Origin of the sequence: Neorhizobium galegae (assembly GCF_017877135.1) — a bacterium.
GTDB lineage: Bacteria > Pseudomonadota > Alphaproteobacteria > Rhizobiales > Rhizobiaceae > Neorhizobium > Neorhizobium galegae_A.
The window spans coordinates 171,705-285,822 of sequence record NZ_JAGIPH010000003.1 but is presented as its reverse complement, the minus strand read 5'-3'; the positions used below and the strand labels follow the sequence as shown (position 1 = coordinate 285,822).

Sequence of the window (114,118 nt, the reverse complement as noted above, 5' to 3'; positions counted from 1 at the left end):
AAAGCGAACTGCCGGCCTTCGAAGAGGCGGGCTTCCTCCACCGCATGGACCAGCAGTTCCATTTCATCAATGACGGCTATGAGAACCACGAGGCGTTTCTCGCCAGGCTCTCCTCCTCCAAGCGCAAGAACCTGCGCAAGGAGCGCCGCGCAGCGATCGAAAACGGCATCGAGATCGACTGGCTGACCGGCAAGGACCTGACGGAAGCGATCTGGGACCAGTTCTTTGCCTTCTACATGGATACCGGCAGCCGCAAATGGGGAAAGCCTTACCTCACGCGGGCGTTCTATTCGCTGATCGGCGAGCGCATGGCCGACGACATCCTGCTTGTGATGGCACGCCGCGACGGGCGCTATGTGGCGGGTGCCATCAATTTCATCGGCGAGGAGGCGCTGTTCGGCCGCCACTGGGGCTGTATCGAGGACCACCCCTTCCTGCATTTCGAGGTCTGCTATCACCAAGCGATCGATTTTGCGCTCGCCAAGGGCCTGAAGCGTGTCGAGGCCGGCGCGCAGGGGGAACACAAGCTGGCGCGCGGCTACCTGCCCGTCACCACCCATTCCGCCCATTACATCGCCCATCCCGGCCTTCGTCGCGCCATCGGCGATTATCTGAAGCGGGAGCGCCGCGAGGTGGAATATGCCGGCGAATACTTGACCGAGCACAGTCCTTTCCGCAAGGGAGAGCGGCAAGAGGACGATTGATAAAAGACCATCAGGGAGCACCCGCCATGACCGGCCAGATCTACGACGAAAACAACATCTTTGCGAAAATCCTGAAGGGCGAGATCCCCTCCCACAAGGTCTATGAGGACGAGCATACGCTGGCCTTCATGGATGTGATGCCGCAGGCGCCGGGCCATCTTCTGGTCATCCCGAAACAGGGCTCGCGCAATCTGCTGGATGCCGATCCGGCCGTTCTTGCCGCGGTGATGCCCGTGGTGCAGAAGCTCGCTGTTGCGGCAAAGGAAGCCTTTGAGGCCGATGGCGTCTTTATCGCCCAGTTCAACGAGCCGGCTGCCGGCCAGACCGTGTTCCACCTGCATTTCCATGTGATCCCGCGCCATGAACGACAGCCGTTGAAGCCGCATACCGGCCAGATGGAAGACGGCGCGGTGCTGGCGCAAAACGCCCAGAAGATTCGCGAGGCGCTTTAAGCCGCTCGGGTAAATCCTCGCGAAAACGTCAATATTAGCGACCTGCGCTGCGCACGCCCGCCTCATAGGCAAGCCTTGCCCAGCGCGTCATCTCGTCGGGATCGTCGAAGGCTTCCTCGGGAATGGACCAGTAGGGCATCAGCACCGGCTTGCCGGTCTTGCCCTCATAGGTCCACTGTCGTGCGCCGGCCTGTTTAAATTTTGGCGCGCTTTCGGCATCCGCCTTCAGCATCAACTCGCCCCGCAGGTCGATGGCGAAGATAACGCCGTGGTGGTAGATGCCCTTGCCGCCGAACATGCGCCGGATGGTAATGGCACCGAGCCCGGAAAACAGATCTTCGATATCGGGCGTGTCCATCCTATCCTCGCAACAGGCCGCCGGCTGCTATCACCGCGTCCGGCGTATCCACATCGATATGGGCGGCTTCCCCGATCTCCACGTCGATGATCGGCAAGCCGCAGGTTTCAATCACGTGGCGGGCACCGACATCGCCCTGAAGAGCCATCAGCTCGCCGAAGGTGGCGCGCGGCAGGATGACCGGATTGCCGCGCTTGCCGCCGGCGACCGCCCGCACGATGGCGCGTCCTTCCGCCTTGCGGAACGCGTCCTGCAGCGTCTGCAGATCGTGCGCGGACACCGCCGGCATGTCGGCGAGAAGCACCATCACGCCCGACACGTCCGACAGCGCGGATGAGGCAAGGCCGGCCTTGATCGAGCTTGCCATGCCGCTTGCGTAATCGGGATTGTCCACCAGCGTGAGGTCAAGCCCGCTCAGCGCCTGCGCAACCTCGGCGCCTCGGTGGCCTGTCACAACGACGAGCGGTGCAGGCACCTGCTCCTCGCCCCGATTGTCCGGTTGCCCATCGGCATCATGAGAAGCCGCAGCGGCAAGCGCCCGCTCGGCCACGCGGCGCACCAGCGGCACGCCATCGAATTCGGCCAGCAGCTTGTGGCCGGCGTCACCCATCCGGCTTGCGCGGCCAGCGGCAAGCAGCAGGGCCCCGATGACCAGCGCCCTGCCCTTGTTGGCGGCAAGCTCGCGGGGCTGCGGGCGGCCTGGAATTTCCATCAGTAATCCTCCCACTCCAAGCGCCGTCAGGTCTTCCGCCCGTGGGCGCTCGCCCGACAGGATCCGGTTCAGCACCCAGTCGAAGCCGTTTTCCTTGGGCGAGCGGGCGCATCCCGGCGCGCCGATCAGCGCCACATCGCCCTGATAGCCGAGCACCAGGAGATTGCCCGGATCGACCGGCAGACCCACCTGCTCCACCGTGGCGCCGGCAAGCCGCATGGCCTCAGGCAGCACGTCCTCGCCATCGCAAACGGCAGAGGCGCCGAACAGGATGACCATGTGGGGCGCGCCGTTCTCCGGCCTGGTCAGCGCTCTGCGCACCGCTGCCGCCACCGCATCTGCCCGATGCGGCACGCGCTCCTCGCGGATGATGACGCTGCCGGAGGGCGCAAGCCTACGCGACAGGAGGTCTTTGGTCTTGTCCAGCACGGAGGTTTTCAGCACCGGCAGTTCCGTCTGTATGAGTGTGACGGCAAAGGGCCGGTAGGGCGCGACCGAGACGGCCTTACCCTTCGCAGCCACGGATTTGGCAGCCTCCACCTTGTCGCCCGCCACGGCGAGCGGAATGATTTTCACCGTTGCCACCATATCGCCGGCTGCAACCGGGGCCCGGTCGGCCAGACAGGCGAGCGTGATGGCCGGATCGACCCGGTTGAACCGGTCGATCAGGTCGCGATCAGCGCGAAACAACCCGTTTCGCAGCGCGTAGATATTCACCCGGCCCGTGCTTGCCGGCGAAAGCCGAACGTCGCCGCTCTCCAGACAGGCCGCAAGCTGTCCGGCGGCCACATCCTCCGTCAGGTCGCCCGGCTGAAGCCGTGCCACCACCACCTCGGACAGGCCAGCCTGCTTGAGGAGCGCGATATCCTGCACCGAAAGGATCGTCCCTTTGGACACGCGGCCGCCCGGATAGCCCACGCTGTGGGCGAGGATCGCCCCCTGCGCCTCGTCAATCGGCACCGACCCAAAGATCATGTCGCACCGCCCGACAGCGACCGGCGCCGGAACGCCGCGACGATCTGAGCCAGGATCGCCAGCGCAATTTCTTCCGGGCTCGAGGCGCCGATATCGAGCCCGATCGGGGCGTGGATCTTGTCGATCTGCGCCTGCGTCACGCCGCTCTCCAGAAGCCGCTCGACGCGGCGCCCATGGGTCTTGCGGCTGCCAAGCGCGCCCACATAGAAACAGCCGCAGCGCAGTGCTTCGGCCAGGGCAAAATCATCGATCTTCGGGTCGTGGGTGACGGCTGCCACCGCCGTGTAGGGGTCAAGCAACCGCTCCTTCAGCACGTCCTCCGGCCAATCGGCGACGAGATCGACGCCCTCGAAACGCTCCGGCGTGGCAAAGGCCGTGCGCGGATCGATGATGGTGAGGTCATAGCCGACAACCGGCGCCAGCCGCGCCAGGCCTTGCGTGATATGCACCGCCCCGATCGCGACGATCCGCGGCGGCGGCAGGTGCACGTTGAAGAACAGCGGCCGGCCGTCGATGTCGATCAGCCCGGATTTTCCGCTGCGGAACACTTTTTCCGCCGCCTCGGCAAGCTGTGCCGGCACCGGCTGCCCTTCCACCAACACCTCTGTCTCGCCGGAGGCCGGATCGGTGATCAGGATGACGGCCTTGCGGGACCGTCGTGCGGCATTCAGCTCTGCCAGATGATCGAGCCGCATCAGTTGAGTTTCTCCACATAGACGCGGATGCGCCCGCCGCACGAGAGGCCGACCCGCCAGGCAGTTTCATCCGCGACGCCGAAGTCCAGCATCTTTGGTGCGCCCGAGGTGATGACGTCCAGCGCTTCGGTGATGACCGCACCCTCGACGCAGCCACCCGAGACGGAGCCCTCGAAATTGCCCTCGCCGTCGATCACCAGATGGCTGCCGGCCGGGCGTGGCGCCGAGCCCCAGGTTTCCATCACGGTGGCAATGGCGACCGAGCGGCCTTCGCGGGCCCAGGTTTCTGCGGTAACAAGCGGATCCAGCATGATGGTCATGCGACAGCCCTTTCCTTGAAACGGCGGTCGCGCGCGCCTGCCGTCGCCTTGCCCGACAGCGCCTGCGCCAGATCCGCCAGCGAATTCAGATTATGCACGGGGCGAAACTCGTCCACATGCGGCAGCATGGCCCGCACACCGCGGGCGCGGGGCTCGAAACCCTCAAAACGCAACAGCGGGTTGAGCCAGATCAGCCGGCGACACGAGCGGTGCAGCCGATCGATCTCGATCTCCAGCTCCGTTACGCCGTCCCGCTCCAGCCCGTCGGTGATCAAGAGGACGACGGCGCCACCGCCCAGCACTCGGCGACCCCAGAGACGGTTGAAGGTTTTCAGCGTCTCGCCGATGCGCGTTCCGCCCGACCAGTCGTTGACGGACCGGGTGCAGGCATCGAGCGCCTCGTCCGGATCCCTTTGACGTAAGCTGCGCGTGACATTGGTCAAGCGGGTGCCGAACAGAAAGACATGCGTGCGCCGCCGTTTTTCCATCAGCGCATGAGCAAAATGCAGAAAGATGCGGCTGTACTGGCTCATCGAGCCGGAAATATCGGCAAGCACCACCAGCGGCGGCTCCTGCCTTTGCAGCCGGCGGAATTTCGGCAGCATGATATCGCCGCCGCTGCGCATCGCCTGCCGCAGCGTGGCGCGTGGATCAATGCGGCCGGGATGGTTTGCCGCCTGGAACCGGCGTGTCACGACCTCGTCGAGCGGCAGCACGAGCTTTGCCATTTCGAGGCGCGCGGCCGCTAGTTCCGCGGCAGACATCTGGGCAAAATCGGTGCGCCGCAAGACTTCCGAGGCGGATGCCGTAAAGCGCGCATCGGCCTCCACCTGCGGCGGCGCCTGCGGTTTTTGCGGGCGCGCCTGTTCTGCGACCAGGCTGTCGCCAACACGCGACGCGGCCGGCTTCGGCTTCTCCGCCTCGCGCTGCTCGGCGATTTTCGGCGACATCATCTGGATCATCTTTTCGACCAGATCGCGCTTGCGGAAGAACAGGCGGAACGCCTCATCGAACACGGCCATGTCCTCGCGCCGCTTGACGAAGACGGCGGCAAGCGCTGCCCGAAATTCTTCTCGCGCGCCAATACCCACGGCCTCTGCCGCCGCCACCGCATCAAGCGTTGCCTGCGGCGAGGTCTTGAGGCCGGCGCGGCGCAGAACCCGGGAGAAATAGAGAATGTTTTCGGCAAGCCGTCCCTCCGGGTCGGTGCCGCTGCCTTCTCGCAAATCTTCGCCGTGGCCCGTCATCATCGCCCTATCCCGCCGCCAGCAGGTCCGCTTTGACTTCGGCCAGCAACGCACCACCCTCGCCGCCGCGAATGCGCGCAATATCGTCCTGGTATTTGAGGAGCGTCCCAAGCGTGTCGGAAATCGTCTCCGGATCGAGCGCCAGCCGGTCAAGCTCGGTGAGTGCCGTTGCCCAGTCGATGGTTTCGGCAATGCCGGGGTTCTTGAAGAGATCCACCGTGCGAAGCTTCTGCACATAGGCCACCACCTGGCGCGACAGCGCTTCACCGGCCTGCGGCACCTTGCGCTTCAGGATCGCCAGTTCCTGCGCGGCATCGGGATAATCCACCCAGTGGTAGAGGCAGCGCCGCTTCAGCGCGTCGTGGATTTCGCGCGTGCGGTTGGTGGTGATGATGACGATCGGCGGCTCGGCCGCCCTGATCGTGCCAAGCTCCGGGATCGTCACCTGAAAATCGGAGAGCACTTCCAGAAGGAAGGCCTCGAAGGCTTCGTCGGTGCGGTCCAGTTCGTCGATGAGGAAGACGGGCGCCGCTTCGCCCTGGCGCGCCAGAGCCTGCAGCACCGGCCGGCGGATCAGGTGGCGTTCGGAATAAAGATTGGCTTCCAGCCGCTCGCGGTCTTCAAGACCGGACGCCTCCGAAAGCCGGATGTCGAGCATCTGCGCCGGATAGTTCCATTCATAGACGGCCGAGGCGACATCCAGCCCTTCATAGCATTGCAGACGGATCAGCGGCCGGTTGAGGCCTTTTGCCAGCGCCTTGGCGATCTCTGTCTTGCCGACGCCCGCCTCGCCTTCCAGAAACAGCGGCCGCTGCATGCGAAGCGCCAGAAAGATCACCGTCGCAAGACCCCGCCCGGCAAGATAATCCTGTTCTCTGAGCAAGGTAATGGTTTCATCGATCGATGCCGGAGGCCGGCGCGCATCCTGATCTGTCATGACTTCCCCCCGTTTCGGTGAGACTACAGCGCGTGAAATGCGCGGTCCAGATAAATGAGGGGCGGATTGGGCGGGCCGAAATGCATCGCCACCACCTGCCCGAACAGAACCAGATGGGTCGCCATCCGGCGGATTTCGAGGAGCGTGCAATCGAAGGAGACGAGCGCATCGGATAGCACCGGCGCGCCGGTTTCAAGCACCGTCCACTCCGCCAGCGCAAACCGCTCCTCCACCGGCAGCCGATCAAAGCCCGCAAGCGCCTTGGCAAGAGCCTGATGATGCCCCGCCAGCGCATTCAGCGCAAAGATGCCGCTCCGTTCGAAGAGCGCATTGCTGGCATTGCCGGCATTGAGGCAGACCAGAACGATGGCCGGATCGTCCGACACCGAACAGGCAGCCGTTGCCGTCACGCCGCGCCGGACGCCCTGCCACTCGGTGGTGACGGCCTGCACATGGCCGGCATAGCGCGCCATGCCGTTGCGATAGAGAGCCGGATCGACAGGCTGCCGCAGGGATTGCGCGTGTTCTGGTGTGTCGGAAACAGTCACGCGGTTCCTCCCCGTCCTTGCGGACCTCGACAGCCGCACCGGCTGCCCTCACCCTTTCCATATGGGAAGGCGGCCTGTGCTTGTCCACGCTGTGGCGCAATTTGGCCCCGTCTCTGCGTTTGCCGCGCAATTTGCTTTGACGGGCGCCAAAGGCCGGCTAAATGTGCGCCATGAGCGCTTATTCGATCCCATCCGTCCCCCGCCACGGTGCAGTTCTTGCCGCCGCTATCGCTGTTTGTCTGGCGGCCGCGCCGGCGTCTGCGACAACCATCGGGGTGGTCGCCCCGACCGCCGGCCCCTATGCCATGCTCGGCCAGCAGATCCTTCGGGGCGCAAAGGCCGCCGCCGCAGCGGGCGACACCCTTATTCCGATTGCCGAAAGCTGCGAACAGGGCGCCGGCAAGGCGATCGCCGACAAACTGAAGCAGGCGGGCGCCACCGCTGCCATCGGCTTTCTCTGCGTCGAAACGCTGTCGGAATCACTTCCTCTATTGAAAGAGGCGGGCATTGCGGCGATCACCGTTTCGGTCCGCTCCAAAATCCTGATGGAGGATGCCACGCGCTACGGCTGGCCCTTCTTCCGGCTCGCCCCCGTCGACGGCGAGGAGGCGAGCAGGCTTGCCGAGATCGTGCTGTCGAAATTCCAGAACAAGTCCATTGCGCTCGTCGATGACGGCACGATCTATGGCCGGGAACTCACCGGTGCGATCCGCCAGAAGCTGGAAGCCGGTGGCATCAAGCCCGCCTTTGCCGACACGTTCCGCCCCGGCCAGGAGCAGCAGCTGGCGCTGGTGCGTCGCCTCGTCAAGGCGGGCGTCTCGCATGTGGTTGTCGGCGGAGACCGGGCCGATGTGTCCGTCATGGTGCGCGATGCGGCAGCCGAGAAGGCAGCCCTCACCTTTATCGGTGGCGATGTGATGCGCGCGGCAGACCGCCCCGTGCCGCTCGCCGACGGCGTCCTTGCGGTGGCGCTTGTCGATTACGCGACCCTGCCCGCAGCCAGCGCTGCCGTGGCGGCCCTTCGCGCCACGGGAAGCGAAGCCGATGGCTACACCCTGCCCGCCTATGCGGCCGTTCAGATGGCAAGGGCCGCAAGCGTCAAGGCAGCCAGCGGCAAGACCGCAATCGTGCAGGCGCTCCCCGGTCTTGCGGTCGATACGGTGCTGGGTCCCCTGACATTCGGTGCCGATCACGAACTGGCCGAGAACCCGTTTCGCCTGCAGGAATGGCGCGGCGGCGCCTTTCAGCCGGCAAACGTCGAGCGGAAATGACGGCTTCCGGTCATTGTGCCGCCTAAGGCGGAATGTTAAGCGGAGCCGAAATCGGCCGCCGGGCGCCTGATCCTTTCACCGGAAGGACGGGCCTTTGCGGCAAGCCTTTCTGCCCGGCGCCTGCGGCTCCTTAAACGGATCCCGGCGCCGTCCCTGATCCGCCGAAGGAACCCGTTTATGTCCCAGTCCCTGCCCATCCGCATTGCCCCATCCATCCTTGCCGCCGATTTTTCCAGGCTCGGCCAGGAGGTGCGCGATGTCGTGGACGCCGGCGCCGACTGGGTGCATCTCGATGTGATGGACGGCCATTTCGTGCCGAACATTTCCTTCGGCCCCGATGTGATCAAGGCGCTTCGCCCGCACACCACCGCCTTTTTCGATTGCCATTTGATGATTACGCCGGCCGATCCCTATCTGGAAGCCTTTGCCAAGGCCGGCTGCGACAGCATCACCGTGCATGCGGAGGCCGGTGTTCACCTGCACCGCTCGCTGCAGACCATACGCTCGCTCGGCAAGAAGGTCGGCGTCACGCTCAATCCGGCAACGCCGCTGTCGGTGATTGAAAACGTGCTCGACGATGTCGACCTCATTCTCATCATGAGCGTCAATCCGGGCTTTGGCGGCCAGAAATTCATTCCGGCCATGTTCGACAAGATCCGCGCCGCCCGTGCGCTGATCGCTAGCCGTCCGATCGAGCTTGAAGTGGATGGCGGCATCACGACGGAGACCATCGGCGATGCGGCCCGGGCCGGCGCCAATGTTTTCGTCGCAGGCTCGGCGATCTACAAGGGCGGCGATATCGAAGCCTATCGCACCAATGTAACGGCCTTACGCCACAATGCCGAAGCAGGCGCGGCCTGACGCGGTTGTTTCGCGCCTGCTCGCCTGGCGCGCCACCCGAAGACTTCTCAGTGCGTCCTGCGTTGAGATTGCGGGTGGTTCTTGCTAAAGCGGGCCAAATTTTGCTGTCTCCTTAAGGAAATCCGCCGATGATCCCGCGTTATTCCCGGCCTGAAATGGTCGCCATCTGGTCGCCCGAAACAAAATTCCGCATCTGGTTCGAGATCGAGGCACATGCCTGCGATGCTCTGGCGGAGCTTGGCGTGATCCCGAAGGATGCGGCGAAAACCATTTGGGAAAAGGGCGGCGCTGCCGAATTCAACGTCGCGCGCATCGACGAGATCGAGGCCGTCACCAAGCATGACGTGATCGCGTTTCTGACGCATCTTGCCGAATTCGTCGGCCCCGACAGCCGGTTCGTCCACCAGGGAATGACTTCGTCGGACGTGCTCGACACCACGTTCAACATTCAGCTGGTGCGCGCGAGCGATATCCTGATCGCCGGCATGGACCGGTTGCTGTCGGCGCTGAAGACCCGGGCCTTCGAGCACAAGGACACGGTGCGCATCGGCCGCAGCCACGGCATCCATGCCGAGCCGGTCACCATGGGCCTGACCTTTGCCCGCTTCTACGCCGAAATGCAGCGCAACCGCGCCCGGCTTGTTGCCGCCCGCGCCGAGATTGCCACCGGTGCCATTTCCGGCGCCGTCGGCACGTTTGCCAATATCGATCCGCGCGTCGAAGAACATGTCTGCGAAAAGCTCGGACTGACGCCGGAGCCGGTCTCCACGCAGGTCATTCCGCGTGACCGTCATGCCATGTTCTTTGCGACGCTCGGCGTGATTGCCTCGTCGATTGAAAATGTCGCCATCGAAATCCGCCACATGCAGCGCACGGAAGTTCTGGAAGCGGAAGAGTTCTTCTCGCCCGGCCAGAAGGGCTCTTCGGCCATGCCGCACAAGCGCAATCCCGTGCTCACCGAAAACCTCACCGGCCTTGCCCGCCTCGTGCGCATGTCCGTCGTGCCCGCCCTGGAAAACGTCGCCCTCTGGCACGAGCGCGACATTTCTCATTCGAGCGTCGAGCGCGCCATTGGCCCGGACACCACCGTGACGCTTGATTTCGCGCTGCATCGTCTGGCCAGCGTCATCGAGAAGCTGGTGATCTATCCTGAGAACATGATGAAGAACCTCAACAAGTTCCGCGGACTTGTTCACTCCCAGCGTGTGCTTCTGGCGCTGACGCAAGCCGGCGTGTCGCGCGAAGACAGCTATCGCCTCGTGCAGCGCAACGCCATGAAGGTTTGGGAACAGGGCAAGGACTTTCTGGAGGAACTGCTCGCCGACCAGGAGGTGCGCGCCGCCCTGTCCGAAGAGGTCATCCGCGAAAAGTTCGACCTCGGCTATCACACGAAACATGTCGACACGATTTTCCGGCGCGTTTTCGGCTGAGGCCTCTCCAATATGATTCTGATCGTCAGCCGGCGCGGGTAACTGCGCCGGCTGATTGCGTTTTATCGCTCTCTTGACGGGACGGCCAAACGTCTGTGGTCGCCGGCGGCGTCCCCGACGAACCGGTGACTTTCCTGGGCTATAGCCTCGCATCTTCAGTCAAAATAGGACGCGTTGCCCCGTGATTTTGCGCACCTTGCATGCGCTCTTCTCTTGACGAGGAACCCGGCCGCTAGCAGATAAGGGGGCATGAAGGCTTCCGACGCAGATATTCTCATCATTCCCGGCTACACCAATTCAGGCCCTGCCCACTGGCAGACGCGCTGGGAGGGCAAGTTGCAGACCGCACGCCGGGTCGAGCAGGCCGAATGGTCGAAACCGGTGCGCGAAGACTGGGTGGCGCGCGTGGCCGACGAGGTGAACGCCTCGTCGCGGCCGGTGGTGCTGGTTGCCCATTCGCTGGGCGTTGCCGCGGCCATCCATGCCATTCCGCAGTTTCGCCAGAAGGTGGCCGGCGCCTTTCTGGTCGCACCGCCCGATGTCGCCAATCCCGGCATTCGCCCCAAGCATCTGATGACGTTCGGACCCTATCCGCGCGATCCGCTACCGTTTCCCTCGCTGACGATTGCCAGCCGCAACGATCCCTTCGGTTCTTACGAGCATGCGGACGATATCACCAATGCCTGGGGCTCCCTGCTGATCGATGCCGGTGAAGCCGGCCATATCAACGCCGAATCGGGTCATGGACCCTGGCCGGAAGGGACGATGGTCTTTGCCAAGTTCTTGTCCGGGCTGAAGCCTTAGACAACGATAAAATAAGGCGAGGTTGTAGCAAATTGTTCGCCTCACGTCGCGCAAGTCCGCTAAGCTCATTCCCGAGCGTTGATCATACTGCGGGGGAAGTGCGCTGGTGAAGCCCGACGACGATGTTCATGTCCCGTGTGCGAAGCGGACCGCTGACGATGTGCCTGCATCTGTCGCGGACATCGTCGGCCGGATGCCGTTTCCAACCGTGCTCATCGACAGGGTAAGCAGTCGCCTGCTGCATGCCAATGGGGCTTTCGAGGCGGCGTGGCAGCGCCCTTCGGTTGCCGCCGATGCGTTGACCCTTTCGGCCCTGCTGGATCCAAGGGATCGCCCTGCGCTCGAACTGATGCTGGCGCAGGCCGGTTTGCCGCAAGCCGTCGTGCCCTCCAGTGTCGAGCTTCGCCTGCCGATGGCCGATGGAGCGATCAAATGGGCGCTTGCCACCTGCGCCCGACCGGAGACGGAGACCGCAGACGGGTCGCTCATCCTTCTGCAGCTTTGTGACATCACCCGGCAAAAACGCGCCGAGGAGGAGATTGCGGCGCGCGAAACCCGCTGGAACAGCGCCCTTGTCAGCTCCGTTTCCGGCGTCTGGGATCACAACTATGGCATCGGGCAGAAATACTATTCCCCGACCTGGCGGCTGATCCGCGGCATGGCGCCGGATGATCCGCTGCCGCCGAGCAAGGAAGCCTGGCTGACGCTCCTGCATCCGGACGATGTCGATTTCACGCTGCATGCGATGGAGCGCCAGGAGGCGGGAGACCCGGAATACCAGATGTTCCAGTACCGCGAGCGCCATGCGGACGGCCACTGGATCTGGATCGAATGTCGCGGCGCCTGCATCGAACGGGCGCCGGACGGACGGGCGCTGCGCGTGGTCGGTACCGATACGGACGTGACGGACCGCAAACATGCCGAACATGGTCGCGCGCAGATGTCGCGGCGGCTCGAAATGGCGCTCGCCATTTCTGGCATCGGCGTTTACGAGGCCGACCTGGTGACCGGGGACGTCTACTGGGATGAGCGCATGTACGACATCTACGGGCTTGATCCGGCAATGCCGGTGGCTGTCGGCCAGACCTGGGAAAACTTCCTGCATCCTTCGGATCGCGAGCGTGTGCTGAACAATGTCGCGGTCAACACACAGCAGAACGAGCGTTACTGGGATCAGTACCGCATCATCACCGCAAGCGGCGGTGAACGGGTGATCCGCAGCTGCTCGATGACCTTTGTCGATACCGACGGGCACCTGAAGATGGTCGGCGCCAACTGGGACATCAGCAAGGACGTCACGCTCCACCAGGAACTGGAGCGGGCAAGGCTTCTCGCCGAAGCCCGCAACCGCGAACTGGAATCGGCCCGTGTCAATATCGAACACAATGCGATGCATGATTATCTGACCGGTCTGCCCAACCGCCGCTATCTCGATGCCGTGCTGGTGGAGCAGGCCCGCACCTGCGGGCGCGAGGGGCGCTCGCTTGCGGTCCTGCATATCGATCTGGACGGCTTCAAGCAGATCAACGACACGCTGGGCCACAATGCCGGCGATTCGATCCTGCGCCATGCGGCGCTGGTGCTGCGCGACAATGCCGGGCCTGACCAGTTCGTGGCGCGCATCGGTGGAGACGAATTCGTGATCCTGACGCCGGCGACCGGCGGCACGCGAAAGCTGTCCAGTCTTGCCAACCGGATCATCCGGCAAATGCGCAAGCCCGTGGTGCATGAGGGGCGCGAATGCCGCTTCGGCGCCAGCATCGGCATCGCCTGGACGCAAGGCATGGCGGTCGAGCCCAAGCAATTGCTGATCAATGCCGACATGGCGCTCTACCGCGCCAAGAATGCCGGGCGCAACCGCCACGAATTCTACTCGCAGGAGACACACCTGGAAATCGTGCGGGCCAAGCGCACGGCGGATGATATCCTGGCCGCCATCGAGGAGGGCCAGTTCCAGGCGGCCTATCAGCTGCAGTTCGATGCTGTAACGCTTGAAGTCTGCGGCGCCGAAACGCTCGCCCGCTGGCAGCACCCCCGCCATGGCCTGCTGACACCCGACAGCTTTCTGTCGATCGCCGAAGACATCGATGTGGTGGCCGCAATCGACGGCATCATCCTCGACCAGGCGCTGCAGGATTTTGTGAAATGGGAGGCACAGGGTGTCCCGGTCCCAAAGATCTCGGCCAATGTGTCCTACCGCCGGCTGCTCGATCCGGCCCTCTTGCGCAAGCTGAGGAGAAAGAACATCCCGACCGGATCGCTCTCCTTCGAGCTTCTGGAATCCGCCTTCCTTGATGACTGCGGCGACGACGTGCTGCAGACGCTGGAGCAGTTGAAATCGCTCGGCATCGAGATCGAGATCGACGATTTCGGCTCGGGCCATGCCTCCATCGTCAGCCTGCTGCGGCTCAACCCGGCCGCCCTGAAGATCGACCGCCAGCTTGTCCGGCAGCTGCCGCAATCGGCAAGCCAGAGAAAACTGGCCCGTTCCATCGTCGAGATCGGCAAATCCCTCAACATCAAGGTCGTCGCCGAAGGCGTCGAGACCATGGATCATGCCCGAATCCTGCAGGAACTTGGCTGCGATGTCCTGCAGGGTTTTGCGCTTGCGCGGCCGATGCCGTTCGAGGAGATCGGGCCGTTCATCCGGGCCGGGAGCTGGCACGCCATCTGCTGCTGACGTACCAGAGCATTTCGTCGGTTTCGTTTGCCGGGTCAGGCCCCGCGAAAGAGCGGATCAGTCCGCGCGCATGTCCTCCAGCACTTCGGCAAGCATCTGGTTCAGCCGGCCGGCCAGGTCCACCTCGTCAAAACGCACTTCGGCGGCGGCAAATTCGTCGCGCAACCGGTTGAGCAGGTGCTGGTCGTTCGGGTTCTCCACGGCCCAGATGGCGAATTCCTCGGCATAGGCGATGGGATTGTCCTTGCCCAGCAATTGCCCCGCCCATAGGCCCAGCAGCTTGTTGCGCCGTGCTTCAGCCCGAAACTGAAGCGTCTGCTCGAAGGCATACCTGTTTTCGAGCGCGCGCGCCCTGTCACGTAATGTAATCATTCCCCGTCCCCGCTGAGATACGCTATGATCGTGGCGCTCCGGCCAGACGATGCGAAACTGCCCGAGAAAATTTGCCAAAGCGTGTAGGGTCACGGTGAACGATTCCTTCCCCCCTGGCTTCATCCCGCACAATGTGCCCCCGGCCCGCATTGTGAAACGGACCGTTTTCCGTTATGGGACCGCTCAAACGCCATCCACGGCGTCACACAGACGCCCAACCAGACGAGATAAGAACCCATGAACCGTCGCCGCCGTATCTACGAGGGCAAGGCCAAGATCCTGTATGAGGGCCCGGAACCGGGCACGCTCATCCAGTTCTTCAAGGACGATGCGACCGCCTTCAACAAGAAGAAGCACGACATCATCGATGGCAAGGGTGTGCTCAACAACCGGATTTCGGAATATATCTTCACGCACCTGAACAAGATCGGCATTCCCACCCATTTCATCCGCCGGATGAACATGCGCGAGCAGCTGATCAAGGAAGTGGAGATGATTCCGCTCGAGATCGTCGTGCGCAATGTCGCCGCCGGCTCCCTGTCGGAGCGCTTGGGCATCGAGGAAGGCGTGGTCCTGCCGCGCTCGATCATCGAATTCTACTACAAGTCGGATGCGCTCAACGATCCGATGGTGTCGGAAGAGCACATCACCGCCTTCGGCTGGGCAAACCCCGCCGAGCTTGACGACATCATGGCGCTCGCCATCCGCGTCAACGATTTCCTGTCGGGCCTCTTCCTCGGCGTCGGCATCCAGCTCGTCGATTTCAAGATCGAATGCGGCCGCCTCTTCGAAGGCGACATGATGCGCATCATCCTTGCCGACGAGATCTCGCCCGACAGCTGCCGCCTCTGGGACATCGAGACCAAGGAGCGCATGGACAAGGACCGTTTCCGCCGCGACATGGGCGGCCTGGTCGAAGCCTATTCCGAGGTGGCCCGCCGTCTCGGCATCATCAACGAAAACGAACCGATCCGTGGCACCGGCCCGGTTCTCGTCCAGTAAAGCCGTCAGGAGCAGTCAGTGATCAAGGCACGCGTAACCGTCACGTTGAAGAATGGCGTTCTGGATCCGCAGGGCAAGGCCATCGAAGGGGCGCTCGGCAGCCTCGGCTTCGAAGGCGTCCACCAGATCCGCCAGGGCAAGGTGTTCGACCTCGAACTCGACACGTCCGACCGCGTCAAGGCGGAAGAGGACCTGAAGGCCATGTGCGAAAAGCTGCTGGCCAATACGGTCATCGAGAACTATTCTATCGCTCTGCTCTAGGGAGCATCAGCGGAGACATTTCGCATGGCCGATATTTCCAACGACCTCATGTACGAGCTTTTGAAGCGAATGCATGCGGATATTGCGGATGTGAAGCTGGGCCAGCGCGAAATAAAGGCCGAAGTGAACGCGATGCGGGGCGCAATCGTGGCCCTGCATCAGGATATCCATAACCTTCACACGACTTTGGCGCGACACGAGTTGCGTCTCGACCGTATCGAAAACCGTCTCGAACTTCGAGAACTGGCAGAAGCACAAGCAAGGTTTGAGCCCCACCCATGAAGTCCGCCGTCGTCCAGCTCCCCGGCCTCAACCGTGACCGGGACATGATTGCCGCCCTCACCCGCATTTCCGGCCAGGCGCCGGTCACCGTCTGGCAGACCGAGACGGAAATCCCGGATGTCGATCTCATCGTCATTCCCGGCGGCTTTTCCTATGGTGATTACCTGCGCTGCGGCGCGATTGCCGCGCGCATGCCGGTGATGCAGGCCATCCGCGAAAAGGCAGAGAAGGGCGTCAAGGTTCTTGGCGTCTGCAACGGCTTCCAGATCCTCGTCGAGGCCGGCATGCTGCCGGGCGCCCTGATGCGCAATTCTTCGCTGAAATTCGTCTGCAAGCAGGTCAAGCTCGAAGTGGTGAATGCCGAGACGGATTTCACCCGCGCCTATGCTCCGGGCCAGATCATCCGCTGCCCCGTTGCCCACCATGACGGCAATTATTTCGTCGAGGCCGAGACGCTGAAGGCGATGAACGACCGCAATCAGGTGGTCTTCCGTTATGCGGAAGGCACCAACCCGAACGGGTCGATGCTGGATATTGCCGGCGTCGTCAACGAGGCGGGCAATGTGCTCGGCATGATGCCGCATCCGGAAAACCTGATCGAGGCCGCCCACGGCGGCACGGATGGTCGCGGCATCTTTGCCTCGGCTCTCGACGTCATCGCCGCCTGAAGCGGCAACCGGGCGCCCTTAAAAAATCCGCCAGACGACCCTGGCGCCGGACATCCTTTTGACATGTCCGGCGCACAGGATTTTGTCACACGCGACACGCCGTTGAACCGGGTCCGGTTTGCGGCGCGTCCATCCGCACTTTTCTTCAACCGGACCCGATCCCCGATGAAAACCAGAACAGCCTTTGCCCTTCTAGCCACAGCCCTTGTCACACTGTCCGGCTGCAAGCCGGAACGTCCGGCACCCGTTGCGGTGAACCGGGGCGCCCTGCCGACCATGGAGCGCGTGGCGATTGCCGCCAATGGCTGCTGGTTCAAATCCGCCGACCCGGCCTTTGCCGCCTATCGGATGGCGCCGGAACTCAATTCGTTTTCGGGCCGCCCGCGCATTCTGGCCGTGCCGAAGCACAGCCCCGAATCGCGCCCGCTTCTCGTCGTGCAGGCCGAAGGAAATCCGGCGCGCGTCGATGCCTTTGGGCCGATGGTGGACGGCGCCCATGGCGCACGCATCCGGCGTGACGTGCAGCGCTGGGCCGCCGGCGGCAAGGGCTGCTGAGGCAGCGCGAGCACCTGCCCCTTGCGTCGATTCGGCATCGGGCCCGTTGATCGACGGGCACAGCCCGTATCGTTCCCACACCGGCACGGATGGCGCAGAAACGCCATCTCCGGTCACTGAAAAGTTCCGCCTTACGTTCCGATCTTGCAACACCCTGCCCCATTCTTGCCTCGAAAGGATGCAGCCGGCGCTTGTTGCTTGCTTTTCCCTAAAACCCGGCAATACCTTCCGTCCGGTGCTTCGGTTTGCCGTTGCGCCGCTGATCTTAACGGAGTTGCCCCCATGGCCCCTAATGCGGTTGTCCGGCTTGCGATGGTGCTCGCTGTTTCCACGAGCGCGCTTGTGTCTTCTATTACCTCTTCGCTTGCTGAGGAACCGATCTTCGACGAAGCCCGCTTCGGCTCGCTGGTTGCGATCGACAAGACCTATACGAATGACGAAAAGGGCGCCTTCATCAACGGCATGCTGTTCTTTGATCCCTGGGATCATGACAACACACCCGGCTGGCGCAAGCTCATCCGCCCGCGCATCCATGTCGGCGCTGATATTTCCACGGCCGGCGAAGCAAACCAGGTCTATGCCGGCTTTTCCTGGACGGCCAATCTTGGCGAACGTTTCTTCCTCGAAGCCGGCTTCGGCGGCAGCCTGAACGATGGCAAGCTTGATCCGGATGGCGGTCGCGGCCCGTTTGTCGGCTGCCACACGCTGTTTCACGAATATGTCGCCGCCGGCGTCAATCTCGACAAGAACTGGCGCGTCATCGCCATGGCCGAGCATTCCTCCCATGCCAATCTCTGCGGCGACACCAATAACGGCCTGTCGCGCGGCGGCGTGATGCTGGGCTACAAGTTCTAAGGCCGAGACACCGGTAACGGTTTGAAAATGAGTTGGGCGTGACCGGAAATTTCCTGTCGCGCCCATGTGTCTTCTAGGCTAAAGAGACGCCAGTCTGGACCGCCACTAGAGAAGACGATGACCATTTCCAATACGATCGCGATCACGCCCGACCTCATTGCCGCCCATGGCCTGAAGCCCGATGAATATCAGCGGATCCTCGATCTGATCGGCCGCGAGCCGAGCTATACCGAGCTTGGCATCTTCTCGGCGATGTGGAACGAGCACTGCTCGTACAAGTCTTCCAAGAAGTGGCTGCGCACCCTGCCCACAAAGGGACCGCGCGTCGTTCAGGGGCCGGGCGAAAACGCCGGTGTCGTCGATATCGATGATGGTGACGTCGTGGTCTTTAAGATGGAGAGCCACAACCACCCCTCCTATATCGAGCCCTACCAGGGGGCTGCCACCGGCGTCGGCGGCATCCTGCGTGATGTCTTCACCATGGGCGCCCGCCCGATTGCCGCCATGAACGCGCTGCGCTTCGGCGCGCCCGATCACGCAAAGACAAAACATCTCGTCTCCGGCGTCGTCTCCGGCGTCGGCGGCTATGGCAATTCCTTCGGCGTGCCGACGGTTGGCGGCGAAGTCGAGTTCGATGCGCGCTACAACGGCAATATTCTCGTCAACGCCTTTGCCGCAGGCCTTGCCAAGGCCGATGGCATCTTCCTGTCGGAAGCCAAGGGCGTCGGCCTGCCGGTCGTCTATCTCGGCGCAAAGACCGGCCGTGACGGCGTCGGCGGCGCCACCATGGCCTCTGCCGAATTCGACGGGCAGATCGAGGAGAAGCGCCCGACCGTGCAGGTCGGCGACCCCTTTACCGAAAAATGCCTGCTGGAAGCCTGCCTCGAGCTGATGGCCACAGGTGCCGTCATCGCCATCCAGGACATGGGGGCCGCGGGGCTCACCTGTTCGGCGGTCGAAATGGGCGCCAAGGGCGATCTCGGCATCGAGCTGCAGCTCGACCGCGTGCCGGTGCGCGAAGACCGCATGACCGCCTATGAGATGATGCTGTCGGAAAGCCAGGAGCGCATGCTCATGGTGCTGGAACCATCCAAAGAAGAGATCGCCAAGGCGATCTTTGTTAAATGGGGTCTCGACTTTGCCATCGTCGGCAAGACCACCGACGACCTGCGCTTCCGCGTCATCCATCAGGGTGAGGAAGTGGCAAACCTGCCGATCAAGGAACTGGGCGACGAAGCGCCGGAATATGATCGCCCCTGGCGCGCCTCCGACAAGCGTGCAGCCCTGCCGGCCGAACAGGTCGCAGAACCTGCGGATTACAATGCCGCGCTGCTGTCGCTGGTCGGCTCGCCGAACCAGTCGAGCCGCCGCTGGGTGTACGAGCAGTATGATACGCTGATCCAGGGCAATTCGCTGCAGCTTCCGGGTGGCGATGCCGGCGTGGTGCGCATCGAGACGCATCCGACCAAGGCGCTCGCATTCTCCTCCGACGTCACGCCGCGCTATGTCGAGGCTGATCCGGTGGAAGGCGGCAAGCAGGCGGTCGCCGAATGCTGGCGCAACATCACGGCAACCGGCGCCGAGCCGCTGGCTGCAACGGACAACCTGAATTTCGGCAATCCGGAAAAGCCGGAGATCATGGGCCAGCTGGTCGGCGCCATCCAGGGCATCGGCGAAGCCTGCCGCGCACTCGACTTCCCGATCGTTTCGGGCAATGTCTCGCTCTACAACGAAACCAATGGCGTCGCGATCCTGCCGACCCCGACCATTGCCGGCGTCGGCCTCCTGCCCGACTGGTCGGCCATGGCGCGGATCGGCACGGCACGGGACGGCGACGTGCTGATCATGATCGGTGTCGACGGCAGCCATCTCGGTTCCTCGATCTACCTGCGCGATCTCCTCGGCTCGACCGATGGCCCCGCACCGGTGGTCGATCTGGCGGCCGAACGGCGTCACGGCGATTTCGTGCGCGCAGCCATCCGCAACGGCCAGGTCACCGCCTGCCACGATCTTTCGTCCGGCGGCCTTGCTCTGGCGCTTGCCGAAATGGCCATGGCTTCTCAGAAGGGCGCACGTCTGTCGCTCTCCGATTGCCGCGGTCTGCCGCATGCTCTTCTCTTCGGCGAAGACCAGGCACGCTATGTGATTGCCGTTCCGGCCGATCTCGCCAATTTCGTCCGTGCCAGTGCCGAATCGGCTGGCGTTCCCTTCCGCACCCTCGGTCCGGTAGGCGGCGAAGCGCTCATCATTGATGACATCGTCAACGTCACCGTGACCGCGCTGGTCAATGCCCATGAAAGCTGGTTCCCGACCTTCATGGCATGATCATGCCAGCTTGACCTCTCTCATCCGGCACTGTCATCGGTGCCGGACAGGATCCTGCCATCTCGCGACTGAGCGTTGAACTCTTCAGGTTTTATGGGGCAGGTGCTTTGACAATTGCGTGCTTTTTGGCACTCTTCTGGAAAGGCTTGAACAGACTGCAATGGAAGGAACCAGCTGATGGCGATGCGACCCGGGGAAATCGAAGACATGATCAAGGCCGGCATTCCGGGTGCCCGGGTCACCATCCGGGACCTGGCCGGTGATGGCGATCATTATGCCGCCGAAGTGGTGGCGGAAGCCTTTCGCGGCAAGACCCGCGTGCAGCAGCACCAGATGGTCTACGAGGCGCTGAAGGGCAATATGGGGGGCGTTCTGCACGCGCTTGCGCTGCAGACATCGGCGCCGGCCGAGTAAACCACTGTCACAATCGGCGGCTAAAGCACGGTGATCGAACGGAATTGATCACGTCACCGTCAATGCGGTGCTGGAATTTCCAAGCGTGCGTGTTATCTAAGGCCCTGAGACACTCCGGACCTTTACTCCGGACAGACAAGGATAGAAACGATGAGCGGCATTTCGGACTTGATTGACAGTGAAGTGAAGGGCAACGATGTCGTTGTCTTCATGAAGGGCACCCCGCAGTTCCCGCAGTGTGGCTTTTCCGGCCAGGTTGTGCAGATCCTCGATTACCTCGGCGTGGACTACAAGGGCATCAACGTCCTTGCAGATCCGGAAATCCGCCAGGGCATCAAGGATTATTCCAACTGGCCGACGATTCCGCAGCTTTACATCAAGGGCGAATTCGTCGGCGGCTGCGATATCGTGCGCGAGATGTTCCAGTCCGGCGAGCTTCAGTCCCACTTCCAGGAACAGGGTATCGCCGTTCGCGGCGCCGCCTGACGGCCCCTCCGGTCTGTGTCAGACCAAATTCGATCATGATCGAGGCGCCGCATCAAGCGGCGCCTTTCGTATTTTCAGGATATTCGTGTGACCCCCGACATCAACAATCCGCTTGCCCGCCTCAAAGGCATGGGCAAGGTCGAATTTATTGCGCTCATGGCCATGCTGATGGCCCTCAATGCGCTCGCCATCGACATCATGCTGCCGGCTCTTCAGGAAATCGGCGCTGCCCTTCAGGTCGAGGATGAGAACGCCCGCCAGTATATCGTCTCGTCTTATCTCTTCGGCTTCGGTTTTGCGCAGCTGCTCTATGGCCCGCTGTCGGACCGGTTCGGGCGCCGCCTGCCGATGATCGTCGGCCTGGTGATTTATATCATCTGTTCGTTTGCCATCGTCGCCACGCCGTCCTTTGCGCTGCTGCTGGCGCTGCGCTTCATCCAGGGCGCCGGAGCGGCCTCCACGCGCGTCATCACGGTGTCGATCGTCCGCGACGTGTTTGGCGGACGCGCCATGGCCGAAGTGATGTCGCTCATCATGATGGTGTTCATGATCGTGCCGATCATCGCGCCGGGCACGGGCCAGCTGATCATGCTGGGTGGCGACTGGCACATGATCTTCCTGTTCATCGGTGTCATGGCCATCCTGCTTCTCATCTGGATGTGCATGCGCCTGCCGGAAACGCTGGCGAAGGAAGACGTGCGCCCACTGACGTTGACCTCTGTTGTCGCCGGCTTCCGTATCGTCCTCACCAACCGCGTGGCGCTCTGCTACACGATTTCGGCCACGTTCATCTTCGGCGCCCTGTTCGGTTTCATCAACTCCGCCCAGCAGGTCTATGTCGGCATCTATCAGCTGGGGCACTGGTTCCCGGTGGCCTTTGCAGCCGTTGCTGCCTTCATGTCGCTTGCCTCCTTCATCAACTCGCGCATCGTCGGCCGCTTCGGCATGCGCAAGCTCTCGCATGCCTCCCTGCTCTGCTTCATCCTCGTCACGTTCGTATGGATGCTGGTGCAGATCTTCGGCCCGCAGCCGATGCCGTTCCTGCTGTTTCTGAGCTTCTTCGGTTGTGCGATGTTCATGTTCGGCTGGATCGGCGCCAACTTCAATTCGCTTGCCATGGAGCCGCTGGGCCATGTCGCCGGCACCGCGTCTTCCGTCCTCGGCTTCATGAGTACGGTCGGCGGGGCAGCCATCGGGGCCGTCATCGGACAAGCCTTCAACGGAACGGCGCTGCCGATGGTTCTCGGCTTCTTCACCGTGTCGATCATCGGGCTGGTCTTTGTGCTGATCGCTGAAAAGGGCAAGCTCTTCCAGGCCCACAATCCTCGCGCCTGAGGCGCCCAGGCGCTGACAAAAAAAAGGCCCCGATGCATCGCGCCGGGGCCTTTTTCTTTGGGATGAGAAAGCTTTAGGCGATGATTTCATCGCGAAGATGGTGCCAGCTATCGCGATCGCTTGCCACCAGCAGCCCGCCTTTCAGGTCCGTCGGACGATAGGCGCTGCCATCGAATTTTGCCGCATGGGCGCCCGCTTCCTGCGCAATCAGCGTGCCGGCCAGATGATCCCACGGCATCAGCTTGTTGTAGAGGGCAAAATCCACATGCCCGCCGACAAGCGTGCGGTATTCCTGCGCGGCGCAGCGATAGCAGGCAAACATCCTGACCTTGGCGAGATTGGAGAGGATTTTCCGGCGCTCCTCGCCGAAGAAGAAGCCGGTGGAGGCAAAGCCGATCATCGCTTCGATCGGCTTTGGTGCGGCAGCGGAGAGGCGGATTGCCTCGCCGTCAGGCCGCCGCAGGAAAGCGCCCGCCCCCTTTTCCGCCAGAACCCAGTCATCGCCCATCGGATCGTAGATGATGCCGGCAATCGTCTCGCCCTTGTGGACGACCGAGGCCATCACGCCGAAGGCGGGAACGCCCGAGGCGAAGTTGAACGTGCCGTCAACCGGATCGACGATGATGGCAAGCGGCGCATCGGCAAGGCGCGGCAGGAGCGCCGGATCGGCGGCCACCGATTCCTCGCCGACGAAGAGCGCATCGGGAGCGAGCGTCTGAAGCTCGGCGCGGATCATCCGTTCCGCCTCGACATCGGCTTCCGTCACAAGGTCGCTTGCCTCGCTCTTGGCGCGAATATCCTCGGCATTGAGGCGGCGAAACCGCGGCAGGATTTCGGCCTTAGCGGCGCGACGCAACACGTCGGCAAGCGCCATCACATCAATCGACATCAGCAACCTCAATCTTTGACACGGGGGAAAGGGCGGAAAAATCAAACAGGGCGGGATCGAGCAGATGCGAGGGATTGACGTGGGACAGCGCGTGCAGCATGCGGTCCTTGCGCCCCGGCATCTGCGTTTCCATCGTCGTCAGCATCGCCTTCATCGCATTGCGCTGCAGCCCATCCTGGGAGCCGCAGAGATCGCAAGGAATGATCGGGAACTGCAGGGCGCTTGAAAACTTTTCGAGATCCTCTTCGGCGCAATAGGCCAGTGGCCGCAGCACCATCAGGTCGCCGTCATCATTGAGAAGCTTTGCCGGCATTGCGGCGAGCCGCCCTCCATGAAAGAGGTTCATGAAGAAGGTTTCGAGAATATCGTCGCGGTGGTGGCCGAGGACCAGCGCCTCGCAGCCTTCCTCGCGCGCAACGCGGTAGAGATTGCCGCGTCTCAGCCGCGAACAGAGCGAGCAATAGGTGGCGCCCTGCGGCACCTTTTCCTTCACCACGGAATAGGTGTCGCGATATTCGATGCGATGGGCGACGCCGATCGAGGTGAGATAATCCGGCAGCACATGTTTGGGAAAATTCGGCTGGCCCTGATCGAGATTGCAGGCCACAAGCTCCACCGGCAACAGGCCGCGCCATTTCAGATCCATCAGCAGCGCCAGCAGCGAATAGGAATCTTTTCCGCCGGAGAGCCCGATCAGCCAGCGCTTCTGGCCGTTCAGCATGCTAAAATCATCGAGCGCCTGGCGAACCTGACGCAGCAGGCGCTTGCGCAGTTTGTTGAACGCCGTCGTCTGCGGCGCGTGCGCATAGATCCCGTTCAGGAAGCCGTCTGCCTGCGGCAGGACGTCCTCGCTCTCGTCGATTGCCGCTGAAAGCGTCACGTCCGTCTCCCGTCCGATTGCCGCACTGCCTCAGCCGAAGCGGCATTGCATAAGTTGTCGGTGTGGCGCGCCATAGAGGGCGGCTCGGCGCCACATAGTCGCTGACCTGCCAAAGCCCGGCGCGCCCTCAAAACCGACCAGAAGCCCAACCGCAGTTTCTTGCCGTCCATTCGCGGCGAAAAATACCACAACGACACCGGTCAAAAACCCGCGCGCAAGAATTTTGACGCGCGCGGGAAAACAGGACGGTTAGCCGGCCAGCGTCTGCGCCACTGCGGCAATGGCCGCATCGGCCTTTTCGCCGTCGGGACCGCCGGCCTGGGCCATGTCGGCGCGTCCACCGCCGCCCTTGCCGCCGAGCGCCACGGAGGCGATGCGCACCAGCTCGACGGCGCTGAAGCGCTCCGTCAGGTCGGCCGTCACGCCCACCACGGCGCTGGCCTTGTTGTCGGCGCCAACACCAATGAGCAGCACGACGCCCGAGCCAAGCCCGGTCTTTGCCTCATCGACCAGCCCCTTCAGATCCTTGGCATCTATGCCGGCCAGCCTCTTGCCGAGGAATTTGAAGCCGCCAAGATCCTGGACCTCATCGGCGGAGGCACCCTGCGCGCCGCCCATGGCGAGCTTGCGGCGTGCGTCCGCCAGTTCCTTTTCGAGCTTCTTGCGCTCGTCCAGCAGGCTTTCGACGCGCGAGACGACCTCGCCCGGCTGAACCTTGAGCGCGCTTGCCAGTGCCTTCACCCGTTCGTCCTGCTCGGCAAGATAGGCGCGCGCGCCTTCGGCGGTCACCGCTTCGAGGCGGCGCACGCCGGAGCCGACTGCACTTTCGCCCAGAATGCGCACCAGCCCAATATCGCCGGTCTTTGCCACATGCGTGCCACCGCAGAGTTCAACCGAATAAGGCTTGCCGGCCTTCTGGCCCTCGATGCCGGTGCCCATGGCGACGACGCGGACCTCATCGCCGTATTTTTCGCCAAACAGCGCCATGGCGCCCTCGGCAATCGCATCGTCGACGCTCATCAGGCGCGTCGTCACTGGCGCATTCTGCAGGATGATGGCATTGGCCATATCTTCGACCGTCTGCAACTCCTCGGCCGACATCGGCTTCGGATGCGACACGTCGAAACGCAGCCGGTCCGGCGAAACGAGCGAACCCTTCTGCGCGACATGGGTACCGAGCACTTCGCGCAGCGCCTCGTGCAGCAGATGCGTTGCCGAATGGTTGGCACGCAGTTTCGAGCGACGGGCGTGATCGACGGTCAGGACGACCGGCTCGCCAGCCTTCAGTGCGCCTTCGGCGACGATGGCGGAATGGACGAACAGGCCCTCGCCTTTCTTCTGCGTATCGGTGACGGTAAGCTTTGCGCCGTCCGTCGAGATGACGCCGGTATCGCCCATCTGGCCGCCCGATTCGCCATAGAACGGCGTCTGGTTGACGACGATCTGCACGGTGTCTCCGGCCTCTGCCCGCTCGATGACGGCGCCGTCGCGCACGATCGCCTGCACGACGCCTTCGGCGGTTTCGGTGTCATAGCCCAGGAATTCGGTCGCGCCGTGCTTTTCCTTGAGCTCGAACCAGACGGATTCGGTGGCCTTGTCGCCGGAGCCGGACCAGCTGGCGCGGGCTTCGGCCTTCTGGCGCTGCATGGCATCGTTGAAGCCGGTGAGATCCACGCCGATGCCACGGGCGCGCAGTGCATCCTGCGTGAGGTCGAGCGGGAAACCATAGGTGTCATAGAGCTTGAAGGCCGTTTCGCCATCCAGGCTGTCGCCCTTGTCGAGGTCGGACGTTGCATCGGACAGGAGCGTCAGGCCGCGCGCGAGTGTCGCGCGGAAGCGGGTTTCCTCGAGCTTCAGCGTCTCGGAAATCAGGCTTTCGGCGCGCAGCAGTTCCGGATAGGCGCGGCTCATCTCGCCAACCAGTGCCGGAAGCAGCGTCCACATCAGCGGTTCGCGCGCACCGAGCAGCTGCATGTGGCGCATGGCGCGACGCATGATGCGGCGCAGGACATAGCCACGGCCTTCGTTAGACGGAAGCACGCCATCGGCAATCAGGAACGCGGAGGAGCGCAGGTGATCGGCGATCACGCGGAAGCTTGCCGCCACATCGCCTTCCGCCTTCACGCCGACCACCTCTTCGGTCGCAGCAATCAGCGTGCGGAAGAGGTCCGTGTCGAAGACGCTGTGGACGCCCTGCAGGATGCAGGCCATGCGCTCGAGGCCCATGCCGGTATCGATCGACGGGCGCGGCAGCGGCGACCGCTCGCCGGGCGCCGACTGGTCGAACTGCATGAAGACGAGATTCCAGAATTCCAGGAACCGGTCGCCATCCTCTTCCGGGGAACCGGGAGGACCGCCCCAGACGCTCTCGCCCTGGTCGATGAAGATTTCCGAGCACGGACCGCAGGGCCCGGTATCGCCCATCTGCCAGAAATTGTCGGAGGTCGGGATGCGGATGATCTTGTCGTCGGAAAAACCGGCGATCTTCTTCCACAGGGCGGCTGCCTCGTCGTCTTCGGCATAGACCGTCACCAGCAGCCGGTCCTTGGGCAGATCAAAGCCCTTGGTCACCAGGTTCCAGGCCAGTTCGATGGCGTTTTCCTTAAAATAGTCGCCGAAGGAAAAGTTGCCGAGCATTTCAAAGAAGGTCAGGTGGCGGGCGGTATAGCCGACATTGTCGAGGTCGTTGTGCTTGCCGCCGGCGCGCACGCATTTCTGCGAGGTGGTGGCCGTCGAGTAGGGACGGCTTTCAAGACCGGTAAAGACGTTCTTGAACTGCACCATGCCGGCATTGGTGAACATCAGCGTTGGGTCGTTGCGCGGCACGAGCGGGCTCGAGGAGACCACCTCGTGACCGTTCTTGCGAAAATAGTCGAGGAAGGTCGACCGGATCTCATTCACGCCACTCATGCCATGCCCTTCTAAGCCGCCCCAGCAGCCTTTCCGCTAAAAAATCCATTGGCTTTTATCGTCGGAACGGAACCCTGTCCAGCACGACGAAAAACGGCCGTGCATCTTTGCCACATGCACGGCCGCCATCCAGTTATCAATCGTCAGGCCATGCGCCCCTTCAGGGGCTCAGGCGTCCGGCTCCGTGTCACCGTCATCGGCTTCCGGGCCGCCGTTCTGCAGGAAGCGGTCGGCAATCAGGCCGGCGTTCTGGCGCAGCGACATCTCGATCTCGCGGGCCAGTTCCGGATTATCGCGCAGGAAGCTCTTGGCGTTTTCACGCCCCTGGCCAAGGCGCTGGCTGTTGTAGGAGAACCAGGCGCCCGACTTTTCGACAATGCCGGCCTTGACGCCGAGATCGACCAGCTCGCCGGTCTTCGATACGCCTTCGCCATACATGATGTCGAATTCCACCTGCTTGAAGGGCGGCGCCATCTTGTTCTTGACCACTTTCACGCGGGTCTGGTTGCCCACGACCTCTTCGCGCTCCTTCACCGCGCCGATGCGGCGGATGTCGAGACGCACGGAGGCGTAGAATTTCAGCGCGTTGCCGCCTGTCGTGGTTTCCGGCGAGCCGAACATCACGCCGATCTTCATGCGGATCTGGTTGATGAAGATGACCATGCAGTTGGACCGCGAAATGGAGGCGGTGAGCTTGCGCAGCGCCTGGCTCATCAGGCGGGCCTGAAGACCCGGCAGGCTGTCGCCCATCTCGCCTTCGATTTCGGCGCGCGGCGTCAAGGCCGCAACCGAATCGACGACCAGGACGTCGACGGCGCCCGAGCGCACCAGCGTATCGGTGATTTCCAGCGCCTGCTCACCTGTGTCCGGCTGTGAGATCAGGAGGTTCTGCAGGTCAACGCCCAGCTTGCGGGCATAGACCGGGTCGAGCGCATGTTCGGCATCGACAAAGGCGCAGATGCCGCCCTTCTTCTGCGCTTCTGCAATCGTCTGCAGCGCAAGCGTCGTCTTGCCCGAGCTTTCCGGCCCATAGATCTCTACGATACGCCCCTTCGGCAGGCCGCCGATGCCGAGCGCGATATCGAGGCTCAGAGAGCCCGTCGACACGGTTTCAATCTCGACCACGCTCTCGTTTGCGCCAAGCTTCATGATCGAGCCTTTCCCGAAGGAACGTTCGATCTGCGACAGTGCCGCTTCCAGCGCCTTGCTCTTGTCCACTGTTTTATCCTCTACGAGCCGCAATGAATTCTGTGCCATCCGATCCACCTTTAGGTTAAAGCAGCCGCGCTCGCAATGAAGCAGCTCTTGATCGGTATGTACACTTTTTGTTCTCACATTGCAAGAGGGATCATCCTCTTGTTAATGCACCGTAATCCGGTGCGTGTTCTTTTTGTGTTCCGTGCGCCTAAAAACTCGCCTGCGGAACCGCCTCAGGCCGGTTATCGGGCGATCAATCCTCCCGGTCGAGCATCTCGCGCACGGCCACAGCAAGCTGCTTCAGCGAGAAGGGCTTTGGCAGGAAACCGAACTTGGCGTCGGCCGGAAGGTTTCTCGCAAAGGCATCCTCCGCATAGCCCGACACGAAGATGAACTTGAGGTCGGGATAGGTCTTGCGCAGTTCCCGTAGGAGCGAGGGGCCATCCATTTCGGGCATGACGACGTCGGACACGACGATATCCACCTTGCCGCCCAGTTCCTCCATGATGTCGAGTGCCTCGGTTCCGGAGCCCGCCTCATGCACGGTGTAGCCACGCGTTTCGAGCATGCGCTTGCCGCCGCGGCGCACGGCCTCCTCGTCTTCGACGAGAAGCACGACGGCGGAATTGCCGGTGAGATCGACATCGTCGGCAGCGGCCTTGGCAGAGGTTGCCGCTTCGACGCGGGCAGCAGCCGGCGCCTCGGCCGGCGCGGGGCCTGTCCGTTCCGCCACGGGTTCCGGAATATGGCGCGGCAGGAAGACGCGGAAGGTCGTGCCCTTGCCCAGCTCCGATTCGGGATAGATGTAGCCGCCGGACTGCTTGACGATGCCATAGACCATGGAGAGGCCAAGCCCCGTGCCCTTGCCCACTTCCTTCGTCGTGAAGAAGGGTTCGAAGATCTTGTCCATGATGTCCGGCGCAATGCCCGTGCCGTTGTCGGATACTTCCACCATGACGAAATCGTCAGACGGCAGGCGCGCGCTCGGGAAAACGGCGGCTTCGGCGGCCGTCACGTTGCGGGTGCGGATGCGGATCTGCCCGCCCTGCGGCATGGCATCGCGCGCATTGACGCAGAGGTTGATCAGCACCTGCTCGAACTGCGAGAGATCCGTGCGCACCGGCCAGAGATCGCGGCCGTAATCCACGTCCAGCTTCACGTTGGTTCCGGAAATCAACCGGTCCACCAGCATTCGCAGGTCGCCCACCACGTCGGTGAGGTTCAGCACCGCCGGCCGCATGGTCTGCTTGCGCGAGAAGGCCAGCAGCTGGCGCACCAGAACCGCGGCGCGGTTGGCATTGCGCTTGATTTCCATGAGGTCGGCAAAGCTTGCGTCGGAGGGCCGCGCCTGCAGCAGAAGGTGGTCGGACGAGAGTAGGATCGCCGTCAGAACATTGTTGAAGTCGTGGGCAATACCGCCGGCAAGCGTTCCCACCGCATTCATCTTCTGCGTCTGCGCCATCTGGGTCTCGAGCGCCTTCTGCTCGGTCGTCTCCACGGCATAGACGATGGCCACTTCTTCCGGCGCCTCGTCGCTTTCGTCGATCACGGCATTGACGTAGAAGCGCACATGGCGCGTCTCGTCGCCGGGATAGCGGCAATCGATCGGGGCGATATCGCCCTGGCGATCCTTGGCATCGGCAAGCGCGCGCTCCAGTTCGGTGCGCGCACTTTCATGCACGATCACGTCGAGCTTTGCCCCGGCCTCCACGTCATCGCGTGACACCACGCCGGCAAAGAGGCGCAGGAACGGCGCATTGATGCGCAGGATCTTGCCGTCGCCGTCGATGGAGGCGATCGCCATCGGCGTATTGTTGAAGAAGCGGGTAAAGCGCATGGCGGACGCCGACTGGTCGCCGCCCTCGCCCTTGGAGCGGGCCAGCACGATAGTGCGGCTTTCGCCCGGCGCACCGTCGCGCATGGACGATACGCTGTGCACGAGGCGCACCGGCAGGCTCTGGCCATTGCTGCGGCGCAGATCGAGATCCAGCGTTTCCGTGCGCTTCTGACCGGGCCCTGCCTGCACGGACTGGATAAGCGCCATGCCCTCGCCCGCCACCATGTCGGAGATCGCCATGGAGCCGGGCACGAATTTTGTAAGATCAAGGCCCAGCCATTCGGCAAGCGTGGCGTTGAGGTAAAACACCTCGCCCTTCTTGCCGGCGGAGAAGAAGCCGGCGGGGGCGTGGTCGAGATAGTCGATGGCGTTCTGCAACTCGCGGAAAAACCGTTCCTGCTCCTCGCGTTCGGAGGTGATGTCGGCGATCTGCCAGACATCGAGCGGGATCGGCAAAAGCGGCGAGACGAGGATGCGGGCCTTCAGCCGATACCAGTGGGCCCCGGAGCCGTTCGCCGTGCCGCGTCCGAGCGGTTTTAGCAGGCGAAACTCCTCATGCCCCTCTCGCCCGTCGCGCAGTGCAGCAGTCAGCCTGTAAAGCGCTTCGGTCGCCTCGCGATTTTTAGACAGAAGCGCTTCCAGCGATTGCGCATTGCTCGCCTTGGTGGCCCCAGTCAGCTTGCCATAGGCGGCATTGGCATAAAGAATGCGGCCGCGCTCGTCGGTGATCAGAATGCCATCGGCATGGCCTGCCAGATAGCTGGCGGCAAATTCGTCGGAGCGGGATTTCGGCATCACCTCGACGAGACCGATCATCGAGGAGACGATGAAAAAGATCCCGACCATGGCCAGCACGCCGAGCACGCCCAGCACGATCTCGTTGTCCATGGCTTCCTTGAAGACGACGAAGGCGATGGCGACGCCCACCAGAACCAGTGCCAGCAGCAGGAGCCTGAGCACAGTTCCGCCGCGCGTTCCCCGGTCTACCAAAGGCGCGTCATAACTGCCGATCGGTCGCGACTTCGTCATTCCACCTCGCATTTCGACCGGTTACTGAACACTCGCGGCCATGGAATCGGTCCATTCCTCTTCCATAGCAACTTGCGGACCCTGCAAAAAGCGCCCGGCACCAGAAACCCGTTGACGACATTCATATTCCTATTGCCGATTACCCGCATCCGTCCATATCTGCCATAATGGACGACGCAAGGCAGTGCGTGCGGCCGATGGCCGGCACACCTTGTTTCAGCCCGCATGCTTGCCGCGGGCTTGCCGGCTGGCTAGCGTGCGACCAAACGACAGGCGTCGAAGCGCGTTGGCAGATCCGGCCAAAGCCGGACCAGCAGAGACGAAAGCGCGAAGGAGCAGCAGAGACATGGAATTGATGAGCGGTGTAAATCCCTACAACCTCATGCTTGCCGTGGCAGCCGTCGGCCTTGGCCTTGTCCTGCTGGTGGTCGTGCTGTGGCTCCTGCGCCGGCGCAGCGGCCCGTCGCCCTTCCTGCGCGGCGGCAAGAATCGCCAGCCGCGCCTGCAGGTGCTGGATGCGGCAGCTGTCGATGCGCGCCGCCGTATCGTGCTCGTGCGCCGCGACGACGTGGAACATCTGGTGATGATCGGCGGGCCGACAGATGTGGTGATCGAAAGCGGCATCCGCCCGCTTGCCGAACAGCAGGCGCTGCGCGCCCCGCAGGCGCTCGATGAGCCTTCGGACCCGCGGCTGGAGGCCACTTCCCGCCAGCCGATGATTGCCGCCCCGCCGCGCCAGCTTGCAAGCCAGCGCGCAGAACCTGCACCGCAAAGCGCTGCAACGGCGCGACCGGAACCGGCAAAACCTCAAGAGGAGGTGCGCGCCGCACCCCGCGCGCTCAACACGGGTGTAGCGAGTGAAGCGCAGGCGGACCGCGCGGAGAGAGTGAGCGATCGCGACCGCGCGCGTGCCGCGCCCTCCGCCAAAGCCGCTTCGGAACCGGCCGTGCCCGTGATGGCGACTGCCGGCGTTGCGGCCGCAGCCTCGCCTGCAAGCGCACCTGTCGCCGGCGGCACTGCACCTGCCGGTCTCGATGCGGCAAGCGATGCCCTGGACGCTGCCCGTCGCCGCGTGTTTCAGCCGACGCCGGAGAGGGAGCCGGTTCTCGCGCCCGAACCGGCCCGTCCGCCATCTGCGGCTGCCGCAAATCCCCAGCCCTTGTCCGCCCCATCGGTACCGGCCAGCACTGCGGCAAAGCCCGTTCCACCGGCGTCTCCAGCCGAACGGCCGCTCGGCAGCGCCTTTGACCGAATTCTGGAAGAGGAAATGGCCAATGGCCTGGCCGCCGGTCCGGATGATCGCGCCAACCCGCCCGCCCCCGGAACGCCGCCGATGACGGCTAGGCGCGATCCGGCCATGGCGCGCGTGACAGGTGCGACGCCGGACCCCTCGCTGCAAACCGAGATCGCCCGCATTTTTGGCGAAATGTCCGTCACGCGCGACAACCGATAGGCCCCATTCGGCCAAAAAACGGCTTGGATGTTTGACGTGCGCTGATCAGTCCGGCGTCAGCGCCGCAGACACGCTCTCGGACGCCACACCACAAGAGACAAAAAAAGAGGCACGCAAAAAATGCGTGCCTGGAAATCGAAGTCCCTGATACCCCAAAGGGGCAGGATGTCTCACTCGTCGCGATAAACCTTTTCGCGGCGCTCGTGACGTTCCTGTGCCTCAATGGACAGCGTGGCGATCGGCCTTGCGTCGAGGCGCTTCAAGCCGATCGGCTCGCCGGTCTCTTCACAGTAACCATAGGTGCCGTCATCGATCCGCTGCAGAGCCGCATCGATCTTGGAGATCAGCTTTCTCTGGCGGTCGCGAGCACGAAGCTCGATGGCACGGTCGGTTTCTGACGAGGCTCGGTCTGCAAGATCGGGATGATTGGCGCTTTCTTCAGCAAGGTGGCCGAGCGTTTCCCGCGCTTCACGGAGGATATCATTTTTCCAGGCAATGAGCTTGGCTCGGAAGTATGCCTTTTGATTGGCATTCATGAATTCGTCTTCTTCCGAGAGGACGTAGCTGCTAAGGTCGATCTTCTCACTCAACGCGATTCTCCTGAAGAACAGCTCTCACGCCGGGTCTATACTCCATTCCTCTATGCTGATTCAAGCCTTGTGGTCGCGCATAAGGCATTTTTAAAATTGACACAAAATTCGGCTAAATGGCTATTTCTTATGCGTTTTTGAGAAGAGTGCCAGAAGCTGGCGCCAGCCGGGTCACGGGCTGGCGCGTCCGCTGTGCCGTGCGACGGAACAGTTGACGCCGCCGCGCATGGCAGGATACTCGATCATCTTGAGCAACGATCCGATGGTCCCCAGCCGGCCCATCCGATCCCCAGCGCGGACTGCCCATGATCATTGTTTCACCACCGCCCTCCCGGATTTACCTGATGCGCCATGCCCGTTCCGGCTGGCCGGAGCCGGGCGGACGCGATTTCGATCGCACGCTGGACGACCATGGCTATGCGGAGGCCGAACTGGTCGCCTCGCTTGCTGCCGACAAGCGCTACCGGCCGGATCTCCTGATCTCCTCGACGGCCGTGCGATGCCAGGAAACGGCCGATGCCATGCACCGGGCCTTCGGCGGTGAGATCGACCTGGTGATGATCGACGAGCTCTATAACGGCCCGCTGGATACCTATCTGTCGGTGCTCTCGGCCCAGACGGAGCAGCAGTCGGTGATGCTGATCGGCCATAATCCCACCATGGAGGAATTGCTGGAGGCGATGATCGGCCCGGACCGCGCCAGCGCCGTCATTCCAAGCGGCTATCCGACGGCCGGCCTTGCCGTGCTCGATCATGGCGGGCCGGTCACAGCCCTTGCCGGCAGCTGGTCGCTGCGCGATTTCCTGACGGCCTGAAGGCTCGGGTTTCCCGCAGGAACGGCTGCCCGCGGCGCGCCTATGGGCAGCGCCGCGAGCCAAGCATCCCCTTTATACGCGGGCCGGGATGCCTATATGCGAAACACGAAGCATCAACGGGTTCCTGCCTTGGCCACATCCCTCACCTCTTTTCGCGACGACGCGCTGATTGCGCTGGACAATCTTGCCGACCGGGCAAGCGGCCTCGTTCATCCGACAGTCCGGCTTGGCGTCACCGGCCTGTCGCGGGCAGGCAAGACGGTGTTCATTTCCTCGCTCGTGCACAATCTGCTGCATGGCGGTCGCCTGCCGCTTTTTGAGGCGGCCCGCTCCGGCAGATTGTCATCGGTGCGTCTGGAGCCACAGCCGGACGATGCCATTCCGCGCTTCCAGTACGAGGATCACATCCAGGCGCTGGTGCGCGAGCGCGTCTGGCCCGATTCGACCCGTGCCATTTCCGAACTGCGCCTAACGCTGCAGTTCCAGAGCGCGTCCGGCTGGGGCCGTTTCTTTTCCGCCGGAAAACTGTCGATCGACCTCGTCGATTATCCCGGTGAGTGGCTTCTCGACCTGCCGCTGCTCGGCCAGGATTACCGCACGTTTTCCAACAAGACCGTGGAGCTGGCACGTGGCGGCATTCGTCACGAACTGGCGAAGGACTGGATGGCGCTGGCTGAAAGCGTCGATCCGGCAGCGCCCGCCGACGAGATGACGGCGCGGCGTCTGGCGGAGGCCTTTGCAGCCTACCTCAAGGCCTGCAAGTCCGACGAACGCTCGCTGTCGACGCTTCCCCCCGGCCGTTTCCTGATGCCGGGCGATCTCGATGGCTCGCCGGCGCTCACCTTTACGCCGCTTCCCAACCTCGGTGAAACCCGCTTCGAGAAGGGCACGCTCGGCGCCATGATGGAGCGCCGTTTCGAGGCCTATAAGTCCGTGGTGGTGAAACCGTTCTTCCGCGAACACTTTGCCCGTCTCGACCGGCAGATCGTGCTCATCGACGCGCTGCAGGCGCTGAACCGCGGACCCGAAGCCGTGCAGGATCTGGAACGGGCGCTGTCGGATGTGCTGGCCTGCTTCCGGCCCGGCAGCAATTCCCTTCTGTCGTCACTGCTCGGACGGCGGATCGACAAGGTGCTGGTCGCCGCCACCAAGGCCGATCACCTGCATCACGAAAGCCATGACCGGCTGGAGGCCCTGACGCGTCGGCTGGTCGACCGGGCGGTCGAGCGCATCGGCATGGCAGGTGCCGGCATCGACGTGATGGCCATCGCCTCGGTGCGCGCCACCCGCGAGGCGACCGTGCGTCAGGATGGCGAGTCGTTGCCGGTGATCACCGGAACCCCGATGGCCGGCGAGAAAATCAATGGCGAGATTTTTGACGGCAATCGCAAAACCGCGATCTTTCCCGGTGACTTGCCGGTCAAACCGGATTCGTTTTTCAAGGAACCTCCGGCAAGTCCTGAAGAGGGCGCGCCGCCGCCGATCAATATCGTGCGGTTTCGCCCGCCCTCCGTCGAGGAAAACACGGGCGGCATCCAGCTGTCCGTGCCGCATATCCGTCTCGATCGCGCCCTGCAGTTCCTGATCGGAGACAGGCTTGCATGAGAAGAGACCGGCAAGCCGCTGATTGTGTGAATAAAGCCGCAAGGAACCGCCGATGAGCGACCCATTGCACCCCGTCCCGCCGCGGCGCCCCGGCGCCTTCGTTCTGCCGGAAGACAGGCCACAGACGCCCCGCGCGCCGCGCAGTTTCGACGACGGGTTTACCGTAACGCCCGACGAGGAGGATCCGTTCGTGACGCCGCAGGCGCTCGATGCGGTGGCACTCGAGGTCGCGGTGCCACGCAAGCGCCGATTCTCCTGGGGCAAGCTTGCGCTTGGCGCGCTTGGCACCTTCCTGTCGCTCGCCTTCTGGCTCTGGGCCGATCAGGTGGTGCGCGATCTGTTTTCGCGGGCCGATTGGTTGGGCTATACGGCCGTTGCGGTGCTTGCCGTGGCCGTGCTGGCGCTTGCCGTCGTCGTGGGGCGAGAAATCTTTGGCCTCATGCGGCTTTCGGCGGTGCAATCCCTGAAAGCGCAGGCGCAGGAGGCACTGAAGGCGCCGGGCGCCAAGGCTGCCCGCGCGCTGGTGGCGCGGCTGGAAACGGTGCTGTCCCACCGGGCGGAAACCGCGCGGGGACGCGCTGCGCTGAAGGCAACGGAAGACGATATCATCGACGGGCCGCAATTGATCGAGTTTGCCGAGCGCGAGCTTTTGGGACCGCTCGATATCCGCGCCCGCGCACTGATCCTCGGCGCCTCCAAGCGGACATCGGTGGTCACCGCCATCAGCCCGCGCGCGGTAGTGGATCTCGCCTATGTCCTCTTCGAGGTCACCCGCCTAGTGCGCGCCATGGCCGAGCTTTACGGCGGACGTCCGGGCACAATCGGCCTGCTGCGCCTGTTGCGTGACGTCGTTGCGCACCTTGCCGTCACCGGATCGATTGCCGTCGGCGACGGTATTGCCCAGCAGGTGCTGGGGCATGGGCTTGCGGCAAAACTGTCGAGCCGGCTTGGCGAAGGCGTCATCAACGGGCTGCTCACGGCGCGAATCGGCATCGCCGCCATGGATCTTTGCCGACCCCTGCCTTTCAGCGCGCTGAAGCGTCCCGGCATCGGCGATTTCCTCTCCGATATCACCGCGACCGGCAATCGCTCCTGAACAGGCCGGCGGAAGGCTGGCCGGCACACACCGCAGCCTGCCCGCAAATACCTTAAATAAACCGCTCGTTAACCATTCGCGATATAAAATCACCTTGTTCAGGACGCTGCTCGCCCAAGGAAAGTTTTATGGTCTCGCGCATCTCTTCCCTCAAAGGTGGGTTTTTTGCCGCCATCTCCGTCGCCCTTCTGGCGACGATGAATACGGCCGCCGCGGGCCCGCGCGACAAGGCCTTCTTCGAAAGTGCCGCCGGCGCCTGGAAAGGTCCGGGTGAAATCGTTGCTGGCAAGTACAAGGGCACCAAGTTCACCTGCAATCTGACGGGCGAGCCTTCCACCGACAGCGATGCCGGCTTGAAACTCGACGGCATCTGCCGCGTCGGCGTCTTCAAGCAGCCGATGTCGGCGGTCATCTCCCAGACGGGCGGCAGCTATACCGGCAAGTTTCTCGATGGTGCCGATGGCAAGGGTCTCGACATCGTGTCCGGCGCCATCAATGGCGACAAGATCGTGCTTGGCATCAACCGCGCCAAGCTGAACGGCGCCATGGTTGCCCGCATGCAGGACAGCAATTCGATGAACATCACCATTTCGGTGAAGGTGGAAGAAACCATGGTGCCGGTGATCGGCCTATCGCTGACGCGCGACATGGATCAATTGGCCGTCGGCTCTATCGAATAATAGCCACACACCAGAACGCTGCGCGCGGAAAAAATGCGCTCAGCGCCACCAGTCTGAACTGTCGTCCGCCACCTCTATTCCCGTCGCATCGGAGAGTGCCGCCCAGGCGGCAACGGTCTTGCCGGCAACCGTCATGGTCGCCGCAATCTCGGACAGCGGCAGGAGAACGAAGGCGCGTTCCACCATGCGGGGATGCGGCACGTCCAGCCCCTCCACATGGATCTCCCGGTCACCGTAAGTCAGCACGTCGATATCGATGGTGCGCGGCCCCCAGCGCTCGATGCGCACCCGCTTCATCCCCCGCTCGATCGACAGACAGAGATCAAGCAGCGCTTCCGGCGCAAGCTGCGTTTCGATGAGCGCACAGCTATTGAAAAAGTCCGCCTGATCGGTCTTGCCCCAGGGCGGCGTGCGGTAGAGGCGGGACACCGCCCGCACGCGGCAATCCTGTCTCGCATCGAACTCGCGAAGAGCATTTGCCATGTTCTGGCGCGGATGGCCGAGATTGCCACCAAGGCCGATGGCTGAAAGCACAGGCGATTCTGTGTCAGGGGCGATGCTCAACACGCACCTCCACATGATCGAGAATGCCGACGATCGGAACGCTCGGCTTGCGAACGGTAATGGCAACCCGCCGGATCATCGGGAATGTGTCGCAGAGTGCGAGCGCCACGTCATGAGCGAGCGCTTCGATCAGGGCGCGGCGTGTCGTGGTCACCACCTTTTCGATCACCTCGAAGGCATGGCCGTAATGCATGGTGGCGCTCAGATCGTCGTCGCTGAGGGCCCGTCCTGCCGGCAGCTCGAACTCGGCATCGACGAAGAAACGCTGTCCGAGAACGGCCTCCTCCTGCAAGGCGCCGTGGCGCGCATAAAAGGCGCAGTTCTTCAGGGTGATGGTATAAACACTCACACGTCTGTCTCCCGTCGCGCGGCAAGCACCGCATCTGCGATGCGCAGGGCATCCCGGTTGGTTGCCACGTCATGCACGCGAAAAATCGAAGCCCCGGCGAGCCGCAGGAGCGCCGTGGTCGCGGCGGTGCCAACATCACGATCGCTTGGCTGTTCACGCCCGGTGGCGCTGCCGATGAACCGCTTGCGCGAGGTGCCGATGAGGAACGGGAATCGCAGCGCCTGCAATTCCTCAAAGCGGGCCATCAGCGCAAAATCTTCCGTACGGTTCTTGGCAAAGCCGAAGCCTGGATCGAGCACGATGGTTTCGCGCGCGATGCCGGCCTCTTCGGCCGTCTTCAGCGCGTTTTCAAAGAACCACAGCTGGTCCTCCACCACGTCGGCGCGCTTGTCTTCCTCGCGCCCGCGCCCGGTATGCATCATCACGAGACCGGCGCCGGTATCGGCCACCACCTTCGTCATCTGCGCATCATGCCGCAGCCCGTAGACGTCGTTGACGATATGGGCACCGGCAGCGATAGCAAGGCGCGCCGTCTCGGCACGATAAGTGTCGATGGAGATCAGCGCATCGGTCTGGCCCGAGAGCGCTTCGATGACGGGAAGCACGCGCGCCTGCTCCTCGGCCGGTTCGACCGGCTCGGCCCCCGGACGGGTCGATTCGCCACCGATGTCGAGAAGAGAGGCGCCGGCCTCGACGCAGGCGAGCGCATGGCGCACCGCCGCCTCTACCGACAGATGCCGGCCGCCATCGGAAAACGAATCGGGCGTGACATTGATGATGGCCATCAGGTGGCCCTGCGTGCCAAGTGTCAGCGAACGCCCGCCGCCAACCTGCCAGATGGTGTTGCCGCCCGATGTCACGTGAAAGCCAATCCCGTCGCTTGCGAATAATTTCGCAAAGCATCTGTTGCGATGCAAAGGCCTATGCCCCAAGCTCTCTCCAAACTCAATGACACAGGCACCAGAATGTCTTCAATGCGCCATCGCACCCTGTCTCTGAAGGCATGCCTGGTCTTTCTCGTCGTTCCCGTCATGCCAAGCGATGCGGCGCAGATCACCAAGACCTATTCGTATTTCTCCATCAGCGGCCGCACCGCCGAAGATCTCGATGCCGAACTGTCGCGGCGCGGGCCCTTGACCGGGGCGACCGGCTTTCGCCACCCCGGTGCCACGGAGATCAAGTTCGGCGGCGATATAACCTATCACGAAAGCGAGGGACGCTGTTCGATCGGCGATGTCAACGTCACGCTGTCGACCCGCATCACCCTGCCCCGCTGGAAGAACCGCCAGCGCTCCGATCCCTCGCTCGCATTGATCTGGGACACGCTGTCGGCCGATATCAAGCGGCACGAGGAGCGCCACGCGGAAATCGCCCGCCAGCATGCCCGCACCCTGGAGCAGGCGCTGCGCGCGCTACCGTCTCAGCGAAGCTGCGCAGTGCTGGAAAGGCAGGTCGGCGACACCAGCCGGCGTGAGATCGACGCCCATGACGCAGAGCAGCTGCGATTCGACATGGTCGAGGCGAAGAATTTCGAGGCGCGCATGATGCGCCTTCTCAAGCACCGCACCGGTGCAACAGAGTAAGCTCTTCAAACATCAAGACGATTTTCCGCCGGAAACAGGCTGGCGCCGTTCGATCCGTCCTGACCCGCGTCCGGGCCGGCCTCGAGGCTTGCGTGGGGCTTGCGCAACCTGTGGTGAATAACTGGTTATTTCTTCCAGTATCGTATGTGCCGGAAACCTTATATAGTCAAAATCACTGAGGGGGCTGGACGATACGAGGTTCCCTGAAGTTCGGTCACCGTTGTCGCTGGCGTGGCGGCGCATCCGACAACGGTGACCGCCCCTCGGACCGGCCCGGCGCCTGGCGCCACCGATGCAGTGACAGGCGCATATCGCATGCATGCCAGCACAGGCTGGAAGCTGAATAGACTGGCCTTTGAAATTTCGATGTTTTTCCGGTGTTCTCCTGGCGTATCGACAAGCTGTAAGCGGTCCCTCCCTCGCTCGACAGTGATGCGCCCGCCTTCGCCTCGCTCGCAGCTCTTGCGCGAGCGGGGCGTCTTTTTTCGTTTCGTCCCAGAGGCTATGGCGCCTGGTCAGCCCTGACGCGCGTTCAGCCCTGGCGCTCGGGCACATTGACCACCAGCCCGTCGAGCGCGTCGGTGATCTTGATCTGACAGGAAAGTCTGGACGTGGGGCGCACGTCGAAGGCGAAATCGAGCATGTCCTCTTCCATGGGTGCCGGGCCGCCGACGGCTGCCGTCCAGGCATCATCGACATAGACATGACAGGTGGCACAGGCACAGGCGCCGCCACATTCGGCATCGATGCCGGGGACGGAATTGCGGACGGCATTTTCCATCACGGTGGAGCCGGGCTCCGCATTGATGTCGAAGCGCGTTCCGTCGAAGGCGACGATGGTGAGTTGCGTCATGGCGGGTCCTTGCAAACTGAACTCAAAAACGGCGTTGTCTTCCGACAAATCGCCGCATCAGTCAACGTTTTGACCCGTTTTAACAGACACCTTCGCCGGCGCGGAGCCGAATGAGCGCAGGAGATGGTGTGCCCACCCTGCCCGCTTCTGTTGCCCGGTCCTGTTAACGCGACAGTTTCAGGATGAAGTTTTCCGCCTCGATCACGGTTGCGGCAACGCCGACGCGGGCGGCGGCATTGTCCGGATCGGTCTCCACGGCAAACGCTGCCGCAGCCACCGCAAACGCGCCCACCGCATTGGCGGCGCTGCGCAGCCGGTGGGCTGCGGCAACCACCTCTTCATTCGCCCCGCCCGCCATTTCCTGAAGTGCTGCCCGCGCCTGACGGGCAAACAGATGCAGCACTTCCGCTTCCAGCTCCTTGTCGCCCATCGTCTGCACCGCAAGATGGGCGAAGTCGATCGGACGGGATTCGCTGGAGTGGCTGTTGTTTCCGTTATCGGGCATGTCGAAAGCAATACTGACCGCGGTCATGAACCGGTCCATCCTCTGTTGCCATATGGAACAGACGGGCCTTTGCTGCAAGCGCGCAGCACCAGGCAGTCGGCTCCCTGTCTTGCAGGATGCGTCTCAGCCGGGGTCGTGTCCCCGAGCCGTGCATCCGGTCCCCGACCCTGCCGGGGACAGTTCGCTATCCGGTTAAATTCCGGCGCATTCGCGGCGAATTTTCTTCCCGTATGGTTAATTTCCCGTAAGCCACACGAAAGCAAGAGAAAACTCGTTAAATTGCCGTTTAAAATCTGTTAACAAAGGCAATGCGTCCAGACCGCGCCATTGGCCCGAATTGTGTCTGGATAGCGAATGTGCCACTACAGTACGACTGAAACTGGTGTGGGCAATGCGCCCGAAGCCGGTTCTGGAGCCGGACAAGCCTTTCTTATGACGTCTTTGCGACAGAAGGCTCTCCGGGTTGATAGTGAACGGGTAACCTCGCCGGCTGTATGTCCGGTGCGTTTCCCGGTACGGCCGGATCGAGAGTTTCGCCTCACGCGGCAGGGTGGGACCCACGATCAGCCGGACGAGTATGGTAACGAGGCGTAACCGCATGGCGAAGAATCCGAACAACGAGTCGATCGACGAAACGGCGTTTCAGGCGCTGGAAGACGCGCTGAAGATCGACTTCGAGGAAGCGATGCAGCCGGCAGCGCCGAAAAAGCCCGTTCCCCCTGCCCGGGAGGCCATCAAGGTGCCAGAAACGCCGACGCAGCGCGCAACCCCGTCATCCGGCCAGTCTTCCGCTCCGCGCGCCCGTCCGCCGGAGGCGAGCCGCCCGGCGGTGCCGCCGGAGCCGAGCGCGCCGAAATCGCCAAGCTTTGAGCCTGCCAATGACAGCGGACGCCGCAGCACGCCGGCGATCCTGCGGTCGCTCGACGGCGGTTCGATGCGCTCTTCTCTGCGCAACGCCGGTATCGTCTCGCTGCTCTGGGCCATTGGCGGCGCGGGCCTTGCCCAGCTGCTCTATGGCGGGCAGATCTGGCGTGTCTCCTCCGTTGCCGATCTCGTCGCCATGCCCGGCGTCGTTGCCGTCTTCATCGGCGTGCTTGTGCCGGTCATGCTGTTCTTCGCCTTCGCCATCATGATGGCGCGCGCCCAGGATCTGCGCAATGCCGCCCGCTCCATGGCCGAAGTCGCGCTTCGCCTGTCGGAGCCGGAAACCATCGCGTCGGAACGGATCATGAGCGTCGGCCAGGCCGTGCGCCGCGAAGTTTCGGCGATGAACGAAGGTATCGAGCGCACCATTGCGCGCGCCACCGAACTGGAAACGCTCGTCCATTCCGAGGTCAATGCGCTGGAGCGCAGCTACGCCGACAACGAAATGCGCGTGCGCGGCCTCGTGCATGAACTGGGTTCGGAGCGCGATGCCATCGTCAACCATGCCGAGCGCATCCGCAGCTCCATCGTGGGCGTGCACGAGAACATGAAGGAAGAGCTGTCGCTCGCGACCGAAGAAATCGCCGTGCGGCTGGCCACATCCGGCGAGGCTTTTGCCTCGATGATCGACACCCGCGCCGCCGTCCTGATGGCCAAGACCAATGCGGCCGGCGATGCGCTCGGTTCGCTCCTGTCTGCCAAGACCGACGGCCTGATCGAGGCCCTCACCGCGTCCGGCTCCTCGCTTGCCATCGAATTCGACACGCGCCTGGAGCAGCTCGGCTCGACGCTCTCTCAGCGCGGCAACGAGATCCTCGGCCAGTTCGAAACCCGCGCCTCGACGCTCGACGCCAGCACCGACAAGCTGAATGCCGCGCTCAACGAGCGCACCCGCCTTCTCAACGAGACGCTTCTGGCGCGCACCCGCGAAATCAACGAGACGTTGACCGATGGCGAGCGCACCATCACCAGCTCGCTTGGCACTGTGCTCAGCACGCTCAACCGCTCGCTGGACGACAAGGGCGCGAGCTTCCGCCAGACGCTGCAGAACGCCGCCGATGACACCGTCATGGATTTCGAGCTGCGCACCGGCCTCTTCGAAGAACGCCTGCAGGGCACCATCGGCCAGCTCAGCGCGACCTTCGATACGGGTCTGGAAGAATTCACCACGGCGTTTGACCAGCGCGCTGGCACGCTCGGTTCGAAGCTGACCGAAAGCCTGTCCAGCATCCGCGATACGGTTTCGGGCGGCTCCGATGCGCTGGAAGGCATTTTATCGACCAGCATCGAACGCATCGGCTCGGCCTTCACCGACCATTCGCTGACGCTTGCAACCACCCTCGGCACCAGCCAGGAAATTCTCGAAAACACGCTGGAAACCAACACCAGCCAGTTGGGCGAGGTGCTGGACAGCCGCACCCGCCGCCTGACGGCAGAGCTCGAAGAGCGCAACCGCGTCCTCAACGAAGGCCTCGACAGCCGCAGCAGCCGCCTTGTCGAGGATCTCGACGGCCGCAGCCGCGTGATCTCCGATACGCTTGATGAACGCACCCGTGCGCTTGCCGAGACCATGGATGCGCGCACCCGTGAGCTCACCGAAGGCTTCGACACCCGTGCCCGCGGGTTTGAAGAAAGCATCGACAGCCGCAGCCGCACGCTCGATGAGACGCTCGGCGGGCACGCCCGCACGATCGCCGACAATCTGGACGAACGGGCGCGCTCGCTTGCCGACACGATGGATGCGCGCACCCGCCAGCTCACCGAAGGTTTTGACGCCCGCGCCCGCGTGCTCGACGAAAGCCTCGACAACCGCAGCCGCATCCTGATCGAGGATCTGGACAGCCGCAGCCGCACGCTGGACGAAAGCCTCGATACCCGTGCCCGCATCCTCACCGAAAGTCTCGATCAGCGCAGCCGCAGCCTTGTCGAGGATCTCGATACCCGCAGCACGGCGCTTGACGAAGCGCTTGGCGTGCGCGTCCGCTCTCTCACCAACAGCATCGACCAGCGCAGCCGCGGCCTTGTGGACGATCTCGACGCCCGCACAACCGCTCTCGACGAAACGCTGGGTGCCCGCGCGCAGACGCTTGCGGAGAGCCTTGACCAGCGCAGCCGCCAGATCTCCGGCGCCATCGAGCAGACGACGCGCGAATTCACCGACACGATGGACGAGCGCACCCGCCAGCTGACCGAAGGGTTCGAGCAGCGCAGCCGCGATTTCAACGACGATCTGGAAATTCGCAGCAGCATCTTTATCGAAAGCTTCGATACCCACGCCCAGGACCTGATCGAAGGTCTCGATGGCCGCCATGCCGCCATGTCCGGCACTCTGAGCGAGCGCACCGCCGAAATCACCGGCAGCCTCGGCCAGGCGCATGAGCGCATGGATGCGGTTCTGAGCGAACGCAGCAGCCAGCTCGCCAATGCCCTTGCCGAAAGCCAGGGCCGTTTCGAAGAGCGGCTGACGGACCGGTCGGTCTCGCTGATCCAGTCGCTCGAAGCCGGACATGAGCGCTTCCAGTCGGTCATCGTGGAAAAGGCCGACGCCATCGAACAGACGGTCGCCGGCGCACCGGAGCGCCTGTCCAGTCTCCTCGACAGCCGCATCGACACGATGGCGCAGACGCTGTCCGACGGGCACCAGCGCATCGACAGCGATCTTGGCCGCCGCGTCAACGAATTTGGCGAGATGGTCAGCGGTGCCGGCACGCGCCTCGGCGACATGCTCGACGATCAGGCCATGGCGCTCAGCACCACGATCTCGCTCAGCGAGGACCGCCTTTCCAACCTGTCGGAGACGATGTCGCGCACGCTGTCCGAAGGTCATCAGCGCATCGATGCCGATCTCGGCCGTCGCGTCAACGAATTCGGCGACATGGTGAACAGCGCCGGCAACCGCCTGGGCGAAGTGCTCGATGATCACACGATGGCGCTCAGCGCCACGATCTCGCTCAGCGAAGACCGGCTGTCGAGCCTTGTCGACGAGAAGGCCGCAGCGCTCATGGCAACGGTTGAACAGGCCGATCAGCGCATCGCCGACAGTTTTGCAACCCGCACCGAAACGCTGCGCGCGACCTATGGCGAGAACCAGCAGCGTCTCGACCAGACGCTGGAAAGCCGCCATGCCGAACTCGCGCGCACCATCGTCATCGGGCATGATGCGATCGACCGCACCATCGGTGGCGCGGCAGAGCGTATCGGAACAAGCCTTGCCGACAGCACGCAGCGCTTCGAGGAAACGCTCGGCCAGGGTATCGGTCGCGTCGAGGGGGTGATCGGTTCCGGCCAGCAGCGCTTCGCCGACCTGATGGATACCGGAAGCCAGCGTCTGTCCGATACGGTCGACACTGGCCACGAGCGCATGCGCGCAACGCTCGCCGGTGGCACCGAGACGCTGTCGGCCACGCTCACCGATGCGCAGGCACAGTTGAGCGATCTCCTGCTCGACCAGGCGACCTCGCTTGGCACCACGATTGCGACCAGCACCGGCATGCTGGAAATGTCGCTGGAAAACCAGCAGGACGCCCTGCGCGGCGTCATCGACACCGCCGGCATCGAGCTGGAGACACGCCTGCGCGACACCGCCGGCAATATCGCCGACCGGCTGGGCGACGCTGCCCGCGACATTACCGCATCGGCCGACCAGTTCTCCAGCCGCGTCGAGGAAACCGTCGGTGGCGTGTCGGCGACGCTCGACCGGACCGGTCACCGTATCGAGGATACCTTCGTCGGGCTCGAGGACCGCATCCGCAACCAGATCGGCAATGTATCCGGCATGGTGGAAGGCGTCGGCATGAGCCTGTCGCAGACGCTCGCCGAACGCACCGCCGAGCTGGAACGGGTCAATACCGAAAGCGTCGCGCGCATCACAGACACCCTCACCCAGGGTACCACTGCGTTCGAACGGCTGAGCGCGGAAGCAACCGACCGCATTTCCGGCAGCTTCGAGGCCGGCACCGCCCGCGTCGATGAGCGTCTGTCCACCATGGACCGCGCCATCACCATGGGCCTCGACAATGTCAGCCGCACCATCGAGGGCAAGGCTTCGGCGCTTGCCACTTCGCTGCGCGATGCCGTCACCACGGCCGCCCAGGAATTTGACAGCGAAGCCATGCGCTCCGCCGAGACCCTGAACACGGCCGGCGCGAAGTTTGCCGAAACCGTGGACCAGCGCCACCAGGACTTTGCCCGTGCGCTGGAAGAGCGCTCCAACGAGATTGCCGGCCGCGTCAGCGAAACGCAGAACCGGCTGGCCGGTCAGGCGGCAGCTGTCGCCCAGGCCTTCTCCGAGGCCGGCAATTCGATCATGCACAAGGTTTCGGAAGCCGAAACGGTGGTACAGCGTCAGATTGGCGGGATCACCGAGGCGCTGGGCGAAGCCGAGCGCACGCTCGAGGACCGTGGCTCTGCCATCCGCTCTTCGCTGGCGCAGACCGCCGGCAGCATCGAGGAGACGCTGAAGTCCGTCGACCAGACGGTTGCCACCCGCAGCGACAGCCTGCGCGCTGCACTGAGCGAAACCACCGGCGATCTCAATGCCGCGCTTGAAGCCGTCGACAAGGCGCTTGAAGCACGCGGCGAAGCGATCCGTTCGAGCCTCGACACCCGCTCCCGCGATCTGAACTCCATGCTCTCGGCCCGCTCGGCGGAACTGTCGCGCCTCATCGACGAGAAAGCCCGTCCGGTGGTCGAACAGTATGCCGAAACCGGTCGCACCGCCGCGGAACGTCTTGCCGCGGCGGCGAGCGACAGCGCGGAACGTCTCATTGCAGCGGCAGAGCAGAATGCACAGCGCCTGCGCACGGAAAACGGCTCGCTCGTCGAGGCAATCTCCTCGCGCACCAATGAAACGCTGGCCGCCATTTCCGAGCGCACGCAGCAGGCGGCCGGAACGATCCGCAACAGCGAACACAGCCTTGCCACCAGCGTCAACGATCTGATCACGCGCCTGGAAGACAGCAATTCGGGCATTGCAACCCTTGTCGAGCATGCCGCGCGCGACATCGGCCTCTCGGTTGCCCAGGCGGCCGAAAAGCTCGGCCAGGCCGACCAGCGTCTTGAGCAGACTGCGTCCCGCTTTACCGATGCCAGCACGCGGGCGGCCGACATGGTGTCGAGCTCCAGCCGGCTTCTCGAAAACAATGTCGACCGCCTCAGCCAGATTTCCGGAGAAACCCTGTCGCAGGTCGGCGGCATCGTCGGTCGCTTTGACGAATATACCTCCGTGCTCAATCAGGCGTCCTCGCTCCTCGGCGCTGCTCAGTCGAACCTTGCCAGCACGCTTGCTGAACGCCAGGATGCGCTGCGTGCGCTGTCGGTCGGGCTCGTCAAGCGCTCGGAGGAAATCGAAGCCAATATGCGCAACCTGTCGGGTGTCGTCGATGGCGCCTTCCAGCGCGCCGGCGAACGCTCTTTGGAAATGGGCACCCTGCTGCGCGAACACCTGACCGGGTCGCTCGCCGACATCGACCAGCAGCTTTCGCAGACGCAAGACCGTGCCGAGCAGACGGCAGACGGCATGCGGGCGGCCCTGAAAGGGGCCAGCCAGGAAGCCAGCCGCGCGCTCGAAGGCACGATTGCCGACGCCGAACAGCGCGCCCGGGGTCTGGCCGAGCGCATGCGCGGCGGCATTGCCGGTTCGCTGTCGGATGTCGAGCGCATGCTGGCCGAAGCCGCCGGAAAATCCGACCAGGCCGCCGACCACCTGCGCAATACCTTGCGCAAGTCGGTCGAGGAAGCCATTGGCCGCTTTGCCGACGCAACCGACGAGATCCGTCGCTCGGCAAGCGAAATCCGCAAGGAACTGGACGATACCCGTTCGGAACTGAAGCGCGGCGCCTTCGACCTGCCGGAAGAGGCCAAGGAAAGCGCGTCCGCCATGCGCCGGGCCGTCGCCGAACAGATCAAGGCCTTGCAGGACATTTCCGCCCTCGTCGGCCGCTCGGCGCAGACGCTGGAAATTTCCGAGGCAACGGCACCACGGACGGCAGCGCCGCAGCCCGCTCCCCGACCTGTCGCCCAGACGCAGGCTCCGCAGACGATGCGGGCACCGGCAACCCCGCTGCCCGCCGCCGCCCAGCCGGCCCGCCAGCCGCTCCCGCAGGCGGCACCCGCTGCCCGTGGCGAAAGCTTTGCCGGCGGTCTTCGTGGCGCGCTGCCGACGGAACGCGCCCCGGCCGTTGCTCCCCGCGCGGCGGAACCGGCCCAGCGCGGCGAAGGTGGCGGATGGATCAGCGATCTCCTGCGCGGTGCCTCGCGCGACGAGACGGAGGCGGCTGCCCCCGCCCGTCAGCAGGCTGCACGGCCGGCCGAAACGCAGACCCGCGCCGGCGACAGCCGCAATCCGCGCCACATGGTAGAATCGCTGAACTCGCTGTCGGTCGATATTGCCCGCGCCATCGATCACGATGCCTCGGTCGATCTGTGGCGCCGCTACCAGCGCGGTGAACGCGACGTCTTCACCCGCCGCCTCTACACGCTGAAGGGCCAGCAGACGTTTGACGACATCAAGCGCAAGTACGACCGCGAGCCGGAATTCCGCACCGCCGTCGATCGCTACATCGCCGATTTCGAAAAGCTGCTCGCCGACGTTGCCCGTACCGACCGCGACCGCAGCGTGACCCAAAGCTACCTGACGTCGGATACGGGCAAGGTCTACACCATGCTCGCCCACGCCGCCGGCCGCTTCAGCTAAGCGGCGGCAGGCAGGCAGGACATCGGAAGCCGCGGGATAAGGCGTCCCGCGGCTTTTTTGTTTGACATGGGATGACGCGGCGCCCCTCCGCCCCGATGCAGCGTGCCGCCCTGCATCACCCCGGTGGTGCTTCTTCAGCCGCAGCGCAGAAGAATATCGTCAACGACATCCGCAATCGGACGGGTCGCATCGATTGGCGTGGCATTGGAGGGGATGTCGGCGCGGCTTGCGTGCTGGCGCAGGATGAGGGCGCGTTCCGCAGGCTTTGAACCCCATTCATCCTGCCGGCTGTCCAGACGGCGCTCTAGCGTCAGAAGATCGATCTCGAGCACCAAGACAGCGTCGAAGCGGTGGATGAAGCGGAAAAAGTTGCGCGAGCCGCCGCAAAAGAAGGTGATCGGGATGGTCCGGTCGGCGATCAGGGCCTCCACCCTTGCCACATCCCAGATGTGGTGCCTCGAGATGAAGTCGGGATCGTGCCGGTGGCGGAGAGCCACGGCAGCCGAAATCCTCTCGCCCGTTTGAGGATCGCCCTGATAGGCCAGCACCCGATCGCCGTGGATGGCGTGATAGCCGCGGCGCTCCAGTTCTGTCGCAATCGTGGTCTTGCCGGTCCCGGAACCGCCTTCGATCAGGATGTTCCTGATTGCCATTTGAGCCACCTTTGCCGAGAGGAAGATGGCGTCCTCTAGGCAGCTGTCATGACATCAGCAAGACAGCGCCGATATCCGGTCCTGATCCGCGATGACGACAGGATCCTATGCGAGCCACGGACAATGCCCGCGTGCCCGCCCAAACAGTCCTTTCGAAAGCGCGCGTCAGAGCGAGCGCAGCGTCCAGTCGACGATGTCGGCGCCGACCTTGGCAAAGGCTCGGTTGATGCCGGCGATCAGCTGGGTATTGCCCTCGCCCGACACCGGCACGCTGGCGCGAAAGACGTTCTGGGCCTTCACCGAGCCGTTGCGGTCGTTGAGGATCTTTACCGAAATCTCGACATTGGCCGTGCGCGGGCCGGTGGAGTTGATCTCGAAGGCGCGGATATCGGTTACCACCTGATAATCGATGGCCAGTCCCTGGCCGGGCTTTCCAACGCCGGCCAGCTTGCCGGTGTTTTCAAACGCCTGCACGAGCTTCGACTGCACCATGCGCGGCAGGCGGTCACCCCACTGCGAATCCGCCAGATACTGGATCTCCGAGGGCGAGACGCGCACCACGACCTGCTCACTGTCGAGTGACTTCAGCGCCGTCGGTTCGGGCACGAGGATCTGCTTGTTGCGGGCCGTCGGCGCATCGGCCATCGGCGTCAGCGACAGGTCGAACGTGTCATTGTTCGCCTTGCTGCCGCAGCCTGCGAGAAGGAGCGCCATCAAAGGAAGGGTGAGAAAGGCTCTGGCTTTCACGGGGCGCTTGAACATGGTTGTTTCCATCATTGGGTTTTACTCGCTCCCGTCAGCGCCGCGTACGGCCGTCATATTCCTTCACCGTATCGCCCCCGAAAATCAGCCGCTGCGGATTCTGGTCGAAATTGGTGATGGTCTGGTTGAGGTTGTCCACGGCGCGGCGGGTGTCGCCCACCAGCGTCTGCACGTCGCGCAGGCCGGTACCGGAGAAGCGGGTAAGATTGTCGGCAATCGGGCCGATGCGGGCGTTGAGATTGTCGGCGGTGGCGCGGATCGATTGCAGCGTCTTTTCAGCTTCCGCAAACAGGCCCTTGGAATCGTCGCCGCTCACCATGGTATCGACCTTCACCAGAATGGTGTCGACGCGGGTGGAGGCCTGATTCAGTTTCTGCGCCATTTCCGTGAAGTCCCGGATGGCATTGTTGATTTCGTCGCGGCGCGCCGAGACGTTGTCGACCACCTGGCGGGCCGACGAGATCGCGCCGCGCGCATCGGCGGAGGCGGCGGTGATATTGTTGACGGCAGCGCCGATCTGCGAGGAATCGACGGCGGCGAGAAGCGCGTCGGCGCGCCTCAGCACCGATTGCGCTTCGACGCTTGCCTGGTTGAAGCCGCCGGCGGCTTCCTTCACCTGCTCCATGATCGGGCCGATCTGGCCAGTGGACTGGGCGATGTCGCCGGTCACCTTTTCGGCATTGGTGATGACGTTGTTGATCTTCTGCGCGTCCACCGCCCGCACCAGGCCGTCTACCGCCTCAAGCGTCGAATCGACACGCTCCGATACGCGATTGAAGGTAACGGAGAGCGTCGACAGGCTGCGCAGGAAGTCGTCGATCGCGTCGGAATTGGCGCTGAGCGCGCCGGTAAAGGCTTCCGCATGCTCAATGGTGCGGGTGAGCGGTCCGCGCGCATCGGTCACGAAGCCCTGGATCTGGCCGATCGCGTCATCGGCGCGCTGCAGGATCTTGTCAGCGGTGGCGAGAAGATTGGTCACGCTCGACTGGTCGGCAATCAGGACGGCCGGACGGCCAGTCTCTTCCGCCGTCTTCAGAAGGTTTTCCTCGTCCGTGCGCCCGCCCGACATTTCGATATAGGCAGCACCCGTCAGGCCCTGCACTTCCAGCACGGCCTTGGTCGAGGGGTAGATCGGCGCGGATGTTTGCACTTCGGTAAAGGCGATCGAGTAGCGCGGGTCTTCCGGATCGATCGTCAGGCTGCGCACGGAACCGATCGGAATACCGTTGAAGCGCACGGCCGAGCCCACCGAAAGCCCGTTTGCCGAGCCCGGAATGCGGATCGCCACTTCGGCCGTCGGCCCGCTGCGGCCATACTGTGCCATCCAGTAGACGAAACCGAAGGCGGCAGCCACGACCAGCAGGGTGAAAAAACCGACGATGGCGTAATTGGCTCTTGTTTCCATGGCTTAAGACTTTCCTGGCACTGTGCCGGTTGCGCCGTCGTCGGTGACGATGGACCGGGCCCGCTTTCCGCGAAAATAGGACTGGACCCACGCATCGTCGCAGGCCAGCATGTCGTCCAGCGTTCCCTCCACCAGAACCCGCTTCTGCCCGAGCACCGCGATGCGGTCGCAGACGGAAAACAGGCTGTCGAGGTCGTGGGTGACCATGTAGACGGTAAGGCCCAGCGTATCACGCAGCTTTGCAATCAGCATGTCGAATTCGGCGGCCCCGATCGGATCAAGGCCGGATGTCGGTTCATCGAGAAAGACCAGCGCCGGATCCAGCGCCAGCGCGCGCGCAAGGGCGGCCCGCTTGATCATGCCGCCGGAGAGTTCAGACGGGTATTTGTCCGCCGCATCGGCGGCAAGCCCCACCATCTCGATCTTCAGATAGGCGAGTTCATCCATCAGCGCCTGCGGCAGGTCGAGATATTCGCGCATCGGCAGCTGGATGTTCTCCTTCACCGTCAGCGAGGAAAACAGCGCACCCTGCTGGAAGAGAACGCCCAGCTGCATGTCGAGCGCCATGCGCTGACGGTCGTCGGCTTTCTCGTAATCGACGCCGAGGATTTTGATCGAACCGGACCGGTGCGGCAAAAGCCGCAGAACTGTGCGCATCAGCACCGATTTTCCGGTGCCCGATGCGCCGACAAAGCCCAGAATTTCGCCGCGATAGATATCGAGATCGAGGTTTTCCAGCACGGTCTTTGATCCGAAGGCCACCGTGAGGTCGCGCACGGACAGGATGACGCTCCCGGGCTCCGGATGCTCGATCTCATCAATCACAGTGTCCTGAACGGCCATACCCATCCTAAAAATCGATTGCGGAGTAGAAGATTGCAAAAATCGCATCCATCAGGATGACCACGAAGATGGACTTCACCACGGCAGCTGTGACATGGGCGCCGAGCGATTCGGCGCTACCGCCCACCTTCATCCCCTCGACGGCCGACACGATGCCGATGGCAAGCGCCATGAACGGCGCCTTGATCATGCCGGACGCGACGGACGAATATTCGACAGCCTCGTGCAGGCGGCCGAGAAAGGTCTCGAAAGTGATGCCCGAATACAGCCATACCACGATTGCGGCGCCAAAAAGCGCGGAAAAATTCGCCACGATGGTCAAAAGCGGCAGCGCAATGGTCAGCGCCACCAGTCGCGGGAAGACCAGGACGCCGACTGGATTGAGACCGATGACGGTGAGCGCGTCGATTTCCTCGCGCATCTTCATCGAGCCGATTTCGGCGGTGATCGCGCTGCCGGAGCGGCCGGCAATCATGATGGCGGTCAACAGCACGCCGATTTCGCGCAGCTGCAGGATGCCGACGAGATCCACGACGAACAGTTCAGCGCCGAAATAACGCAGCTGGAAGGCGCCCTGCTGGGCAATGATGGCGCCGATCAGAAATGACATCAGCATGATGATCGGCACGGCGCGCACGCCCATCCGGTCAATATGGGTGACGACGGAGGCCGGCGAAATTCCGGTGCCGCGGCCAAGCTTCAGCTGTGCACCGCCAACGGCAGAGCCCAGGATGTTCATTGCGGCCACCGCATCCTGCCACAGTTCCACCACGGCACGACCGGGCGGCGTAAATGCGCGTTCAAACAGGGAGGCATTGGCGGCGGTCTTGGCAGGCGGCGCCGGCGTTTCCTGCGGCATGACGTCGAGCAGTTCCTTCAGCTGCTCGCTTGCCCCGACCACGACGGCATCGGCGCCGTGCGCGCGGCGCGCATTGATCAGCCGCCGAATGAGCCAGCCACCCGAGGTATCCACCTGCTCGATCGCCGAGACATCGATCTCCAGCCTGCCGCCTGCGGTTTCCTGCTCCAGCGCCGAAAGATCTTTCAGGACCCCGGCAATGCCACGGTTGCGCCAGTCCCCCGACAGGAGATAGCGTTGCCCCTCGCCAGCAGTTTCATCTTTTTCGATTGTGGCGGACCGGTCGTCGACGGGCTTCGGCTTCATGGGCATCTGTTACTGCTCGAACGCACGGTTGATCCCGCGGTTAAGAGCCGCAATATAGCCGCAGCGGTGGGAATTGCCATGCCGCCAATCGGCAAAAAGGTTGGGCCGTAACCTCAAAGCCACAGATCGTTTCTGCATTCCGGGCAAGTCCCCCAAAGGGCAAGACAGGCGCGTGCCGGCGCGATCCTGTCGGGTGTTGAAGTCCCCCGCGCTCATCAGCAGGATTTCTTCGCCACGGCAGCTGACGGTGCGCGTCTGGCAGCCAGCAGCGTCAGCACCAGGCCACCGGCTGCCACAAGCGCCATCAGGTAATAGCTGTTCTGGCCTAGCGCCCTGTAGATCAGGCCGGAGAGGAAGGTCGAGGCGGCAAGAAACACGCCGTTATAGAAGAAATAGGTCCCCTGCACCGTCGATTCCCGGCTTTCATGCACGCTCTCGACGATCTTCTGCTGCATGCCGAAATGCAGGAAAGCGAAGCTGAAGGCATGGCTGCACTGCAAAAGCGTGGCGGCCGCAAAGCCGAGCGGCTGGACGAAAAGAAGCCAGCGCAGCACGGCCACCACCGAGCCGAAGGTCATCAGCGCAATCGGCGAAACCTTGCGGGCAAAGAGGCCCGAGAGAAAGAAAAACAGGATTTCCGCCACCACGCCCGCCGACCATAAGACGCCGATCTGCGAGCCGGAAAATCCAAGCTGCTGCCAATGGATGCCGGAAAACGCGTAATACATGCCGTGGGTGGATTGGACCAGCGTGCAGCCGATCATCAGAAGGTTGAGGTCCGGCTCGACAGGAAGCGCCCGCCGGCGTGCGGCACCCTGCCCTCTGTCCGGATCCGCTTTCGCCGGAGAGGCAACCGCACGGCCGAGCCGCGGTACGATGAGGGCCGCGCCGAGCGTCAGCGAAAAGGCGATGGCGGCACTGAGCGGCACGATGGATGCGGAAAAACGCTGCACCGCCCAGCCGGCGATAAGCGTGGTTACCACAAAGCCGATCGAGCCCCAGACCCTGATCGTGCCATAGCGATAACCCCAGCGGCGCACGCCCATCACCGTGATGCTTTCCAGGATCGGCGTAAACGGCGCAAAGGCTGCCCCCTGCAGACCAAACACCAGGAGCACCATCCAGAACCCGTCGACCACCATCAGCAGAAGCGCCGTGGTGATGGAGAGGATGGCGGAGAAGAGGAGGATGCGGACGCGTTCCGACAGCCGATCGGCCAGAAAGCCGGCCACCGGCGCCGACAGCACCCGCAGCACGATCGGCAGCGACAGGATAAGGCCGATCTGCCAGTCGGTGAGCGCCAGCGATTTCAGCCAGACCGGAAAAAACGGCAGGAGAATGCCATTGACGCCGAGCGCCGCGCCATAGGCCAGCGCACAGCGAACGGGAAACAGGCGCGGAATGGCAATCGGTGAAACAGCCTGGGCCACGGGGGCTCCCATGCGGACGGCGGGTGCGGCGATCGGGGAATCGTCAGTTATTTGATCGCTTTACCATGCACGGGCAAGAGGCGCTACAGGCTTGCAGCGCCCGCGCCTTCAAAGACGCACCAGCCTTGTCGCCGCCCCGCTTCAGGCCGCCTGCATGTCACTCTTTGCCGGAACGGGGGGCGACAGCAGAACCGGCGCTTCCGCCTTCTGTCCGGAATGCTGCCAGGAAATCAGCTCGAACGTGCCGTCCCTGTGTTCGACGATCGCCGTGCAGCTTTCCACCCAGTCGCCGGTGTTGATGTAGCGGATGCCGTCGATGTCCTCCATCACGGCATGATGGATATGGCCGCAGATCACGCCATCGACATTGTTGCGGCGGGCTTCCTCGGCAACCACCTTCTGGAATTCGCCGATGAAATTGACCGCCTGTTTGACCTGCAGTTTGGCCCAGGCGGAAAATGACCAGTAGGGCAGATTGAGGCGCCGGCGCACCGCGGCCAGCACGACATTGATGGCAATGGCCGCATCATAGGCCCAGTCGCCGAGATAGGCGAGCAGGCGGATGTTGCGCACGACCACATCGAATTCGTCGCCGTGCAGCACGAGGTATTTGCGACCGTCGGCCGCCTCGTGGACCATGCGGTCGGCCACTTCGATGCCGCCGAAGTGAACGCCGGGAAAGGCGCGCAGGAATTCGTCGTGATTGCCGGGAATATAGACGATGCGGGTGCCCTTGCGCGCCTTGCGCAGCAGTTTCTGCACCACGTCATTGCAGCCCTGCGGCCAGTACCAGCTGCGCTTCAGCCGCCAGCCATCCACCACATCGCCCACGAGAACGATCGTGTCGGCTTCATGATAGCGCAGGAAGTCCAGAAGGAAATCGGTCTTGGCTGCCTTGGAACCCAGGTGGATATCGGAAATGAACAAGGTCCTGAAGTGTCTGGTTTCCAGTATCTCTGCCATGTCGATCACCTTTTTGTCTCACCGCCCTCCTCTGTCCAAACCAGACTCGTATTTCAGGAACATGACAGGCAGGGCGGTCTGGGCACCTCGTCGCTCCAGCAAACGGGTAGATGCGGCAACAGAGACACAGGCTTGTGTCATCCTCCCCGATATTTCACTACTGTTCCCCGGCGTCGTTTGATGTAAGAGACAGACCAAGACAAAAGACTGATAGGAGAATGGCGATGGAGCAGCAGGGCAATACACCTGTGGACAAGGACACCGCAAAGGCGGACCTGGATGAGCAGGCACTGTTTTTCCACCGCTATCCGCGTCCCGGCAAGCTGGAAATCGTCGCCACCAAGCCGCTTGGCAACCAGCGCGACCTGGCGCTTGCCTATTCGCCGGGGGTGGCCGCACCCTGCCTTGCCATTCGTGACAATCCCGACATGGCAGCCGAATATACCGCGCGTGCCAACCTCGTCGGCGTCGTGTCGAACGGAACGGCCGTGCTTGGCCTTGGCAATATCGGGCCGCTCGCTTCCAAGCCGGTGATGGAAGGCAAGGCGGTTCTCTTCAAGAAGTTTGCCGCCATCGACGTCTTCGACATCGAAGTGGCCGCCGATACGGTGGAGGCCATGGTGTCCACCATCTCGGCGCTGGAGCCGACCTTCGGCGGCATCAACCTTGAAGACATCAAGGCGCCGGAATGTTTCGAGGTCGAGCGCCAGTTGCGCGAGAAGATGAACATTCCGGTCTTCCACGACGACCAGCATGGCACGGCCATCATCGTGGCGGCGGCCATCCTCAACGGCCTGGAACTCGCCGGCAAGCCGATTGCAGACGTCAAGATCGTCACCTCCGGCGCCGGTGCGGCAGCGCTTGCCTGTCTCAACCTTCTCGTTTCGCTCGGCGCCCGGCGCGAAAACATCTGGGTCCACGATATCGAAGGCCTCGTCTATGACGGCCGCAACGTGCTGATGGATCCGTGGAAGGAAATCTACGCCCAGAAGAGCGACAAGCGCGTGCTTGCCGAATCGATTGCCGGTGCGGACGTCTTCCTCGGCCTGTCGGCCGCCGGCGTGCTGAAGCCGGAACTTCTGGAACAGATGGCGGAAAAGCCGCTGATCATGGCGCTTGCCAACCCGACGCCGGAAATCATGCCGGAACTGGCGCGTGCCGCCCGTCCCGATGCGATGATCTGCACCGGCCGTTCGGATTTCCCCAACCAGGTCAACAACGTCCTCTGCTTCCCCTATATCTTCCGCGGTGCGCTTGATTGCGGCGCAACCACGATCAACGAAGAAATGAAGATGGCGGCGGTGAAGGCGATCGCCGGCCTTGCCCGCGAGGAAATCTCTGACGTGGCCGCGCGCGCCTATGCCGACGAAACGCCGGTCTTCGGTCCGAACTACCTGATCCCCTCGCCGTTCGATCCGCGACTCATCCTGCGCATCGCGCCAGCGGTTGCCAAGGCTGCCGCCGAAACCGGTGTTGCCTCGCGTCCGATCGCCGATTTCGACCACTATCTCGACCAGCTGAACCGCTTCGTCTGGCGCTCGGGCTTCGTGATGAAGCCGATCTTCACCAGCGCCAAGCAGGCGGAAAAGAACCGCGTGATCTTTGCCGAAGGCGAAGACGAGCGCGTACTGCGCGCCGCCCAGGTTCTGCTTGAGGAAAAGACCGGCGTGCCGATCCTGATCGGTCGTCCCTCCGTCATCGAGGCACGCCTGAAGCGTTTCGGCATCCGTATTCGCCCGAATGTCGATTTTGCCGTGGTCAATCCGGAAGACGATCCGCGCTACCGCGATTACGTCGATGATTATGTCGCGCTTGTCGGCCGGGCCGGCATCAATCCGGAAGCGGCCCGCACCATCGTTCGCACCAACAACACCGTCATTGGCGCCCTCTCGGTGAAGCGTGGCGAGGCGGATGCGCTGATCTGCGGCGTCGAAGGTCGCTTCGACCGCCACCTCAAGGATGTCGGCCAGATCATCGGCAAGCAGAAGGGCGTGTGCGCCTTTTCAAGCCTGAGCCTGCTGATCACCCAGAAAGGGCCGGTCTTCTTCACCGACACCTTCGTCAACTACAACCCGACGCAGGAAGAGATCGCAGAAATCACGGTGCTCGCCGCGCAGGAAATCCGCCGCTTCGGCATCACGCCGAAGGCTGCCCTGATCTGCCACTCGAATTTTGGTTCGCGCAATTCCGAAAGCGCCACCAAGATGCGGGCAGCCCTGCAGATCATCCGCCAGCGGGCGCCGGATCTGGAAGTAGACGGTGAAATGCAGGCCGGCTCGGCGCTGTCGGAGCAGTTGCGCAAGCGCGCGCTGCCGGACAGCAGCCTGGTCGGCGAAGCCAATCTGCTGGTCTTCCCGAACCTCGATGCGGCCAATATCTCGCTCGGCATCGCCCGCACCATGATGGATGCGCTGCATGTCGGCCCGATCCTGCTCGGGGCGGCCCAGCCGGCGCATATCCTGTCGACCTCTGTCACCTCGCGCGGCGTCGTCAACATGGCAGCGCTTGCCGTGGTGGAAGCCTCGCATGCGGACTTTGCCGTCACCTCTGGCTAAACTAAAATCGTGCGCTAGATTTTGCGGTGATCTACCACAGTCTGAACCTGAAGCGGCATTCCGCCGCCTCAGGCTCTGTGCCATCGCCGGACGCTTTCGATGCGAATTCCATCGCTGCTGACCACCGTATTTCTCCTCGTGCCTGCGGTCACGCATGCCGCGGAGAATGTCGAACGATGCCTGACGCTTGGGCGAAAACTTGCCGCGACACCCTCGACGGTCGGCGCGCCTGACACAGGTCGCGGCTTTCCACAGTTGCTTGCGGCCCAGAACCGTGAAATCCGCAACGTCCGCCTGGAAATGCAGGAGCTGCGCTGCCGCACCGGCAGCATCGTCACCTTTCAGAACGGCGCGCCGGACCCCTGCATCGCGCTCAACGATGCCCTGTCGGCCATGGAGACCAACCGGCGCGCCATGATTGCCCGTCGGCAAGGCCAGATGAGTGTGGTTTCGGCTCCCCAGCGCAGCGAGGACGATATCCGCGCCGAGATGCTCAGCCTGCGCTGTGGTGAAATCGATTATGCCGCCGTCGAGCAGGAGAGGCTCGCACCGCGCCCCGCCGTCCTGCCGCAGGTGCCGTCAACGCCCTCTGCAATCCCGGGGGCAGGTCTGTCGGGTTCCTCGTCCATCCTCAGCCTGCAGTCGAAGATCGAGCCCTTGCAGGCCGCGCGCCCGCAGGGGCCACCGGAACGCGACTGGGATCCGTCCAAACCCGTGCGCATGGTGGGACCGATGTTCTTTCCAGACGAAAAGATCGATCTGGCCCATCCCAAGATGCCGGGTGCGCAGCCCACGCAGTGAGCGGCAAGATCCGACAATCGTTCAGAGGTCCGGGTCTTTCCATCTTTCGGTGCAGATGAGGTCGTCGAGGGGCAGTCTCTGGCGCCAGCCCTTTAATGCCAGCTCCGGCGCGTCATAAAGTTCATCGACATAGCCGAGGCAAAGCCAGGCGACGATCTCGATGCGACCGGGAATGCCAAGCAGCGCGCGCACGTCCTCGTCGCGAAAGATGCTGACCCAGCCGACGCCGACGCCTTCGGCGCGGGCGGCAAGCCAGAGGTTCTGCACGGCGCAGACGGTGGAATAGACATCCATGCGCGGATTGTGCGTGCGCCCGAGCACCACCGGCCCGGCCCGGTCCGGATCGCAGGTGACGATGATGGAAAGCGGCGCCTTGGCGATCCCTTCGAGCTTCAGGCTGCGATAGAGCGCCTGTCGCTCATCGGTAAACAGCGCGGATGCTTCATCGTTGGCGCGTGAAAATGCCTCGACGGCGCGCTGACGCGTCTGCGCGTCGCGCACAAGGATAAAGCTCCACGGCTGCATGAAGCCGACCGAGGGGGCCGCATGGGCCGCCTCCAGAAGCCGGCGCACCAGATCGTCCGGCAGCGGCTTGGCCAGAAACTGGTCGCGCACGTCACGCCGGGTGTGGATGGCCGCATAGACCGCGTCGCGCGCAGTCTTGTCGAACGGCGCTGCCGGGCAAAGCCCTGTTCCTTCAGGATTCTGCATCTGCGTGCTCATGGCTGCGGAAAATACCGGACATAGGCAAAGGCAGATCCATCGGGCGCCCAGTTCGGCGAATTCATCGTGCCCTGCCCGCCGAACAGCTCGAACAGCGTCTCGACGTTGCCTCCATCCGGATCCATCAGCCGCACCCGCACGTCATGATCGCGCGGGTGGTCGAACACGTCGCCATCATAGGAGACGAAGACCACCTTGCTGCCGTCTGGCGAGGGATGCGGGAACCAGTCGCCGTAGTCGCTGTTGGTGATCCGTTCGGCCGTGCCGCCCGCTGCCGGCACCCGCCAGATCTGCATGCGCCCGCTGCGGCTGGAGTTGAAATAGATCCACCGGCCGTCGGCGGAATAATCCGGGCCGTCATTGCGACCCTCGCCATGGGTGAGCCGGATCTCGTCACCGCCCTCGATGCCGATCGTGTAAATGTCGAAGACATCGTTGCGAATGCCGCAATAGGTGAACGTCCTGCCGTCCGGCGACCAGCCGTGCCAATAGCTTGGCAGGTTTTTCGTCACCAGTCTTGGAACACCGCCGTCCGCCGGCAGCACGTAGATGGCCGACTTGCCGAACTCCACCTTGTCGGAGACCGCCATCAGCGTGCCGTCCGCCGAGATGCCGTGATCGTTGTTGCACTGGAGGGCAAAACCCGTGTCGATCACCTGCGGCTCCGCCCCGTCCTCGAGCGCAAGGCGATACATCCGCCCCTCGCTGTTCAGCACCAGGCTCTTGCCATCCGGCGCCCAGTTCGGCGCCTCAAACAGCGCTTTCGTCTGCCACAGCACGCGGGATGTCCGGCTTTTCAGGTCATAGATCTCGATCGAACTGCGCATGGTGGCTCTCCAGGAAAAATGACCGGCACGACATCAGCAGAATTTTGGGGACGCGAACTCGTCTCTCTGCTTATGAGTACAGAGAGGTCAACAGGTTAGGCGCGGTCGCGGAATCGGTTTGTGATCGGGTAGCGCCGGTCGCGGCCAAAGTTCTTCTTGGTGATCTTGACGCCCGGCGCCGACTGGCGGCGCTTGTATTCGGCAAGATAGAGCAAATGCTCGATGCGGTGGACGGTCGCCACGTCATGGCCGCGCGCCACGACGTCATCCGTGCCCATCTCGCCTTCCACCAGGCATTCCAGAATATCATCCAGCACCGGATAGGGCGGCAGCGAATCCTGGTCGGTCTGGTTGGGGCGCAGTTCCGCCGACGGCGCCTTTGCGATGATGTTGTGTGGGATGACCTCGCCGCCCGGCCCAAGCGCGCCAGCCGGAACATGCCGGTTGCGCCATTCGGCAATGGCGTAGACCTGCATCTTGTAGAGGTCCTTGATCGGGTTGAAGCCGCCGTTCATGTCGCCATAGAGCGTGGCATAGCCGACCGACATTTCCGACTTGTTGCCGGTCGTCACCACCATGGCGCCGAACTTGTTGGAGATCGCCATCAGGATGGTGCCACGCGTGCGGCTCTGCAGGTTTTCCTCGGTGATGCCCTCTTCGGTGCCCTCGAACGTATCAGACAGGGCTGAGAGAAAACCCTCGACCGGCTCGGAGATCGGCACGATGTCATAGCGGCAGCCGAGCGCATTGGCACAATCGGCGGCATCCTTGAAGCTGTCTTCCGACGTATAGCGATAGGGCAGCATCACGGTGCGCACCCGCTCGGAGCCCAGCGCATCGACGGCAATGGCCGCGCAGACGGCCGAATCGATGCCGCCGGAAAGCCCGAGCACCACCGACTTGAAGCCGTTCTTGTTCACATAGTCGCGAAAGCCCAGCAGGCAGGCCCGGTAGTCGGCCTCTTCCTTTTCCGGGATCGGCAGGATCGGGCCCGATGTCGAGCGCCAGGTATCGCCCTCGCGGTGCCAGTCGCCGATCACCAGCCCCGTTTCGAACTGGCTCATCTGAAAGGCCAGCGTCTTGTCGGCATTGAAGCCGAAACTTGCACCATCGAACACCAGTTCGTCCTGGCCGCCGAGCTGGTTGACGAAGATCAGCGGCAGGCCGCTTTCTATCACCTGGCGCAGCGCCACCTGATGGCGCACGTCGAGCTTGCCGCGATAGTAGGGCGAGCCGTTCGGCACGATCAAAAGCTCGGCGCCCGATTCGGCCAGCGTCTCGCAGACCCCGAGATCGTTCCAGATTTCCTCGCAGATCGGCACGCCGAGCCGCACACCGCGGAAGTTCACCGGGCCCGGCATTTCGCCTTCGTCGAACACACGCTTTTCGTCGAACTCGCCATAATTGGGCAGGTCGATCTTGTCGCGCAGCGCAAGGATCCTGCCGCCATCGATGGTGGCAGCGGAATTGTGCCGGCCCTTTTCGCCCTGCCTCGGCAGGCCGATGATGACGCCGGGACCGCCATCCTTCGTATCTTCGACCAGCGTCTCGAGAGCCGCCCAGCAGGCCTTGAGAAAGGCGGGCTTCAGCACGAGATCTTCCGGCGGGTAGCCGGAGAGAAACAGCTCGGTAAAGACAATCAGGTCGGCGCCCTGAAGCGCCGCCTCGCGACGCGCCTCGCGGGCGAGCGCCAGATTGCCGGCGACATCGCCGAGCGTCGGATTGAGTTGCGCATAGGCGATACGAAGGGTCTGGGCGGGTTCCTGGGTCATGGCTCTGATTTAGCGTGCGCCTCTCGCCGGAGCAATGCGGCAGAAGGTGAATTTTCGGTGTCAGGCGCCGCCGGTTCAGTCGCCCGCATCAACCGGCGGCTGCGCACGGCCTGCCGGATAGCGCGGAACATCATCGGCGATGGTGTAAAAATCCGCCTTGTCGGCGCAGTAGATGTGCTGGAGCATGACAAGCCCCGTCGGATCGTCGAAGGCGCCGGCCATGACGGACACCTGATCAAGCCCGTCGCCCTGCCAGAACAGTGCTGAACCGCAGCGGCTGCAGAAACCGCGCGCGGCGGTGTCGCTTGCCCGGTACCAGCTGAGCGTGCCGCTATCCTTGATGGTGATATCCGCCAGCGCGCAGTCGCTGGCGGCATAGTAAAGCCCCGTCTGGCGGCGACACTGGGAGCAATGGCAGCCGACCAGGCCGCCGCGCTCGCCTCTCACCACAAATCTTACGGAGCCGCAGAGACAGCCACCATGATGGGCCGGCCGATGTTCGTCCTGCATGCCTTGTCCTCCTGTTGCATCGGAGGATCTTCACCCTTCGACACCTTCCATGCAAATGGCTTCGGCTGACAGGACGGGTCAGGAAAATTGAACTGCGGGATGCGAAAAGGCCGGCCCCGTTTCCGGAGCCGGCCCCTCAAACGATCCTCTACGCGGCAGAGATCAGCCGTTCACCACCATGCGCTTTTCATCGCGGCCGGTCTTCATGCGCTCGGCGAGAAGAAAGGCCAGTTCCAGCGCCTGGTCGGCATTGAGGCGCGGGTCGCAATGGGTGTGGTAACGGTCCTGCAGGTCGCCGGCCGTAACGGCGCGGGCGCCGCCGGTGCATTCGGTCACATCCTTACCGGTCATCTCGACATGGATGCCACCCGGATGCGAGCCTTCGGCGCGGTGGATCTGGAAGAAGCTTTCGACTTCCGACAGAACCCGCTCGAAGGGCCGGGTCTTGTAGTTGTTGAGCGTGATCGTGTTGCCATGCATCGGGTCGCAGGACCACACGACCTTGCGACCCTCGCGCTCGACGGCACGGATCAGACGCGGCAGGTGGTCCGCCACCTTGTCATAACCGAAGCGGCAGATCAGCGTCAGGCGGCCTGCCTCGTTGGCCGGGTTCAGGATGTCGATGAGGCGCAGCAGATCGTCGGCCTGCATGGACGGGCCGCACTTCATGCCGATCGGGTTCTTGATGCCACGGCAGAATTCCACATGCGCATGGTCGGCCTGGCGGGTCCGGTCGCCGATCCAGATCATGTGGCCGGACGTGGCATACCAGTCGCCGGAGGTGGAATCGACGCGGGTCAGCGCCTCCTCATAGCCCAGAAGCAGCGCCTCGTGGCTGGTGAAGAAATCCGTCTCACGCAGCGCCGGATTGTTTTCCGAAGTGATCCCGACGGCCTTCATGAAGTCCATCGTTTCAGAAATCCGGTCGGCAAGCTTGCGGTAGCGCTCGCCCTGGGGTGAGTCCTTGACGAAGCCAAGCATCCACTGGTGCACGTTTTCCAGATTGGCATAGCCGCCCATCGCAAAGGCGCGCAGCAGGTTGAGCGTTGCGGCCGACTGGCGGTAGGCCATCAGCTGGCGTTCCGGGTTCGGAATGCGCGCTTCCGGATTGAACTCGATGCCGTTGATGATGTCGCCGCGGTAGGACGGCAGTTCCACATCACCCTGCTTTTCGATGTTGGACGAGCGCGGCTTGGCGAACTGGCCGGCAATGCGGCCAACCTTCACCACCGGCTGCTGTGCACCGAAGGTCAGCACCACGGCCATCTGCAGGAAGGCGCGGAAGAAGTCGCGGATCGTATCGGCGCCATGCTCCTGGAAGCTTTCGGCGCAATCGCCGCCCTGCAGCAGGAAGCCGTTGCCGTCTGCCACCTGGGCAAGGCTCTTCTTCAGGCGGCGGGCCTCACCGGCAAAGACCAGCGGCGGAAAGGTTGCCAGCTGCGCTTCCGTTGCCTTCAGCGCCTCCATGTCCGGATATTCCGGAACCTGCTGGATCGGTTTTTGCCGCCACGTGTTCGGGGTCCAGTTCTGTGCCATGGTCTTCAATCCGTCCTTCGCACCGGAAAATGCCGGTGCTGTTTCTTAAGTTGGCGGCTTATAAACCTTTGCGGGCGGCTTGCATAGACCGGGAAGCCGGGGCGAGCCCCTGCTCTTTCAGGCATTCATTAAGTGTGTTTGTTGAGGGATCGGCAAGGCTGGCGCTCTACTGTCGGTCATTTGGGGCGCCTGGCTGCCCGTCCGCCGCATGATGCAGCATCTTGTTGACGATCCTTTCACGATAGATGGCTTTTCATGCGCTTGCTTTCGCTTCTGCGGGACCGATCCGGCAATTTCGGCATCACCACCGCCCTCATCGCGGCCCCGCTCATCGGCGCGGCCGGCATGGCGGTTGATCTCGCCTATGCGCTCGACCAGCGCATGGCGCTGATGGCGGCTGCCGATGCCGCAGCCGTCGGTGCGCTGGCGGAAAAGTCTCCGGGTGTGGCGGCAGCCCTTGCCATGGGTGGCGACGGCACGGTTGCCATCGGTGCGAGCGATGCGCTGGCACTGTTTCGGGCCCAGATGGGCAATGTCCAGGCGCAGGTGACGAATGTCGGCGTCACGGTCAATCGAAGCGGCAAGGATCTCCTCTCGTCGCTTACCTTCACTGCCACGGTGCCCACCGCCTTCATGCGCGTGCTCGGTGTCGACAGCCTGACCATCTCGGGCACGGCCACGGCGACCTACCAGACCAATGCCTTCATCGATTTCTACATGCTGCTCGACAATACGCCGTCGATGGGGCTTGCCGCCACCACGACCGATATCGCCACCATGAAGCGCAACACGCCCGACCAGTGTGCCTTTGCCTGCCACGAGACGAGCAATGCGGACAATTACTACCTGCTCGCCAAGTCGCTCGGCGTCAGCATGCGCATCGACGTGGTGCGCGAGGCAACCCAGGCGCTGACCCATGATGCCACCCAGTATGCGCAGCTTCCCAACCAGTACCGCATGGCCGTCTACACATTCGGCGCCACCGCAGATACCGCCGGTCTGACCGAAGTCTCGGCGATGAGTGCCGACATGGCCAAGGTGCGCAGCGCCACAGACCTCGTGGACCTGATGACGACGCCGAAGAACAATTACAAGAGCAACCAGCTGACGGATTTCGATTCAGCCCTCACCAGTCTGAAGCCGATCATCGGCAAAGGCGGAACCGGCGCCAGCGCGTCCGACCGCCAGAAGGTGTTGTTCTTCGTGGCAGACGGCGTCTACGACGCGGCAAAGCCCACCTGCAGCCAGGTGCTGAACAACACCCGCTGCCAGGAGCCGATCGACATTTCCTATTGCGCGGCGCTGAAGCAGAACGGCGTCAAGATCGCCGTCCTCTACACCACTTATCTGCCGCTGCCCGAAGACAGCTGGTGGAAGAAGTGGATCAAACCCTTCGACGCAAAGATCTCGCCGCACATGCAGGCCTGCGCCTCCACCGGCTATTTCTTCGAGGTAAGTCCGACGCAGGGCATAGCGGAAGCCATGCAGGCGCTGTTCCGTATGGTCATCAGCGCTCCCCGCCTCACCGGCTGAGGCGGGGAAACAACCGTATCAGCCGTCGATGCGCTGGCCGCCCTTCACGCGGTAGCTCGGCTTGTACATGGTCACGAGCTCTTCGGCCGCCGTCGGATGCACGGCCATGGTGCGGTCAAAATCATCCTTGGTGACGCCGGCCTTCAGCGAGACGCCGAGAAGCTGCGCCATCTCGCCGGCATCATGGCCGAGAATATGGGCGCCCAGCACCTTGCGGTCGGCGCCATTGACGACGAGTTTCATGATCATCTTTTCGGCGCGGCCGGACAGTGTCGCCTTCATCGGGCGGAATTCGGCGCGGTAGACCTCGATCTCGTCGAACCGCTGAGCCGCTTCCTCCTCCGACAGGCCGACGGTGCCGATTTCGGGCTGCGAGAACACAGCCGTTGCAATCAGGTCATGGTCCGGAGACGTCGGGTTGCCGCGATACTCGGTCTCGATGAAGCACATCGCCTCGTGGATCGCGACCGGCGTCAGCTGCACCCGGTCGGTCACATCGCCGAGCGCAAAGATATGCGGCACATTGGTGCGCGAATAGGCGTCGACGATGACGGCGCCGCGTTCATCGACGGCAACGCCTGCCTTTTCAAGGCCGAGGCCCTTCGTATACGGGTCGCGGCCGAGCGCCAGCATCACCTGGTCGGCAACGATGGTGGCGCCGGTCTTGGTGCGCGCCGTCAGCCCGCCGGCGGGCGATTGCGTCACCTCTTCGATGATGTCGGTGAGCAGGATACGGATGCCCTTGGCTTCCATCGCCTTGTGCAGGCCCTGGCGCATGTCGTGGTCGAAGCGCGACAGGATTTCCTGGCCGCGATAGATCAGCGTCGTTTCCACACCCAGTCCGTGGAAGATGTTGGCAAATTCGACTGCGATATAGCCGCCGCCGGCAATCAGGATGGATTTCGGCAGTTCGGTCAGGTGGAAGGCCTCGTTGGAGGTGATGCAGAGCTCGTGGCCGGGCAGCGCCGCATGCGGATTGGCGGTGCCACCGGTCGCGATGATGATGCGTTCGGCCGTCACCGTCGTGTCGGTCTTCACCAGCCGGATCGTGTGGGCATCGACCAGTTCGGCGCGGGTATCCAGAAGCTCGGCGCCAGCATTTTCAAGGCCGCGACGATAGAGCCCTTCGAGGCGAGCGATTTCCTTGTCCTTGGCGGCGACCAGCGCCGTCCAGTCGAAGCGGCTTTCGCCGACAGTCCAGCCGTAGCCGGCGGCATCTTCAAAATGCTCGTGAAACTGCGAGGCATAGACGAAAAGCTTCTTCGGCACGCAGCCGCGGATGACGCAGGTGCCACCAAACCGGTATTCCTCGGCAATCGCCACCTTCTTGCCGAGACCCGCCGCCAGACGTGCAGAGCGCACGCCGCCCGATCCGCCCCCGATGACAAAAAGATCGTAATCGTAGCTGGCCATGGAAAACTCCTGTCGGGATTGAACGTGCGGGTGCGGCATCAGGCGGGATCGACCTGCCGCTGCCGCGGGGTCTGCCAGCGCATATAATGCGAGCGCTGCAAAAGCAAAAGCCCGGATTGCTCCGGGCTTTCAAGACTGTCATGCACAAATGGCAGGGATCACGGCTTGGCGGCGGGCGCCTGGCCTTCCACCTGCGCCACCGGCGGTGCAATCGGCTTGGCGTCGATGGTGCCGCGCAGCTTTTCCGTGCTCTTGGTGGTCAGATCGCGCGACACGCCGTTTGCCCAGATCTGTGCGGCCCGAACGGATTCGCGCTGCACCAGCGGCAGGGTCTTCAGATACTTCTGGCCGACATCGGAGGAGTAGAAGGCCGAAATCTGCTTCAGCTCCTCTGCCGTGAAGGAGCGGGCAAAGATCGTTGCCACTTCCTTCTCCAGATCGGCGCGGCGCGGCGCCAGAGCCAGCGCCTGTGCGTCAACCGTCTTGGAAATCTGATCCTGGAAGTTCGGCGAAGCGGTGATGTACTCGCTCTTCAGACGCTCGGCGAGGCCGGGAAGAATGGCATCGTAACGCTCGGTTGCCTTGAGGGCCGCAATCACGTCGCGGGCGGCCTTCAGGTGGTCGGCCGAGACCTCCTGCGCCTGCGCCGTCGCGCCGAACATGGCGCCTGAGAAAAGGATTGCGAGCGCCGCGGCGCGGCCGAGAACGGCTTGTCTGATCATACTTCGTTGCTCCTGTCTTAATTCGCCTTCAGCGTCCGCGCTCCTGCCGCTCCGGCAATGATCGCGAAGGACGCCATGTTGATGAAAAGCCCGTGCTCCACGACGCCGGGAATGGAATTCAGCTCGGTCGAAAGAGCCTCTGCATCAGGAATACGGCCAAAGAATGCGTCGAAAATGTAGTGACCGCCATCAGTTGTGAAGACATCCTCACCTGAACGGCGAAGCTTGATGTCGCCGGCAAGGCCAAGCCGTGCGGCCACCGTCTCGATGGCAATGCGTGTCGAGGCAAGGCCGAACGGGTTCACTTCGATCGGCAAGGGAAACTTTCCGAGCGTCTCCACGACCTTGGTTTCGTCGGCAATCACGATCATCCGCGCCGAGGCGGCCGCCACGATCTTTTCGCGCAGCAATGCGCCGCCGCCGCCCTTGATCAGGGTCAAATGCCCGTCCACCTCGTCTGCGCCGTCAATGGTAAGGTCAAGCTGCGGCAGTTCATCGAGCGACTTCAGCGGCACGCCCAGCTCCAGGCACAGCCGCGCCGTGCGCTCGGAGGTCGGGACCCCGAGAACCGACAGGCCATCGGCCACCTTTTCCGCCAGCAGCCGGACAAATTCTTCCGCCGTGGAGCCGGTGCCAATGCCCAGCCGCATGCCGTCTTCCACATATTGAAGGGCCGCTTCGGCTGCCTTCACCTTCATGTCCCGGGCGTCCATGCGCCGCTCGCTCCCCGTCTGTTTCGCCGCAAGCTGTTTACACGCCCCGCCTGTCAAACAAAAGTCCCCCGCATGCATGTTATACCGGGTTCCGCTGTCGCAGATGAAGGGAAAAGCATGTGGGCGCGCCTGCGAAAATCCCGGGCCGTTTGCTTTTTGCAGCGCAAGACCGTAATCGGGCAGGCGTCCCCTTTTTGAAAGCAGAGGCCTGCCGTGACCCTTTCCGTGCCCCCCGCCCTCGTCGTCTTCGATCTCGACGGCACGATGATCGATACCGCACCGGACCTCATCGCCAGCCTCAACCACACGATTGCGGTGGCCGACCTTGCCCCGGTCAATTTCGACGATCTGACGCATCTCGTCGGCCAGGGCGCGCGCGTGATGATCCGGCGCGCTTTCGAACTGCGCAAGGCTCCGCTTGAGGAGGGCGCGGTCGAGCCGCTGCTCAAGCGTTTTCTTGATCATTACAAGGCCGAAATGCCGGGACGGAGCCGGATCTACGACGGTCTGGTGGAAAGCTTCGACCGCCTGGAATCAGCCGGCATGCGGCTTGCGGTCTGCACCAACAAGCTCGGCGAGCTGGCCTATCCGCTGCTGGAGCAGATGGGACTGTCGGGACGCTTTGCGACGATGACGGCCGGCGACACCTTTGCCGTGCGCAAGCCCGATGCCCGCCATCTACTTGGCACGATCGAGAAAGCCGGCGGCGATCCCGCCCGTTCCGTGATGATCGGCGACAGCGTCAACGATATTCTGGCCGCCAGAAACGCCGGCGTCGCCTCGATTGCCGTCACCTTCGGCTATTCGGACGTGCCCGTCGACACGCTCGACCCGACCCGCGTCATCTCCCATTTCGACCAGTTGTCGGTCGACCTCATCCAGGACGTGCTGGCGCAGCACAAGGCGGCCTGAGCGAAGCTCCCTTCCCGAGTCTCAAGCCCAAACAAAAAAAGGCGGCCCACCGAGCCGCCTTTTTGCTGTCTGTAGAAAAGGCTTGTCTCAGGCGCCGCGCGCCTTGCTGGTTGCCTCGAACGCCTTCACCACCGCGTCGTCGCGACCATAGACGTCATCGAAGAATTCGACCTTTCCGTCCTTGTTCGGCCAGGCGGTGAAATAGGCGATATAGACCGGGATTTTTGCCGTCACCGGCAGCGCCTGGTTCTTGCCCTGGGCAATACGGGCGCCGACTTCCTGCTCGCTGATGCCGAGCACTGCAGCCGCCATCTTGCGCGGCTCCTGCAGGCGCACGCAGCCGTGGCTGAGAGCCCGCATGTCCTTCTGGAAGAAGCTCTTCGACGGCGTGTCATGCATGTAGATGGCATGGCTGTTGGGGAAGAGGATTTTCAGTTCGCCCAGCGCATTGTCGCTCGACGGCGGCTGGCGCACGGACACCGACTGGGTCGAACCGTACCAGTTGACCGCCGTCGAAGAGACGGCCTTGCCGCCCACTTCCACCTGATAGCCCAGGCGGTCGAGATAGCTCGGATCCTGGCGCAGTTTTGGCAGCATCTCGTTGATGATGATCGACTGCGGCACGCCCCAGTAGGGGTTCACTTCCACGGTCTTGATCTCGTCCTGGAAGAAATAGGTCTGGTTGGACTTCGATCCGACCACGACGCGCATCGAAAACTGCTCGCGGCCCTGGTCGTGATAGTAGACGCGGAAGGCAGGCTGGTTGATGAAGACATAGCGGTCGCCGAGCGTGTTGGGCAGCCACTTGGTCTGTTCCATGGCAACGACAAGCTTCTCGAGCTTGTTCTGGCTCGTCTCGCCCACCATGGCGCGCACGGTGGCAGGTCCGATCACGCCATCGGCCTTGAGGCCGGCTTCCTGCTGGAAGCCCTTCACCAGATCGACGATCTCCGGCGCGTAATCCGGGCTTGCCTGGTAGCTTGCAAGGGTTGCGGCATGGGTGGCCTTGAGGGCAGCGGAACCGCGATGCTGGATGGCGGCCACCACATGGGCGACTTCCGCGCTGCTATTGCCCGGCTTCAGAACGAGGTCGCTCGGCAGATGCACGGCCTGCGCCTGGCTCGTGCCCTCGGCGCGAAGGCGCAGAAGCTCGGCCTTCAGCGTGCGGTATTCGGCACCCGTCGGCTCAAGTCCCTGCAGATAGGCGCTGGCATCCGGCGCTGCGGCAGCAGAGGCCAGCAGACCGTCTAGATTGAAGTCACGGCGCTTCAGATCATGGTAGCCGGACAGACGGTTCGGATCGACGCGGCCGCGCACCAGATCCTGGGCAAACAGCACCATCTTGGCGGACATGGCCAGTTCGAACTGCATGAGGTCGCGGTCGTGGCTGTCGGCAAGCGTGGCGGGGGCCGCAGCAGCCGGCGCCGGTGCTGCCGGAACCTGTGCAGGCTGGGCCGGCGTTGCAGCCGTCGACGCGTCTGCGGCGGTTGCCGGCACGTCTGCATTCGCGGCGGGCGTTGCGGTAGCCACGGCCGGCGCTGCGGCCGGCTCCGGCGTCACGCTTGCCGTCGTCATGGTCGGCACGGCAAGCTGGTAGTCGGCCGGATCGAGGCCAAAATCTTCCGCCTTGGCAAAGAGAGCTAGCACCGCATGGGCGCGCTCGTTCACATCGCCCTGCTCCACCCAGAGCGGCGCGCCGCCCTTCGTGTAATAGGCTTCGACGGCGGCGGCGACATCGGCAGGGGCGCTCACCGTCGCATTGGTAAGGAACCGCGTCTGGTCGGTCGCGTGGGCAGCAGCAAAGCCCTGCGTGCGGATCTGGCGGTTCGCGTCCGTCTTGTAGGTGAGGTATTTCGGGGCGGAAACCTTCGGCAGCGGCTCCGGATCGCTGCGGTCGACCTGGCGCTGCAGGGCCGGTGAAACGGTCCGGCTGCGGCTTTCCACCTGTTCCTGAACACTCTGGCGGTTACCGCGCAGCATCTCCATCAGCGTCAGGGCATGCGCATGTCCGGCACCCATCGAGGAAAACGAAATGCCCGAGAGGAGGGCAAGCGCGAGCGAAGTCTTTTTCTGGGAGTGCGACAATGTTGTCCCCGTCACCTTGTGAGCCGTGAATCAGCGTGCGTTCGACATATTCCGCAGTCTCTAACGGAAGCGGCGCGCCGTGAAAAGCAAACGACAAACGCCGCAGGGCCTGCATGGATGCGCCTGCTTCGTCGTTATCGTTTCCAGAACCTTAAGAAACCACAGGTTAATTTTTTCTAACCGGTGTCGAAATGCCGTTTCACGCTGGCGTGAGCGGTCGGATGCGCGCACGATTTTATCCATGGGCGTGTCTTTCAAGGCACGCCTGCGAACGCGGATCCGACAGGTCGTCACAGACCGGCGCGTAAACCCTTCCGCTTGCAGTCGCCCGCTGTTCGTATAGTAATTCGCGCGCCCGATCTTGCGCGGCGCCGGTGGCTTGGCTAACCCGGTGTCACGACCCCATTTGTCACACAGAGGCTTAGAGATGACCACGCGCACCGAAACCGATACCTTTGGCCCGATCGACGTGCAGAGCGACCGCTACTGGGGCGCCCAGGCGCAGCGCTCGCTCGGCAATTTCAAGATCGGCTGGGAAAAGCAGCCGCTGTCCGTGGTGCGCGCGCTTGGCATCGTCAAGCAGGCAGCAGCCCGCGCCAACATGGCTCTCGGCGGGCTGGACGCCAAGCTCGGCGAGACCATCATCGCGGCGGCCCAGGAAGTCATCGACGGCAAGCTGAACGAGCATTTCCCGCTCGTTGTCTGGCAGACCGGTTCCGGCACGCAGTCGAACATGAATGCCAATGAAGTCATCTCCAACCGCGCCATCGAGATGCTGGGCGGCGTGATGGGTTCCAAGAAGCCGGTTCACCCGAACGATCACGTCAACATGAGCCAGTCGTCCAACGACACCTATCCGACGGCCATGCACATTGCCTGCGCCGAGCAGATCGTGCGCCACCTGATCCCGTCGCTGAAGCACCTGCACCAGGCGCTGGACGCCAAGGCCAAGGCCTTTGCCCATATCATCAAGATCGGCCGCACCCATACGCAGGACGCAACGCCGCTGACGCTCGGCCAGGAATTCGGCGGTTATGCCGCGCAGGTTGCCTCGGCCATCAAGCGGCTGGAGGTCTCCCTCTCCGGCCTCTACGAACTGGCGCAGGGCGGCACCGCCGTTGGCACCGGGCTTAACGCGCCGGTCGGCTTTGCGGAAAAAGTCGCCGAAGAAATCGCCAAGATCACCGGCCTGCCCTTCGTCACCGCGCCGAACAAGTTCGAGGCGCTTGCCGCCCATGACGCCATGGTCTTCTCGCATGGGGCGATCAATGCGGCAGCGGCCGCCCTCTTCAAGATCGCCAACGACATCCGCTTCCTTGGCTCCGGCCCGCGCGCCGGTCTCGGCGAACTGGCCCTGCCGGAAAACGAGCCGGGCTCATCGATCATGCCCGGCAAGGTCAACCCCACCCAGTCGGAAGCGCTGACCCAGGTCTGCGCCCATATTTTCGGCAACAATGCCGCCATCACCTTTGCCGGCAGCCAGGGCCATTTCGAGCTCAACGTCTACAATCCGATGATGGCCTATAACTTCCTGCAGTCGGTGCAGCTGCTCGGCGATGCCGCCGTCTCCTTCACCGACAATTGCGTCGTCGGCATCGAAGCCCGCGAGGACAACATCAAGCGCGGCGTCGAAAACTCGCTGATGCTGGTGACCGCACTCAACTCCAAGCTCGGCTATGACGCCTGCGCCAAGATCGCCAAGACCGCCCACAAGAACGGCACGACGCTGCGCGAAGAGGCCGTCGGCGGCGGCTATCTGACGAACGAGGAGTTCGACCAGTATGTCCGTCCGGAAAACATGATCGGCCCGAAGTAAGCCGCGCAGGCTGCTCCGGTCGGATCGGACCAATCATTATCTGACGCAATCGTAGGGCGGCCTGAGGGTCGCCCTTTTTGTTGATCAAGGCCCCGGATCAACAGGTTTGGCGGGGAACGAGGCCCCGACAGCCCCTTCTTGTCGCTGCGCCATCTTAAGGCTTTTCCAACATCTTGCTTTTAAAGCTTTCTGCAGGATTAACCGTGTAATACCGAGTGTAAGCCGGAGGAATTGCAATGACATCGGCGGCCGGGCCCAAGGCCCCTATCGTGGAAATCGCCGGTCACATCCTGCAGGCCATGCGCAGCATGGGCGTGTCACCCATCCCGCGCAACTACCAGCTTTTCTACGAGGCGATGGTCGGCAGCAATGCGGAATTGTCGCGCGATTTTACCAAGCTTGCGCCGCGCGCCCGTCAGGAAGACCTCGATCAGCTCGCGGCACTTCATCTCGGCAACCAGGGCGCAACGGCGGTGGAGCGGGCGCAAACCCGCATCCAGGCGGAGCTGGAGGGCGTGCTTGCACTGCTGCGGCAGGAAAAGGCCTCGCTTGAAAGCTATAACAAGCTTCTCTTCCAGACGCAGGAAAGCGTCAACGCCAAGAACGCGCTTTCGGCCGAGCTTCTGGCAAGCGCCATCAATCTTCTGGCCACCGCCACCGGCGAAACGCTTGCCTCCGGCGAGCGCACCGTCGAGGGCATGGTGCAGCGCTCACGCGAGATGGAGGCAGTGCGCAAGGAACTCGATACGTACAAGCGCATCGCCAACACCGATTCGCTGACGCGCCTTGCCAACCGGCGTGCCTTCGACGAGCGGCTCTCCAGCCTCTACGACGATGCCATGCCGCTTCCCGTCACCGCGCTCATTCTGGCCGACATCGATCATTTCAAGAAGATCAACGACACTTTCGGTCACCCGGTCGGCGACAAGATCCTCGCCTCGGTTGCCGGCATCATACGTGCCGGCCTGCCGCGCGATATTTTCGTTGCCCGCAGCGGCGGCGAGGAATTTGCCATCATCGCCACCCACAAGACCATGGACGAGGTGATGGAGATGTGCGAGCGCATCCGAACGGCGCTGAACGGCCGCGCCTTCCGCAATTCCCGCACCGGTGTCGACTACGGCCCCGTCACGCTGTCCCTGGGCTTTGCCATGGGCTCGCAAGCCGCCGATCCGGGCGAGCTGTATGCCCGGGCCGATACGGCGCTCTACTGCGCCAAAAACGGCGGACGAAACCGCACCATGCTGTTCGAGGACGGCATGGCCAAGGATTATGCGGGCAAGAGCTGGCTGATCTACCGGGGCTGAACCGCCCCGCCTCTCCCATCCACCAACAACGTGCTCGATTGATCTTTCGCTCACCACATGGTCGCGGCGGCGCGTGCGGCCCATTCGCGATCATAGGTCTCCTTGTCGAAGTCGGCCTTCGCCGCCTTCAGCATGTCTCCGGGTGTCGGAAGCGTTGCCGGATCGACATAATGATCGCTGTTCCAAAGCTCGGCGCGCATCACGGCGCGCGCGCACTGGAAATACACTTCATCCACGGTGACGATGGTGACGCTTCGCGGGTGACGCCCATCCATGGTAAAGCTTTCGAGAAGCTCCGGATCCACCGAAATCACCGCGCGGCCGTTGATTCGCATCACGGTGTTGGACCCGGGCACGAGAAACATCAGCGCCACGCGCGGATCGCGCACGATGTTTTCCAGACTGTCGATCCGGTTGTTGCCGCGCCAGTCGGGCAGCGCCACGGTTCTGGCGTCCATCACGCGCACCACGCCGCCGAGATCCCCGCGCGGCGAACAGTCCAGCCCTTCCGGTCCGACGGTTGCGAGCGCGACAAAGGGCGAAGCCTCGATCATCTGCCGGTAGGGCTCCGTCAGCACAGGCGTCACCTTGGCAAGCGAGGCCTCCGATTTCTGCTGATAAATGGCGCGAAGCGCCTCCACGCTGTCGATGATGGTCATGTCATGCTCTCCGGTGAACGGGCGGACGCTAGTGCGCCAGAGGCTGGGAGGCAAGCCGAAGCCGCACGGCGATGGCGCTATTCGCTGCTCTGTCCATCGATCGCCTGCGGCTCTATCCCGCGACGTGCCAGCTTGCGGTATTCCCATACGGCAACCACCAGAAGTAGCGCAACCGCGGCAAGGCCCGTGACATGCGTGGAGACAAAGGGTGCCAGGGAAAACAGCAGGATGGAGAGGCCGATTCCAGCAACGTGCGAGGCGGGCAGCCGGCCGGTCGTCATGCGCTTCACCCAGAGATTGCCAAGAAGAAAAAGCAGCGGCCCGCCCAGGATCACGGCAGAACGCTGCGCATCGCCCGCCTCCGGCGCATGGGACAGCAGGTGCTCGGCGGCCACCGCCGTCAGGATGATGCCGGCCACGACCGGCATGTGCCCGTAGGTGAAGACATGCAGCGCCACCTCGCCCGGCTCGTCGGTCGTTTCGATCTCGTGGCTCGCCCTAGCCTGGCCGAAATGGAAATAGATCCACCACATCAGCACCGTTGCGGCAAAGGCGCCGCAGAAGCTTGCCATCAGCAGAACGCCGATCTCTTCCTCGGCAAAGGTGCGCCCGATTGCCAGCACGCTTTCGCCAAGACAGATCAGCACGAAGAGTGCACAGCGCTCGGCCATGTGCTCGCCGGAAATGTCCCAGTCGCGCGTGCGCGAATAGCCGAAACCGGGCACGTAGAACCGCAGTTCCGGAGCTGCGTAATCGACACCGAGCGCCAGAAGCCACAGAATGACGCGCGTCTCCTCTTCAGAGAGCGCCCCGGCAAGCCACAGACAGCCGGACAGGGCAAACCAGACGGAGACGCGGCCGAAATTGCGCCGCACCGCCGGATTGACCTCCTTGAAGGCATAGATGGCAAAGAGCGAACGGCCAAGCTGCATGGCGATATAGGCGCCGGCGAACATCAGCCCCGCCTCGTCAAAGGCGTGCGGAATGGCGGCAGACAGCAGAAGGCCGAAGAACATCAGGCCGAACAGCATGGCACGCACCGCGCCATGTTCCGGATCGAGCCAGTTCATCACCCAGGCGGTGTGGTTCCACAGCCACCAGAGCGCCAGCGCGATCATGCCACCCTGCAACAGGCCGAGCGGCGTGAAATCCGTGACGATGAAATGCGACAGCTGGATGAGGGAAAAGACGAAGATCAGGTCGAAGAACAGTTCGGGAAAGCCGACGCGCTTGTCCTCCTGGCGTTCCTCCCGCAGTAGTTCGCCGGCGTCGTCTTCGCCCTCGCCCATCGCCTAGCGCGCCATCGCAGGCGTATCGCGGTTGAGGCCCTTCTCGGCAAGGTCGGCCTCGTAGGCGGCAAACAGGTCATCGCCCGTTTCGCCGAGTTCCCTGAGATAGCGCCAGGTGAAGATGCCGCTGTCGTGACCATCGTCAAAGGCGATGCGCACGGCATAGTTACCCGCAGCCACCACATTGCGGATGCCGACCAGGCGCTTTCCCGGCACCGTCACCTTCTGGCCCGGACCATGGCCCTGCACCTCCGCGGATGGCGACAGCACGCGCAGCATTTCGGCCGGCAGTTCGAACCGCCTGCCATCGTCAAAGGCAACCGTCAGCAGGCGCTTATCCTCAGAGACGCGAAGCTCGGTCGGCCAGGCCTGGTCGTAAGTGTCACTCATCGGGGGATCTTCCGTTACGAGAGCAAGATGGAGCGCAGCGCTTTCCTTGCAAGGGCAGGCGCGGCGACAGACCCGCATCCTATCCGACTTGACGACACAAGCATCAAGACCCATCTTGGCGCTTAAGGAGAAATTGCCTTGAACAGTTTTGTCCAGCCGCCCATCGCCCTTGACGGTGCCCATGCGCCGCTCACCCTCGACCGCCAGCCGATGATCGACCCGTTTGGGCGGGCCGTCACCTATCTGCGCGTCTCGGTGACAGACCGCTGCGATTTCCGCTGCACCTATTGCATGGCGGAAAACATGACCTTCCTACCGAAGAAGGATCTGCTGACGCTCGAAGAACTCGACCGTCTCTGTTCCGCCTTCATCGCCAAGGGCGTGCGCAAGCTGCGGCTGACCGGTGGCGAGCCGCTGGTGCGCAAGAACATCATGTTTCTGGTGCGCGCGCTCGGCCGTCACATCGAAGCGGGCGCGCTCGACGAGCTGACGCTGACCACCAACGGCTCGCAGCTTTCCCGCTATGCGCAGGAACTTTACGATTGCGGCGTGCGGCGCATCAACGTCTCGCTCGACACGCTCGACCCGCAAAAATTCAAGGCCATCACCCGCTGGGGCGACTTTGCCCGCGTGATGGAGGGCATGGAGGCCGCCCAGAAGGCAGGCCTGCAGATCAAGCTCAATGCCGTGGCGCTGAAAGGTTTTAACGACCACGAGATCCCGGAGATGCTGCGCTTTGCCCACGGCCGGGGCATGGACCTGACCGTCATCGAGACCATGCCGATGGGTGAGATCGACGAGGATCGCACCGACCAGTACCTGCCTTTGTCGCAGCTGCGCGCATCGCTCGACGACCAGTTTACCTTGACCGATATCGGCTACCAGACCGGCGGTCCGGCGCGCTATGTGCGGGTGGAAGAAACCGGCGGCCGGCTCGGTTTCATCACGCCGATGACGCATAATTTCTGCGAAAGCTGCAACCGCGTGCGCCTCACCTGCACCGGCACGCTCTACATGTGCCTTGGCCAGAACGATGCGGCGGACCTTCGCACGGCGCTGCGCGCGTCTCCCGACGACGCCTATCTGTCGTCGGCCATCGACGAAGCGATCACGCGCAAGCCGAAGGGCCATGATTTCATCATCGACCGCAACAACCGCCCGGCCGTGTCGCGCCACATGAGCGTCACCGGCGGCTGACCGAATCGGGCCGGTTGCACCATGGACACACATGCTGCGACCCCGGCGGCGGGCCGCCGCATCGTCTGCCGGAACAAGGCGGCGACCGTGTTTTGACTGATTTTTGCCCGCTTTCGGTCGCAAACCCGTTGCGGCCTGCGGCTATCGGGTATAGCGAGCTTGGCTGCCAGCACGCCCGCCCGGGCGACCGGCATCCATGAGATTTATCAGAGGTCTGCCATCGGCGCCTCGGCCGGGGCTCCCAGACCGGCCTGCGAGTGGCACCCTTCCTCAAAGGAGTACGTTCGTGGCAGAAACACGAGCTGAGACGATCAAGACGGTGCTGCGCGTCACGAGCGGCAACTTTCTCGAAATGTTCGATTTCTTCCTGTTCGGCATCTATGCCTCGCATATCGCCGCAACCTTCTTCCCCAACGACAATCCGTTCGTGTCGCTGATGGTGACCTTCCTCAGCTTTGCCGCGGGCTTCGTCATGCGCCCCATCGGCGCCCTCACGCTCGGGCCCTATATCGACCGCATCGGGCGGCGCAAGGGTCTCATCGTCACCCTGCTGATCATGGCCATGGGTACGGTTCTCATCGCCTTCGTGCCCTCCTATGCCACCATCGGCATCGCCGCACCCATCCTCGTCCTCATCGGCCGGCTTCTGCAGGGCTTTTCGGCAGGCGTGGAACTCGGCGGCGTATCGGTCTACCTCTCGGAAATGGCAACACCCGGGCGCAAGGGTTTTTATGTCAGCTGGCAGTCGGCCAGCCAGCAGGTGGCCATCGTTGTTGCCGCGCTCCTCGGCTTTCTCCTCAACAAGATTCTGATGCCGCAGCAGATTTCCGACTGGGGCTGGCGCATTCCCTTCTTCGTCGGCTGCATGATCATTCCGTTCATCTTCATCATCCGCCGTTCGCTGCAGGAAACCAAGGAATTTGCCGCCCGCAAGCACCAGCCGGATACCAGGGAGATCTTCCGCACGCTGTTTACCAACTGGCCTGTCGTGCTCGGCGGCGTCGGCATGGTGATGATGACGACCGTCTCCTTCTATCTGATCACCGTCTACACGCCTTCCTTCGGCAAGACGGTTCTGCATCTGACGGAATCGCAGGCCCTGCTCGTCACCATGGCGGTCGGCGTTTCGAACTTCATCTGGCTGCCGATCGCCGGTGCCGTCTCCGATATCATCGGGCGAAAGGCGATCCTCATCGCTTTCACGGTGCTCGCCGTGCTGACCGCTTATCCAGCCTTGTCCTGGCTGGTGTCCGACATCACCTTCGGCCATATGTTGATCGTCGAGCTGTGGCTCTCCTTCATCTACGCCTGGTATAACGGCGCCATGGTCGTGGCACTGACGGAAGTGGTGCCGGTCACGGTGCGCACCGCCGGCTTCTCGCTCGCCTACAGCCTTGCCACCACGCTTGGCGGCTCGTCGCTCGCCATTTCCACCTTCGCCATCGAAGCGACCGGCGACAAGGCCGCCCCCGGCTACTGGATGAGCTTTGCCGCCGTCTGCGGCCTCGTCGCGACCCTCTTCCTCTATCGCCGCAAGTCGACGCCGGCGGCTGAGGGCAAGACGGCAGCACCCCACGCTTGACCGTTCACGATGCGGGGCGTCTTGTCCCGCATCGCTCCCAACTGTTCGGCTTTCCCATAAAACGCGGATGCTGTAGAAACCCGGCATGACCGCACCGCCGCTTACCCGTCTCGCTTCCGTCGCCACAGACCTTGCATCGCGCCAGTGCGGCACCTGCACCTTCTGCTGCCATCTTCCGGATATCGAAGCGCTCGACAAACCGGCCAATACCGTCTGCCGCCACTGCGTCGAGGAGAAGGGCTGCACGATCTACGACAGCCGCCCATCACTCTGCCGGGATTTTCTCTGCCTCTGGCGCAGCTGCGAGGAGTTTGGCCCGGAATGGCAGCCGCAGCAGGCCGGAATGATGCTCTACCGCCAGGGCCCGCAAACCACCGTCCTCGTCGATCCCACCCGCCCCGACGCCCTTTCGCACGAACCCTATGCCACGCGCCTGCGCGCGCTCGCGGCCGATGCCGAACGCACCGGCGGCTATGTCATCGCATTTGTCGGAGACACGGTGACGAAGGTGAATGCCGTCCCGTAAAGCTCTTAGCGACCCGGTTCTGACTTGGCGTCAGAAAAACGAAAAAGCCGCCGCAGATCACGCCGCGACGGCTTTGCTGACATCCGAAAGTCGTGGGTTACGCCGCCCACTCCCGCCGTGCCCCGCCCGATACCGGCTCGCTGGTGCGAAAATGCTCGATCTTTTCCGACAGCGCCTCGACGCGGCCGCGAAGACCGTGGATCTCGGCATTGTTCTCCTCGACCATGGCGGCATTGCGCTGGGTGATGAGTTCCACCTCGCCGAGCGCATGGGTCACCTCGTTGATGCCGAGGGACTGTTCGCCGGTGGCGGCCGAAATGTCTGCGACGAGCTTCTGCACGGTGCCGATATGGCCGATGATCTCGCTCAGCGCCTCCCCGGTCTGCTCGACCAGCTGCACGCCGTTTTCCACCTGCCGGGCGCTTTCGGAAATCAGGCCCTTGATCTCCTTTGCCGAATTGGCGCTGCGCTGGGCGAGCTCGCGCACCTCCTGGGCCACCACCGCAAAGCCGCGGCCGGCTTCGCCCGCACGCGCCGCCTCGACGCCGGCATTCAGCGCCAGAAGATTGGTCTGGAAGGCGATTTCATCGATCACGCCGATAATCGTGCCGATCTTTTCCGAGGAGCGGCTGATCTCGCCCATCGCCGTAATGGCACTGGTGACGACCGCGCCGGAACGGGTGGCGAAGGCCTCGGTCTGATCGACGGATTGCGCCGTGCGCTTGGCGCTTTCGGCGGTGGCGCTGACGATCTGGCCAAGCTGGCGCAGCGCCCGCGTGCTCTCCTCGAGCGCTGCGGCCTGCTGCTCGGTGCGTCGGGCCAGATCGTCGGCGGATGCGGCGAGATTGCCGGTGCCGCTGTCGATGTCCCCTGCCACCAGCCGGACGTCCGAAAGGGTCGCGCGCAGCGTTGCCACGGCGCGGTTATAGGTGCGGGCCATCTCGACGAATTCCGCCGGCAGGTCCTCGCTCATCTGCCGTTCCAGGTCGCCATCGGCCAGCAGGTTAAGCACATCCGAGAGGGCGGAAAGCGCAAGACTCTGTTCGTTGGAGATCCGCGCCCGCTCGGCCGCGCGCCGGTCGGCCTCGGTCTGGCTTGCGGTGCGCGCCGCATTGGCTTCCTCTTCCAGCCGGACGTTTTCCAGCGCCGCATCGCGAAACACGCTGACCGAGCGGACCATGTCGCCGATCTCGTCGCCGCGCTCGCGCCCGTCGATCTTGACCTCAAGGTCGCCGCTCGCCAGCCGCGTCATGATGTCGGTCACCCGCCGCAGCGGACCGCGCAGCGTCTCCACCAACATCAGCGCCCCGATGATCGCCAGAAGCGTGCCGATCACGGTGGCCGCGACCGACAGATTGGCCGAGCGCTCGCTGTCCTGCTTGCCGGCCTCCTGCGCCTCGGCCACGAAATTCTTCAGCCCCGCCATGCCCTTTGCCAGCGTTTCCTCAGCCGTCGTGCGAGCCGCCTTCCACTCGCCGGAGAGCTGCAGGATGATCTCGCTGTTGCGGGTCAGCTGGTCGAGTTGCGGCGCAAGCTGCGGCGCAAACTCCCGCATGACCTCGTTCTTGACGCCAAGCGTGCTGACATTGCCGGCGGCCGCCGTCAGCCCGCGGATATCGGCCAGAACCTCCTCACGCGCCGGCGTGGTAAGCGTCACCCGCAGCCGCTCGGTATGCAGCTGCAACAGGTCGGTGAGCTGCAGGGACTTGCCGATCTCGGCAAGCAGGCTGCGCATCAGCTGCACGTCGTCTTCCAGGTTGGCAAAGCGGTCGGTGGCGGTTGCCGTGCTGCGCAGGACTTCCTGCCGAAACACCTCCTGCACTGGCGCAAAGGCTGCTACGGCCGCGCGCACGGCTGCTGCCTTTTCCGGCGCAGGCAGCGGTCCGGCAATCAGCTCCTGCAGTTTTTGCACCTGCAGCTTTACGCCATCCACCATGCGGGCGGACTTGGTCGTGCCGCGACCCTCGAGCTTCGGGAACTGCTTTTGCAGCACGCCGAGATAGGCGGATGCAGCCTTGATCGTCGTGTCGTCCTCGGCCACGCCGCGAATGGCATCGACAATGTTTTCGATATGGCGGTCGACCGTCTTCAGCACGAAGGCGTCAAACAGCGCGCCCTTGGCAAAGCGCTCCTTGCTTTCCGCTTCCTGGCGCACGGTGGTGATCTGCGCATTGACGGAGGAGGCCTGCGCGCGGATCCCGTCGACGCCTGCTTCCATCGCCTGTTCGGCACGGGTCATCTTGCGCCGGATCTCCCAAAGGGCCGCCGTCTGCTGTTGCAGCGCCGGCGCCGTCTGGCGCACCACCTCAAGCCGGCCCCGGTCGGCATCCGAGAGCTGCAACCCGTCAAGCGTCGTGACGCCCTTGCCCAGCCGGTCGATGCCTTCGCGCAGGCTGGCGAGATTGGCGCTTGAGGAATCGGCGAAGAACCCCAGGAGATCGGCCTGCAACTCTTCGAAGTCGCCGATGTTTTCAATGGTCGCCCGGGTCACGGTCATGTGGCCGTTCAGCATCCGTGCCGTATAAAAGCCGGCAAGACCGACACCCGCGATCAGCAGGATCAACGGTACGACGAAGAGCAGGACCTTGGTAACGATCCGGCGGCTCTGCAAGAGACGGTCCAGGAATGACATCGCACTACCCCGTGCTGCAACCCGGTCTGCCCGCATCGGCACCGGTCACGCGTCATTCCACCTCATGCGGAACGCAGGCAAAACTGGCCCATCAGCTATTGCGCATTCGTTAACATACGCCGCCCTCTGCCCATTTATGGGATAAAATACGACTATTAGTCGCAGCGGCTGCACGGACGGCTGGTCCACCTCACAGCGATGCTTTAAGCCCTTGCTAAAATCAGCTCGAAAAATCCGTCTAGGGAATTGGAAATGCCTCTGTCACCGAATGCGCGCGGCGCGCTGATGATGACGCTTGCCATGGGGGTCTTCACCACCAACGATGCCTTCGTGAAAATGGTAACGCCGGAAATGAATGTCGGCCAGATCATGTTTCTGCGGGGCACGATGACGCTGGTCATGCTGGTGCTTCTGGCCCGCCATTTCGGGCTTCTGCACCAGATCCGGCTGATGTTTTCACCCATCGTCATCCTGCGCTCCGCCTTCGAGATCGGGGCGGCCGTTACCTATATCTCGGCGCTCGCCCATATCGATCTGGCCGTCGCCGCCACCATCCTCCTGTCGCTGCCGCTCGCCGTCACCTTTGGCGCCTGGGCCGTCTTCAAGGAGCCCGTCGGCTGGCGGCGCTGGGTGGCCATCATCGTCGGCTTCATCGGCGTGCTGATCGTGCTGAGGCCAAGCCCGGAGGCTTTCGTGCCAGCCTCGCTGTTTGCCGTAATTGCCGTCCTCTTCACTGCCGGGCGCGACCTCACCACGCGGCGGATCCATACCGGCATCCCGACGCTTTTGGTTTCGCTGTTTGCGGCGCTCACCAATACGCTCTTCGGCGCCATCCTGATCATTCCGATGGGCGGCTGGAGCCCGGTCAGCGCCTCCGCGCTCGGGCATCTCGCCATTGCCTCGCTGCTTATCCTCGCCGGCTACCAGACCATCGTGATTGCCATGCGCTCCGGCGACATCTCGCTGGTCGCGCCCCTGCGCTATACGAGCCTGATCTTTTCGCTGACGCTCGGGTTCTATTTCTTCGGCGAGCGCCCGGACGGCTATATGGCGATCGGTGCAAGTCTCATCGTCGCCTCCGGCCTTTATGCCTTCTACCGCGAAAAGCGGCGGGTCCGCAGCCTTGCCGCCAGATCCATCCGCCCGACGGCAACTATTGACGAGGGTACATGATGTCGGAGCAGCCTCTTCTCCACAGACCGCCGGGCGTCATCCTGGCAGGCGGCCGCTCGAGCCGCATGGGGCGAGACAAGGCCCATGTCCTTTTGGGGGATCAGCCGCTCCTGTCCCACGCGGTTGCGCGCCTTGCCCCCCAGCTTTCGACGCTTGCCATCAATGCCCCGGAAGGGTTTACGCTCCCGGCCGATCTGCCCCGTGTGCCCGATACACTGCCCGGCCAGCGCGGCCCGCTTGCCGGCATTCTGACGGCCCTTCGCCACACAGCTGCCACGGCGCCGGCCGCGCAACATGTCCTCTGCGCCCCCGTCGACAGCCCTTTTCTGCCTGAAAATCTGGTCGAACGCCTGCAACAGGCCATCGACGAGGGCCACGACATTGCCGTTGCCGCCTCGCGCGGCGCGGAACACCCGGTCTGCGGCCTCTTTCCGGTGACAATCGCCAATGCGCTGCAGGCCTTTCTCGAAAGCCCGGAAAACCCGAGGGTCAAGGCGTTTCTCGCGCGCTATGACACGGTGACGGTGGCGTTTCCGGATCAGGCGACAGGTATCGGCCCGCTCGATCCCTTCCTCAATGTCAACACGCCGGACGACCTGCACATCGCCCATCGCTATCTCGAGGCTCTCTGACATGTCGGCACCCGACGAAAAACCCCGTATCTTCGGCATTTCTGGCTGGAAGAATTCCGGCAAGACGGGGCTTGCGGTGCGGCTCGTGGAAGAACTGACCCGGCGCGGCTTTCGCGTCTCCACCGTCAAGCACGCCCACCACGATTTCGATATCGACAAGGTCGGTGCCGACAGCTATCGCCATCGCCAGGCCGGCGCCCATGAGGTAGCGCTGGTGTCCGGCACGCGCTTTGCCATCATGCACGAGCTGCGCGGAGCCCCCGAGCCGAGTTTTGAAGACATCCTCGCCCGCCTTGCACCCTGCGACCTCGTCCTCATCGAGGGCTACAAGCGCGAGCCCGTGCCCAAGATCGAGGCGCGCCGGCTGGAGGCAAAGAGCCGCGAACCGCTTGCGCCGAGCGATCCCCACATCAAAGCCATCGCCGCCGACCACCCCGTCTCCGACACCGCCCTCCCGGTGTTCGATCTGAACGACACCGACGCCATCGCCGATTTCGTGCTCGACGTGGTGGGCCTTGGCAGGACGGCGCGCGACGCGTGACTTACTGCTCTTGCCTGTCACGACATGCCCGCCGCATCACGATGATCGTCGCGCAACCACCACTGCCGCCTGGCCCACCCTGTGGCGGGGACCCCGTAACCTCTTCCGATCCAGACTGTAACTGCGACACTCACCGAAAGACTTCGGCAATCCGGCTCAACCACATCCGACTGTGGGCCCGGACCTGAGACCGCTCGACCCGCAATCGGCGCAGAAAGGCAAAAACCGGCAGCGCGAAAGGCGATTTTCCGGGGCAGGTCGCGTCTGTCAGGCTCGATCACGGCAGCCATTGCGACCACCCCCCACACCGGACTCGCTGCTGTTGCGTAGACCAGTTCGAAAATCAGCCTTGTATGGAGAGGGTTGGGTCATATTTCCGCCCTCTCTCCCATAGCACCCTCAGTTTGCGAAGGCGCTTCTTCCACTTTTGCCAGCGGGTCCTGGGCGGCGCATGAGCCTCGGTCCCTCTGCCATTGATCAGAGCGCAATCAATGAAAAGCCGACCGCCACGCCGACGCACAGCCTCATTAAAGGCCACATGCTCGCAAACCTCACGGCCATCATCGCCAAGCCCCACTTAACGGCACCCGGAAATCGCGGAAAAGCGATAAAGACCCAATCCGCCAAAGGCACTTTCTACCTCCACACGCCCTTGATCTGGCGGCAGCGAAAAGGAGAGCGCTGTGACGAAGCGCGCAACGGCGTCCTCCCGGCTCATCTCCTTGGGGCGCTCGCGCACCTTCTTCCAAACATCGCCTGGGCAGAGCCTGGCATGACGTAAGGCCCACAGATCGTAATAGTTGTCCGCTTGATTGGCGAAGAGGCCAGCCCAGTCGCCGGTGTCGTTTTCGACAAGATTGAGCAGATAATCGACGGTGACGGTGGAATTGACGTCATCAAGGTCCAGCAGCAATAGAAAAGCATGCTGAGGATCCGCGACACAGGCTTCGGCGCGCTGCAGAATGGCATTGCGCAGATAGGCCAATCGAGCCGTCCGCCTGCGATAAATCCTGCCAATTCCATCCAGGCTGTCAAAGTAACAAGAGGGATGCTGTTTCGCGAAAGCCTTGAGAACTTCCTTTGTCCGATCAAGGGAATCGTTTTCGAGAAAGATGAAATGACTGCGGGAAAAACGCTCGGCCAGTTCCTCCAGCACCGGAAGCAACCGCGGCAGCGAGTGCGCGCAATCGCGAGCGAGACCGGCGATTACAATCTCCTTGTCAATCCGCCCTGCTTGCAAAGATCCGCCATCCAGCAATGGCTGCTGAAGCTGCAAGTTCACGGCGCCGTCCCTCTATTCACATTCTGGCCTGAATACGCGGCCATGGCTTGTTCCCTCAGCATTTGATCCGAACCCTCAATTTCCCCTATGAGCGGACTGACCGCCCACTTTTGACGGTGGGATAGCCAAGTTCCGGGACACCCGGAAGTCGGGATGCTGTTGCCGCAAGCCTCAGCCACTGCATAATCTTCACATCGAGCGCCTTGGTGGTCTCCTGCCAGACGTGCAGACGCGTCCCAGCCCGTACGATCGATGCGCCCACACATTGCTCTTCGCGATCTTCATCGCCGCGACATGGTGCTATTGGCGGGACTCATGAGTCGCGAGCCTAGCTCGCGCACGAAAAAGCCGCCGGATCTCTCCGGCGGCCATGATTGCAGTGCAGAAGTGCTTCAGCGATTCTGCGCGACTGGCTTCACCAGTGCGGTGATGCGGCGGATGGTGACGCGGCGGTTCTCCTGCGAGGGGCCCGCTGTGTTGACCTTGAGGTAACGCTCGCCATAGCCCTGCGTCGTCATGTTTTCCGGCGGAATGCCGTAGACTTCGCTCAGCACGACCGCCACCTGCTCGGCGCGCCGGTCAGACAGCACGAGGTTGCTCTCGTCGGAGCCCACGGCATCGGTATGGCCTTCGATGAGGAAGGTTTCGCTCGGGTCCTTCTTCAGCACCTCGTTGATGGCATCGGCCACCTTGCGCAGCGAGCGGGCCTGGCTCATCGGAATGTCGGCGCTGCCCGTTGCAAAGGTGATGGTATCGAGATCGATACGGCGCACCTTGTCACGGACGCGGGCCGAGTAGCGCACCTCGTCCAGCGTATAGACCCGTTCGACGCGCTCCACCGGCGGCTGTTCCAGGAACTTGTAATAGTCCCGGTCCGGATCCGTCGAGGTGTCGATGATGTACTGGTTGACCGGGATCGTCAGACGCATCGGCGGCAGATCGTAGGCCGGGTCGCGCCATTCATAGTCGGGGCCGCGGTCGTCGCGCTGGTCGCCGGCGTAGAACAGAACATATTCACGACCATCCCGCCCGATGCGCGAGCGCTGCACCACGTCGCCATAACGGTCGCGGATCGTCACGATCTGCACGCCATTGTCGCGATCGATGATTTCGCGGGTCCGGCCGCCGGGCAGGCGCTCGTATTCCGGCGTATAGCCGCTGTCGTAGAAGCGACGGCTGTCGTCGTGGCGGACGATGGTGCGGTTGTCGAAGTTGATGATGATGCGGCCGTCATCGGCCGGGCCACCGACATTGCGTCCATCGAAACCGGGCGGCAGGTCGTAGCGCGGGCGTTCGCGCATCCGCTCGCCGCGTTCGGCGGTAATCGCCTCGATGCGCACCGGCGGTGCGGCACGGCCGGCGGGGCCTGCCTGGGCATCGGCATCCGAGCGCGGCGGAGGCGGCAGCGGTGCGTTCGGATCAACGACCGGAACCGGTCCGCCACGCGGACCACCGTCGCGCGGCCCTGCCCCACGCGGTCCGCCGTCTCTTGGCGCACCATCACGGGGTTCACCATCGCGAGGGCCGGCAGGGCGTTGGCCGGCTACCGGCGGCGCTTCCTTGGCGCTGTCGAGAACGGCTGCGCCATTTTCTACCGGCAGAACGATCGGCTGCGTGCTGGAGGCCGGATTGTCGGCGATCTTGCGGGCCCGCTCGATCTGTTCAGGCGTCGTCGGCGAAGCAACGGTCGGGGCAACAGGGGTTGCGGCCTGGCCCGGTGCTGCCGGCTGGCCGGGAACCGGAGGCTGGCCCGGAACAGGGGGCTGACCGGGAACAGGCGGCTGGCCGGCAACGGGCGGCTTCGGCACGCCGGGACGAGCAGCGGGTGCGCCTTCAGGCGTCTGTGCGCCAGGGGCCGTCGGGCGGGCGGCGGGAGCCGGCGCTTCGCCGGAGAGCGGCGTTGCAGGACGCTCGGCCGGAGCCGGAGCCTCAGCGGGCGCCTCGCCGGCGGCCGGAGCCGGTTTGCCGGTTTCGCCCGGACGCTGCTGCTGGCGTGCCGGTGCTGTCTCCGACGGAGCGGCCGGTTCTGCAGCGGCCGGACGCTTCGGCTTTTCGCCGGCCGGCGCAGGAGGCGCTTCCGCGGCAGGCTTTTCGGCCGGAGCCGGCTTTTCCGCATCACCGGGGCGCGCGGCAGGCGAAGGCTTGCCGATCGGCGCGGGCTTTTCGGCCGGTGCAAGTGCAGGCTCTGCCGGCTTTTCACGCGCAGGCTTTGGCGCGACCGGCTTCGGTTCGACGGGTTGCGCGTCGGCAGGACGGGGCTCTGCCGGAGCCGCACGGGCCGGCGCCTGCGGCCGCTCGGCGGGCGCTTCCTGCTGGGCGGCACGCGGCTTCGGGGCCGCTTCCGGCGCTTCGCGCTGCGGCTCGGCCTTGGGTTCCGGACGTTGTTCGGCCCTGGGCGCCGGCTCGGCGCGCGGTGCAGGCTCTGCCCTCGGTTCCGGGCGCGGCTCGGCGCGGGGCTCAGGGCGTGGCTCGGCCTTCGGTTCCGGGCGCGCCTCTGCCTTCGGTTCCGGGCGGGCTTCCGGTGCGCCCCGTGCTGCGGGCTCTTCGCCGGCCGGTTTCTGGTGGCGCTTCTTTAGTTCCTCGGCGTCGGCCCCATCGGGCCCGCCCGGCTGCGCCTGCACGCGGATGAGATCCTGGGCCATCGCGGCCGGTTGCAGCGGCGGCATGGCGGGCATTGCCAGCGCCTGGGGCACCATCAGACTCATCGAGATCAGCGGCATTGCCACGCTCGCAAGATATCCGGTTCGCTTGGACATGTTTTCTCCTGATCGTCTTTATAACCACTCCCTGTGCGCCAGGTGCGGCGCGCTTAAACGGGGAGCGGTCTGGTTTGTTCCATCATCAGAATGACGCCTCACCGTCTGAACCGCAGATGAACCAGTTTGGCAGCAGCCGTTCAGATAGAGTGATAACATCATGATTTTGCACGGACATTTCGAAAATATTACGTCTTGTTAAGCCACGATTAAGCCTGCAGTGTTCCAATTTCGCTGACGCTGCGGCGTCATCAAGGCTCAACTCCAGGGGACACGATATGACACCCGAAATGGACATGATGCTGAAAGGCTACGGCCTCACCACCGCGCAGATCCTCTACCGCCTGCCCGATCATCCCACACTCTTGCAAACCTATATCTGGCAGCATTACGATCTTGCTCCGGATTTTCCTGAAATGCGGGGTTTCCTCAAATTCTGGCAGGAGAAGCTCGACGGGCCGCTGCATTCGGTGCGCTACGTCCATCGCAAGCTGATCGCCGCCAGCGAATGGCGCTCGCTTAAGGGCGAGTTCATCCTGCATTGAACGCGGGCCGCCGCTTGTCCTTGCCATTGGGTGGCACTTTGCTTAAATCCGGGCGCAACGGTTCGGAAAAAGAAGGCTGCCATGACCAAGATCGACGAAGACGCGCTGGCGGAAGCCTATAACCGGGCTCTCGCCCATGAGAAGGCGGGCGAAATCGATGCGGCCGTCGCCGCTTATGGCGAGGTTCTGGAGATCGATCCGGAAGATCACGGCGGCGCTTCGGTGCGCATCGCCTCGCTCGGGCGCGGCGAAACGCCACCCAAGGCGCCCGACGCCTATGTGGAAACGCTGTTTGACCAGCACGCGGAAAGCTTTGAGGACATCCTCGTCGCGCAGCTGGGCTATGATGTGCCGAAAATGGTGCTGCAGCGTCTGCAGGAGCGCGAGCTTGGCCCCTTCAAGCGCATGCTCGATCTCGGCTGCGGCACCGGGCTCACCGGCGGCACGCTGCGCGATCTCTGCGAGGATATTACCGGCATCGACATTTCCGAAAACATGGTCGAGATCGCCCATGAAAAGGATCTGTACGAAACGCTCTATGTCGCCGAAATCGAGGATTTCCTCGAAGACAATGATGACGAGCCCTTCGATCTCATCACCGCCACCGACGTGCTGCCTTATCTCGGCGCGCTGGAGCCGCTGTTTTTCGGCGCTGCCGAAAACATGGTCGATGGCGGCATTTTCGTCTTCTCGTCGGAAACGCTTTCCGAGGAAGCCATGGCCGGCCGTCCCTATATGGTCGGCCCCCACCAGCGCTTTGTCCATTCGCCCGCCTATATCCGCGAACGGCTGGCCGATACCGGCTTTTCCCTGATCGAGATGGAAGAGATCAATGTGCGGATGCAGGAGGGCAATCCGAGCCCCGGCCATCTGGTGATTGCCCGCCTCGCCCGGCAGTAACGCGGACGGCTCTTAGCCCTACGGCCGCCTGCGGAATCGACAGGACGCTAGCGAAACAGGGCGGAAAACGCCGCATGGATCACCGTTGCGCCACCGATCGGCGCAACGAAAAGCAGCACGAGGTTGACGCAGATCACCCAGAGCATCACCTTCTGCTCCTTTGCCGTCAGCGACCGGCGCCCCGGGTTTTGCGGCGGTGGGTCCGGGAGGCGGCGATAATAGCCGTTGAGGTCGAGAAACATTGCGGGGCCTCTTCTTTTCGAGACATCTGCCTTGGCTGAGCCTATCGCAAAGGCGACGGCCGGAAAACCCCGCTCGCTCTGCCCCCGCAATGAACCGCGGATCAGAACGGATCTAGCCAGCGCTGCCTGGCCACTCTAAATTGATCGGCAATCGGAGGGGACCATGACACCGAACCGCTATTTCCTCGTCCAGGCCTATAACAATGCCTGGGCCAATCATCGGCTTCTCGGCGCCTGCCGGACGCTGACGCCGCAGGAACTGCAGGTCACCCGCACGAGCTTCTTTCCCTCCATCCTGAAGACGCTGAACCATATCCTGACGGTGGACTGGTTTTACGTGAGCGCGCTTGAAGGCCGACCGATGGGTCCGTCCGCCTTCGAGCCGGAACTGCCCTTTCTCGACTTTACCGATCTGGAGCGCGAGCAACGCGCCATCGACCGCCGCCTGATCGATCACTGTCGCCAGATGACTCCGGATGATCTTGATCGCGAGGTGGTCATTCCGCGGCAGACGCATGAGCAGCGTGAACGGGCAGACCGGCTCCTGCTGCATCTCTTCCAGCACCAGATCCACCATCGCGGCCAGGTGCATGCCATGCTGTCGGGCACGCGCACGAAGCCGCCGCAACTGGATGAATTCTTCTGCGCCTCCGCCACCGATCAGGCGCTGCGCCGGGGCGATCTTACCGAACTCGGCTTTTCCGAAACACAGATCTGGGATTGATCAATGCTGTATTTCCTCTTCAAGGCGCTTCACGTCGCCTCCGATATCATCTGGGTCGGCGGCATGCTGATCAATGCCTTCGTCATCGGCATGGTGCCGGCGCCGATCCGCACCGGCGTCATCAGCGCGCTGCGCCGCTATGACCGGATCGTCACCACCGGCGCGCTCGCCGGCGCCTGGATCTTCGGCCTGATCCTCGCCTTCGGCTATGTCGGCTTTACCGGCGGCTGGCTGCATTTGAAGCTGTTGATCGTCGTCCTCTTGTCCGCCCTCCACGGCATGCAGAGCGCCTGGCTGCGCCGCATGGAGGCCGATCCGCTTCTCGACCCGCCAGCCTTCGTCGCCAAGGGCATGCCGATCGTGCTGGTTTCGGTGGTGATCGTCGTCGGCCTTGCCATCATCAAGCCGTTCTGAGAGGCGGCCGCTTGCCGGGCGAGGCGAATGCGCCTCGCCGACTGCGTCCCCTTGCCTACTGCGTTCCCTCACCTACTGCGTTCCCAGGATCGCCGACAGAAGCCGTCCTTCCAGACGCGCCAGTTCCGGGTCGCCATGCTCGCGCGGATGCGCCTGCGGCACGTCGAGATCGAGCATCACCCGCCCCTCGTCGAGCACGATCACCCGGTCGGCCAGATGCACGGCCTCGTTGACGTCATGCGTCACGAGTACAGCGGTGAAGCCGAGCTCGCGCCAGACGCGGGACACAAGCTGCTGCATGCCGATCCGCGTTAACGCATCGAGCGCGCCGAGCGGCTCGTCAAGTGCCAGAAACCCCGGCCGGCTGACCAGAGCGCGTGCCAGAGCCACCCGCTGCCGCTGGCCGCCAGAAAGACTGGCCGGCCAGTCGAGCGCCTTGTCGCGCAGATGCATTTCCCACAGCACCTGCTCGGCCCGTGCCCGCGCCTCGGCACGCGAAATCCCCTCGCCGAGCCCCACGCCGACATTGTCGATCACGTTGAACCAAGGCAGCAGACGCGGCTCCTGGAACATGATGCGGGCCTCCGGCCCAATCGCCCGGCCCTCTTCATCGGTGAAGACGATGTCGCCGCTGCTTGCCGTTTCCAGGCCCACCAGCAGCCTCAGCAGCGTGCTCTTGCCGCAGCCGCTCTTGCCGACGATCGCCACGAACTGGCCGGCGGGAATGACGAGGTCGATGCCGCGCAGCACGCGGTTTGCCCCGAAGCTTTTTTCAACGCCGCGCAGTGTCAGCACCGCAGCCTTTGCCGGAGCACCCGGCTGGGGGACCGGCGAAGCGGCCCGGCCGGTCCTCAAATTTGTCCTCGTGTCGGTCTCAGGCTCGGTCAGCAGCGACAGCGTCGTATGAAAGGGGGCAATCGACATGGTGTTCTCACTTTCCGGCTCAGCGTTGATAGGCAGCGTTCCAGGACAGCGTCCAGCGCTCCAGGGACCGGGCGATCACGTCGGCGAGCTTGCCGAGCACGGCATAGATAACGAGCGCCAGCACCACGACATCGGTCATCATGAATTCACGGGCATTGTTGGCCATGTAGCCGATGCCGGACGAGGCGGCGATCGATTCCGACACGATGAGCGTCAGCCACATGATGCCGAGCGCATAGCGCAGCCCGACGAAAATCGAGGGCAGCGCGCCCGGGAAGATCACCTTGGAAAACAGCGACCAGTTGCTCATGCCATAGATGCGGCCCATCTCGATCAGCCCGCGGTCGACATTGCGCACGCCGTGATAGGTGTTGAGATAGATCGGAAACAGAACGCCGAGAGAGGTCAGAAACAGCTTTGCCTCCTCGCCGATGCCGAACCACAGGATGACGAGCGGAATCATCGCCAGATGCGGAATGGTGCGGATCATCTGCAGCGTCGTGTCGGTCAGCTGCTCCGACAGTTTCGACACGCCGTTGGCGATGCCGAGCAGGAAGCCGATCGACCCGCCGATGGCAAGTCCTGCGAGCGCCCGGGCGCCGCTCACGAGAATATTATGACCAAGGCTGCCATCGGCCGCTTCCGACCAGAAGGCCTGCGTGACGGCAACCGGCGACGGCATCACCCGGTCGGAGATGAGCCCGAGCGAAGATCCCGCCTGCCATAACAGGACAAGAGCCAGCGGCACGGCAAAAGGCAGCAGGCGTTCGCGATCAAGTCTTGGGAGGCGAAGGGAACGAGGCTTGCTGCCTGTGACGGTGCGGCCGGCCTCGATATCGATGCTGGTCATGGCGGGATCTCCTGGGACGGAACGTGGTGGGTGGATCGGCTGGCGCCCTCTCAAGAGGCCGCAACCGCCTTCAGTGTCTGGTGGCCGCCACCGGCAAACACCGCCTTTTGTGAAAATTCCGAGCCAAAGCCGGTCGGCTGTTCGGGCCGGGCAATGCCGAGCTCCGGAAACAGCAGTTCCGCCACCCGGTAGGCTTCTTCCAGATGCGGATAGCCGGAGCCGATCACCGTCTCGATGCCGATCTCCTGGTATTCCCGCAGCCTGGCCGCCACCGTCTTCGGCGAGCCGACGAGAGCGGTGCCTGCACCGGAGCGCACCAGGCCGATGCCGGCCCAGAGATTGGGCGAGACTTCCAGACGGTCGCGGCGGCCGCCATGCAGCGCCGCCATTCGCTTCTGGCCAACCGAATCGGACGATTTTTCGAAATGCGCCTGGGCCTTGGCAATCGTCTCGTCGTCGAGCTTCGAAATCAGCCGGTCGGCCGCCTCGAAAGCCTCGTCATCGGTTTCGCGCACGATGAAATGCAACCGGATGCCGAAGGATACCTCGCGGCCCTTGGCGGCGGCGGACTTGCGCACCCGCGCCACCTTTTCCGCCACCTGCTCCGGCGGTTCGCCCCAGGTCAGGTACTTGTCGGCGCGCCCCGTCGAAAACTCGATACCGGCATCGGAAGAGCCGCCGAAATAAAGCGGCGGGCGCGGCTGCTGGATGGAGGGAAAGCCGAGACGGGCCTCCTTCGCCTGCACATATTTGCCGTCGAGATCGGCCTTGCCAGTGGCGAGCAGATCCTCGAATACCTGGAAGAATTCCTCCGCATGGGCATAGCGTTCGTCATGCGGATGAAATATCCCGTCGCCGGCCAGTTCCGCCGGACTGCCGCCCACCACGATATTGAGGAGCAGCCGGCCGCCCGAGATGCGGTCGAGCGTCGAGGCCAAGCGGGCATAATAGGCAGGCGATGCCGTGCCAGGGCGAATGGCGACCAGAAACTTCAGCTTCTCCGTAAACGGCGCAAGCGAGGCGGCGGTCACAAAACTTTCCTCGCAGGACACGCCGGTCGGCAACAGCACGCCGCTATAGCCGAGCCGGTCGACGGCCACGGCAATCTCGCGCAGGTAGCGGTTGTCGGGCGCGCGGTTGAGATCGCTGGCACCGATATAGGTGCCATCGCCGCTGGTCGGAATGAACCACAGGAAGTCGATGGGCTTCTGGGCGTTACGGGTCATGTATCAGGCCTCCAGGCTGCGGATCGGTTCAGCTGGCCTTCGGGCGCCAGACGATATCGGTGATGGTGAGTTTCTTCGGCAGGATCTTCAGCTCGAAGAACTCGTCCGCCAGCGCCTGCTGATAGGCGATGGCCGCATCCGACACGGTATCGACGGCGCCGAGATCAAAGCCTGCGCGGGTGAGCGTGATGCGGGTCACATCCTCCGGCACGCCGGTGATCGCAGACAGCGCCGGCACGGTGGTGGCAAGATCGGCCTGCGCCCGCTTGCCGACCTTCGACAGCTCGCCGAAAATCTCCGGAATGAGGTCGCCATGCTCCTTTGCGAAGTCGCCATTGGCAAGGAAATAGCTCCAGCTGTCGACGATGCCTTCGGCTGTCGTCAGCACCCGCGTCTGCGGATCTGCTTCGGCGACGGCCGTGTACGGATCCCAGATCGACCAGGCATCGATGCTGCCGGTCTTGAAGGCCGCTGCCGCATCCGGCGGCGCCAGATCAACGAGCGTCACGTCGGAAAGCGACAGGCCAGCCTTGCGCAGCGCCTGGACCGCCACGTTATGGGCGCTCGAGCCACGCTTGAAGGCAAGCTTCTTGCCCTTGAGGTCGGCAAGCGTGCGGATCGGTGAATCCTTGTTGACGAGAATGGCCGAGCCTGCCGCGCTTCCCTTATAGGTGCCGATATAGACGAGGTTTCCGCGGGCCGCCTGGGCAAACAGCGGCGGTACGTCGCCGGTCGGTCCAAGATCCAGCGCGCCGGCGCCCAGTGCCTCAAGCAGCGGCGGGCCGGAAGAGAATTCCGACCAGGTGATCTGGACGCCGCGGTCGGCAAACAGCTTTTCCAGCGCGCCCTGGCTCTTGGCGAGCGCGAGCACGCCATTCTTCTGCCAGCCGATGCGCAGCGTCTTCGGCAATGCCGCCTGAGCCCCCCGTGCGAGCGGCAATGTGGCGGCCGCCGCCGCGCCCATCAGTCCCAGTACCTGTCTGCGATTGACCATGATCCATCCCCTTCCTGCGTCCGATGTCGGACTTGCACCTTTCAAGGCTGCGGCCGTCCGCCGTCGCCTTCTCATGCGCTTATGTTCCATCAACCCATAGAATTGATCGACATTATTTCATTCCGAAATACACATATATTGGGAGAAATTTTTCCAAGCTTTCCGAGGTTCTGCGCCAAGAAACCCGAAGCGGCGATTTTCTCGATGCGCCGGTCAGCGCTCTGCTTTCACCGCAGACCGCTTTCCGATCCGGATGATTTCAGCTAATCATCGCCCATCACAGTTGGAGCATGACATGGCGAAAGTTGCATTCATCGGTCTCGGCGTCATGGGTTTCCCCATGGCAGGTTATCTGAAGGAAAAGGGCGGCCACGCGGTCACGGTCTACAACCGCACCGCCGCCAAGGCGGATGCCTGGGCGAAAAAGTTCGGCGGCGCCTCTGCCCCCACCCCGCGCGCGGCAGCCGAAGATGCCGATTTCGTCTTCACCTGCGTCGGCAATGACGATGATCTGCGCTCGGTCACGCTCGGTGAAACCGGCGTGCTTGCCGGCATGAAGCCCGGCGCCATCCTCATCGACAATACCACGGCCTCTGCCGAAGTTGCCCGCGAGCTTTACGCCGCAGCGACCGCAAAAGGCTGCGGCTTTATCGATGCGCCGGTCTCGGGCGGCCAGGCGGGCGCCGAAAACGGCGTGCTGACCGTCATGTGCGGCGGCGATGCGGAGGTCTTTGAAAAGGCGCGGCCGGTCATCGATGCCTATGCCCGCATGGTCGGCCTGATGGGTCCGGCCGGATCCGGCCAGCTCACGAAGATGGTCAACCAGATCTGCATCGCCGGCGTCGTACAAGGCCTTGCCGAAGGGATTCACTTTGGCAAGAAAGCCGGCCTTGATATTGAAAAGGTTATCGAAGTCATCTCCAAGGGGGCTGCCGGCTCCTGGCAGATGGAAAACCGCTACAAGACGATGAATGCTGGCACCTACACGTTCGGCTTTGCCGTCGACTGGATGCGCAAGGATCTCGACATCGTGCTGACCGAAGCCAAGCGCAACGGTGCGACGCTTCCCGTCACCGCCGTTGTCGACCAGTTCTATGGCGAAGTACAGAAGCTTGGCGGCAATCGCTGGGATACGTCCTCGCTGCTCGCCCGGCTGGAAAAATAGCCGGACCGACCGGCTCTACCCGACCAACAGGTCCTCGGCGCGCATCGACAGCGCCGGGGCGACACAGGCCGCGATCCTGCTGTCGAAGGGCCGCGTGCGGGAGAGCGAGTTGGTGGCGATGGTGCCCGCCGCAAGCTCCAGCACCAGCCGATAGCCCTCTGCACTGCTGTTGTCGTACACCGAGACGGCATCGCAGACGCCGGCCACTTCACCAAGATTTCGAAAGGTAGCCTCGTACCGCCGGCGGATAGCCTCTTCCGGAATGGCGTGTCCACCCATGCGAACGCGTTGCGCCACACGCAGAACATGCAGATCGGCGGATTCGAGGGCGATGAACACCAGCAGCGTCCGATATCCGATCTTTTGAGCGCGCCTCAACAGGTTGACAGACTGCCGGCTGCTCAAGGTCGTCTCGTAGGCGAAATCCTCCCGACCAGCCAATAGCCGATCGATCGTATCGAGCACCCGCCTGCCCGCTTCCAGCGAGGCCGATTCCGGACGATGGGCATCAATCGTCTTTGCTACTTCGTCGGCATTGACGAACTGGCCAGGCAGTTGAAGTCTTCGATAGAGGGATGTTTTTCCGGCACCGTTTGGTCCGCCGAGCACCATGCATTCAGGCGCCGGCCGATCACTCTGCGGCATCGGCGCCGGTCTCGCCGATGGGAACCGCGACAACCGCCTTGCGGCCGTCGGGGAATTCTTCGATCACGCGCCCCTGTTGATCCGCATAAAAAGACGATACGCCGAGGGCGCGCGCCTTCGACCGTTCCTCGGATCCAATCTGCCCCACGTCCTGCGTGGCGGATTTCAGCACGTCAAGCATACGCATCGGCGAAATCTCCGTTCAGCGAAAGTCTAACGCAGACAGGGGCCAAAGGCCAGCAGACTCAATCCTCCCCGGCCTTCTGGTTGTCCAACAGCATGTAATCCAGCGGCAGCTCGGTCGTGTACTTGATCTGCTCCATGGCGAAGGCGGAGGAGACGTCGCGGATTTCAATGCGGGCGATCATCCGCTTGTAGAAGGCGTCATAGGCGGCGATATCGGGCACGACGACGCGCAGCAGATAGTCGACGTCGCCGCTCATGCGGTAGAATTCCACCACTTCGGGAAAATCAGCCACCACTTCCGAAAACCGCTTCAGCCATTCGATGGAGTGGCTGGCAGTGCGGATCGACACGAAAACCGTGACCTTGGTGTTGACCTTGACCGGATCGAGCAGCGCCACGCGCCGACGAATGACGCCGTCTTCCTCCATCTTCTGGATGCGGCGCCAGCAGGGCGTCGTGGACAGGCCGACCTTCTTGGCGAGATCGGCGACGGCAAGCGTCGAATCCTCCTGCAGGATGCGCAGAATTTTGCGGTCTAGACGGTCCATATTCACTCCTTCGGGGATTCTTTTTCTTCTTAGCGCGAAAAATTGAGGATGTAACCGAAATTCGTTTCAACGCACCAGACTGTCCACATGCTGGCGCAGCACCGGCAGAAGCTCGGCCTCAAACCAGGCATTCTTCTTCAGCCACCCGCTGTTTCGCCAGCTCGGATGCGGCAGCGCCATCACTTTCGGGCCGTCATTGGCAAAGAAGCCGGCGCGCCAGTTGGCAACCGTCGCCGTCATCGTCTTTTGCACCCGCCCCGGCATATGCCAGGACTGCGCATAGGCCCCGACAGCGAGCACCAGTTCGATCTGCGGCATGGCATCGATCACCGCCCTCCTCCACATCGGCGCACATTCGATGCGTGGAGGCAGATCGCTGCCGCGCGCATCATAGCCCGGAAAGCAGAAGCCCATGGGCACGATGGCAAAGCGGTCCGCATCGTAAAATTCCTCCCGCGTCACGGACAGCCATTGGCGCAGGCGGTCGCCGGAGGCATCGTTGAACGGCAGGCCGCTTTCATGCACCCGAAGTCCCGGCGCCTGCCCCGCAATCAGCACCTTTGCCCGCGTCGAGAGAACAACAACCGGACGCGGCTCATGGGCAAGGCGATCCGCAATGCCGCGCACCGGCACATCGCGACAGATGCGGCAGCCGGTGATGGCGTGCCGGAGCAGGCTCAGCCGCTCTTCGCCGGCGCTGTTGGAGCTATCCAAAGCGTCTGAAGAAACCGCATTATCCACTGCCAAACCTGCCCCGCCTCGTCCTCATCCTGTGCCATTCCCTGTCTTTCGCGCCAAAGGCGCGGCATCTCGAACTGTGCCTGCCAGAGGCCGGCGTGATCCTTCTGCGCGAGCGCCTGTTCGTGGCCATAGGGTCCACCACCGCTTGCCACCGCCATGCCGGCACGCACCATGGCGGCATTGATGCTCCCCTGGTCGCTTGTACAATTTACGAGAAGACGGCCATAGCGATCAACCGAGCTGCCGCGACATTCCGGCGCACCGGCAGCCATCAGCTGCGCCAGCGCCTTGCGCGCCTGCCTGCCGCACGGCCAGCCGTTGGCGCCCAAGGTTTCCACACCACAGGTCTGCGCCAGCTCCGGCGCATCGATGCCGGCAAGCCGCAGCCGCTGCTGGCCGAGCGCCAGCGTGTCGCCATCCACCACCCGGAACGGCCCGGTGAGCCGAGTCTCTTCGCGCCGCAGCAGCATCGTCAAGGTGCCCAGCAACAGAACCAGGCACAGCACCGCCCCGGCCGTACGCCCATTGCGCAAAACAATGCGGTCCTTGCGGCGGATTGTCGTCACCGGTCGGCCTCAATTGCAAACGCATCCTTGGCAGGCATGGCAAACAGATCCTTTCTGGCAGATCGACATTGTCAGGAACTTCTTAAGATTTGGATCCTATGCTCGCCTGATCCGGAAGAGTACCCATGGCCATGAGTAGCGGCGTCAGCACCTCCACAGACAAGATCATCGTGGACCGTTCCCGCGCACACCGCAACAAGGCGGTGTCGAAAGCCGTGCGCGCCATGCGCGAGCGCCTGCAGTCGAGCGGCAAGGGGCCGCTGGTTTTCGATCGCGAGACGCTGGCGCTCCATATCAATACCATGCTGCAGGGCGCCATGATCATGCCGGTGTTTATCATCGTCGTGGCCGCCATCGGCATTTATATCAGCGGCGATGCGCGCCTGTTTCCCTGGGCGCTGCTGACACTGGCCGTGCATTCGATCAATCTTCTTCTCGCCCGCCGCGCCGCGCGCCTCGACTGGACGGTGACCGCCACGGAAAAGTGGCGCCTGCGGCTTCTGGTCGCGCAATTTCTCTTCGGCTGCTGCTTTGCCGTCTTCACCCTGTCGGATTGTGCCGCCTGCGGCAGCAGCGGAAGCTTCTACTTTTACAAGGGCGCGGTGCTGCTGGTGGCGATCTCCATCACCGCCATGGCTAATGTCATGCTGCGCCAGGCGCTGCTGCTGGCCTTTATGCCAGCCGTCGTGACGCTTGCGGCCGGTGCGGCCTGGTCGGGCAATGTCTTCGATCTCGGCCTTGCCGGGCTTTGCGCCACAGCGCTTGCGCTGTTTCATTATATTTCCGACCGGCTGCATCGCTCGTCCCTGACGCTCATGTCCTACCAGTCGGAAAAGGACGATCTGATTGCGGAACTGGAAGTGGCAAAGTCGATGTCCGACGAGGCACGGCGGCGCGCCGAGGAGGCAAACCTTGCCAAGTCGCGCTTCCTCGCATCCATGTCGCACGAGCTGCGCACGCCGCTCAACGCCATCCTGGGCTTTTCCGAGGTGATGAGCAGCGAAGTGCTCGGCCCCCTGCAGAACCCCACCTACCGGGAATATGCCGGCGATATCCACCGCTCCGGCCAGCACCTGCTCAACCTCATCAACGAGATTCTCGATCTGTCGCGCATTGAGGCCGGCCGCTACGAACTCAACGAGGAAGCGCTGTCGCTTTTGGAAATCGCAGAAGATTGCATCGGCATGGTGCAGCTGCGCGCGCGCGCCAAGAACATCAGCATCCAGCAGCAGTTCGAGCCGAACCTGCCGCAGGTCTGGGCGGATGAAAAATCGATCCGCCAGGTGCTGCTCAATCTTCTCTCCAACGCGGTCAAGTTCACCAGCCAGGGCGGCACCGTCACCGTGAAGGTCGGCTGGACGGCGGGCGGCGGCCAGTACGTCGCCATCAAGGACAATGGACCGGGCATTGCGGAAGAGGAAATCCCGGTCGTGCTGTCCGCCTTCGGTCAGGGCTCCATCGCAATCAAGAGCGCCGAACAGGGCACCGGGCTCGGGCTTCCCATCGTCCAGGCCATCCTTGCCAAGCATGACGGCCAGTTCATCCTGAAATCGCAGCTGCGCGAAGGCACCGAAGCCATCGCCATCCTGCCGGCAACCCGCGTGCTGCAATCGCTTGCCCCGGTTGCCGGCACACCGGCCGTAGAGCCGCGGCGCAGAAGTTTCGGCTGATCACGATAGATTGCGGCGCCTGATTGGCGCATTCCGCCTCACCGGCCATTTGGCAATGGACTTGCAGGCCCATCTGTGCGCTAATCGCGAAGAAAGGCCTTTTGCCTTTGCCGTCGGCCGGAACGCCGCTGCTTTCACACCTTTCCGCGCGAACCAGACGCTCATCGCGGCATGCGTCGCGAACAGGTGAAGCCTTCGTCATGTTGAAAAATCCGACGTGCGGCGCAAACAGATGTCCCGCCAGCGTGATGTGCGCCCGCTCAAGGCCCAGACCTTTTCGCGCGGAACGCCCGCCTGTCATGGATGTCTCCGTGTTGCAAAACCACCCGGCGCCGTCCCGATATTGCGCCCATTTACTGACCGTCATGCCCACGTGTCGTGAGGCGACCTCCCGAAAGAAGTTTCGATGCCCCTTGAGTTTCCAAACCGTAGCCGCAGCTTTGATGAAGCCAGGCAGACCGTCCGCTTCCAGGGCTATGACGGCATGTTCGAGGTGCGCTTTCTCGTCGAAGCCGCTGCCCTCCTCAAAAGTGCGGCAGGACGCCCTGTGGTCGAAGCCGACTGCCTGCATGCCTTCGATACGGCGCGCACCACCATCCAGGATGCCGCGCTTAAGCTTTACAAGCGCAACCGGCGTTCGATGTACACGCTCACGGCCACGGACCTGAAATAAAGCCCTCTCGCCCGCCCTTATCACCAATCTTAGCGCATGTCGGAGAACACCATGATCAAGTTTGAAAACGCTCGGCCGGATACGTCGCCCAGCCTCGAGGAGAAGACGGCGCTGGGGAAAAAACTCGCCACTGACACCGCTGAAGTCGATGGTTCCGGCGCGAGGAAGCGCAGCACGCCGGCCGCAAGACCGGCGAAAGATCCAAAGGCGCCGCCGTCGGACATGCTTGATCTCTGATGCATGCCAAGGCCGAACGCGTTTTGCCTGCATCGGCCACCGCGACTGTCCGAATCAAGGGTGCAGGACTCGTCTCCACCCAGGCCGTCGAACCCTAAATCGAACAAAGCTTGCAGACAGGAATACGCCCATGAACCCGCGCCACCCGGATGGACCGGCAGTGACCATGCCCGATGCCCCGGAACAGTCCGGCAAACCGCGGCTCATCGAAACCGCCCAGGCCCAGCTGTCAAACCTTCGCGCACGCATTGCCGCAACGGTTGCGGCCGCGCAGTCCGAGCGGGAGTTCGAACGGCAACGTGCCGCCGATCGCGTCAGCGCCGAACTGCGCAAGGCGCAGGCCAAGGCCAAGGCCGCCCTCCTGTCGCTATTGAACGATGATGTGCTCATCAATGTCATCGGCAAGCATGCAAGCCTCGGTGAACTGAATGTCGGCACCCTCAAGGTCACCAAGCACGGCATCGAACTGTTTCGCAGCGGTGGCGTGGGTGCAGCTCATACCGTCGGCGAACGGCTGGACATTCGCTTCGACGGCGCCATTCTCCAGGCCGGCCAGCAGTTGAAATCGAACGAATTCCGCAGCCGCGTCGCCGACCTGCTTACGCAGGGGATCAAGATCGAAGGGGCCTATGATGCCTCGGCGCAGGGGCTGTTCATCACCTTCGACTACGAAAAGGCGCTCGGCTAAAGGCCGGAGCTGTGCGCCAAGCGTGCGGCGATCTCGCCGGCCGGGAGCACGCAAAGACCGATCCGCCGCGCCCGAACGAGCCCGGCGGATCCGATTCCATCGCCTACCAGGCGTGGTGGACGTGCGGTGCAATGCGGCTTTCATACAGCGCGCGAAGCGCCGCCATCGTTTCGGCCGACAGGGCGGGCAGATCGCTTGCCTGCGCATTGCCCCTGGCCTGCGCCGCGTTCTTTGCGCCCGGAATGACGGTCGAGACGGCATCGCTCATCAGGATATAGCGCAGCGCAAACTGCGCCATGGTCTCGTTTTCCCGCACCAGGGGACGGATCTCCTCGACGGCCGACAGCGCGACATCATAGGGCACGCCGGCAAAGGTCTCGCCCTTGTCAAAAGCCTCGCCATGACGGTTGAAGGCGCGGTGGTCGTCTTTGGCAAAAGCGGTGTCAGTGCTCATCTTGCCGGTCAGCAGACCGGAGGCCAGCGGCACGCGCACGATGATCGCCACATCCTTCGTCTTTGCCTCGCGGAAGAATAGCTCCGCCGGGCGCTGGCGAAAAATGTTGTAGATGATCTGCACCGAGGCAACGCCCGGATAGGCGATTGCCTTCAACCCCTCCTCGACCTTTTCCACCGAGACGCCGTAATGGCGGATTTTTCCGGCCTCGATCATTCTCTCCATCGCCTCGAACACGTCCGGCCGGTAATAGACCTCCGTCGGCGGGCAGTGCAGTTGCACGAGGTCGAGGCAATCGGTTTCGAGATTCTTCAGCGAGCGCTCGACAAAGCCGGTGAGGTTTTCCGCCGTATAGCCCTCCGCCACATGTGGAGAGAGCCGGCGCCCGGCCTTTGTCGCAACGTAAGGCCGCTCGCCGCCGCGCGCCTTCAGCACGCCGGCAATGATCTTTTCCGAGCGTCCGTCGCCATAGACATCCGCCGTGTCGATGAAGGTCGTGCCGGCGTCGAGGGCCGCGTTCAGCGCCGCGCGCGCATCCTCTTCCGAGACGTCGCCCCACGATCCGCCGATCGCCCAGGCGCCGAATCCGATACCCGAAACCGTGCGGCCGGTTTTCCCAAATGTCCTGTATTGCATGTCTGTCATTCTCCTTACGGCATCAATTGTCCGCCATTCACCTCGATCACCTGCCCGGTGATGTAGCCGGACAGAGTTTCCGAGGCGAGGAAGAGGAAGGCGCCGACGCATTCCTCCGGCGTGCCCTCGCGTCCCATCGGTATGGTGCCGCGCTGGGCGGCCATCACATCCGGCGGGGTGTAGCGATCGTGGAACGGTGTCTGGATCAGCCCCGGGGCAACCGCGTTGACGCGGATGCGGTCTTTCACGAATTCCTTTGCCTGCCCGCGCGTCAGACTGCTGACGAAGGCTTTCGCCGCCGCATAGATCACCGCGCCACCGCCGCCGCCGTTTCGCGCGGCGATCGAGGATGTGTTGATGATGAAGCCACCACCGGCGGCCGAAAGCAGCGGATGGGCGGCAACGGTCGCCTCCCAGACCGATTTGGCGTTGAGGTCCATTACCCGGTCGAAATGGTCGGCGCTCATTTTCGTCGTCGGGATACGGCCGAGCATGCCGCCGGCATTGTTGATGAGCCCGTCGAGCCCGCCAAGCAGTGCCGCCGCCTCTTTCACGACGCGTTCGGCAACGCCGGCAGCACTCATATCGCCCTTCACGAGGAAGATGTATTGCGGATAGTGTTCCTGGACGGCGGCTGCGGCGGCGATGCTTTCATTGTAATGCAGCGCCACCTTGGCGCCTTGCGCGGCAAAGGCCAGCGCCACGGCTGCTCCGATCCCCGTCGAGCCACCTGTCACGAGCACACGCTTGCCCTTCAAATCGGGCAGGCTGATCTGGTCGAATGCCGGCATGGTTCCTCCTCCTGCGGTCAGATGATCACGTGTCATCATAGCGGTTGCAGGCCCGGATGCGGCATGATTTAACTTGCTCTTCTTTCATTCAAACGATGAACCGGTTTCATGTATCCCGTCGACCGCGTCGATTTCGCTGATCTCAGACTTTTCCTCACCATCGTGCGGCGCCGCAGCTTCAAGATGGCGGCCTTCGAGCTGGGGCTCACGGCGTCGGCTGCAAGCCATGCCATGCGCCGGCTGGAGGCGCGGCTTGACGCCAAGCTGCTCAACCGCACCAGCCGCGCCGTTTCACCGACCGATCTCGGCCTGGAGCTTGCCCGCAAGATCGGCGACGGTTTCGATGCCATCGGCTCGGCGCTCGAGGCGCTGGAAGCGCCCGGCGCCGGCCGCTTTGGCGAACTGCGCATCAATGTCTTTGCCGATGCGGCGCACCTGCTCATCGCGCCCGCCTTGCCGGAATTTGCCCGCCAGTGCCCGGATGTGCGCCTGACCGTGGTTGTCGACGACCGCCCGATCGAGATTGCCGCCGAGGGCTATGATGCCGGCATCCGCTATGGCCATCACGTGCCGGAAGACATGGTGGCCGTGGCGCTCACCGGGCCGCAGCGCTGGGTGATTGCCGCCGCTCCCGCCTATCTGGATGCCAACGGACGGCCCGCCTCGCCCGCCGATCTGTCACGCCATACCGGCCTGCAGCTGCTGCTCGGCGACAATTCCCTGTACCGCTGGGAACTGGGAGAGAACGAAGCCACTGATCGAGTGCGGGTGCCGGGCCTCATCACCATCAACGACACGGCCACCACCATCGCCGCCGCCCGCGCCGGCCTCGGCCTTGCCTACCTGCTGGAGGCGCGCATTGCCGAAGAGCTTGCCGCAGGCCAGCTTGAAATCGTGCTGCCCGATCACGCCTCGCCCGGCGATGCGTTCCACATCTATTACGACAGCCGCCGCCACGGCCACCCGGCGCTGCGCACCCTGGTCAACATCATCCGCAGCGAAAACGGCCTGACGCGGCTGGGATGATCCATCCTCTGCTGCAGTGCAGCGATTGACATGCGCCGCAGCGAACGGATATGGCAATTCCAACGGTAATGGATTCTGCCGGGCATCACGCCGAACCGCTTCCCCGATGAAGCTGATGACTCCTACTCAACACGCGCTTCGGCGCCAAGGAGTAGGATTGTGTCTGGAATTTTTCGTTTCTCTGCCCATCTCAACGCCCGCCTGCCGCGCGCCACTCTGGCGCTCCTGCCGAAGCTTTTCGGTCTTCGGCTGCGCCAGATCATCCGCCTTGGACGCTGGGTCTATATCGTCGTGCCGATGGCGGCCTCCGTCGGGGCGCTGGTCGCGCTGTTTCTCACAAGCCTTGATGCGGCAACCCGGCTGCGCTTTGCCCATCCCTCGCTCATCTATGCCATGCCGTTCGCCGGTTTTGCGATGGTCTGGTGCTATCAGCGCTTCGGCCACACTGCCGAAGCAGGCAACAATCTCATCGTCGAGGAGATCCACCAGCCGGGTGGCGGCGTGCCACTGCGCATGGCGCCCTTCATTCTCGTCTCCACCGTGCTGACGCATCTTGTCGGTGGCTCGGCTGGGCGCGAAGGAACAGCGGTGCAGCTCGGCGGCAGTCTTGCGAGCACCTTTGCCCGCCTGTTTCGCCTGTCGGCGCCGGAGATCCGCATTCTGCTGATGGCCGGGATCGCTGCCGGTTTCGGCGCCGTCTTCGGCACGCCGATTGCCGGTGCGGTCTTTGCACTGGAAGTGCTGGCTATCGGGCGCATGCAATACGAGGCGCTGCTGCCCGCCCTTCTCGCCGCCATTATCGCCGACTGGACCTGCCAGGCGCTCGGCATCACCCATACGCATTATGCCATTGCGGCGGTTTCCGGCGTGACGGGAGATGCGTCCTCGGGCTTGACGTTCGCACCACTGCTGATGCTGAAAGTGGCCGTAGCCGGTGTCGTCTTCGGGCTTGCCGCCCATGCATTCGCCGAATTGTCACACCGGGCGTCCGGCGCCTTCAAGACGCTGATCGCCTATCCGCCGCTGCGCCCCGTGGTCGCCAGTCTCATCCTTCTCGGCCTTGTCTATCTCGCAGGCACCCGCGCCTATCTCGGCCTCGGCGTCTGGTCGCCTGATCCGGATGACGCAACGATCCTCGGCTTCTTCCGGCCCGATCACATCGATTCTGTCAGCTGGGCCTGGAAGGCGCTGTTTACCATCGTCACCTTGAGCTCCGGCTTCAAGGGTGGCGAGGTGACGCCGCTTTTCTTCATCGGCGCCGGGCTTGGAAGCGCGCTTGCCGGGCTTTTCGGCGCGCCGGTGGATCTGTTTGCCGGGATCGGCTTCGTCGCGGTCTTTGCCGGCGCCACCAACACGCCGCTCGCCTGCCTGATCATGGGCATCGAACTGTTCGGCGCCACCCACGCCGTCTATCTCGCGATCGCCTGTTTCCTCGCCTATCTCTGCAGCGGCCATTCCAGCATCTATCTGGCGCAGCGGATCGCGGTGCCCAAAAGTGCGTCGGGCGTTCCGTTTGCGCCGGACATGTCGATCCGCCACATCCGGGCCGGCAAGCGCCCGGCCGTCGCCGAAACGCCCCCGGTCGCCGCTGGAGAATGATGGCTCAGCGGCGGTTCAGCCGAAGGTCGCCGGAGGGCGTGACGGAAGCGGAAAGCCCCAGATAGTCCACCGTGTCGAACTCGTTCCCCTCGACCGGCATGTCGTGCGTGGCGGTGATCACCACGACGCCTGCCCCAAGCGTCTGGGCGGCCTGAATGCCGGCTGGCGCGTCCTCGAACACCACGCATCGTTCCGGCGCAAAGCCTAGGCGCTCGGCCGCCGCCCGGTAGCCTTCCGGATCCGGCTTGCCGTTTGCGACGTCCTCGCCGCAGATCATCACGCCCGGCGTCGGAATGCCGGCGGCAGCCATGCGCTTCACCGCAAGTTCCCGCGGCGCCGATGTAACGATCGCCCAGCGATCGGCCGGCAGGGCATTCACGAAGTCGACGGCTCCGGCAATTTCAACGATCCCGTCCGTATCGTCCAGTTCCTTGTCGAGGATGATCTGCGCCTCTTCCTCCACATCCATGCCGGCAATCTCCTCGCGGCGGATGACGTCGATGGCGCGCACGCCATGCAGCCGGCGCATGAATTCCTCCACATCCAGCCCATGGGCCACGGCCCATTCGCGCCAGACCCGCTCGACCACCGCAATCGAATTGATCAGCGTTCCGTCCATGTCGAACAGGAAGGCATCATGGGAGCGGGCGAGCAGGTGATGGGCATCGGTCGTCAGATCAGTCATCAGCAAATCCCGGGTCAAATCATCGTTGTCCTTCATCGACGTTTCGCAAAGGCCCGACAAGGGCAAATCGACCGGGGGCGGCTCCTTCGTGAACGACTTGTCCCTCGCACAGCAGGCATCAAGCCGCGGCTTGAACAGCCGGCGAAAGCCCATTGCCAGCCGTTCGGGCCGCCCCTAAAGTTACAGCATTTCGCAGCGCAGCATATCCGCTCGCCGGATTGATCTCGCCCGTTTGACCCAGCCCAATTGACAAGGAGCCCGCATGACAGACCACGCCGCCCCCGAAGGAGAACTGACGCTTCGGACGCTTGCTATGCCCGGAGACGCCAACCCGGCCGGCGACATTTTCGGGGGCTGGGTCATGGCCCAGATGGACTTGGCGGCCGGCATCCGCGCCGCCGAACGCTCGCGCTGTCGCGTGGTCACGGCTGCCGTGAAGGAGATGGCGTTTCAGCGGCCGGTGAAGATCGGCGACACGCTCTCCATCTACACCGATATCGCCCGCATCGGCCGCACCTCGATCACGCTGCAGGTGGAAGCCTGGGTCAACCGTGCGCGCATCGGCAGGCTGGAGAAGGTGACCGAAGGCACGTTCATCATGGTGGCGCTTGATCCGGCCGGACAGCCGACCGTTATACCGCAGGCGTGATCGCGGTCAGTGCGGAAGCATTAGCGCACGAACCTGCCTGTCGTCTGCCGCCTGAGTGACGCCGCCCCATCCCTCACAGATAGGCGGCGGCCCCCTCGAACGACAGGCCGGGAAACACCTTCGTCGTCAGGTTTGCCGGCGTGATGTCGAACTGCCGATGCAGCAGGGCGGCAGCGATGTCGCGCAGGTCACCGGTCGCGGCAAGGTCGCGCCCATCCGCCAGCGCCGCATCGGCAAGGCCGGGCCAGCGGCCGAGCACGCGCCCGCCGAGACCGCCGGCGTCCTCGTCCGCCGCCGTTCCCGTGCCGGGGCCAGCCGGACGCGACAGGGCGCCGCCCGCAAGAACAGCCACGCTTGCCGTGCCGTGTTCGGTGCCGCCCTGCTCGTTCTGGCGCACGCTGCGGCCGAATTCGGTGGCGGCCAGGACCACAGTATTGGCCCAGGCTTCCCCCATGCTTTCCTTCAGAGAGGACAGTGCTGCGGCAAGATCCCCGGCGACCTTCGGAAACTGCGTCTTCTGGTCGGCATGGGTATCCCAGCCGTTGATCGAGAAACTGGCAACACGGTAGTCGGCCTTCAGCATGCTGCCGGCAAGGCGCGCGGTCTCCACGATGCCGCTGCGGCGCTGGGCGTCGTCATAAAGACTGCCGGATGCGGCCCCATCCGTTACCGCACCGGCAAGCGCCGTCTCGAAGCCTGCATCCTCGCCATAGAGCCGTTGCAGGAACTGCAGCTCGTCCGGCGCCATGGCAAAATCCGACGATGGGGCAAAGACATCCGCATCACTCGGCCCCGTGAGCACCAGTTCCATAGCAGCGGTGATATCGAGCGCCTTGCGCGAGGACGAGCGCGGCACCAGCGACAGCGCCCGGTTCAGCCAGCCGGTGCGCAGCGCCCTGCCCTCGATGCTGCCGGTCTCCAGCACGTCCTGGCCTTCGAAATGGTTGCGTCCGCCACGATAGGGCGTCGCCACCGCATGCACGAAGCACAGCTCCCGCGCCTGCCACAGCGGCATCAGTTCGGCCGCTCCCGGATGCAGACCGAAAGACGCGTCGAGATCAAGCAGGCCATCTTCGGCCGAAAGCCAGAGATCCGGCCTCAGGCATTTCAGTGCCGGATCGTTCTGCGGCTGCACGAGCGCCAGTCCATCCATGGCGCCGCGCAGGATGATGGTCACGAACCGGTTGTCGCCGGCCGTCGCCGCCAGCGACAGCTGCGGCATCAGCGGCAGGGTCGCGGCACCTGCGGCCGACAGAAGAAAGCCGCGGCGCGATAGCTTGGAAAATGCGGTGTCGGCCATGCTCATCTCCTGTTGAATTCGGGCGAGGCAAGCACCATCGTCACGCCATGCACCTTGGTCGGCGCCTCGGCCACCACCTCGCGCGTTTCGGCGCGGGCGGCGTCGGCAAGGGTCGCCGAGAGGAAGGCGGACGGGTCGAGATCGCGGCCGAGCGTGCGCGCGGCAAGCCGCGCCCAGGCCAGCCGCTCGGAGAGCTGGCGGGGCGATAGCCAGGCTTCGACATCGTCGGGAAAGCCCGCCGGGCTTGGTGGCTGCCACACCGGCTGTCCGAGCCGGGCTAGCGCACGAAACGTCAGGGCGCGCGCCACCGCCGGCTGCTGCAGGGCCGGTCCCTTGGCGGGTGCCACCGGCGCTTCCTCTGCCGCCTCCAGTTCGGCAGCCTTGGCAAGCGCTGAAAATTCGCCGCCTTTCTGCTCGAAGGCGCGCAGGCCCGATACGACGAAATCGAAGGGCGGAATGACCTTGCCCGTTTCGCCCGACCAGGCGCGCGGATGCTCCAGCATGGCGCGATAGACGGCGGAGAGATTGCCGCCGCTCTCCGCCCAGGCCGCCACCATCTGGTCGACGATTTCCGGCGGCGGCTGGTCGGCGATGAAATGGCGCACCAGCTTCGTGGAAATGTTGCGCGCGGTTTCCGGCCGGGTTGCCAGATCCTCCAGCATGGCCAGATGATCGCTGCCGCTGCGCCCGTCCGCGCCATAGGTCTTGCCGAGAAGGGCAAGCGTTCCAGGCTCCGCCGGCGGCGGCTGATAGGCCACCTGCAGCGAACGCGTGTCGAGCGACAAACCCGCCAGAATGAGGGCGGCGCCGCGCACGTCGTCGGGCGTGTAACCGGAATCGCTGCCCAGCGTGTGGAGTTCCAGAAGCTCGCGGGCCAGCGCCTCGTTCAGCCCCTTGCCGCTGCGCAACAGGGCAGTCGCCACCGGCCCGCCCGGCTGTTCGGGATCGAGATAGGTCAGCATGGCCGGATGCAGCATGGCCGCGCGCAAAAGCTCCGTGAACGAGCCGGCCAGATTCGGCCGAATCGCTTCCGCCTCGAACAGCGGCACGATCATGCGCATCTCATAGGCCTTGCGGGCGCTGACGGAAAAATGGTCGATCCAGAAGCTCGCCAGCCGTTCGAAGAAGCCGTTTTCCGAGGCAACGGCCTGCCCGATGCGCCCCAGCACGTCGCGGATGAAAAATCGTTCGGCCTCGCGCTGCGTCTCGCGGCGAAGGCTCGGATTGGGCCGTCCCTCAAGGGCGGCCTTGGCCTCCACGGCGCGTACGGTGAGCAGCCGTCCGATCGTCTCGCGCCGCCCGGTGATACCGTCGCGCGGAAAACGCGGCTTGGCGGCGCTGCCGCGCTTCAGCTGCAGCATCAACGCGTCCACGTCGGCGGCCGGCGCTTCGCCTGGCTTCAGCCCATAGCCATAGCGGCGGGCGCCAAGCGTCGCGGCGGAAAGGTCCGGTCTATCCGGGCCGGATTGGGCAGGAGCCATGCGATCATCCTCTGTAACCCACGGAACATGACGCGTGAATGTGACGGAAGCGGTCTGAGATTGCGGTCTTTTTCGGGACGGGAAACGCAATAGCCGCAACCCGGTTCCCGATCCGTCCTTTCGTCCGCCGTCCGAAAGCAACCATACCGCCGAAAAGGGCAACGCAACCGGAGGCATGGACCGCATCCTCCCCACAGCCGGCATCAGGGATAAGGGAAACCGCCATCCGGCTCAACCCTCGCCGGGTGGTTTTCGCGGCGCTAACACAGATGTGTACGGGCTCAACGACAGCGCGCCTGCAGTGACCGAAACACGACTTGCCCGCCGCAAAATGTCATCAAAGTTACATTTAACTTTGTAATAACCTCTCGGAAAGCGAAAAGTCTTTCATTTCATTTGGATATAGCCGGTTTGGGGACTAGCAAGTGTCACAAAAATTACATTTAAATTCACACCAGCGGGCCGGCGTTTCGCGTCTCGCCATTGCGCTCTGCTGCGCCAGTGTTTGCGGTCTTGCCGGCCCGGCGCTGGCCGAGGACGGCACGTTTCGCCTGCTGACCTTCAACACCTGGAACGAGCGGTTTCGCAGCGATCTGTCGCAGATCTCCAACTTCCTCGCCAACGGCAACTACGACATCATCGCCTGGCAGGAACTTCGCTCCAACAGCCCCTATGCGGCGCAGGCACCGCAGGTGCTGCAGAATGCCGGTCTCGGCACCTATACGAGCACGCAGACCGGCGATACCGGCCTCACCTCGCGTCTCACCGGCACGGCCGGCGGCGTCAACGGCAGCGGCAGCCAGGGCAACCGCTTCAGCTACATCACGCTCGATGCCCAGAACATGCTGCCACAGACGACGGTCGCCTCCGTCCACCTCGATTATTCCGACGAAGCGACCAACCGCATCCAGGAAGCCAAGAAGATCGTCGACTGGGCAAAGACCGTGGATGGCCCGCTGGTCGTCACCGGCGATTTCAATGCGGCGGACGTCTCTGAACGCGGCCTCAACCACGTCGATCAGCAGAAGCTGCTGCTGCGCAATTACCTGCAGTCCGGAAACAGCTTCTACTATCAGCTTCTCACGCAGTATGCCGTCGACCGCACGCAACTCGATGCCTTCATCACGGCCAACAGCGGCAAGAACCTGTCCAATACGGATATCCCGGATACGATGTTCGTTCCGGAAACCTATGCGGTGGCCGGCAACACGCCGCAGACGATGAACATCCTGAAGAAGCAGTTCATGCTGCTGCAGAATCCCGACGAGCGTGAGCAGTTTGCCCCGCACGACCTGCTCGACGGCAGCACCACCTGGCCGAGCGCCGGCGAGGACGCGACCAATACCTGGGCCAGCTGGGACCGCGGCAAGATCGACCATTTCCTCGTCTCGCGCCCCTTCGGCAAGTGGTGGCAGCTGGCCGACGATCCGAACAATCCCTATCTCGGCGTGA

The 114,118-nt window shown here is 63.3% G+C and carries 105 protein-coding genes and 1 riboswitch (2 of these 106 only partly in view); of the genes, 49 read left to right on the top strand and 56 right to left on the bottom strand.

All coding sequences use genetic code 11. The features are described from left to right. Both J2858_RS11580 and J2858_RS11575 read left to right on the top strand, forming a co-directional pair. On the top strand, positions 1-704 hold the 3' portion of the coding sequence (locus J2858_RS11580) for a GNAT family N-acetyltransferase (protein WP_210104961.1). The gene continues 484 nt to the left of window position 1, outside the view; 704 of the gene's 1,188 nt are visible here — the last part of the coding sequence; the start codon falls outside the window, past its left edge; the stop codon is at positions 702-704. A 26-nt stretch (positions 705-730) separates the two neighbouring features. Beyond that, positions 731-1,156: an HIT family protein gene (locus J2858_RS11575; protein WP_210104960.1), complete on the top strand. Its 426-nt coding sequence runs from the start codon at positions 731-733 to the stop codon at positions 1,154-1,156. A 34-nt stretch (positions 1,157-1,190) separates the two neighbouring features. On the opposite strand, the gene J2858_RS11570 is transcribed toward J2858_RS11575, so the two are convergent. Genes J2858_RS11570 through J2858_RS11540 form a run of 7 tightly spaced genes read right to left on the bottom strand, consistent with a single transcriptional unit; the run spans position 1,191 to position 6,873 of the window. Next, positions 1,191-1,514: a TfoX/Sxy family protein gene (locus tag J2858_RS11570; RefSeq protein ID WP_210104959.1), complete on the bottom strand. Its 324-nt coding sequence runs from the start codon at positions 1,512-1,514 to the stop codon at positions 1,191-1,193. Position 1,515: 1 nt separating this feature from the next. Further along, on the bottom strand, positions 1,516-3,201 hold the full coding sequence (locus J2858_RS11565; protein ID WP_210104958.1) for an NTP transferase domain-containing protein: 1,686 nt from the start codon (positions 3,199-3,201) through the stop codon (positions 1,516-1,518). Beyond that, entirely contained in the window at positions 3,198-3,896 is a 699-nt protein-coding gene (locus tag J2858_RS11560) for an XdhC family protein (RefSeq protein ID WP_210104957.1), read from the bottom strand. Before J2858_RS11560 ends, J2858_RS11565 begins: the two co-directional genes overlap by 4 nt. Further along, a complete protein-coding gene (locus tag J2858_RS11555; RefSeq protein WP_210104956.1) occupies positions 3,896-4,216 on the bottom strand; it encodes an XdhC family protein in 321 nt (106 codons plus the stop codon). Before J2858_RS11555 ends, J2858_RS11560 begins: the two co-directional genes overlap by 1 nt. Beyond that, a complete protein-coding gene (locus tag J2858_RS11550; RefSeq protein ID WP_210104955.1) occupies positions 4,213-5,466 on the bottom strand; it encodes a vWA domain-containing protein in 1,254 nt (417 codons plus the stop codon). The genes J2858_RS11555 and J2858_RS11550 overlap by 4 nt, the downstream gene beginning before the upstream one ends. Before the next feature lie 4 nt (positions 5,467-5,470). Continuing rightward, positions 5,471-6,400 (bottom strand): AAA family ATPase, encoded by a 930-nt coding sequence (locus J2858_RS11545; RefSeq protein ID WP_210104954.1) that lies wholly within the window; start codon positions 6,398-6,400, stop codon positions 5,471-5,473. A gap of 23 nt (positions 6,401-6,423) precedes the next feature. Beyond that, complete coding sequence (locus J2858_RS11540; RefSeq protein WP_210105234.1) at positions 6,424-6,873, bottom strand: flavin reductase; 450 nt, start codon at positions 6,871-6,873, stop codon at positions 6,424-6,426. Positions 6,874-7,118: 245 nt separating this feature from the next. Here J2858_RS11540 and J2858_RS11535 point away from each other — a divergent pair, with 245 nt between their 5' ends. From J2858_RS11535 to J2858_RS11515, 5 genes are all read left to right on the top strand, one after another. Further along, complete coding sequence (locus J2858_RS11535; RefSeq protein WP_210104953.1) at positions 7,119-8,219, top strand: branched-chain amino acid ABC transporter substrate-binding protein; 1,101 nt, start codon at positions 7,119-7,121, stop codon at positions 8,217-8,219. 177 nt (positions 8,220-8,396) lie between these two features. Further along, positions 8,397-9,080 carry a ribulose-phosphate 3-epimerase gene (gene rpe, locus J2858_RS11530; protein ID WP_210104952.1) on the top strand — a complete coding sequence of 228 codons (684 nt, stop codon included), beginning with the start codon at positions 8,397-8,399 and terminating at the stop codon, positions 9,078-9,080. 128 nt (positions 9,081-9,208) lie between these two features. Beyond that, entirely contained in the window at positions 9,209-10,510 is a 1,302-nt protein-coding gene (purB, locus tag J2858_RS11525) for an adenylosuccinate lyase (protein WP_210104951.1), read from the top strand. Between the two features lie 249 nt (positions 10,511-10,759). Next, on the top strand, positions 10,760-11,314 hold the full coding sequence (locus J2858_RS11520) for an RBBP9/YdeN family alpha/beta hydrolase (protein ID WP_210104950.1): 555 nt from the start codon (positions 10,760-10,762) through the stop codon (positions 11,312-11,314). 193 nt (positions 11,315-11,507) lie between these two features. After that, positions 11,508-13,994: a sensor domain-containing protein gene (locus tag J2858_RS11515; protein ID WP_210104949.1), complete on the top strand. Its 2,487-nt coding sequence runs from the start codon at positions 11,508-11,510 to the stop codon at positions 13,992-13,994. Between the two features lie 57 nt (positions 13,995-14,051). On the opposite strand, the gene J2858_RS11510 is transcribed toward J2858_RS11515, so the two are convergent. Next, positions 14,052-14,366, bottom strand: a complete 315-nt coding sequence (locus tag J2858_RS11510) for an ATPase inhibitor subunit zeta (protein ID WP_245365729.1) — start codon at positions 14,364-14,366, stop codon at positions 14,052-14,054. 237 nt (positions 14,367-14,603) lie between these two features. Here J2858_RS11510 and purC point away from each other — a divergent pair, with 237 nt between their 5' ends. The 10 genes from purC (at position 14,604) to J2858_RS11460 (ending at position 22,549) form a co-directional block, all read left to right on the top strand. Further along, the gene (gene purC, locus J2858_RS11505) at positions 14,604-15,368 is read left to right on the top strand and encodes a phosphoribosylaminoimidazolesuccinocarboxamide synthase (protein ID WP_210104948.1); all 765 of its coding nucleotides are present in this window, start codon (positions 14,604-14,606) and stop codon (positions 15,366-15,368) included. 18 nt (positions 15,369-15,386) lie between these two features. Continuing rightward, positions 15,387-15,629, top strand: coding sequence for a phosphoribosylformylglycinamidine synthase subunit PurS (gene purS, locus J2858_RS11500; protein ID WP_210104947.1), 243 nt, complete (start codon positions 15,387-15,389; stop codon positions 15,627-15,629). A gap of 24 nt (positions 15,630-15,653) precedes the next feature. Next, positions 15,654-15,911 carry a hypothetical protein gene (locus tag J2858_RS11495; RefSeq protein WP_210104946.1) on the top strand — a complete coding sequence of 86 codons (258 nt, stop codon included), beginning with the start codon at positions 15,654-15,656 and terminating at the stop codon, positions 15,909-15,911. Next, positions 15,908-16,579, top strand: coding sequence for a phosphoribosylformylglycinamidine synthase subunit PurQ (gene purQ / locus J2858_RS11490; protein WP_210104945.1), 672 nt, complete (start codon positions 15,908-15,910; stop codon positions 16,577-16,579). Before J2858_RS11495 ends, purQ begins: the two co-directional genes overlap by 4 nt. 165 nt (positions 16,580-16,744) lie before the next feature. Further along, positions 16,745-17,134, top strand: a complete 390-nt coding sequence (locus J2858_RS11485) for a hypothetical protein (RefSeq protein WP_210104944.1) — start codon at positions 16,745-16,747, stop codon at positions 17,132-17,134. Positions 17,135-17,416: 282 nt separating this feature from the next. After that, entirely contained in the window at positions 17,417-17,989 is a 573-nt protein-coding gene (locus J2858_RS11480) for an acyloxyacyl hydrolase (RefSeq protein ID WP_245365728.1), read from the top strand. Between the two features lie 117 nt (positions 17,990-18,106). After that, a complete protein-coding gene (gene purL / locus J2858_RS11475) occupies positions 18,107-20,314 on the top strand; it encodes a phosphoribosylformylglycinamidine synthase subunit PurL (protein ID WP_210104943.1) in 2,208 nt (735 codons plus the stop codon). Positions 20,315-20,491: 177 nt separating this feature from the next. Beyond that, complete coding sequence (locus J2858_RS11470) at positions 20,492-20,728, top strand: BolA/IbaG family iron-sulfur metabolism protein (RefSeq protein WP_210104942.1); 237 nt, start codon at positions 20,492-20,494, stop codon at positions 20,726-20,728. Between the two features lie 150 nt (positions 20,729-20,878). After that, entirely contained in the window at positions 20,879-21,214 is a 336-nt protein-coding gene (gene grxD, locus J2858_RS11465; RefSeq protein ID WP_210104941.1) for a Grx4 family monothiol glutaredoxin, read from the top strand. Between the two features lie 129 nt (positions 21,215-21,343). Then, positions 21,344-22,549 (top strand): multidrug effflux MFS transporter, encoded by a 1,206-nt coding sequence (locus tag J2858_RS11460; protein ID WP_210105231.1) that lies wholly within the window; start codon positions 21,344-21,346, stop codon positions 22,547-22,549. 73 nt (positions 22,550-22,622) lie between these two features. Here the strand turns inward: J2858_RS11460 and J2858_RS11455 are convergent, their stop codons facing one another. From J2858_RS11455 to cckA, 5 genes are all read right to left on the bottom strand, one after another. Continuing rightward, positions 22,623-23,438, bottom strand: a complete 816-nt coding sequence (locus J2858_RS11455; RefSeq protein ID WP_432443341.1) for an inositol monophosphatase family protein — start codon at positions 23,436-23,438, stop codon at positions 22,623-22,625. Then, positions 23,428-24,279 (bottom strand): tRNA 2-thiocytidine(32) synthetase TtcA, encoded by an 852-nt coding sequence (gene ttcA, locus J2858_RS11450; protein WP_245365873.1) that lies wholly within the window; start codon positions 24,277-24,279, stop codon positions 23,428-23,430. The genes J2858_RS11455 and ttcA overlap by 11 nt, the downstream gene beginning before the upstream one ends. A 288-nt stretch (positions 24,280-24,567) precedes the next feature. Then, positions 24,568-27,228, bottom strand: a complete 2,661-nt coding sequence (gene alaS / locus J2858_RS11445; protein WP_210104938.1) for an alanine--tRNA ligase — start codon at positions 27,226-27,228, stop codon at positions 24,568-24,570. A 168-nt stretch (positions 27,229-27,396) separates the two neighbouring features. Next, a complete protein-coding gene (recA, locus tag J2858_RS11440) occupies positions 27,397-28,485 on the bottom strand; it encodes a recombinase RecA (protein ID WP_210104937.1) in 1,089 nt (362 codons plus the stop codon). A gap of 193 nt (positions 28,486-28,678) precedes the next feature. After that, entirely contained in the window at positions 28,679-31,291 is a 2,613-nt protein-coding gene (cckA, locus tag J2858_RS11435) for a cell cycle histidine kinase CckA (RefSeq protein WP_210104936.1), read from the bottom strand. A gap of 346 nt (positions 31,292-31,637) precedes the next feature. On the opposite strand from cckA, the gene J2858_RS11430 reads away from it, so the two are divergent. Then, positions 31,638-32,744: a flagellar biosynthetic protein FliO gene (locus tag J2858_RS11430; protein ID WP_210104935.1), complete on the top strand. Its 1,107-nt coding sequence runs from the start codon at positions 31,638-31,640 to the stop codon at positions 32,742-32,744. 170 nt (positions 32,745-32,914) lie between these two features. Here J2858_RS11430 and dksA read toward each other — a convergent pair whose 3' ends face one another. Further along, positions 32,915-33,334, bottom strand: a complete 420-nt coding sequence (gene dksA / locus J2858_RS11425) for an RNA polymerase-binding protein DksA (protein ID WP_210104934.1) — start codon at positions 33,332-33,334, stop codon at positions 32,915-32,917. Positions 33,335-33,639: 305 nt separating this feature from the next. Here dksA and J2858_RS11420 point away from each other — a divergent pair, with 305 nt between their 5' ends. The 4 genes from J2858_RS11420 (at position 33,640) to J2858_RS11405 (ending at position 37,530) form a co-directional block, all read left to right on the top strand. Continuing rightward, positions 33,640-34,149: a SixA phosphatase family protein gene (locus J2858_RS11420; RefSeq protein WP_210104933.1), complete on the top strand. Its 510-nt coding sequence runs from the start codon at positions 33,640-33,642 to the stop codon at positions 34,147-34,149. A 129-nt stretch (positions 34,150-34,278) separates the two neighbouring features. Next, positions 34,279-35,754 carry a YcjX family protein gene (locus J2858_RS11415; RefSeq protein WP_210104932.1) on the top strand — a complete coding sequence of 492 codons (1,476 nt, stop codon included), beginning with the start codon at positions 34,279-34,281 and terminating at the stop codon, positions 35,752-35,754. A gap of 52 nt (positions 35,755-35,806) precedes the next feature. Then, complete coding sequence (locus J2858_RS11410) at positions 35,807-36,850, top strand: YcjF family protein (RefSeq protein WP_210104931.1); 1,044 nt, start codon at positions 35,807-35,809, stop codon at positions 36,848-36,850. 128 nt (positions 36,851-36,978) lie between these two features. After that, on the top strand, positions 36,979-37,530 hold the full coding sequence (locus tag J2858_RS11405; protein ID WP_210104930.1) for a hypothetical protein: 552 nt from the start codon (positions 36,979-36,981) through the stop codon (positions 37,528-37,530). A 39-nt stretch (positions 37,531-37,569) separates the two neighbouring features. Here J2858_RS11405 and folK read toward each other — a convergent pair whose 3' ends face one another. The 3 genes from folK to folP are packed head-to-tail and all read right to left on the bottom strand — an operon-like array spanning position 37,570 to position 39,303. Further along, positions 37,570-38,109, bottom strand: a complete 540-nt coding sequence (folK, locus tag J2858_RS11400) for a 2-amino-4-hydroxy-6-hydroxymethyldihydropteridine diphosphokinase (protein ID WP_245365727.1) — start codon at positions 38,107-38,109, stop codon at positions 37,570-37,572. Continuing rightward, on the bottom strand, positions 38,078-38,443 hold the full coding sequence (folB, locus tag J2858_RS11395) for a dihydroneopterin aldolase (protein WP_210104929.1): 366 nt from the start codon (positions 38,441-38,443) through the stop codon (positions 38,078-38,080). Before folB ends, folK begins: the two co-directional genes overlap by 32 nt. Continuing rightward, positions 38,440-39,303, bottom strand: coding sequence for a dihydropteroate synthase (folP, locus tag J2858_RS11390; protein WP_348635480.1), 864 nt, complete (start codon positions 39,301-39,303; stop codon positions 38,440-38,442). Before folP ends, folB begins: the two co-directional genes overlap by 4 nt. A 114-nt stretch (positions 39,304-39,417) precedes the next feature. On the opposite strand from folP, the gene J2858_RS11385 reads away from it, so the two are divergent. Then, a complete protein-coding gene (locus tag J2858_RS11385) occupies positions 39,418-40,026 on the top strand; it encodes a DUF922 domain-containing Zn-dependent protease (RefSeq protein ID WP_377297968.1) in 609 nt (202 codons plus the stop codon). Between the two features lie 532 nt (positions 40,027-40,558). On the opposite strand, the gene J2858_RS11380 is transcribed toward J2858_RS11385, so the two are convergent. Both J2858_RS11380 and J2858_RS11375 read right to left on the bottom strand, forming a co-directional pair. Further along, the gene (locus J2858_RS11380) at positions 40,559-40,879 is read right to left on the bottom strand and encodes a 2Fe-2S iron-sulfur cluster-binding protein (RefSeq protein WP_210104927.1); all 321 of its coding nucleotides are present in this window, start codon (positions 40,877-40,879) and stop codon (positions 40,559-40,561) included. A gap of 163 nt (positions 40,880-41,042) precedes the next feature. After that, complete coding sequence (locus J2858_RS11375; RefSeq protein ID WP_210104926.1) at positions 41,043-41,411, bottom strand: Hpt domain-containing protein; 369 nt, start codon at positions 41,409-41,411, stop codon at positions 41,043-41,045. Positions 41,412-41,982: 571 nt separating this feature from the next. Between J2858_RS11375 and J2858_RS11370 the strand changes: the two genes are divergently transcribed. Then, positions 41,983-49,002, top strand: a complete 7,020-nt coding sequence (locus J2858_RS11370; protein WP_210104925.1) for a hypothetical protein — start codon at positions 41,983-41,985, stop codon at positions 49,000-49,002. A 134-nt stretch (positions 49,003-49,136) separates the two neighbouring features. Here the strand turns inward: J2858_RS11370 and J2858_RS11365 are convergent, their stop codons facing one another. From J2858_RS11365 to J2858_RS11335, 7 genes are all read right to left on the bottom strand, one after another. Beyond that, positions 49,137-49,655, bottom strand: coding sequence for a nucleoside kinase (locus tag J2858_RS11365; protein ID WP_210104924.1), 519 nt, complete (start codon positions 49,653-49,655; stop codon positions 49,137-49,139). A 165-nt stretch (positions 49,656-49,820) separates the two neighbouring features. Next, positions 49,821-50,417 (bottom strand): ABC-type transport auxiliary lipoprotein family protein, encoded by a 597-nt coding sequence (locus tag J2858_RS11360; protein WP_210104923.1) that lies wholly within the window; start codon positions 50,415-50,417, stop codon positions 49,821-49,823. Between the two features lie 34 nt (positions 50,418-50,451). After that, positions 50,452-51,822: an MlaD family protein gene (locus J2858_RS11355; RefSeq protein WP_210104922.1), complete on the bottom strand. Its 1,371-nt coding sequence runs from the start codon at positions 51,820-51,822 to the stop codon at positions 50,452-50,454. Positions 51,823-51,825: 3 nt separating this feature from the next. Next, positions 51,826-52,665: an ABC transporter ATP-binding protein gene (locus tag J2858_RS11350; protein ID WP_377297962.1), complete on the bottom strand. Its 840-nt coding sequence runs from the start codon at positions 52,663-52,665 to the stop codon at positions 51,826-51,828. A 7-nt stretch (positions 52,666-52,672) separates the two neighbouring features. Next, positions 52,673-53,830: an ABC transporter permease gene (locus J2858_RS11345; RefSeq protein WP_210105228.1), complete on the bottom strand. Its 1,158-nt coding sequence runs from the start codon at positions 53,828-53,830 to the stop codon at positions 52,673-52,675. Between the two features lie 215 nt (positions 53,831-54,045). After that, the gene (locus tag J2858_RS11340) at positions 54,046-55,260 is read right to left on the bottom strand and encodes an MFS transporter (RefSeq protein ID WP_348635479.1); all 1,215 of its coding nucleotides are present in this window, start codon (positions 55,258-55,260) and stop codon (positions 54,046-54,048) included. A gap of 141 nt (positions 55,261-55,401) precedes the next feature. Further along, the gene (locus J2858_RS11335) at positions 55,402-56,223 is read right to left on the bottom strand and encodes a UDP-2,3-diacylglucosamine diphosphatase (protein WP_210104919.1); all 822 of its coding nucleotides are present in this window, start codon (positions 56,221-56,223) and stop codon (positions 55,402-55,404) included. A 224-nt stretch (positions 56,224-56,447) separates the two neighbouring features. Between J2858_RS11335 and J2858_RS11330 the strand changes: the two genes are divergently transcribed. Together J2858_RS11330 and J2858_RS11325 are read left to right on the top strand one after the other, a co-directional pair. Then, positions 56,448-58,778, top strand: coding sequence for an NADP-dependent malic enzyme (locus J2858_RS11330; protein WP_210105227.1), 2,331 nt, complete (start codon positions 56,448-56,450; stop codon positions 58,776-58,778). Between the two features lie 99 nt (positions 58,779-58,877). Then, complete coding sequence (locus tag J2858_RS11325) at positions 58,878-59,579, top strand: hypothetical protein (protein ID WP_210104918.1); 702 nt, start codon at positions 58,878-58,880, stop codon at positions 59,577-59,579. Between the two features lie 21 nt (positions 59,580-59,600). On the opposite strand, the gene bluB is transcribed toward J2858_RS11325, so the two are convergent. The 5 genes from bluB to J2858_RS11300 form a co-directional block, all read right to left on the bottom strand. Further along, on the bottom strand, positions 59,601-60,290 hold the full coding sequence (gene bluB / locus J2858_RS11320) for a 5,6-dimethylbenzimidazole synthase (RefSeq protein ID WP_210104917.1): 690 nt from the start codon (positions 60,288-60,290) through the stop codon (positions 59,601-59,603). Positions 60,291-60,298: 8 nt separating this feature from the next. Then, on the bottom strand, positions 60,299-61,129 hold the full coding sequence (locus J2858_RS11315) for a TolB family protein (protein ID WP_210104916.1): 831 nt from the start codon (positions 61,127-61,129) through the stop codon (positions 60,299-60,301). 95 nt (positions 61,130-61,224) lie between these two features. Continuing rightward, positions 61,225-62,901 (bottom strand): NAD+ synthase, encoded by a 1,677-nt coding sequence (locus tag J2858_RS11310; protein ID WP_210104915.1) that lies wholly within the window; start codon positions 62,899-62,901, stop codon positions 61,225-61,227. Between the two features lie 75 nt (positions 62,902-62,976). Continuing rightward, positions 62,977-63,411, bottom strand: a complete 435-nt coding sequence (locus J2858_RS11305; RefSeq protein ID WP_210104914.1) for a GFA family protein — start codon at positions 63,409-63,411, stop codon at positions 62,977-62,979. 162 nt (positions 63,412-63,573) lie between these two features. Then, positions 63,574-64,947 carry a class II 3-deoxy-7-phosphoheptulonate synthase gene (locus J2858_RS11300; RefSeq protein ID WP_210104913.1) on the bottom strand — a complete coding sequence of 458 codons (1,374 nt, stop codon included), beginning with the start codon at positions 64,945-64,947 and terminating at the stop codon, positions 63,574-63,576. 255 nt (positions 64,948-65,202) lie between these two features. On the opposite strand from J2858_RS11300, the gene J2858_RS11295 reads away from it, so the two are divergent. Further along, a complete protein-coding gene (locus J2858_RS11295; RefSeq protein ID WP_210104912.1) occupies positions 65,203-66,480 on the top strand; it encodes a pilus assembly protein TadG-related protein in 1,278 nt (425 codons plus the stop codon). An 18-nt stretch (positions 66,481-66,498) separates the two neighbouring features. Here the strand turns inward: J2858_RS11295 and gor are convergent, their stop codons facing one another. The 3 genes from gor to rpiA all read right to left on the bottom strand — a co-directional run bounded on the left by gor (position 66,499) and on the right by rpiA (position 69,328). Beyond that, positions 66,499-67,893: a glutathione-disulfide reductase gene (gene gor, locus J2858_RS11290; RefSeq protein WP_210104911.1), complete on the bottom strand. Its 1,395-nt coding sequence runs from the start codon at positions 67,891-67,893 to the stop codon at positions 66,499-66,501. A 158-nt stretch (positions 67,894-68,051) separates the two neighbouring features. Then, a complete protein-coding gene (locus J2858_RS11285) occupies positions 68,052-68,615 on the bottom strand; it encodes a DUF2059 domain-containing protein (RefSeq protein ID WP_210104910.1) in 564 nt (187 codons plus the stop codon). A gap of 17 nt (positions 68,616-68,632) precedes the next feature. After that, on the bottom strand, positions 68,633-69,328 hold the full coding sequence (gene rpiA, locus J2858_RS11280; RefSeq protein WP_210104909.1) for a ribose-5-phosphate isomerase RpiA: 696 nt from the start codon (positions 69,326-69,328) through the stop codon (positions 68,633-68,635). 213 nt (positions 69,329-69,541) lie between these two features. Between rpiA and J2858_RS11275 the strand changes: the two genes are divergently transcribed. Beyond that, positions 69,542-70,240, top strand: a complete 699-nt coding sequence (locus J2858_RS11275; protein ID WP_348635478.1) for an HAD family hydrolase — start codon at positions 69,542-69,544, stop codon at positions 70,238-70,240. Between the two features lie 87 nt (positions 70,241-70,327). On the opposite strand, the gene J2858_RS11270 is transcribed toward J2858_RS11275, so the two are convergent. Further along, the gene (locus J2858_RS11270; RefSeq protein WP_432443340.1) at positions 70,328-72,325 is read right to left on the bottom strand and encodes a L,D-transpeptidase family protein; all 1,998 of its coding nucleotides are present in this window, start codon (positions 72,323-72,325) and stop codon (positions 70,328-70,330) included. 427 nt (positions 72,326-72,752) lie between these two features. On the opposite strand from J2858_RS11270, the gene fumC reads away from it, so the two are divergent. Together fumC and J2858_RS11260 are read left to right on the top strand one after the other, a co-directional pair. Beyond that, complete coding sequence (fumC, locus tag J2858_RS11265; RefSeq protein ID WP_210104908.1) at positions 72,753-74,141, top strand: class II fumarate hydratase; 1,389 nt, start codon at positions 72,753-72,755, stop codon at positions 74,139-74,141. Positions 74,142-74,377: 236 nt separating this feature from the next. After that, on the top strand, positions 74,378-75,448 hold the full coding sequence (locus J2858_RS11260; protein WP_210104907.1) for a GGDEF domain-containing protein: 1,071 nt from the start codon (positions 74,378-74,380) through the stop codon (positions 75,446-75,448). A gap of 50 nt (positions 75,449-75,498) precedes the next feature. Here the strand turns inward: J2858_RS11260 and J2858_RS11255 are convergent, their stop codons facing one another. From J2858_RS11255 to J2858_RS11245, 3 genes are all read right to left on the bottom strand, one after another. Then, complete coding sequence (locus tag J2858_RS11255) at positions 75,499-76,107, bottom strand: pyridoxamine 5'-phosphate oxidase family protein (protein WP_210104906.1); 609 nt, start codon at positions 76,105-76,107, stop codon at positions 75,499-75,501. Between the two features lie 77 nt (positions 76,108-76,184). Further along, entirely contained in the window at positions 76,185-77,396 is a 1,212-nt protein-coding gene (locus tag J2858_RS11250; RefSeq protein ID WP_210104905.1) for a low temperature requirement protein A, read from the bottom strand. Between the two features lie 3 nt (positions 77,397-77,399). Beyond that, on the bottom strand, positions 77,400-77,786 hold the full coding sequence (locus J2858_RS11245) for a gamma-butyrobetaine hydroxylase-like domain-containing protein (RefSeq protein WP_210104904.1): 387 nt from the start codon (positions 77,784-77,786) through the stop codon (positions 77,400-77,402). Positions 77,787-77,996: 210 nt separating this feature from the next. On the opposite strand from J2858_RS11245, the gene moaA reads away from it, so the two are divergent. From moaA to J2858_RS11230, 3 genes are all read left to right on the top strand, one after another. After that, positions 77,997-78,983 carry a GTP 3',8-cyclase MoaA gene (moaA, locus tag J2858_RS11240; protein ID WP_245365816.1) on the top strand — a complete coding sequence of 329 codons (987 nt, stop codon included), beginning with the start codon at positions 77,997-77,999 and terminating at the stop codon, positions 78,981-78,983. A gap of 286 nt (positions 78,984-79,269) precedes the next feature. Next, the gene (locus J2858_RS11235) at positions 79,270-80,565 is read left to right on the top strand and encodes an MFS transporter (RefSeq protein ID WP_348635477.1); all 1,296 of its coding nucleotides are present in this window, start codon (positions 79,270-79,272) and stop codon (positions 80,563-80,565) included. A gap of 85 nt (positions 80,566-80,650) precedes the next feature. Further along, the gene (locus tag J2858_RS11230) at positions 80,651-81,091 is read left to right on the top strand and encodes a hypothetical protein (RefSeq protein ID WP_210104902.1); all 441 of its coding nucleotides are present in this window, start codon (positions 80,651-80,653) and stop codon (positions 81,089-81,091) included. Positions 81,092-81,188: 97 nt separating this feature from the next. On the opposite strand, the gene J2858_RS11225 is transcribed toward J2858_RS11230, so the two are convergent. Next, positions 81,189-83,723 (bottom strand): methyl-accepting chemotaxis protein, encoded by a 2,535-nt coding sequence (locus tag J2858_RS11225; RefSeq protein ID WP_210104901.1) that lies wholly within the window; start codon positions 83,721-83,723, stop codon positions 81,189-81,191. A 252-nt stretch (positions 83,724-83,975) separates the two neighbouring features. Here J2858_RS11225 and J2858_RS11220 point away from each other — a divergent pair, with 252 nt between their 5' ends. From J2858_RS11220 to mobB, 3 genes are read left to right on the top strand one after another with little or no spacing between them, the layout of a single operon-like run. Beyond that, positions 83,976-84,896 (top strand): DMT family transporter, encoded by a 921-nt coding sequence (locus J2858_RS11220; RefSeq protein WP_210104900.1) that lies wholly within the window; start codon positions 83,976-83,978, stop codon positions 84,894-84,896. After that, positions 84,893-85,528, top strand: coding sequence for a molybdenum cofactor guanylyltransferase MobA (mobA, locus tag J2858_RS11215; protein ID WP_210104899.1), 636 nt, complete (start codon positions 84,893-84,895; stop codon positions 85,526-85,528). Before J2858_RS11220 ends, mobA begins: the two co-directional genes overlap by 4 nt. A gap of 1 nt (position 85,529) precedes the next feature. Next, positions 85,530-86,069 carry a molybdopterin-guanine dinucleotide biosynthesis protein B gene (gene mobB, locus J2858_RS11210; protein WP_210104898.1) on the top strand — a complete coding sequence of 180 codons (540 nt, stop codon included), beginning with the start codon at positions 85,530-85,532 and terminating at the stop codon, positions 86,067-86,069. A 577-nt stretch (positions 86,070-86,646) separates the two neighbouring features. Here the strand turns inward: mobB and J2858_RS11205 are convergent. Together J2858_RS11205 and J2858_RS11200 are read right to left on the bottom strand one after the other, a co-directional pair. Continuing rightward, positions 86,647-87,351: a glycosyltransferase gene (locus J2858_RS11205; protein ID WP_210104897.1), complete on the bottom strand. Its 705-nt coding sequence runs from the start codon at positions 87,349-87,351 to the stop codon at positions 86,647-86,649. A gap of 392 nt (positions 87,352-87,743) precedes the next feature. Continuing rightward, positions 87,744-90,107, bottom strand: a complete 2,364-nt coding sequence (locus J2858_RS11200; RefSeq protein ID WP_210104896.1) for an OmpA family protein — start codon at positions 90,105-90,107, stop codon at positions 87,744-87,746. 278 nt (positions 90,108-90,385) lie between these two features. Here J2858_RS11200 and J2858_RS11195 point away from each other — a divergent pair, with 278 nt between their 5' ends. Both J2858_RS11195 and J2858_RS11190 read left to right on the top strand, forming a co-directional pair. Continuing rightward, positions 90,386-90,652, top strand: coding sequence for an usg protein (locus J2858_RS11195; protein ID WP_210104895.1), 267 nt, complete (start codon positions 90,386-90,388; stop codon positions 90,650-90,652). A gap of 81 nt (positions 90,653-90,733) precedes the next feature. After that, positions 90,734-91,552 carry a methyltransferase domain-containing protein gene (locus J2858_RS11190; RefSeq protein ID WP_210104894.1) on the top strand — a complete coding sequence of 273 codons (819 nt, stop codon included), beginning with the start codon at positions 90,734-90,736 and terminating at the stop codon, positions 91,550-91,552. A 47-nt stretch (positions 91,553-91,599) separates the two neighbouring features. Here J2858_RS11190 and J2858_RS11185 read toward each other — a convergent pair whose 3' ends face one another. Beyond that, positions 91,600-91,794, bottom strand: a complete 195-nt coding sequence (locus tag J2858_RS11185; RefSeq protein ID WP_210104893.1) for a hypothetical protein — start codon at positions 91,792-91,794, stop codon at positions 91,600-91,602. Between the two features lie 163 nt (positions 91,795-91,957). Here J2858_RS11185 and J2858_RS11180 point away from each other — a divergent pair, with 163 nt between their 5' ends. After that, on the top strand, positions 91,958-92,518 hold the full coding sequence (locus tag J2858_RS11180) for a DinB family protein (protein ID WP_210104892.1): 561 nt from the start codon (positions 91,958-91,960) through the stop codon (positions 92,516-92,518). Between the two features lie 3 nt (positions 92,519-92,521). Beyond that, complete coding sequence (locus J2858_RS11175) at positions 92,522-92,932, top strand: CopD family protein (RefSeq protein WP_210104891.1); 411 nt, start codon at positions 92,522-92,524, stop codon at positions 92,930-92,932. 72 nt (positions 92,933-93,004) lie between these two features. Here J2858_RS11175 and J2858_RS11170 read toward each other — a convergent pair whose 3' ends face one another. Genes J2858_RS11170 through J2858_RS11155 form a run of 4 tightly spaced genes read right to left on the bottom strand, consistent with a single transcriptional unit; the run spans position 93,005 to position 96,926 of the window. Then, complete coding sequence (locus tag J2858_RS11170; RefSeq protein WP_210104890.1) at positions 93,005-93,856, bottom strand: ABC transporter ATP-binding protein; 852 nt, start codon at positions 93,854-93,856, stop codon at positions 93,005-93,007. A 19-nt stretch (positions 93,857-93,875) separates the two neighbouring features. Further along, the gene (locus J2858_RS11165) at positions 93,876-94,706 is read right to left on the bottom strand and encodes an ABC transporter permease subunit (protein ID WP_210104889.1); all 831 of its coding nucleotides are present in this window, start codon (positions 94,704-94,706) and stop codon (positions 93,876-93,878) included. 50 nt (positions 94,707-94,756) lie between these two features. Continuing rightward, on the bottom strand, positions 94,757-95,932 hold the full coding sequence (gene ssuD / locus J2858_RS11160) for an FMNH2-dependent alkanesulfonate monooxygenase (protein ID WP_210104888.1): 1,176 nt from the start codon (positions 95,930-95,932) through the stop codon (positions 94,757-94,759). Between the two features lie 28 nt (positions 95,933-95,960). Next, positions 95,961-96,926, bottom strand: coding sequence for an aliphatic sulfonate ABC transporter substrate-binding protein (locus tag J2858_RS11155; RefSeq protein WP_210104887.1), 966 nt, complete (start codon positions 96,924-96,926; stop codon positions 95,961-95,963). Between the two features lie 295 nt (positions 96,927-97,221). Here J2858_RS11155 and J2858_RS11150 point away from each other — a divergent pair, with 295 nt between their 5' ends. Next, positions 97,222-98,091 carry an NAD(P)-dependent oxidoreductase gene (locus J2858_RS11150; RefSeq protein ID WP_210104886.1) on the top strand — a complete coding sequence of 290 codons (870 nt, stop codon included), beginning with the start codon at positions 97,222-97,224 and terminating at the stop codon, positions 98,089-98,091. Positions 98,092-98,106: 15 nt separating this feature from the next. On the opposite strand, the gene J2858_RS11145 is transcribed toward J2858_RS11150, so the two are convergent. The 5 genes from J2858_RS11145 to J2858_RS11125 all read right to left on the bottom strand — a co-directional run bounded on the left by J2858_RS11145 (position 98,107) and on the right by J2858_RS11125 (position 100,777). Next, positions 98,107-98,736, bottom strand: a complete 630-nt coding sequence (locus J2858_RS11145) for a zeta toxin family protein (protein WP_281067730.1) — start codon at positions 98,734-98,736, stop codon at positions 98,107-98,109. Further along, a complete protein-coding gene (locus tag J2858_RS11140) occupies positions 98,723-98,923 on the bottom strand; it encodes a hypothetical protein (protein WP_210104884.1) in 201 nt (66 codons plus the stop codon). Before J2858_RS11140 ends, J2858_RS11145 begins: the two co-directional genes overlap by 14 nt. A gap of 58 nt (positions 98,924-98,981) precedes the next feature. Further along, positions 98,982-99,470: an Lrp/AsnC family transcriptional regulator gene (locus J2858_RS11135; RefSeq protein ID WP_210104883.1), complete on the bottom strand. Its 489-nt coding sequence runs from the start codon at positions 99,468-99,470 to the stop codon at positions 98,982-98,984. A gap of 66 nt (positions 99,471-99,536) precedes the next feature. Beyond that, entirely contained in the window at positions 99,537-100,184 is a 648-nt protein-coding gene (locus tag J2858_RS11130) for a uracil-DNA glycosylase family protein (protein ID WP_210104882.1), read from the bottom strand. Then, complete coding sequence (locus tag J2858_RS11125) at positions 100,148-100,777, bottom strand: thermonuclease family protein (RefSeq protein ID WP_210104881.1); 630 nt, start codon at positions 100,775-100,777, stop codon at positions 100,148-100,150. Before J2858_RS11125 ends, J2858_RS11130 begins: the two co-directional genes overlap by 37 nt. A gap of 131 nt (positions 100,778-100,908) precedes the next feature. Between J2858_RS11125 and J2858_RS11120 the strand changes: the two genes are divergently transcribed. The 4 genes from J2858_RS11120 (at position 100,909) to J2858_RS11105 (ending at position 104,045) form a co-directional block, all read left to right on the top strand. Beyond that, positions 100,909-102,447: a sensor histidine kinase gene (locus J2858_RS11120; protein ID WP_210105223.1), complete on the top strand. Its 1,539-nt coding sequence runs from the start codon at positions 100,909-100,911 to the stop codon at positions 102,445-102,447. A gap of 406 nt (positions 102,448-102,853) precedes the next feature. After that, a complete protein-coding gene (locus J2858_RS11115; protein ID WP_210104880.1) occupies positions 102,854-103,120 on the top strand; it encodes a DUF1488 domain-containing protein in 267 nt (88 codons plus the stop codon). A gap of 51 nt (positions 103,121-103,171) precedes the next feature. Beyond that, the gene (locus J2858_RS11110) at positions 103,172-103,357 is read left to right on the top strand and encodes a hypothetical protein (RefSeq protein ID WP_210104879.1); all 186 of its coding nucleotides are present in this window, start codon (positions 103,172-103,174) and stop codon (positions 103,355-103,357) included. 130 nt (positions 103,358-103,487) lie between these two features. Then, positions 103,488-104,045 carry a hypothetical protein gene (locus J2858_RS11105; protein ID WP_210104878.1) on the top strand — a complete coding sequence of 186 codons (558 nt, stop codon included), beginning with the start codon at positions 103,488-103,490 and terminating at the stop codon, positions 104,043-104,045. 103 nt (positions 104,046-104,148) lie between these two features. Here the strand turns inward: J2858_RS11105 and J2858_RS11100 are convergent, their stop codons facing one another. Both J2858_RS11100 and J2858_RS11095 read right to left on the bottom strand, forming a co-directional pair. Then, entirely contained in the window at positions 104,149-105,135 is a 987-nt protein-coding gene (locus J2858_RS11100) for an aldo/keto reductase (protein ID WP_210104877.1), read from the bottom strand. Positions 105,136-105,149: 14 nt separating this feature from the next. Next, positions 105,150-105,926: an SDR family NAD(P)-dependent oxidoreductase gene (locus tag J2858_RS11095; RefSeq protein ID WP_210104876.1), complete on the bottom strand. Its 777-nt coding sequence runs from the start codon at positions 105,924-105,926 to the stop codon at positions 105,150-105,152. Positions 105,927-106,034: 108 nt separating this feature from the next. Between J2858_RS11095 and J2858_RS11090 the strand changes: the two genes are divergently transcribed. Together J2858_RS11090 and J2858_RS11085 are read left to right on the top strand one after the other, a co-directional pair. Further along, positions 106,035-106,952 carry a LysR family transcriptional regulator gene (locus tag J2858_RS11090; protein WP_210104875.1) on the top strand — a complete coding sequence of 306 codons (918 nt, stop codon included), beginning with the start codon at positions 106,035-106,037 and terminating at the stop codon, positions 106,950-106,952. 55 nt (positions 106,953-107,007) lie between these two features. After that, a riboswitch (Fluoride riboswitch) is annotated at positions 107,008-107,084 on the top strand. Positions 107,085-107,111: 27 nt separating this feature from the next. Continuing rightward, on the top strand, positions 107,112-108,551 hold the full coding sequence (locus J2858_RS11085) for a voltage-gated chloride channel family protein (protein WP_348635476.1): 1,440 nt from the start codon (positions 107,112-107,114) through the stop codon (positions 108,549-108,551). 4 nt (positions 108,552-108,555) lie between these two features. On the opposite strand, the gene J2858_RS11080 is transcribed toward J2858_RS11085, so the two are convergent. Continuing rightward, the gene (locus J2858_RS11080) at positions 108,556-109,236 is read right to left on the bottom strand and encodes an HAD family hydrolase (RefSeq protein ID WP_210104874.1); all 681 of its coding nucleotides are present in this window, start codon (positions 109,234-109,236) and stop codon (positions 108,556-108,558) included. Between the two features lie 262 nt (positions 109,237-109,498). On the opposite strand from J2858_RS11080, the gene J2858_RS11075 reads away from it, so the two are divergent. Further along, complete coding sequence (locus tag J2858_RS11075; RefSeq protein ID WP_210104873.1) at positions 109,499-109,885, top strand: acyl-CoA thioesterase; 387 nt, start codon at positions 109,499-109,501, stop codon at positions 109,883-109,885. A gap of 73 nt (positions 109,886-109,958) precedes the next feature. Here J2858_RS11075 and J2858_RS11070 read toward each other — a convergent pair whose 3' ends face one another. Together J2858_RS11070 and J2858_RS11065 are read right to left on the bottom strand one after the other, a co-directional pair. After that, positions 109,959-111,185, bottom strand: coding sequence for a DUF1501 domain-containing protein (locus J2858_RS11070; protein ID WP_432443338.1), 1,227 nt, complete (start codon positions 111,183-111,185; stop codon positions 109,959-109,961). 2 nt (positions 111,186-111,187) lie between these two features. Next, a complete protein-coding gene (locus tag J2858_RS11065; protein ID WP_210104871.1) occupies positions 111,188-112,666 on the bottom strand; it encodes a DUF1800 domain-containing protein in 1,479 nt (492 codons plus the stop codon). A 425-nt stretch (positions 112,667-113,091) separates the two neighbouring features. Here J2858_RS11065 and J2858_RS11060 point away from each other — a divergent pair, with 425 nt between their 5' ends. Then, positions 113,092-114,118, top strand: the 5' portion of a protein-coding gene (locus J2858_RS11060) for an autotransporter domain-containing protein (RefSeq protein ID WP_348635475.1). The gene runs 2,177 nt beyond the window's last position; 1,027 of the gene's 3,204 nt are visible here — the first part of the coding sequence; the start codon lies at positions 113,092-113,094; its stop codon lies beyond the right edge, outside the window.

Bases quoted from the DNA above. Each gene is read 5' to 3' on its own strand.
- J2858_RS11575 (WP_210104960.1), top strand. From the start codon at position 731: ATGACCGGCCAGATCTACGACGAAAACAACATCTTTGCGAAAATCCTG.
- J2858_RS11570 (WP_210104959.1), bottom strand. From the start codon at position 1,514: ATGGACACGCCCGATATCGAAGATCTGTTTTCCGGGCTCGGTGCCATT.
- J2858_RS11565 (WP_210104958.1), bottom strand. From the start codon at position 3,201: ATGATCTTTGGGTCGGTGCCGATTGACGAGGCGCAGGGGGCGATCCTC.
- J2858_RS11560 (WP_210104957.1), bottom strand. From the start codon at position 3,896: ATGCGGCTCGATCATCTGGCAGAGCTGAATGCCGCACGACGGTCCCGC.
- J2858_RS11555 (WP_210104956.1), bottom strand. From the start codon at position 4,216: ATGACCATCATGCTGGATCCGCTTGTTACCGCAGAAACCTGGGCCCGC.
- J2858_RS11550 (WP_210104955.1), bottom strand. From the start codon at position 5,466: ATGATGACGGGCCACGGCGAAGATTTGCGAGAAGGCAGCGGCACCGAC.
- J2858_RS11545 (WP_210104954.1), bottom strand. From the start codon at position 6,400: ATGACAGATCAGGATGCGCGCCGGCCTCCGGCATCGATCGATGAAACC.
- J2858_RS11540 (WP_210105234.1), bottom strand. From the start codon at position 6,873: ATGGCGCGCTATGCCGGCCATGTGCAGGCCGTCACCACCGAGTGGCAG.
- J2858_RS11535 (WP_210104953.1), top strand. From the start codon at position 7,119: ATGAGCGCTTATTCGATCCCATCCGTCCCCCGCCACGGTGCAGTTCTT.
- rpe (WP_210104952.1), top strand. From the start codon at position 8,397: ATGTCCCAGTCCCTGCCCATCCGCATTGCCCCATCCATCCTTGCCGCC.
- purB (WP_210104951.1), top strand. From the start codon at position 9,209: ATGATCCCGCGTTATTCCCGGCCTGAAATGGTCGCCATCTGGTCGCCC.
- J2858_RS11520 (WP_210104950.1), top strand. From the start codon at position 10,760: ATGAAGGCTTCCGACGCAGATATTCTCATCATTCCCGGCTACACCAAT.
- J2858_RS11515 (WP_210104949.1), top strand. From the start codon at position 11,508: ATGCCGTTTCCAACCGTGCTCATCGACAGGGTAAGCAGTCGCCTGCTG.
- J2858_RS11510 (WP_245365729.1), bottom strand. From the start codon at position 14,366: ATGATTACATTACGTGACAGGGCGCGCGCGCTCGAAAACAGGTATGCC.
- purC (WP_210104948.1), top strand. From the start codon at position 14,604: ATGAACCGTCGCCGCCGTATCTACGAGGGCAAGGCCAAGATCCTGTAT.
- J2858_RS11495 (WP_210104946.1), top strand. From the start codon at position 15,654: ATGGCCGATATTTCCAACGACCTCATGTACGAGCTTTTGAAGCGAATG.
- purQ (WP_210104945.1), top strand. From the start codon at position 15,908: ATGAAGTCCGCCGTCGTCCAGCTCCCCGGCCTCAACCGTGACCGGGAC.
- J2858_RS11485 (WP_210104944.1), top strand. From the start codon at position 16,745: ATGAAAACCAGAACAGCCTTTGCCCTTCTAGCCACAGCCCTTGTCACA.
- J2858_RS11480 (WP_245365728.1), top strand. From the start codon at position 17,417: ATGGCCCCTAATGCGGTTGTCCGGCTTGCGATGGTGCTCGCTGTTTCC.
- purL (WP_210104943.1), top strand. From the start codon at position 18,107: ATGACCATTTCCAATACGATCGCGATCACGCCCGACCTCATTGCCGCC.
- J2858_RS11470 (WP_210104942.1), top strand. From the start codon at position 20,492: ATGGCGATGCGACCCGGGGAAATCGAAGACATGATCAAGGCCGGCATT.
- grxD (WP_210104941.1), top strand. From the start codon at position 20,879: ATGAGCGGCATTTCGGACTTGATTGACAGTGAAGTGAAGGGCAACGAT.
- J2858_RS11460 (WP_210105231.1), top strand. From the start codon at position 21,344: ATGGGCAAGGTCGAATTTATTGCGCTCATGGCCATGCTGATGGCCCTC.
- J2858_RS11455 (WP_432443341.1), bottom strand. From the start codon at position 23,438: ATGTCGATTGATGTGATGGCGCTTGCCGACGTGTTGCGTCGCGCCGCT.
- alaS (WP_210104938.1), bottom strand. From the start codon at position 27,228: ATGAGTGGCGTGAATGAGATCCGGTCGACCTTCCTCGACTATTTTCGC.
- recA (WP_210104937.1), bottom strand. From the start codon at position 28,485: ATGGCACAGAATTCATTGCGGCTCGTAGAGGATAAAACAGTGGACAAG.
- cckA (WP_210104936.1), bottom strand. From the start codon at position 31,291: ATGACGAAGTCGCGACCGATCGGCAGTTATGACGCGCCTTTGGTAGAC.
- J2858_RS11430 (WP_210104935.1), top strand. From the start codon at position 31,638: ATGGAATTGATGAGCGGTGTAAATCCCTACAACCTCATGCTTGCCGTG.
- J2858_RS11420 (WP_210104933.1), top strand. From the start codon at position 33,640: ATGATCATTGTTTCACCACCGCCCTCCCGGATTTACCTGATGCGCCAT.
- J2858_RS11410 (WP_210104931.1), top strand. From the start codon at position 35,807: ATGAGCGACCCATTGCACCCCGTCCCGCCGCGGCGCCCCGGCGCCTTC.
- J2858_RS11405 (WP_210104930.1), top strand. From the start codon at position 36,979: ATGGTCTCGCGCATCTCTTCCCTCAAAGGTGGGTTTTTTGCCGCCATC.
- folK (WP_245365727.1), bottom strand. From the start codon at position 38,109: ATGTGGAGGTGCGTGTTGAGCATCGCCCCTGACACAGAATCGCCTGTG.
- J2858_RS11385 (WP_377297968.1), top strand. From the start codon at position 39,418: ATGCGCCATCGCACCCTGTCTCTGAAGGCATGCCTGGTCTTTCTCGTC.
- J2858_RS11380 (WP_210104927.1), bottom strand. From the start codon at position 40,879: ATGACGCAACTCACCATCGTCGCCTTCGACGGAACGCGCTTCGACATC.
- J2858_RS11375 (WP_210104926.1), bottom strand. From the start codon at position 41,411: ATGACCGCGGTCAGTATTGCTTTCGACATGCCCGATAACGGAAACAAC.
- J2858_RS11370 (WP_210104925.1), top strand. From the start codon at position 41,983: ATGGCGAAGAATCCGAACAACGAGTCGATCGACGAAACGGCGTTTCAG.
- J2858_RS11365 (WP_210104924.1), bottom strand. From the start codon at position 49,655: ATGGCAATCAGGAACATCCTGATCGAAGGCGGTTCCGGGACCGGCAAG.
- J2858_RS11360 (WP_210104923.1), bottom strand. From the start codon at position 50,417: ATGTTCAAGCGCCCCGTGAAAGCCAGAGCCTTTCTCACCCTTCCTTTG.
- J2858_RS11355 (WP_210104922.1), bottom strand. From the start codon at position 51,822: ATGGAAACAAGAGCCAATTACGCCATCGTCGGTTTTTTCACCCTGCTG.
- J2858_RS11350 (WP_377297962.1), bottom strand. From the start codon at position 52,665: ATGGCCGTTCAGGACACTGTGATTGATGAGATCGAGCATCCGGAGCCC.
- J2858_RS11345 (WP_210105228.1), bottom strand. From the start codon at position 53,830: ATGAAGCCGAAGCCCGTCGACGACCGGTCCGCCACAATCGAAAAAGAT.
- J2858_RS11335 (WP_210104919.1), bottom strand. From the start codon at position 56,223: ATGGCAGAGATACTGGAAACCAGACACTTCAGGACCTTGTTCATTTCC.
- J2858_RS11330 (WP_210105227.1), top strand. From the start codon at position 56,448: ATGGAGCAGCAGGGCAATACACCTGTGGACAAGGACACCGCAAAGGCG.
- J2858_RS11325 (WP_210104918.1), top strand. From the start codon at position 58,878: ATGCGAATTCCATCGCTGCTGACCACCGTATTTCTCCTCGTGCCTGCG.
- bluB (WP_210104917.1), bottom strand. From the start codon at position 60,290: ATGCAGAATCCTGAAGGAACAGGGCTTTGCCCGGCAGCGCCGTTCGAC.
- J2858_RS11315 (WP_210104916.1), bottom strand. From the start codon at position 61,129: ATGCGCAGTTCGATCGAGATCTATGACCTGAAAAGCCGGACATCCCGC.
- J2858_RS11310 (WP_210104915.1), bottom strand. From the start codon at position 62,901: ATGACCCAGGAACCCGCCCAGACCCTTCGTATCGCCTATGCGCAACTC.
- J2858_RS11305 (WP_210104914.1), bottom strand. From the start codon at position 63,411: ATGCAGGACGAACATCGGCCGGCCCATCATGGTGGCTGTCTCTGCGGC.
- J2858_RS11300 (WP_210104913.1), bottom strand. From the start codon at position 64,947: ATGGCACAGAACTGGACCCCGAACACGTGGCGGCAAAAACCGATCCAG.
- J2858_RS11295 (WP_210104912.1), top strand. From the start codon at position 65,203: ATGCGCTTGCTTTCGCTTCTGCGGGACCGATCCGGCAATTTCGGCATC.
- gor (WP_210104911.1), bottom strand. From the start codon at position 67,893: ATGGCCAGCTACGATTACGATCTTTTTGTCATCGGGGGCGGATCGGGC.
- J2858_RS11285 (WP_210104910.1), bottom strand. From the start codon at position 68,615: ATGATCAGACAAGCCGTTCTCGGCCGCGCCGCGGCGCTCGCAATCCTT.
- rpiA (WP_210104909.1), bottom strand. From the start codon at position 69,328: ATGGACGCCCGGGACATGAAGGTGAAGGCAGCCGAAGCGGCCCTTCAA.
- fumC (WP_210104908.1), top strand. From the start codon at position 72,753: ATGACCACGCGCACCGAAACCGATACCTTTGGCCCGATCGACGTGCAG.
- J2858_RS11260 (WP_210104907.1), top strand. From the start codon at position 74,378: ATGACATCGGCGGCCGGGCCCAAGGCCCCTATCGTGGAAATCGCCGGT.
- J2858_RS11255 (WP_210104906.1), bottom strand. From the start codon at position 76,107: ATGACCATCATCGACAGCGTGGAGGCGCTTCGCGCCATTTATCAGCAG.
- J2858_RS11250 (WP_210104905.1), bottom strand. From the start codon at position 77,396: ATGGGCGAGGGCGAAGACGACGCCGGCGAACTACTGCGGGAGGAACGC.
- J2858_RS11245 (WP_210104904.1), bottom strand. From the start codon at position 77,786: ATGAGTGACACTTACGACCAGGCCTGGCCGACCGAGCTTCGCGTCTCT.
- moaA (WP_245365816.1), top strand. From the start codon at position 77,997: ATGATCGACCCGTTTGGGCGGGCCGTCACCTATCTGCGCGTCTCGGTG.
- J2858_RS11230 (WP_210104902.1), top strand. From the start codon at position 80,651: ATGACCGCACCGCCGCTTACCCGTCTCGCTTCCGTCGCCACAGACCTT.
- J2858_RS11225 (WP_210104901.1), bottom strand. From the start codon at position 83,723: ATGTCATTCCTGGACCGTCTCTTGCAGAGCCGCCGGATCGTTACCAAG.
- J2858_RS11220 (WP_210104900.1), top strand. From the start codon at position 83,976: ATGCCTCTGTCACCGAATGCGCGCGGCGCGCTGATGATGACGCTTGCC.
- mobA (WP_210104899.1), top strand. From the start codon at position 84,893: ATGATGTCGGAGCAGCCTCTTCTCCACAGACCGCCGGGCGTCATCCTG.
- mobB (WP_210104898.1), top strand. From the start codon at position 85,530: ATGTCGGCACCCGACGAAAAACCCCGTATCTTCGGCATTTCTGGCTGG.
- J2858_RS11200 (WP_210104896.1), bottom strand. From the start codon at position 90,107: ATGTCCAAGCGAACCGGATATCTTGCGAGCGTGGCAATGCCGCTGATC.
- J2858_RS11195 (WP_210104895.1), top strand. From the start codon at position 90,386: ATGACACCCGAAATGGACATGATGCTGAAAGGCTACGGCCTCACCACC.
- J2858_RS11190 (WP_210104894.1), top strand. From the start codon at position 90,734: ATGACCAAGATCGACGAAGACGCGCTGGCGGAAGCCTATAACCGGGCT.
- J2858_RS11185 (WP_210104893.1), bottom strand. From the start codon at position 91,794: ATGTTTCTCGACCTCAACGGCTATTATCGCCGCCTCCCGGACCCACCG.
- J2858_RS11180 (WP_210104892.1), top strand. From the start codon at position 91,958: ATGACACCGAACCGCTATTTCCTCGTCCAGGCCTATAACAATGCCTGG.
- J2858_RS11175 (WP_210104891.1), top strand. From the start codon at position 92,522: ATGCTGTATTTCCTCTTCAAGGCGCTTCACGTCGCCTCCGATATCATC.
- J2858_RS11170 (WP_210104890.1), bottom strand. From the start codon at position 93,856: ATGTCGATTGCCCCCTTTCATACGACGCTGTCGCTGCTGACCGAGCCT.
- J2858_RS11165 (WP_210104889.1), bottom strand. From the start codon at position 94,706: ATGACCAGCATCGATATCGAGGCCGGCCGCACCGTCACAGGCAGCAAG.
- ssuD (WP_210104888.1), bottom strand. From the start codon at position 95,932: ATGACCCGTAACGCCCAGAAGCCCATCGACTTCCTGTGGTTCATTCCG.
- J2858_RS11155 (WP_210104887.1), bottom strand. From the start codon at position 96,926: ATGGTCAATCGCAGACAGGTACTGGGACTGATGGGCGCGGCGGCGGCC.
- J2858_RS11150 (WP_210104886.1), top strand. From the start codon at position 97,222: ATGGCGAAAGTTGCATTCATCGGTCTCGGCGTCATGGGTTTCCCCATG.
- J2858_RS11145 (WP_281067730.1), bottom strand. From the start codon at position 98,736: ATGCCGCAGAGTGATCGGCCGGCGCCTGAATGCATGGTGCTCGGCGGA.
- J2858_RS11140 (WP_210104884.1), bottom strand. From the start codon at position 98,923: ATGCGTATGCTTGACGTGCTGAAATCCGCCACGCAGGACGTGGGGCAG.
- J2858_RS11135 (WP_210104883.1), bottom strand. From the start codon at position 99,470: ATGGACCGTCTAGACCGCAAAATTCTGCGCATCCTGCAGGAGGATTCG.
- J2858_RS11120 (WP_210105223.1), top strand. From the start codon at position 100,909: ATGAGTAGCGGCGTCAGCACCTCCACAGACAAGATCATCGTGGACCGT.
- J2858_RS11115 (WP_210104880.1), top strand. From the start codon at position 102,854: ATGCCCCTTGAGTTTCCAAACCGTAGCCGCAGCTTTGATGAAGCCAGG.
- J2858_RS11110 (WP_210104879.1), top strand. From the start codon at position 103,172: ATGATCAAGTTTGAAAACGCTCGGCCGGATACGTCGCCCAGCCTCGAG.
- J2858_RS11105 (WP_210104878.1), top strand. From the start codon at position 103,488: ATGAACCCGCGCCACCCGGATGGACCGGCAGTGACCATGCCCGATGCC.
- J2858_RS11100 (WP_210104877.1), bottom strand. From the start codon at position 105,135: ATGCAATACAGGACATTTGGGAAAACCGGCCGCACGGTTTCGGGTATC.
- J2858_RS11095 (WP_210104876.1), bottom strand. From the start codon at position 105,926: ATGCCGGCATTCGACCAGATCAGCCTGCCCGATTTGAAGGGCAAGCGT.
- J2858_RS11090 (WP_210104875.1), top strand. From the start codon at position 106,035: ATGTATCCCGTCGACCGCGTCGATTTCGCTGATCTCAGACTTTTCCTC.
- J2858_RS11080 (WP_210104874.1), bottom strand. From the start codon at position 109,236: ATGACTGATCTGACGACCGATGCCCATCACCTGCTCGCCCGCTCCCAT.
- J2858_RS11075 (WP_210104873.1), top strand. From the start codon at position 109,499: ATGACAGACCACGCCGCCCCCGAAGGAGAACTGACGCTTCGGACGCTT.
- J2858_RS11070 (WP_432443338.1), bottom strand. From the start codon at position 111,185: ATGGCCGACACCGCATTTTCCAAGCTATCGCGCCGCGGCTTTCTTCTG.
- J2858_RS11065 (WP_210104871.1), bottom strand. From the start codon at position 112,666: ATGGCTCCTGCCCAATCCGGCCCGGATAGACCGGACCTTTCCGCCGCG.